The organism is Glycomyces artemisiae (assembly GCF_003002955.1).
GTDB lineage: Bacteria > Actinomycetota > Actinomycetes > Mycobacteriales > Micromonosporaceae > Glycomyces > Glycomyces artemisiae.
This window is the reverse complement of sequence record NZ_PVTJ01000003.1, coordinates 168698-280604: the sequence shown is the minus strand read 5'-3', so window position 1 is coordinate 280604 and position 111907 is coordinate 168698. Positions and strand designations below refer to the sequence as shown.

Genomic DNA, 111907 nt, shown 5'->3' with positions numbered 1-111907 from the left:
GCACACCACGAACAGCAGGCACGTCGCGTAGAACCCGAGCATGATGACCGCGAGGCCCTTCAAAGCGGCCCAGCCGGTCTCGCCGACCACCGCCGCGATCGCGCCGAACGCGCCCACCGGCGCCGCCCACATGATCATCGCGAGGATCCGGAACACGAGCTTCTGGAGGTGCCCGATGGCGCGCAGCAGCGGCTCGCCCGCGGGCCCCATCTTCTGGAGCGCGAACCCGGCGAGCAGCGCCACCAGCAGCGCCTGGAGCACCGAGCCCGACGTGAACGCCGACGCCATGCTCTCGGGGATGATCCCCAGCAGGAAGTCCACGGTGCCGTGGCCGCCGGCCTCCGCCGCCTGCTCCTGCGCCGTGGCCGCCGCGGTCGGGTCGAGGTGCATCCCCTCGCCCGGGTGCAGCAGGTTGCCCACGACCAGGCCGATCGCCAGCGCGAACGTCGACATCAGCAGGAAGTAGCCGAGCGCGATGAGCCCGACCCGGCCGACCTTCGCGGCCTTGGCGACCGAGCCGATCCCGAGCACGATCGTGCAGAAGATGATCGGCACGATCATCATCTTGATGAGGGCCACGAACCCGGTGCCCAGCGGCTTGAGCTGCTTGGCGAACTCGGGGAACGCGAAGCCGACGGCGACGCCGAGGACGACGGCGACGATGACGGCGAGGTACAGGAAGTGGGTGCGGTCGCGGCGCTTCGGGGGCGGCGGGGAAGACATCTTCGGCTCCTCAACAGGGAAGGGTTGACCACCGAAGTATCCGGACCCTTGTGAAGCAAGTCACGATTCTGTTCATTTCGGTCGCGTTAACCGCGTGTGCTCTCATTGTTCGTGACCAAAAGGTGGACCCTGGCCCGGCAGCTCCTCGCGCTGCAACTCGTCCTCGTGGGCGTCCTCGTCGGCGTCGGCACCGCACTCGCCTACGCCGACGCGCAGCGGGCCGTCGACGCCAACGCCCGCGACAAGGTCCTCGCCGTCGCCTCCACCGTCGCCGACTCGCCCGCCGTCACCGACGCCCTCGCCACCTCGCTCCCCAGCCGCGACCTCCAGCCGTTCACCGAGCGCGTGCGCGCCGACACCGAGGTCGACTTCATCACGATCATGGACCGCGACGGCGTCCGCTTCACCCACCCCGACCCCGCCCAGATCGGCCGCCACTTCATCGGCAACACCGAACCGGCCCTTGAAGGACGGCCCTTCACCGAGACCTACGCGGGCACCCTCGGCCCCTCCGTGCGCGCCGTCGTCCCCGTCTTCGGCGAGGACGGCGACGTCGTCGCGCTCGTCGCCGTCGGCATCACCGTCGAGGCCATCTCCGCCGAACTCAACGAACGGCTCCTCCCGCTCGCCGCCGTCGCCGCGGGCGTCCTCGCCGTCGGCGTCACCGGCTCCTACTTCGTCTCTGCTCGCCTCTCCCGCCAGACCCGCGGCGTCGCTCCCGGCGAACTGCGCGACATGTTCGAGTACTACCAGGCGATCCTCCACTCGGTGCGCGAAGGACTCGTCCTCGTCGGCCGCGACGGCCGCATCGCCTTGTGCAACAGCGCCGCCCGCGACCTCCTCGGCCTCCCCGACAGCCCCCGCGGCACCCCCGTCGCCGACCTCGGCCTGGCCGAAGACCTCGCCGCCACGTTCACCTCGCCCGAGCCGCGCAGCGACGAGCTCCACCTCACCGACACCCGGCTCCTGCTCGTCAACACCGTCCCCGTGCGCTCCGGCGACCGCCGCATGGGCAACGCCGTGACCCTCCGCGACCACACCGAGCTCCAGAACCTCACCGGCGAGCTCGACACCGTCCGCGGCTTCGCCGAGTCCCTGCGCTCCCAGGCCCACGAGTCCGCCAACCGCCTCCACGCCGTCATCTCCCTCATCGAGCTCGGCCGCACCGACCGGGCCGTGGCGCTGGCGACCGCGGAGCTGGAGGTCGCGCAGCAGCTCACCGACCGGGTCGTGGGCGCGGTCTCGGAGCCGGTGCTCGCGGCGCTGCTCCTCGGGAAGCTCAGCGAGGCCAGCGAACGCGGCGTCGACCTGGAGCTGACCGCGGACACCGCGATGCAGGAGACGGACGGCGAAGTGGACGCCCGAGACCTCATCACGATCCTCGGGAACCTCATCGACAACGCCATGGACGCGGCGGTCGAGGGCGCGGCCGAGCGGGCGCCGAGCGTCGCCGTGACGATCCGGACCGACGCGGGGGAGCTGTTCGTGCGCGTCGCCGACTCCGGGGCCGGGATCGCGGACGAGGCCGACATCTTCCGGCGCGGCTGGTCCACCAAGGGCGAGACCGGCAGGGGCCTGGGCCTGGCGCTGGTCGGACAGGCCGTGCGGCGCTTGGGCGGTGCGATCGAGGTCGCGAACGACGAGGGCGCCGTCTTCACCGTGCGCGTGCCGCTATCGTCGGTGCGATGATCCGCGTACTCGTCGTCGAGGACGACCCGGTGGCCGCCGACGCCCACCGGCAGTACGTCGAGCGCGTCGCCGGGTTCACGGTGGCCGGGGTGGTCCACTCGGGCGGCGACGCCCTCCGCTTCTGCTCCAAGCACGCGGTGGACCTGGTGCTGCTCGACTTCTACCTGCCCGACACGCACGGCCTCGCCGTCTGCAACGCCCTGCGCGCCGCGGCCTCGCCGGTCGACGTCATCGCCGTGACCTCCGCGCGGGACCTCTCGGAGGTCCGCGCCGCGGTCTCCTCCGGCGTCATGCAGTACCTGCTCAAGCCGTTCGCGTTCGCCACCTTGAAGGGCAAGCTGGAGGGCTATGCGGCGTGGCGGGCGCAGGTCGCCCGGCCCGGCGAGGTCGGTGGGCAGACCGACGTCGACCGGATGCTGGGGGAGCTGCGGACTTCCGGGCCGGGTCCGCTTCCCAAGGGGCTCAGCGGGACCACGCTCGACGCGATCAACGAGGCCCTCGGCACGGCCGCCGAGGGCCTGTCCGCGGCGGCCATCGCGACCGCGGTCGGCATCGCCCGCGTGACCGCCCGCCGGTACCTGGAGTACCTGGCGGACAACGGCCTCGCGCGCCGTCACCCGCACTACGGGAGCGTCGGCCGCCCCGAGGTCTGGTACACGCTCGTCAAGCCCGGCTGACCCCCGGCTGAGTCCCGAATCCCGGGACCCGTCAAGACCGGGGCCCGATCCCGCCGGTTTCCCGCCGGTCTTCCGCCTCGAAACGGGCCCGTTCCCGGGGCAGCATTGGCACGACCTCGGGCGCTCGCCCGTCAGCCGACGAAAGGCCCTACCGTGCCCCGCCGTACCCTCGCCCTCCTGCCCGCCGCCGCCCTGCTGCTCGGCCTCGCCGCCTGCTCCTTCGAGATAGGCGACGTGGAGCCCAGCGAGGAGCCGACGAGCGCCGAGTCGTCCGCGGCCGACCAGCAGCCGTCGCAGGAGGAGAGCTCCGCGCCGCCGACCGACGGCGCGCAGAGCCTCGCGATCGAGGCGTCGCGCCTCGCCGAGGCGTCCGAGGACGCGCTGGAGGCGCAGCTCGGCTACCGGCCCGAGATCGACTGCGGCGACGTCAACATCACGATCTACCTGGACCGCATGACCTACTGCGACCTCATCGACCCGGTCGACGGCGCCGAGTACGAAGTGACCATCACCGTCACGAACATCGAAGGCGAGCAGTTCGAGTTCGACATCGCCGTGGACGACGTCCCGCAGGGCTGACCCGCTCCTCCCCTCGCGGCCCCCGCCCCGGCGGGGGCCGCACCCCGCCCGCCGACGATCGATAGGGTTCCCCACCATGGCAGCACAGAAGATCAAGGCGTTCGCCGACGGCACGCGCTATGTGGAGGCGGGCGGCTGGGCGATGTTCTTCGCCTGGCTCGTCGACTTCACCGTGTACCTGGTCCTCATCGGGGCCGGCATGGGCGCCGTCTCGCCGCTGTTCGCAATGGACGAGAACCTCGCGACCGCGGTCGTCCTGACGCTCCCGGTCCTCGTGCCCTTGGTCTACGGCCTCTTCTATACGAACGGCCGCGCGATCGGCGCGCTCGTCACGGGCACGCGCCTGGTGCGCCTCAGCGACGGCGGCCGCATCGGCGCGAAGGGCCCGTGGGCGATGCTCGTCCGCACACTCCTGCTGCCGCTCTTGATCATCGGCGTCGTCGCGGGCGGCGGGTACGCCGACGGGACCCTGAAGCGCGGCAGCATCGACGTCGCCCGCACGCGCCGCCTCTACGCGGACGGCCACCACGTCGGCCCGCTCCCGGCCCGCCGCTGACCCGATACGATCGGCCGATGCCGATCCTTTACGCGCCTTACCATCTGGACGAGCACCTCCCGGATCTGCGCCCGGCGCTGCCCGAGGGCGCCGACGTGCGCGAGACCGCCGCCGACCTCCCCGACGCCGACATGTGGGCGCGCCTGGTCCGCCTGCACGACCGGTTCGCCGACGACGCGGCCGCCGCCGCAGCGGACGGCCCCGTCCTCGCGGTCACCGGCGACTGCACGCTCTCGATCGGCCTGGCCGCCGGCCTCCAGCGCGCCGGGACCGACCCGGCCGTCGTGTGGATCGACGCCCACGGCGACCTCCAGACCCTGGAGACGACGGCGTCCGGCTACGTCGGCGGCATGGCCCTGCGGTTCCTCCACGGCTACCGCCCCGACCTGCTCGCCGAGCCCCTGCGGCTGCGGCCGGTCGGCGAGGACCGGACCCTCCTCCTCGACGGCCGCGACCTCGACCCGCCCGAGGCCGACCACATCGCGGCGACCGCGATCCGCCACCGCCCGCTCGACGGCCTCACCGCCGCCGACCTTCCCGAGGGCCCGCTGCTTGTCAACCTCGACCTCGACACCCTCGACCCCGAGACCATGCCCGGCGCCCGCTACCCGGCTCCGGACGGACCCGACGAAGCCCTTGTCCTGCAAGCGCTCCGCACCATCACCGGCACCGGACGCGTCGCGGGCCTGAACATCGCCTGCACCTGGGAACCCGGCCCCGCCGCGCCCGCGGCCCTCCCCGCGCGCGTCATCGCCGCGGCCGTCGACGCACTGGGCTAGGCAACCCCGCGGCGGGTCCGCGCCCGTATCAACGGCGACGGCGGGCCCGCCTCGACGCCGCCCGGGACTGCCTCCAGGAATGGCTACCCGGGCCAGCGCCGCAGCTTCTCCGGGTTGCGGACCACCCAGATCCGCGCGATCCGGTCGGCTCCGGTTCCGACGGCCGCCGTGTCGAACGCGGCGACCGCCGCCGTGACGCCGTCGCGGCGGGCCACCAGGCCCGGCTGGCCGTTGACCTCGCGTTCGAGGAGCTGCATCCCCGGGGCCCACCGCGCCAGGTCGAGCACGTACCGCGCGATGGCCTCGGGGCCCACCACCGGGTGCAGGGCCGCGCCGACGAGCCCGCCGCCGTCGGCCGTCATCGAGGCGTTCGGGTCGAGGAGGTCCACGAGCGCGGCCATGTCGCGGGCCTCCCACGCGGTCTTGAAGTCCCGCACCAGGTCCGCGCGGGCGGGTGCGGCGGGCGCCCGCTCGGCGCGGAGGCGCCGCCGCGCCGAGGACGCGAGCTGGCGGCACGCCTCGGGGGAACGGCCGACGATCCGGGCGACCTCCGCGAACGGGTACCTGAACACGTCGTGGAGGACGAACGCGACCCGCTCGGCCGGGGTCATCGCGTCCAGGACCACCAGGAACGCCATGGACACCGACTCGTCGAGCGTGACCCGGTCGGCCGGGTCCACGGGCGCGGGCACCGCCGCCCACTCGCGGGCGTCGGGCACCGGCTCGGGGATCCACTCGCCCACGTACCGCTCGCGCCGCGAGCGCGCCGACCCCAGCTGGTCCAGGCAGATGCGGCTCGCCACCGTCGTCAGCCACGCGCCGACCGACGCGATCTCCTCCTGGCGCTCGCGCGGCAGCGCGTACCAGCGCGCGTACGTCTCCTGCACGGCGTCCTCGGCGTCGGCGACCGAGCCGAGCAGCCGGTACGCCAGGTTCAGCAGCTGCCGCCGCTCGCTCATGACCTCCGCGAGGCCGTCGGTTCCGTCCACGGGTCCACCTTCCCTCTCCTCCCTCCGACGATGCGGGCCCCCGGAATGTGAGCTGCGCCCGGCGCCTCACGTTCCCGGCCGGTGCGTCGTCGGGTGGGCAGACACCCGAAAGGACTCCGCATGCTACGGAAACTCATGACGCTCCCGGCCGGGAGGCGCGCGAAATGGGCGGTGATCGCCGTGTGGATCGCGCTCCTCGTGCCCGCCGGAATGCTCGCCGGGAGGCTCGGCGAGGTCGAGGACAACGACAACTCGGCCTGGCTGCCCGCGGACGCCGAGTCGACCGAGGTCGCCGAGCGCGCCGCGGACTTCCTGCCCGCCGACACCGTGCCCGCGATCGTCGTCTACGAACGCGACGGCGGCGTCACCGACGCCGACCTCGCGAAGGCCGCGGCCGACGCGGCCGCGTTCGCGCTCCTCGACGGCGTCGAAGGGGAACCCCAGGGGCCCTTCACTTCCGAGGACGGCGAGGCGATCCAGATCGTCGTCCCCGTCCACAAGGGCAAGGAGGGCTGGGACGGCCTCGGCGCGATCGTCGACGACATGACCGGCGCCGCCGCGGGCGGCCCCGAGGGCCTCGACTTCTACGTCACCGGCCCGGCCGGGAACGCCTCCGACTCGATCAAGGCGTTCAGCGGCTCCGGCGCCCTCACCGCGATCACGGCCCTCGTCGTGGTCGGCATCCTGCTGCTGACCTACCGCAGCCCGGTGCTCCCGATCCTGCCGCTGCTCACCGCGGGCGGCGCGCTCGTCGGCTCCGAGGCCGTGATCTACCTGCTCGCCAAGCACGCCGGTCTCGTCGTCAACAACCAGACCAGCTTCATCCTCACCGTGCTCGTGTTCGGCGCGGCCACCGACTACGCGCTGCTGCTCATCTCCCGCTACCGTGAGGAGCTGCGTCGCCACGAGGACCGGCACGAGGCGATGGCCGAGGCGCTGCACCGCTCCAGCCCCGCGCTGGTCGCCAGCGCTGCGACCGTGGCGATCGGCCTGATGCTGCTCATGTTCGCGGCGCTGAAGTCGACGCAGGGCATGGGCCCGGCCTGCGCGATCGGGATCATCGTGGGCCTGCTGGCGATGACGACGCTCATGCCCGCGCTGCTCGTGGCGTGCGGCCGGTGGGTGTTCTGGCCCGCCCGGCCCCGGTTCGGGACGGCCGAGTCCGCGAAGCCCGGCGTGTGGACCCGCATCGGCGCGGCGGTCGCGAAGCGCCCCCGCATCGTGTGGATCGGGACCGCGCTCATCTTGGGCGCCATGGCGATCGGCCTGGTCCAGCTGAAGGCCGACGGGCTCGCCGCCCGGGACCAGTTCACGGGCGAGCCGCAGTCGGTCACCGGCGAGGCGGTCCTCGCCGCGCACTTCCCGGCCGGCGCGGGGGACCCGGTGCTGGTCCTCGCAGACGCAGTGGATACCGCCGCGATCACCGCATCATTGTCTGAAGTGGACGGCATCGCGGCCGTGGCCGAACCGGTCGTCAACGGCTCGGAAGCCCTCATCCTCGCCGAACTGGAGGACGCCCCGACCGGCGACGGCGCCCTCGCGGCGGTCGAGCGCGCCCGCGAGGCGGTCGGCCCCGACGCGCTCGTCGGCGGGAGCACCGCGGTCCTGCTCGACACGCAGGCCGCGGCCGAACGCGACTCGCTGGTGATCATCCCGATCGTCCTCGCGACGGTGTTCCTCATCCTCGCGCTGCTGCTGCGGGCCCTGGTGGCGCCGCTGCTGCTCATCGCGACGGTGGTGCTGTCGTTCGGTGCGGCCCTCGGCGTCAGCGCCCTGGTGTTCGAGCACGTCTTCGGGTTCGCGGGCGCCGAGGCCTCGTTCCCGCTGCTGGTGTTCGTGTTCCTGGTGGCGCTCGGGGTGGACTACAACATCTTCCTGGTGGCGCGGGTGCGCGAGCTCGCGCCGACCCTGGGGACGAAGCGGGCCGCGCTGGAGGGCCTGTCGGCCACGGGCGGCGTCATCACCTCGGCGGGCCTGGTGCTGGCGGGGACGTTCGCGGCGATGGGGTCGCTGCCGCTGGTGTTCGCCGTGGAACTGGGGTTCGCGGTCGCGTTCGGGGTCCTGCTCGACACGCTCGTGGTCCGGTCGGTCCTCGTGACGGCGCTGACGCTCGACACGGGCCGGTGGATGTGGTGGCCGAGCCGCCTCTTCCGCGACCGCGGTCCCGTTGCGCCCGAACCGGACCGGGAACCGGTGGCCGCGGCCCGGTGACGCGGGGGCGCCCCTCCCGCGAGGGGCGCCTCAGCTCCTACCAGGTGGTGCGGCGGGCGCGGCGGGCCATGAGGAGTCCCGCGGTGCCGACGGCGACGACCGCCGCCGCGAGGATGCCGATCCTGACGGGGGAGCTGCCGGTCTCGGGGAGCGCGCCGTCGTCGCCGTCCTCGCCTCCGCTCGGGGCCCCGGGTTCGCTCGGGCCGCCGCTCGGCTCGACCGGCGGCGTGCCGGTGTTCGTGACGGTGCAGGCGATGTCGTCGCCGACGTTCACGGCGACGGTCTGCTCCGTGCCGCTCCCGGACGGCAGGCCGGGGTCGGCCGCGCCGTTGTTCGTGCACGACCAGTCCTGCGTGTACGAGGCGAGGTCGGTGGCGTTCTCGGCGGTCTCGCCGAACGTGTACTCGCGGCCGGCGCGGTTCGCGACCACGGTGACCGGGTCGATGGCCGTCGTGTCGGCGTCCCCGGTGGACGCCTCGCCGATGCTGTTGCCGTCGGCGTCGGTGATCGACAGCGCGAACGAGTCGCTCGCCGAGGTGCGGTCCTCGATCTCCTTGGTGAGCGCCACTTTTGCGGTGAGGAGCCCGAACGCCACGCCCTGGACGGCGTTCGCGGTCCGGTCGAGGAACCCGATCGACGCGGTCGTCGGCGAGTCGGCGTAGAGCAGGATCTCCTGCACGGCCAGGCCGCCCGCGGTGTTGCCGCGGCACGTCACCGAGGTCGTCCCGAGCCCGGAGAGCTCCCCGCCGCACGCGGGTTCGGCCCCCGGCATGTCGGCCACGCCGAGCTGGTCGATGGTCTCGTCGGAGGCGAACGTGAGGCCCTCGCCGCGGTTGGTGGTCTCGGCGTCGGCCATGACGATGCCGTACCCGCCGAGGGCCCGGCCGGAGGGCCCGGTGACCACGAGGTCTTCGATGGTGAGGGTCCCGAGGTCGCCGCTGGCGCCGGTCCCGGCGTCGACCTGCTGGTACAGCGCGGGCGCCCCGGAGGTCCCGGTGTAGGCGGTGTTGCCGATCGGAGCCTTGCTGTACGTGGGGAACGGGACGGCCTTGATGACGCGGTAGCCGTTCGCGCCCGCGGTGTACTTGAACGTGAACGACATCGTGTAATCGGCGTTGAGCTCGATCGTCATCGGCTGGCCCGCGGCGCTCATCGCGGTCGCCATGTCGAAGCCGCCCATGTCGATCCAGCAGATCGTGGAGGCGTTGTCGCCGCCGCTCCCGTAGGAGCACCCGGTCTCCTGCGCGGCGGCGGGAGCGGGCGGCGCCAGGAACGCCATGGCGGCGGAGGCGGCCGCCGCCGCGCCCGCGATCTTGAGGAACGTCGTCATCGTGCAGGAATCCTTGGGCTCGTGGGACGGGCAATCCACTGAGCATAAGGGGCAATTCAGGCGTTTCTCCGCACGTACGCGCCGCTCACGCGAGCAGGTCGCGGGCCGGCACCGCGGCTAGTCGCAGCCCCCGCCGCCGCCGGAGTCCCCGCCCCCGCCGCCCGAGTCGCCCGGGCCGCAGTCGGAGGAGGAGCCGCTGCCGCTGTCGGAGCTCCAGGTGGAGCCGGAGGTGTCCGAGTACGTGTACGAGCCGGAGCCGCCGCGGGACTTGCCGCGGCCGGCTACGGCCACGATCACCACCAGGGCGAACCCGACGAGGACCAGGGTCACGATGACTGCCATTGGGGGGCTCCTTCGCTTGGGCGGGGGCTCCACCATAAAACGGTCGAGCCACCGCCGGGGTCCTGCCAGAATCGCGGCATGACAACAGCATCCGAACTGCTCCTCATCGGCGGCCGCTCCGGGTCCGGCAAGAGCACCGTCGCCTGGGAGGTCTCCGCGCTGCTCCAGGAGCGCGCGGTCGCCCACGCCCACATCGAAGGCGACTTCCTCGACCAGATCCACCCCGCGCCCGCGGACGACCCCGACCGGTCCGCGATCACTGCGCGGAACCTCGCGGCCGTGTGGGGCAACTACGCCGCCCTCGGCTGCCGCCGCCTGGTCTACTGCAACACCGTGGCCGTCACCGAGTCCGCGATGCTCGCCGCGGCGATGGGCGGGCCCGTCACGCCCATCGGGGTCCTCCTCACCGCCGCGGACGCGACCGCCGCAAACCGGTTGCGCGGCCGCGAGATCGGCGGCGCCTACGACGCGCACGTGGAGCGCAGCGCCCGCGCCGCCGCCTACCTCGAAGCGAACGCCCCCGCATGGGTCCGCCGCGTGCCCACCGACGACCGCACCGTCACCGACATCGCCGCCGAGATCGTCGCGCACACCGGCTGGTAACCGCTCCTCCTCGGGCACGCCGAGGATCTGCCGCCAGTGCTCCGCGGCCTGCGCCATGTCCCGCCCCAGGTACCGGTAGAACTCCTCGGAGGCGCGCAGCCGCTCGGCCGCGGGCCCCTCGCCGTACAGTGCCGCGCCCTGGGCCGCCAGGTCCGCCCAGCGCGCGATCCCCTCGATGCTGCGCCGCCACGCGAAGTACGACGACTGCTCGTGGATGCGGTACCGCTGGCGCCGCCCGTCGCGTTCGCGCACGACCATGCCCCGGTCCACCAGCCACGACACCGACTTCGACACCGACGCGGGGCTGACGCCGAGCCGCTCGGCCAGCGCCGCCGCGCCGATCCCGTCGGCGTCGACGGTGTACAGGCACGCCATCACCCGCGCCGTCATCGGCGGCAATCCGGTCTCGGTCATCACCTGCGCGAACCGCTCCTGGAACTCGCGCCGGTCGAGCGGCCCGTCCGGCGGGACCGGGTGCGCCGGGTGCGGCTCGCGCCGCCGCGCCCGCCACTGCGACGCCTGCTGCGCGAGGTTCGCCCGGTACCGCCGCGGTCCGCCGTTCCGAGCGACTTCGCGGCTCACCGTCGACCCCGGCCGACCCAGCACCCGCGCGATCTGCGCGCAGCTCAACCCCTGCGCGAGCCCGGCGGCGATCCGCCGCCGGTCCTCGAACCCCAGCCGTCCCCCAGGCATTCCGGCGTCCTCTCCGATGCATCGAGCTGCACGGTCATTGCACCGCCTTCACGGCCCTGAGCTGGCGCTTTCCGAACCAATGGTAGTGCGATCGTGAAACCTGAGCATACGATCCGAACCGGGACAAGGAAACCCGCGGAAGGAGTCCACGATGATCCCGTCACTGCCCACCGAGCGCCCGGCCGACCGGCCGTTCGACCCGCCGCCCGCGCTCCACGCGCTGCCGCCGCTGGCCCGCATGCGCTACCCGGACGGCCACGAGGGCTGGCTCGCGACGAGCCACGCCGTCGTCCGCGACGTGCTCGCCGACCGCCGCTTCAGCTCCCGCACCGACCTGCGCCACCTCCCCATCCCGGGCCTGAACGGCTCCACCGACCCCGCCCCGCCCGGCGCGCTCATCTCCCTCGACCCGCCCGACCACACCCGGTACCGGCGCGTCCTCGCGGGGAAGTTCACGACCCGGCGGATGCGCCTGCTCTCCGAACGCGTGCGCGCCTTCACCGAAGACCGCCTCGACGCCATGGCCGAACAGGACGGTCCCGTCGACCTCATTGCGGCCCTGGCCTTCCCGGTGCCCGCTGAGATGATCGGCGAACTCCTCGGCATCCCGCAAGACGAGCGCGCCGAGTTCGAACGCGAGTCGGCCCCGCTGTTCCGCCTGGGCGCCACCAGAGAAGAACTCCAGGCCACCAGCGCCGTCCTGTTCACCTACCTGAGCGGCCTCGTGACCCGCAAGCGCGAGGACCCCACCGACGACCTGCTCTCCGACCTGGTCCACACCGACCTCACCGACCAGGAGCTCGTCATGATCGCGTTCCTGCTCCTCGGCGCGGGGCTCGACACGACCTCGAACATGATCGGCATGGGCGCGTTCGCGCTCCTGGCCAACCCCGACCAGCTCGCGCTCCTGCGCGCCGAACCGGGCTCGATCACCAGCGCGGTGGAGGAGCTGATGCGCTACCTCAGCGTCGTCCCCGTCCTCGTGCGCACCGCCCTGGAGGACATCGAGCTGCACGGCGAGACGATCAAGGCCGGCGAAGCCGTCACCGTCTCCATCCCCGCGGCGAACCACGACCCGGAGAAGTTCCCCGACCCCGACCGGCTCGACCTGCGCCGCAACGCGAACGGCCACGTCGGCTTCGGCCACGGCATCCACCAGTGCCTCGGCCAGCAGCTCGCCCGCGTCGAACTCGAAGTGGTCCTCTCCGCGCTGTTCTCGCGCTTCCCGGACCTGCGCCTGGCCGTCCCGCCCGAGCAGGTCCCGCTGCGCACCGACATGGTCGTCTACGGCGTCCACGAACTGCCCGTCGACTGGAAGGCATGACGATGGAACCCAGGGTCTGCCTCATCACCGGCGCCTCCTCCGGCATCGGCCTCGCCGCCGCGCTCGATCTGGCCGCGGCCGGGCACACCGTCTACGGCGCCGCCCGCCGCGTCCCGAACATGGAGCCGATCGTCGCCGCCGGGGGCCACGCGATCCGCACCGACGCGCGCAGCGGCGGCGACCTCGAACGCGCCGTCGACACCGTGCTCGACGCCGAGGGCCGCATCGACGTGCTCGTCAACAACGCCGGCTCGGTGCTCCACGGCTCCGTCGAAGAAGTCCCGCTCGGCCTCGCCCGCGACCAGTTCGAACTGAACGTCCTCGCCCCGGCCCGCCTCGTGCAGCTCGTCCTGCCGTCGATGCGCGAGCACGGCTTCGGGCGCATCGTGAACGTCTCCTCGATCGGCGGCGAGATCGCGCTCCCGCTCGGCGCCTGGTACTACGCGTCCAAGCACGCCTTGGAGGCCCTCTCCGACACGCTGCGGATGGAGGTGCAGCCCTTCGGGATCGACGTGGTCGTCGTCCAGCCCGGCATCATCCGCACCCCCTTCGAGGACTCGACCGCCGCGCAGCTGCGCCACTACTCCGGCGACGGCCTCTACGCCGACCGTGCCGAGGCCATGGCGAAGGCAGCCGAGACCGGCCTCGACGACGCCTCCGACCCGGCCGTGGTCGCCGCCGCGATCCGCGAAGCGGTCGAAGCGGACCGGCCCGAGACCCGCTACGCCGTCGGCCACCTCGCCGAGCGGCTCCTGGACCTCAACCGGTCCCTGCCCGACCGCGAATGGGACGCGATGGTCACCCGCAAGGCCTGACTCACACCGGCGGCGCGACGGCCGCGAGGAGCCGCAGCCGCTCGTGGCTCTCGGTGCCGGGCACGGCCGTGTACACCAGGAGCGAATGCGAGCTGTCGGGGTCGACGAGGCGCTGGCAGTGCAGCTCCATCTCGCCGACCTCCGGGTGGATGAAGTGCTTGACCTCGTCCGGGCGCACGCCCACCTCGTGGCCCGCCCACAGGCGCCGGAACTCCTCGCTGCGGTCGAGGAGCAGCCCGGCGAGCTGCGCGGCCCGCGATCCCGGGCCGCGCAGCGCGGCGATCTCGCGCAGCCCCGACGCGAACAGGCGGCCGAGGAACGCGTGCTCCCGCGGCGCGTACCGGTCCCGCGCCCCCGGCACGGTGAACCACCGGAAACCAAGGCTCCGTTCGGGTCCGGTGTACCGCGAGGCGTCCCCGGTGAGCGCGGCGCCGAGCGCGGTCTGCCGCAGCGTCTCGCCCAGCTCGGTGACGATCTCGGCGGGCGTGTCCCCGAGCCGGTCGAAGATGCGCAGCAGCCCGGGGCTCAGGTGCTCGGCGCCCGCCCCCGCGACCGGCGGCCGGTGCCCCGCGAGGCGGAACAGGTGGTCGCGCTCGACCCTGGAGAGGTGCAGGCCCTGCGCGATCGAGGCGAGCATCTGCTCCGACGGCTGCGGGCCCCGCTCGCGTTCGAGCCGCGAGTAGTAGTCCACCGACATGTGGCACAGCGCCGCGACCTCCTCGCGGCGCAGCCCCGCGGTCCGGCGCCGCGCACCCCGCGGCAGCCCCACGTCCTCCGGTTGCAGCGCCTCGCGGCGCGACCGGAGGAACCCGGCCAGTCCTGTGCGGTCGATCAATGCGCCTCCCTCGTCACGACCTGTATACCGCCCCCGGCGGCGCCGAACCACGGCCCGCCGATCCCCCCTTCCGCAGCCGCGCCCCTCGCAGCCTCGGATCGACGGGCCCTGGATCGGGCCCGCGATCCGTCGCATTGTGGTTGTCTGACCAGCGAGGAGTGATTCATGCCACGACACATCGACATCACCGTCCCCGACCTGACCGGCCGCCGGGCCGTCGTCACCGGCGCCAGCGACGGCATGGGCCTCGGCATCGCCGAACGCCTCGCCGCCGCCGGAGCCCAGGTCGTCATGCCCGTGCGCAACCGCGCCAAGGGCGAACGCGCCGCCGACCGCATCCGCCGCGCCGTCCCCGGCGCCGACGTCGAGCTCCAGGCGCTCGACCTGTCGTCCCTCGACTCCGTCGCCGCCCTCGCCGACACGCTCGTCGCCGACGGCCGCCCGGTCCACCTGCTCGTCAACAACGCGGGCGTCATGACCCCGCCCGAGCGCCAGGCCACCGCCGACGGCTTCGAGCTCCAGTTCGGCACCAACCACCTCGGGCACTTCGCGCTCACCGCCCGCCTGCTGCCGCTGCTGCGCGCGGGGCGCGCCCGCGTCACCTCCCAGATCAGCATCGCCGCCCGCAGCGGCCGCATCAACTGGGACGACCTCAACTGGGAGCGCGGCTACCACGGCCAGCGCGCCTACAGCCAGTCGAAGATCGCGTTCGGCCTGTTCGGCCTCGAACTCGACCGCCGCAGCCGCGCCGCGGGCTGGGGGATCACCAGCAACCTCTCGCATCCCGGCGTCGCCCCCACGAGCCTCCTCGCCGCCCGGCCCGAACTCGGCCGCGACACCGACACGCCCGCGGTGCGCCTCATCCGCTGGCTCTCGGCCCGCGGCATCCTCCTCGGCACGGTCGCCACCGCGCAGCTCCCGGCCCTGACCGCGGCCACCGGCGAACCCGGCGTCCTCTACGGCCCCAGCGGACCCGGGCACCTCGGCGGCCCGCCCGCGCCGCAGCGCCTCTACCCGACGCTGCGCAGCGAGGCCGAGGCCGCGCGCGTCTGGGAGACCTCCGAACGGCTCACCGGGGCCGCGTTCCCTACGCGGTCTTGAAGCCGCGCTGCGGCCCGGGGCCGTCGGCGGCGTGGCGGTCGCGGAGGTTGTAGACCGCGCACTTGTCGAGTGAGAGGCAGCCGCAGCCGACGCAGCCGTCGATGTCCTCCTTGAGCGCCTGGAGCCGCTTGATCTCCTCGTCCAGCCGCCGCCGCCATTCGGCGGAGAGCCGCAGCCAGTCCGCCCGGTCGGGGACGCGCCTGCCGGGCAGCCGGTCGAGCGCGTCCTTGACCTCCTCCAGCGAGAGGCCGATGGACTGGGCGGCGCGCACGAACGCGACGCGCCGCAGCTCGGCCCTCCGGTAGCGGCGCTGGTTGCCGCCGGTACGGACCGAGGCGACCAGGCCCAGCGACTCGTAGTACCGCACCGCCGAGGTCGCGACCCCGGCGCGCGCGGCGAAGTCGCCGATCGTCAGCACCGCGTGCGGATCGTGCTCCGTCATGTGTCCCCGCTCACTAACCGCTTTACTTCAAGTCGACTTGAAGTTACATGATGTCCGCTATGACCGCCACCTACGAGGACGCCCTGGCGCTCGCGCGCCGCTCCGTCACCGACATCCGCTACCCGGTCGTCAAGACCTACACGCTCGACCCGATCTGGGTCCTGTACGACCGGGTCCTGCGCATCGACCCGCGGCGGCCCGACGACCCGGCCCGCGACCGGTTCCTGCTGTCGAAGGGCCACGGCCCCAGCGCCTACTACGCGGTGCTCGCCGCGAAGGGGTTCTTCCCGGAGGAGTGGCTCGACTCGATCGCCGACGTCGACTCGCGCCTGGGCTCCCACCCGGACGCGACGCTCGTGCCCGGCGCGGAGATCTCCGCCGGGTCCCTCGGGCACGGCCTGCCGCTCGGCGTGGGACTCGCACTCGGCCTGCGCGCCAAGGGGTACGACTCGCAGGTGTACGTCCTGGTCGGCGACGCCGAACTCGACGAGGGCTCCAACCACGAGGCCATCGCGTACGCGGGCGCCACGGGCCTGCCGAACCTCCACGTGATCGCCGCCGACAACGGCTCGGCGTCCCACGGCTGGCCCGGCGGCATCGAATCGCGCTTCACCGTCAACGGCTGGACCGGGTCCACCGTCGACTCGGCCGACCACGACGCGCTCTACGCGTCCCTGACCGAGCCCCACCCCGACGGCCCGCGCGTCACCGTCGCCGTCAGCACCGCCACCCCCCACGCCTGATCCGTCTGGAGGACTGCCATGTTCCGTTCGCACCCACTGGACTCCGAAATCCAGGACCGCACCATGCGCGAGGCGTTCGGCGCGCACGCCGGCGCGCTCGTCGCCCGCGACCCCCGCGTCGCCGTCGTCCTCGCCGACATCTCCACCGACCTGTTCACGGAGGCCGCGGCGGCCCACCCCGACCGCGTCGTCAACGTTGGCATCCGCGAGCAGCTCCTCGTGGGCGCCGCCGGGGGCCTCGCCCTCGCCGGGCTGCGCCCGATCGCGCACACCTACGCGCCGTTCCTCGTCGAGCGCGCCTTCGAGCAGGTGAAGCTCGACTTCGAGCACCAGGGGACCAGCGGCGTCCTCGTCTCCGTGGGCGCCTCCTACGACTGGGCCGAAGGCAGCTACACGCACTTCAGCCCCCGCGACGTGGCCCTGTTCGACACGCTCCCCGGCTGGCGCGTCCTCGTCCCCGGCCACGCCGACGAGGTCCCGGCGCTCCTCGACCGCGCGGTCGACGGCCCCGAAGGCGCCTACCTGCGACTCTCACTGCGCCACAACGCCTCCGCGCACGCCGGGGCGGACGGCGATCTGCGCGTGCTCCGCGAAGGCTCCCGGGCCGCGGTGATCGCGGTCGGCCCGCTCCTCGACAACACGCTCGCGGCCACCGAGGGCCTCGACGTCACGGTCGCCTACACCAACACGCCGCGCCCGCTCGACACCGAGGGCCTGCGCGACCTGGCCTCCCGCACCGGGAACACCGTCGTCCTCGTGGAGCCCTACCTCGAAGGGACTTCCGCCGCGGTCGCCTCCGCGGCCCTCGCGGACCGGCCGCACCGGCTGCTCTCCGTGGGCGTCGGCCGCGCCGAGCTGCGACGCTACGGCACGGCCGACGACCACGAACACCTCCACGGCCTCGACGCCGAGGGCATCGCGGCCCGCCTGAAGGCGTTCCTCTGACTACTGCTGCGGCATGCCCGGCCAGCCGCCGCCCTGCTGCGGCTGCTGCTGGGTCTGCTGCGTCGGCTGCGGCTGGACCGGCTGCTGCGGCGGGGCCTGCTGGTAGGGCTGCTGCTGGGGGTACTGCGGGGCCGCCGGGCTCGGGGCCCAGCGCATCAGGAAGATGCTGACGGCGAGGAGGACGGCGGCGAGGATGAACAGCCAGATGCCGCCGCCCGCGTTCGCGGAGATGTCGGCGTCCTCCCATGCGTCGCTGCCGAAGACGCCGTTCAGCTCGATCACCGGGTGGAGCGCCGCGGCGGCCGTGAGCGCCGCGAGGCCGATGCCGCCGAGGCGCACCGCCCACTGGAGGCCGGGCTTGACGCCCGCCGCGGCCCAGCCGACGAGGACGACGAGGATGAGCGCGGGGGGCAGGCCGGGCAGGCTCACGCCCGCCGTCTCCAGGCCGAACCCGCCGACGTCGTCGGCGTCGCTGCCGCCGAGGGAGATCTGCGGGATCAGCGACCCGACCGCGAGGAGGAGCAGGCCCGCGCCCGCGAGCGCGAGGCCCACCGGGGTGGGCTTGTCGGGACCGGTCGGGAGCAGGCCGCCCTGCGGGGTCGGCTGCGGGCCGGTCGGGTAGTACTGCGGTTGTGCTGCGGGGTTGTCGTTCAAGGGGGTTCAACACTCCAGACTGTGAATTCCGCTGCCGCACGAGGTTGTCGGCCGTCGCATCCTAAAGGATCGGCGCCATCGGGAACCGCGCCCGCCCGCGCGGCGTCATACCGGTTATGAACGGACATATGAAACGGATCGCCCCGCTCGCGGCCGTCTTCGCGCTGGCCGCGTGCGGACAGGGCGGCACCACCGGCGGCGATGCGGGCGACGCCGACACCGCTTCGGACCCGCTCGTCTACCAGGGCGCCATCACCGTCCTCCAGCCCACCCAGCGCGACAGCGCCGGGCTCTGCGCCTTCGTCGCGGAGTCCTACCCGCCCCAGTGCGAGGGGCTGCCGGTCGCCGGCTGGGAGTGGGACGCCGTCGAACACGAAGAGGCCCAAGGGGTCCGGTGGGGCACGTTCGTGGTCACCGGCACCTTCGACGGCAAGCAGTTCACGCTTACCGAGGACCCGCTCCTCCTCAGCGAGGTCGACCCCGCCGACTACCAGCCCGCCGAACCGGAGATCGGCGAGCCCGCCGAGGACCTCACCGCCGCCGAGCTCACGGCCATCGCCGACGACATGGGCGAGCGGTTCCCGGCCACCGTCTTCGGCGGCGGCGCCGACGAGGCCCACGGCGTCGCCCTCGTCGACGCCCTCCTGGTCACCCCTGAAATGTGGGCCTACGCGGAGGACAACTTCCCGGAGGACGCAGTGGCCTTCACCGCGGTCCTCCAACCGGTCGAATAGCGCAGCCTAGGGCAGTCGGACATACGACATGACGCCCTTTCGCGTATTGCCCGATGCGGCGCCCCGAGCCCCCATGGTGGGTCGGAGGACGACCGAAGGAGGGTCCATGCAACGGCACACCAAGGCGGCGCTCGCCGCGGGGTTCGCGGTCATCGCGACGGGAGCGCCGGCCGGGCCGGCCGCCGCGGCCGAAGGCGCGGGGGACGAGCCGGACGGGCGCGGGGTGGACGACGGCTTCACCGTGAGCACGTTGAACGACAACGGGTACGCGACGTTCGTCGACTACGGCCCGGGCAAACCCGGACACGGCGACAACGACGACTACATCGAGATCGACGACACCTGGGCCGACGGCTACGACGTCAGGGTCGAGGCCTGGCTCGACGGCGACTCGCAGGGCGTGCGCGTCTACGACGACGGCGCCTGGGGCGACGTCATGGTCTGGGACCCGTTCCCGAACGTCAAGGCCGGCCAGGAGGTCGAACTCGAAGTCTGCCTCACCGATGGCAGCGGCATCCACTACCAGTGCGGCGAAGGCGGCGACGTCTCCGCCGACGGCTGATCCCGCAGCCCGGCGCCTCGCTCGACACCGGCGGGGCGCCGCGCTCTGAGTGAACGTTCATCCTTGTGTCAGTATTGCCTTCGATCGAGAAGGGATACTGAGGGGATGACGGAGCGTTCCACCGGCCGGAGGCGGCCGACCATCCGGGAGGTCGCGCGGCTCGCGGGGGTGTCGCACCAGACCGTGTCGCGGTACCTGCGCTCCCGGGAGGGGCTGAAGCCCGCGACGCTGGAGCGGATCGACGCGGCGGTGCGGGAGCTCGACTACCGGCCGAACCTGCTCGCGAGGTCCATGCGCACCAAGCACACCGGGCGGATCGCCGTACTCATGCCGAACCTGGTGCACAGCCACCCGGCGAAGCTCATCAGCGGCGCCGCGGTCGCCGCGCACGAGGCCGGGTTCACCGTCGAGGTCGTCGCCATCGAAGGGGGCGCCGAGGAGCGGTCGGCGCGGCTGCTCGAACTCGCGTACTCCGGGCAGGTCGAGGGCATCCTGGCACTGGCCCCGATCCTGCCGTCCGTGGAGGCCGAGCTGCCCGCCGACGCGGCCGTCGTCGTCTCCGCCGACTTCGACGACCGGATGCGCGGCCTCGGCGAGCTGTCCGACGCCGCGCCCGTCTACGAGATCGTGGAAGGCCTTGCGGCCCTGGGCCACAAGCGGCTCTATCACGTCGCGGGGGACCCCGAGTTCGCCTCGGCGCGCGCCCGCCGCGCCGCCTACCTCGACGCCGTCGAGCGCTTCGGCCTCGAATCGGTCGGCGTCTTCGACGGCGACTACAGCGCCGAGTCCGGCGTGGAGGCCATGCGGGCCCTGCCCGCGGGCCGCCTGCCCACCGCCGTGGTCGCCGCCAGCGACGGGATCGCCGCGGGCGTCATCCGCGGCGCCAGGAACCGCGGCCTCGAAGTGCCGCGCGACCTCAGCGTGACCGGCTGGGACGACCTGGAGGTCGCCCGCTACCTCCCGCCCTCGCTCACCACGGTGCACATCGACCTCGCCGGGCTCGGCCGCCGCGCGATGATCCGCCTCGTCAAGGCCCTCTCGGGGATCGAGCTCGACCCGCCCGAACTCCCGCTCAACCAGGTCATCTGGCGCGAGTCCACGGCCGTCGCCCGCCCGCACTGAAACCGCATACCAGGATGCAAGCCGCGTATTGACTTTGCAGTGATCGTTCACTAGATTCGGCGCAACCGCTGTAGTGAACGATCACTAAACGTCGATCCGAAGGAGTGTCGATGCCGGTCCAACGACCCCCGTCCCCCGGGGCCGCGACATGACGGCCGCCGCCGAACTGCGCCACCTCAAAGGCGCCGCACCGAAGTCCAAGCCGCAGAACAAGGCCGCGTTCTGGTTCCTGCTCCCGTGGTTCCTCGGCCTCTTCGCCGTCACCCTCGGGCCCATGGCCGCCTCGCTCTACCTCAGCTTCACGAAGTACAACCTCCTCCAGCCCCCCGAGTTCACCGGCCTCGCGAACTTCGAGCGGATGCTCACCGACGAGCGCCTCCACAGCTCCCTCGCCGTCACCTTCACGTACGTGCTCGTCTCGGTCCCGATCCAGCTCGCCCTGGCCCTCGGCCTCGCCGTCCTCCTCGACCGCGGCATCCGCGGCCTCGCGTTCTACCGCTCCGTGTTCTACCTGCCCTCGCTCCTCGGCGCGAGCGTCGCCATCGCCGTCCTGTGGCGCACCGTCTTCGGCACCGACGGGCTGTTCAACGAGGGCCTCGCCCTCTTCGGCGTCGAAGGCCGCGGGTGGATCTCCGATCCCGAGACCGCCCTGTCCACGCTCATCACCCTGAACGTGTGGACCTTCGGCTCCCCGATGGTCATCTTCCTCGCCGGGCTCCGCCAGATCCCCGTCATGTACTACGAGGCCGCCGCCGTCGACGGCGCGAGCCCCTTGCGGCGCTTCACTTCCGTGACCCTGCCGCTGCTCACCCCGATCGTCTTCTTCAACCTGGTGCTCCAGATCATCCACGCGTTCCAGTCGTTCACGCAGGCGTTCATCGTCTCCGGCGGCACCGGCGGACCCACCGACTCCACACTGTTCTTCTCGCTGTACCTCTACCAGCGCGGCTTCGGGAACTTCGACATGGGCTACGCCTCCGCGCTCGCCTGGCTGCTGCTGGTCATCATCGCCGCGTTCACCGCGATCAACTTCTGGGCCTCGAAATACTGGGTGCACTACGATGACTGACGCCCTCCGCAAGCTCGCCAAGCACCTCGTCCTCATCTTCTGCGCCGTGGTCATGCTCTACCCGGTGCTGTGGATGGTCGTCTCCTCGTTGCGCCCCAACGACGAGATCTTCCGCAGCCCCGGCCTCGTCCTCAGCGACCTGGAGACCGCGAACTACGAGGCCGGATGGAACGCCTTCGAGCACCCCTTCGGCTACTTCATGGTCAACTCCGGGATCGTGGTCCTCGGCGCCATCGTCGGGAACCTCATCGCCTGCTCGATGGCCGCGTACGCGTTCGCGCGCCTCGAATTCACCGGCCGCCGCTGGTGGTTCGCGATCATGCTCGTGACGATCATGCTCCCGATCCACGTCATCATCGTCCCGCAGTACGTGCTGTTCTCCGAGTTCGGCTGGGTGAACACGTTCCTGCCGCTCATCGTCCCGAAGTTCCTCGCCACCGACGCGTTCTTCGTGTTCCTCATGGTCCAGTTCATCCGCGGCATCCCGCGCGAACTCGACGAGGCCGCCCGCATCGACGGCGCCGGGCACCCCCGCATCTACCTGCGGATCGTGCTGCCGCTCATGGTGCCCGCGCTGGCGACGACCGCGATCTTCACGTTCATCTGGACGTGGAACGACTTCTTCTCCCAGCTCATCTACCTCATCGACCCCGACATGCACACCGTGCCGCTCGCCTTGCGCGCCTTCGTGGACCAGCAGGCGGGCACCAACTGGGGCGCGACGTTCGCGATGAGCGTCGTCTCGCTCCTGCCGGTGTTCCTGGTGTTCTTGTTCGGCCAGCGCTACCTGCTGCGCGGCATCGCGACCACCGGAGGCAAGTGATGCGACGAGAAAGGAACGCGCAGATGCGACCGCGACTGACCCGCCGCACCCTCGGCAAGGCCGGACTCCTCGGCGCCGCCCCGGCGCCGCTGCTCGCCGGGTGCGGGATCGGCGGCGGCGGGGAGATGGTCCTCAGCGACGAGCCCGTGGAGCTGCGGATCGCCTGGTGGGGCTCGGACCTGCGGGCGCAGCAGACGAACGAGGCGATCGAGGCATTCCAGAAGGAGCATCCGCGGATCACCGTGCGCGGCGAGTACAAGGAGTTCGGCGCGTACTGGGACGGCCTGGCGACGACCTTCGCCGCGAACGACGCCGCCGACGTCGTGCAGATGGACGAGCAGTACTTCAACTCCTACTCGGACCGCGGCGCGCTCTGGGACCTCAACGAGGCCGCGGAGTTCCTCGACCTGTCGAAGATCGACCCGGAGCTCCTGCCGACCGGGCAGGTCGACGGCGCGCAGTTCGCGCTGCCGATCGGCTCGGGCGTGCTCGCGTTCGCCGTGAACGCGGACCTGTTCGCGCAGTACGGGATGGAGCTCCCCGACGACACGGCGTGGACCTGGGACGACTACGCGGACATCGCGAACGAACTCGCACAGCGCGGCGGCGGCGACATCACCGGCACCGCGATCACCGGCGGCGTCGACGTCGGCTCGCTCCGCTACTGGTCCCGCCAGCACGGCAACGAGCTGTTCGCCGAGAACGGGGACGTCTCGCTCGACCCGGGCCTGCTGGTGGAGCAGTGGGAGTACTACGCGGGGCTCATCGCCTCCGGCGCGGCCGACACCGCGCAGCAGATGGTCGAGGACACCGGCGCGGGCGTCGAGGGCGGGCGCCTCGCCACCGGCAAGACCGCGTTCGGGCTCATCCACAACACCCAGATCACGGCCCTGCGCAGCGGTTCCGGGGCCGACATGCGGCTGCTCCAGCTGCCGCAGAACGGCACGCCCGCGAACTTCATCAAGCCGGCGATGTACTGGTCGGTCTCGGCCGGCTCCGAGCACCCCGCCGAGGCCTCCCTGCTCGTGGACTTCCTCGTCAACAGCCGCGAGGCCGCCGACATCCTCGGCACCGAGCGCGGCGTCCCCGCGAACACCGAGATCCTCGAATACCTGGGGCCGCAACTGGACGAGAGCGAGCGGATGGCCGTGGACTACCTGGAGGCCGTCGTCACCGGCGACCCGATCCGGGTGACCCCCAACGGCGGCAGCTCCGTCAACCCGCTCATCACCCGCTACGGCCAGGAGGTCTACTTCGGAGAGACGAAGCCGGAGGACGCCGCCGACGCGTTCATCGCCGAGCTCCAAGGCGAGATCGACGCGACCAGATGACCCGACCCGCGGCGGGAGACCGACTTCCCGCCGCGCCGGGCCCGCACGTCCGAGCCGGGGACGTGCGGGCCCGCCTACCGGGCGGTAGGGTGAGGGCGCCCACACGCTGAGAGGACCCCGTATGCGCGGCCCCGCCCTGCACCTGCCCCCGCGGCCCTGGGCCGCCCTCGCCGTCCTGACCGCCTTGGCGCTCATCGGGATCGCCAACTGGGCGATCGACGAGACGCCGCCCGCGCCCGCCGCTGCGGACGCCCCCGCCGACGAGTTCAGCGCCGACCGCGCCTGGTCCACCGTCGAGGCGATGGCCGTCGAGCCCCACCCCATGGGCACCGCCGAGCACGACCGCGTGCGCGACCTCCTCGCCGCCGACCTCGAAGCCCTCGGCTTCGACGTCGAGATCCAGACCGAACTCGCCCGGGACGCCGTCGACGGCGACGCGCTCGTGCGCTTCGGCGTCGTCGACAACATCGTCGCCACCCTCCCCGGCACCGACCCGACCGGCACGGTCCTCCTCACCTCCCACTACGACTCCGTGCCCTCCGGGCCCGGCGCGGCCGACGCCGCCTCCGGGGTCGCCGCGATCGTCGAGTCCGCCCGCGCCCTGAGTCTCGAAGGGCCCCACCGCAACGACGTGGTCGTCCTCATCACCGACGGCGAGGAGATGGGCCTGTTCGGCGCCGAGGCCTACGCCCGCACCCACCCCGCGGGCGGGACCCCCACGGTCGTGTTCAACCTCGAAGCGCGCGGCGTCTCCGGGCCCTCCCTCATGTTCGAGACCTCAGTGGACAACGCAGGGCTGATCGACGTGTTCGCGGCGAACGCCCCCAGCCCCCACGGCGACTCCTCCGCGATCGAGGCGTACCGCCAGCTCCCCAACGACACCGACTTCACCCGCTTCCACGAGGCGGGCTACATCGGACTCAACTCCGCGTTCATCGGCGGCGCCTCCTGGTACCACACCCCGCACGACGACACGGACCATCTCGACCCCGCCAGCCTCCAGCACCACGGCGAGAACCTCCTCGGCACCGCCCGCGCCCTCGCCGGAATGGACCTCGCCGACCTGGAGACCGGCCACGACGAGACCTTCTTCGGCTTCCTCGGCCTGTTCGTCCACTACAGCGACGCCTGGAACCTGCCGATCGCCCTCATCGGCCTCCTCGCAGCCGCCGCGGCGATCGTCCTCGCCCGCGTCCGGCGCGCACTCAGCCTGCCCCGCTTCGGGATCGCGTTCCTCACCTTCCTCCTGCCGGTCGCCGTCTCGGGCGCCGCCGCGGTCGCGCTCTGGCCCGCCCTCCAGGCCCTGCGCCCCGGCTACGCCGACCAGTACGGCCTCCTGTTCAACCGCACCTGCTACTACCTGGCGATCCTCGTCTTCGCCGTCGCCGCCCTCACCGCCTGGTACGCGGCCGTGCGCCGCCGCCTCGGCGAAGCCGCGACCACGCTGGCGCCGCTCGCCTGGCTCGGCGTCCTCGGCACCGCCACCGCGGTCCTCATCCCCGGCCTGTCGTTCGTGTTCGCGATCCCCGCGCTGGCCGCGGTCGGCATCCTCGCCGCGATGCTCCTCCAGCCGCACCCGCGCCGCGCCCGCTTCGTCGGCTACGGCCTCTTCGCGCTCCTCCTCATCCCCGCCGCAGTCCAGCTGAGCTGGACCTCGAACCTCCTCGAAGCGTTCGGCATGGAGCTGGCCGCCGTCCCCGCGGTCCTCATCGTCCTGTTCGCCGCGCCCGCACTGCCGCTGCTCGCCATGTGCCGCATCCGCATCCGCTTCGTCCCGGCCGCCGCCGCGGTCACCGCGCTGGCGCTCGTCGGAGTCGGCCTCGCCGTGGACCGCTTCGGCCCCGAGCATCCGCGCCAGGCCTACCTGTCCTATGTGCTCGACGCGGACACCGGTGCGGCGGCGTGGGTCTCGACTGACATCGACCGGTCCGAGTGGACCGCCGGGTACGTCACCGAGGACGGCCTCGACGGCTCGGGCCTGCCCGCGGCCTACACCGACACCGCCGCGGCCACAGGCTACGGCCCCGCCGAGCCGATCGACCTCGCGCCCCCGACCGTCGTCTACGAGTCGCGCACCGCCGACGGAGCCGTGCTGCGCGTGGCCTCGCCGCGCGGCGCGGACACCATGTGGCTCACCGTCTCCGGCAGTGCCGACCGCGCTGAAGTGACCCTCCCGGACGGCACCGCCGCGGAGGTCCCGATCGCCGCGCCCGCCGAACCCGGCGGCCCGGCCGTCGTCTGGTGCTACAACGTGCCCGCCGAGGGCTTCACGCTGACGCTCCACGGCGACCTCGGCGACGTCACCGTGTTCGACCAGACCCACGGCATCGAGGGGATCGACGGCTACACCGACCGGCCCGAGGGCCTCATGCGCTCGCGCGACCGCCTCTCCGACACCGTCACGATCGCCGCCGCGGCGGACTAGGGCGCGACGATCACCCGCACGCCCCGCTCCTCGAACGGGGCGAGCTGCTCGGCGGTCGCGGCGGCGTCGGTGACGAGCGTCCAGTCCGCGCCCAGGCGCGTCCACGCGTGGAACGGCGCCGCCCCGAGCTTCGTCGCGTCGGCGAGGACCACGACCTCCTCGCTGGAGCGGACCATGAGCTCCTTGAGGCGGGCCTGCTCGCGGTCGGCCTCGCAGATGCCGCGGACCGCGTCGACGCCGTCGGCGCCGAGGAACACCTTGTCGAACGTCATCCGCTCCAATGCGGCCTCGGCGATCGGCCCGACCATCGAGTCGCTCATTTCGCGCAGCCGCCCGCCGAGGCACTCCACGACGACGCCCGGGGCCGACCGGTCCTCGCTGTCGGCACCGCGGGTCTCGCCCGCGCGCTCGCCCGCGTCTGGCACCCGGCCCCGCACGACGTCACCGTCCCGCCCCAGCCGACCGACCTCGTCGTGGTCTCCTCCCTCAACCCGGCCACCCGCGCCCAGATCACGCACGCCGTGCGGCGCGGCATCGCCCACACCGTGCTCGACGTCCCGAACACCGCCGACGCCGCCCTGGAAGCCGCGATCCGCGCCCTGCCCCGGCCCGCGATCGTCTCCACCAGCGCTTTCCGCGACCCCGAAGGCGCCCAGCACCTCGCGCACCGCCTCGGTACGGCCGCCGCCCGCGCCGTGCGGGCGACCGAGCCGGGCACGATCGGCCTCGTCGGCGGCGACGGCGCCGCCGCAGTGCTCACCGCACTCGGCCCACCACGCGCCCTCGTCGCCGGGCGCATCGCCCCCGGCGTCCCCCTCCTGCGCCTGCCCGGCCTCGACGTCTGGACGAAAGCGGGCGGCTTCGGCCCGCCCGGCCTGCTCACCGACCTCATCCAGCCCGCACACTGACACACAGGAGACCAGCCACCATGGACATTCCCCGCCTCGCCGTCACCCAGGGCGACGTCGCCGGCATCGGCCCCGAGATCATCGCCCGCGCGCTCCTCGAACATCCTGACCTGCGAGAGCGCTGCGCCCCGGTCGTCGTCGGCGACGCCGATGCGATGCGCCGCGGCGCACGCCTCGCGGGCCTCGACCCCGACACGGTCGCCGTCATCGCCGACCCCGCGGACGCGACCAACGACCCAGGGCTGATCGAACTCGTCCAGACCGGCCCCTCCCTCGGCGACATCCCCCTCGGCGAACTCTCGGCCGCCGCCGGGGACGGCGCGCACCGGTTCGTCGTGCGCGCCTGCGACCTCGCCAAGGAAGGCAAAGTGGACGGCATCGTCACGCCGCCGCTCAACAAGGCCGCCATGCACCTCGGCGGCCACCCCTACCCCGGCCACACCGAGCTCCTCGCCCACGAGTTCGGCGTGCAGAACTTCTCGCTCGTCCTCGGCGCGGGGGACCTCTACCTGTTCCATCTCACCACGCACGTCTCGCTGCGCCAGGCGATCGAGGACATCACGCCGCAGCGCACCGACAACGTGATCGCCCTTGCCGCCGCCTTCGGCAAGGCCCTCGGCCGCGAGCACCCGCGCATCGGCCTCGCCGGGCTCAACCCGCACGCGGGGGAGAACCGCCTCTTCGGCGACGAGGACGCCGACGTCCTCGCGCCCGCCGTCGCCCGCGCCCAGGCGCGCGGCATCGACGCCCACGGCCCCATCGCCGCCGACGCCCTCATTCCCCAAGCGGTGCGCGGCAAGTGGAACCTCGTCATCGCCTGCTACCACGACCAGGGCCACGCCCCCTTCAAGGCGGTCTACGGCGACGACGGCGTCAACATCACCGTCGGCCTCCCCGTCGTGCGCGTCTCCGTCGACCACGGCACGGCGTTCGACATCGCGGGCAAGGGCATCGCCCGGGAAGGCTCCCTCGTCCTCGCCATCGAGCGCGCCGCCGAACTCGCCCCTGGCTGGCACCACGTGTGGGACCAGGCGCGGCAGGTGGACCTGCAAGCCTGACGAATCCAGATACAGTCGGCGGTATGGACACCACCCAGCGCCCGCCCTTGACCATCGCCCTCGCCCAGCCCGACCTGGTGCCCGGCGACGTCGAAGGCAACGCCGCGGCCCACGCCGCCGCGATCCGCGCGGCCGGCGCCCGCGTCGTCGTCTTCCCCGAGCTGTCCCTCTCGTCCTATGCCATGGCCGCCCCGACCGTGTCCCTTGAGGACCCCGCGCTCGGCGCGATCGCCGAGGCCTGCGCGGAGACCGGCTCGATCGCACTCGTCGGAGCGCCGCTCGCCGAGGACGGCGAGGAGCACATCACGATGGTCCGCTTCGACGCCGACGGCCCGGAAGTCATGTACCGCAAGATGTTCCCGGGCGGACCCGAGCTGGAGCGGTTCACGCCCGGGTCCGCGCCCGCCGTCGCGGAGGTCGACGGCTGGCGCCTGGGCCTGTCGATCTGCCGGGACTTCGCGATGGACGCGCACATCGAGGCCACGGCGGCGCTCGGCATCGACGCGTACGTCGGCGGCAACCTCCACGACGAGGAGGGCGCCGCCCGCCGCGACGCCCGCATCCCGAAGCTCGCCGCCGACTACGGCGTCTGGGTCGCCATGGCCTGCTTCGCCGGCCCCGGCAGCGACTACCCCGACGCCTCCGGCGGGTCGGCCGTGTGGGGCCCGGACGGCGACGTCGTCGCCCGGGCCGACGACCGGCCGGGCCGCATCGTCACCGCGACCCTCACCTAGGGCTCGTGTAGCGGTCGAGCGTCCGCAGCACCTCCGAGGCCGTCACCGCGTCGATCGCGGTCGGGTGCTCCCGCACCGCGACCGACGCGTCGTAGTCCACCGTGGATGACAGGTGCACGGCCTTGACCGCCTGGTCGGGCTGGTCGGCGTCGACGGTCCCCAGGTAGGCGTCGAAGCCCGACTCCAGGACCAGCACGACGTACCCGCCGCCGGGCAGCGGCAGGTGCACGCCAGGCTCGACCCACAGGTTGTTCGCTGGTCCGGTGAGCCAGCCCGCCTTCGTCAGCGCGAACACGCGCCCGACGCTGATCGACCTGCCCGTGAACCGCTCCAGGCGCCCTGTCCGCAGCTCCTCCTCCGTGAAGGCCATGACCGGGCGGCCGAGCTGCTCGAACGGTTGCAGCACTTCGTAGTCGGCGAACACCTCGGTCCAGGCCGCGAGCGCGTCACCGAGCGCCGCCGGGTGCGCGAGCCGGATCCGCGCAGTTTCGGGGATCTCGACCGTCTCCTCCTCGACGTCCGCGTAGGTGCCGTCCTCGGCGATCCGGAACGCCAGGGCCCCTTCAGCGGTCACCGCCTCCCACACCAGGCGCCGCGCGAGGTGGCGCAGGAGCGGGTGGTCGGCGAAGAACTCCAGGAACTGCGGCCCGGTCCAGGTCCGCTGCGCGGCCATGGCGCGTTCGAGCCGCCGCACCTGCTCCTCGGCGACCTTCTTCACGTCCCGCTTCAGCTGCGCGAACCGCTGGTACGCCTCGTCGGCGACCGCCGCGTCGTCCTGCTTGCCGGGCTTGGGGAGCCGCGCGAGGCGCTTCCCGTCACCGTCGATCGCGCAGGGGACCAGGCGCTCGTCGAAGCCCACGGTGAACTGCCGCGGCCCGTAGTCGAGGACGAGGCCGCCGCCGAGCCCGAAGTCCGGCACGAGCCGGTCGGCGAGCTGCTCGGGGCTGAGGCCGAGCCGGGCGGCGACGAGGTCGATCTGGCGCCCGGCCTCCTTCTTCAACGGGCGGAACGCGACCTTCCGGGAGATCGCGTAGAGGGCCCGCAGCGCCGTCTCGGTCCCGATGGCGCCCAGGCGTTCGAGCCCGGCGACGGCCCGCTTGTGCTGGCCCTGGCCGGGCCAGCGCCGGATGAGCGCTTCGAGCCGCGCCACGGTGTCGTCGTCGGCGAAATGCGCGAGCTGCGAGAACGCCCACGAGTCCTTCGCGGGCGCCCCGGCGGCCGTCCACAGCTCGAACACGGCCCACGAGAACGCGGTGAGCGAGGCGGCGTCGCAGGCCTCGGCGACGGCGCCGACTCCGGCGTACGGGACCTCGGGGGAGTCGAGGGCCAGGACCGTGAGCAGGTGCCGCACCGATTCGGCGGGCAGCGCCGCCGCTCGTCCCTTGAGGAGCACCTGCGGCAGGAGGGCCGGTGCGGCCCAGGCGGCCTGCTTGGGGATTGTGGCGTCGAGGGGGTCGAGCGGGTCGGCGGCGATGAGCGCGTCGATCGCATTCGCCGCGGCTTCGCCGTACGCCTTCGCCGCGGCGGCGACGGGTTCGGCGCCGTGCTCGGCGATGAGGTGGCGCAGGGCGGCGGTGGCGGCCTTGCGTGCGGGCTTGTCGCCGCCGAGCGCATCGGGGACGAGCAGGTGCGGGGCGGCCTCGGCGTGCCGTGCGAACCACCGCTTCGCGACGGGCGCCAGCGATTTCGACCTGGCGATCCACTCGGCGGCGAGGCGCGCGGCCTCCAGGGTGCGGACGGGCACGAGGACTTCGGCGAGGGCGGTGCGGCCCTTGACGAGCGGCACGATCCGGTCGGCGACGCGGTCGCCGAAGCGGGCGAGCATCCGCTGGAGGTCTTCCGGCTGGAAGTACCCGGCCTCGCCGTCCCAGCGGTCGAGGAGCGACTCGGCGGCTTCGATCCGGGCCCAGGCGAAGAACAGGATCGGGTAGTGGATCTCCCCGGACTTCTCGAAGTGGGCCAGGACCCGCTGCACCTGCTGCTCGTCGTAGCCGCCGTCGCCGTCTTCTTCGCGGAGCGCGGCCCACAGCCGTCGCTCGTCCTCGTCGGCCCACACGACCGCGGTCGCGGCTTCCGGCTCCAGTCCTGCGACGACGACCGGCTTGGGCCGCTTGGCCTTCCACGGCGGGGACGCCAGGAGCGGCGGCAGCGCGTCGATGTCGGCTTCGGGGGCCCGGTCGCCGGTCGCGATGAGCCCGTCGACCGCCTCCCGGGTCTCGGCGTCCGCGGTCTCCAGTGCGGTCCGCATCGCCTCCGACGAGCCGACGAGGCCGCCGAGGAGGCGGCGCCGCTCGTCGTCGGCGTCCTGGGCGCACAGCGCGACGGCCCGGAGGGTCCGCTGCGGGAACCGCTCGGCGGTCGCCATCGCGACTGTGAGCGCGCCGGGCCGGTGGAGCCGGTCGATGAGCTGCGCGGTCGCCTCGTCGGCGGGGAGCAGGCCGATCGCGGTCATGAGGGCCGCGCGAGCGGGTTTCGAGAGGCGCTCGAACCAGACGTCGATCTGGTTGGTGAGGAGGGGGAGCGCACCGGTGCCGACGCCCGCGATGAGCGGGGCGAGGCTGCGCTCGTCGGCGTTGGTGAGGCCGCGGCGCTGCGTGAGGTGGAGGTCGCGGGGGTCGGCGGCGATGTGCCAGACCATCCAGTCGTCGGCGCGGCGGCGCTCGAAGTACCCGGTGAACGCGGGGACGGCGGCCTCGACCCAGGCGGCCTCGGTGGGCATGAGCAGGGCCGCGCCGATGATGCGCTGCGGGTCGGTCCTGAACTGCGCGACCGTGTCGACGGCGACCCGGTACTGCTCGTCGCCCGCCGCTGCGAGGAGCGCCCGGATGCGGTGGGCCGCGGGCTCGGCGCCCCGCCAGCCCTTGGGCTCGACCCATTCCAGATACGTGTCCAAGTGCGCGTCGGAGATCGACCGGTCGTCCTTGGCGTAGGTCCGGTTGTAGACCGCCGCGGATTCGAGGACCGCCGCCGCCGCGAAGCCGAGGCCGTGCCGGGCGACCCAGGCGTCGAGGTGCTGGAGCCGGTCGGCGGCCGCGACGGTCTGCGTCCCGGTGGCGTCCATGAGGTGCATGAGCGCGGACGCGCCGACGGGGTCGAACCGGCCCTGGAGGTACGCGAGGATCGCGTCCCGGTACGCGCCGTTCCGCTCGATGCCCTGCTCGATGTGCGCCCAGTTGTCGGCGATGCGCCGCTCGACGTCCTGGAGCGCGGCGGCGTCGAGCTCCACGGGGGCCGCCTGGTCCCTGCCGCGCCTGGGCATCACGTGCCGCGCCCACTTCGGAGGCAGGACGAGCCGGTCTTCACTGGGGGGATTCGTCATGCCGTGCAGCCTAAGGGGACCGGCCGACAATCACCCCGGCCGGTCGACGCTCACTTTTCGGGTACGAACGCCTGCAGCGCACTGGGATCGGCCAGCGCACCCGGTGCGACGGCCTGGTCGACCGGCACGCCTTGCAGGATCCGCTTCACCGGCACCTCGATCTTCTTGCCGGTGACGGTGCGCGGGATCTTCGGGACCGCGATCACCTCGTCGGGCAGGTGCCGCGGCGACAGCTCGGTGCGGATCGCGGTCGCGATGGCGCGCTTGAGGTCCGCGTCGACCTCGACGCTCGCCTCCACGAACACGAGCAGCCGGTCCGCCTCGTCCAGGTGCACCACAAGGGAGTCGGTGACGCCGGGGACGGCCTCCACGACGGCGTAGAACTCGGCGGTCCCCATGCGCACGCCGCCGCGGTTCAGCGTGGCGTCGGAGCGCCCGGAGATGACCGCCGAGCCGCGCTCGGTGATCGTGATCCAGTCGCCGTGTCGCCACACGCCCGGGTACCGGTCGAAGTACGTCTCGCGGTACCGCTCGTCGCCGCGGTCCCCCCACAGCCCCACGGGCATCGACGGCATCGGCGAGGCGATCACCAGCTCGCCTTCGCGGCCGATCCCGGGCGTCCCGTCGGGCGCGAAGGACTGCACGTCCGCGCCGAGGCACCGGCACGACAGCTCGCCGCGCCACACCGGCACGTTCGGCGCGCCGCCGACGAACCCGGTGCACAGGTCCGTGCCGCCCGATAGCGACTGGAGCTGCGCGGTCGCGCTGACCGCCTCGACCACGTAGTCGAACCCGGCCGCCGGGAGCGGCGCCCCTGTCGAGCCGATCCCCTTGAGCCGCGACAGGTCCGCGACCTCCTTGGGGACGACGCCGCGGTCGCGGCAGGCCATGAGGAACGGCGCGCTCGTCCCGAAGTACGTCGCCCCGGACTGCTCCGCGAGCCGCCACAGGCCCTCCGGGTCCGGTGCCCCGTCGAACAGGACCACCCCGGCGCCCACGAGCGGCGCCGACGCCAGGTAGTTCCACATCATCCACCCGGTCGTGGAGTACCAGAAGAACCGGTCGCCGGGCCCGAGGTCGTGGTGCAGGCCGTGCATCTTCGCGTGTTCGAGCGCGATCCCGCCGTGGCCGTGGACGATCGCCTTCGGCAGGCCCGTGGTCCCCGACGAGTACAGGATGTACAACGGATGTGAGAACGGCACCTGCTCGAACGCCAGATCGCCGTCGCCGCCGAAGTCCTCCCACCGCTCGCCGGTGCCGAATCCTTCGTCCAGATAGGAGAACGTGACGAGCCGCTCCGGAGCCAGCGCCGCCACGACCTGCGCGATCTCCTGGTCCCTGCGGATCGTCTTGGCGCCGTAGCGGTATCCGTCGGTGACGAACAGGATCTTCGGCTCGACCTGCTTGAGCCGGTCCACGACCGCCCGCGCCCCGAACTCCGGCGCGCACGAGGAGAACACCGCGCCGATCGACGCGGAAGCGAGCATGAGCGCGTACGTCTCGGGCACGTTCGGCATCCACGCCGCCACCCGGTCCCCGCGCCCGACCCCCGCCGCGACCAGGCCCGCGCGCAGCCGCGCGACCGCCGACCGCAGCTCGGCGAGCGTCCATTCGACCGGCCCGCGCGTGTCCGAGTACGCCGTCACCGCGACATCGTCCGCACCCATCCCCGGCGCCGCGAGCACCGCCTGCGCGTAGTTCAGCCGCTCGTCGGGGAACCACACCGCGCCCGGCATCCCGGCCGAGGCGAGCACCCGGTCCTCCGCGACCGGCCCGCCGAGCCCGAAGTGCTCCCACACCCCGCCCCAGAACAGGCCCGGCCGCTCCACCGAGCACCGCCACAGGTCGCCGTACGCGGTCAGGTCGGTGCCCGCCCGCCCGGACAGCCACTTCCCGAACACCTCGATGTTCGCGGTCCCCTCAGTCCCGGGCCGCCACAGCACCTCGCCGGTCACACGTTCCTCCTCGAATCTGCGCCTGAGCCAGTCTGCCCGACGCACGCCTCGACGGCAGTGGGGCCGGACCACATACCGCCGCCCGTCCGCATGGGCGCCGGAACCATGGACCCGGCGGCCCCGGGCCCCTAGGATCGGCCCATGGGTATCCACCACGAATCCACCGTCATCCTCGCCGCCGCACGCACCCCGATCGGGCGCTTCGGCGGGAGCCTCGCCGACGTCCCCGCCACCGCGCTGGCCGGCGCCGCGATCCGCGCCGCCCTCGAACGCGCGGGCGTCGACCCCTCCCGCATCGGCCAAGTCATCCTCGGCCACGTCCTGCCCGCCGGGTGCGGCCAGAACCCCGCCCGCCAGGCCGCCGTCGCCGCGGGCATCCCCATGCACGTGCCGAGCCTGTCGGTCAACAAGGTCTGCCTCTCCGGCATGGCCGCCGTCGGCCTCGCCGACGCGCTCCTGCGCACGGGCGCATGCGAATTCGTCGTCGCGGGCGGCATGGAGTCCATGACCCGCGCCCCGCACCTGCTCCCCGGCTCGCGCCGCGGCTTCAAGTACGGCGACGTGACCATGCTCGACCACACCGCGTTCGACGGCCTCACCGACGCCTACGACGGCGTCTCCATGGGCGAGTCCACCGAGCGCCACGCCCAGCGCCTCGGCCTGGCCCGCGCCGACCAGGACGCGTTCGCGCTCGCCTCGCAGCAGAAGGCCGCCAAGGGCGCCGACGCCCGCGCCGCCGAGATCACCCCGGTCGACACCGGCAAAGCGATCGTGGACGCCGACGAGGGCCCGCGACCGCAGACCACCCTCGACGGCCTCGCCGCGCTCCGTCCCGCGTTCACCCCCGACGGGTCCCTGACCGCCGGGAACTCCTCCCCGATGAACGACGGCGCCGTCGCGCTCGTCCTCACCACCCGCGCCAACGCCGAGCGCCTCGGCCTCGACTGGGAGTCCGAGATCCTCGCCTACGCCACCGTCGCGGGCCCCGACAACTCGCTGCTCCTCCAACCCTCGCACGCGATCCAGGCCGCCGCCGCGCAGGCCGGGACCGCCGTGACCGACTTCGAAGCCGTCGAGATCAACGAGGCGTTCGCGGCCGTGGCCCTCGCCTCCATCAGCGAACTGGGGATCGACCCCGAGCGCGTCAACCGCGACGGCGGCGCCATCGCCCTCGGCCACCCGCTCGGCGCCTCAGGCGCCCGCCTCGTGCAGACCCTCTCGCGCCAGCTCCCCAGCGGCGCGGTCGGCGCGGCCGGGCTCTGCGGCGGCGGCGGTCAAGGGGACGCGGTCGTGCTGCGCCGCAGGTAGTCAGCGCGGACCGGACAGCCGGTGGACCCGCAGCGCGAGCTGCACCTCCAGCGACCTGGCGGGGGAGTTCCAGTCCCGCCCCAGGACCGCCGCGACCCGGTCGAGCCTTTGCGACACGGTGTTGACGTGGACGTTCAACGCCGCCTTGGTCTTCGCGAGGTGCCCGCCCGCGGCGAAGTACGCCTCCAGGGTCCCCACGAGGTCGGTGCCGCGCCTGCGGTCGTAGTCCAGGAGCGGACCGATGGTCCGCTCCACGAACGCGCCGGTGCCGGCCTCGCCCAGCAGCACCCCGATGAACCCGAGCTGCTCCATGCACGCGCCCTCGCCGCGCCGCCCCAGCGTCAGCATCGCCTCGGTGCACCGCACGGCCTCGGCGTACGCCTCCGGCAGCCGCTCCAAGTCCTCGACGCCTCCCGACGCGCCGACGGTGACGCGCTGGCCCGCGCTCCGCGCCAGACCGGCGGCGAGCTTCGCGGCCCGCTCCCCGGGGTCGTCGGTCGGCAGCAGCAGCACCGGGCGGCCGTCCCGGCCCCCGGCGAGCCCGCCTTCGGCGCGCGCGAACCGCTTCGCCTCCGAGGCGAGCCGCGGCTGCACGGCGCCGTCGAGGACGAACACCGCGTGCGGGCGGGCCAGGTCGATCCCGAGCTTCCCGGCGCGCAGCCGCAGGCTCGACCCGCCGGAGCGCCGCCTGCCCGCGTCCGTGAGCAGGTCGTCCAGCAGCTCCCCGCGCACCAGGTCCTCGGCGTCCGCGACGGACCGGCGCAGGAGCAGCAGCAGCGCCGTTACCAGCGAGGCCCGCTCGAACAGCTGCCGGTCGGCCTCCGCGAGGTCCGCGCGCCCGCCGAGCACGATGGAGCCCAGCGGTTCCGGGCCCGCCATGACCGCGCACACCCACAGGCCCTCCGCGAGCACGGCGCTGCGCGACGCCTGCGAGCCGTCCACGCCCTCGGCGACGAACCGCACCGCGCCGTCCCCGGCCCGCGCCAACTCCGTCCCCTCGGCGTCGTAGATCCCGATCGGGCCCGCGAACAGCTCCGCGGTCTGCGACGCGAGGTCGCCGACGTCCCCACCGGAGAGCACCAGGCCCGTGAGCCGGTCGTGCGCGTCGGCGGCCCGCCGCAGCGCCCCGTTCAGCCGCGCCGAGGTCTCCGCGGCCCGGCTCCGCTCGCGCAGGGCCTGCCGGGCCTCCTCCAGCTGCCGGACGCTCTCGATCGCCACGGCCGCGTGGTTCGCCAGCGACACGAGCATCGCCACGTCGTCGGGCGCGAACCCGCGCGGCTCCCGGTCCGCGGCGAACAGCACCCCGATGACCTGCTCGCCCACCCGCATCGGCACGCCGACGATCCCGTGGACGCCCTCCTCGGTGACGGCCGTGTCGATCCGGTCGGTGTGGTTGAACCGCGAGTCCACCCGGTAGTCGGTGCTCGCGTACGGCAGCGCGGTCTCCGCGACCAGGCCCCCGAGGCCCTCGCCCATGCCGAGGCGCAGCTGCTGGAACTTCGCCGACACCGACCCGTCGGTGACCCGCATGTACGTGTCGCCCGCCTCCGGGTCCCGCAGCGCGATGTACGACAGGTCCGCGGCCAGCAGGGTCCGGGCCCGGTGGACGATCGCCCGCAGCACCGAGTCGAGGTTCCGCAGCGCCGCGAGGTCCCCGGCCGTGTCGAACAGGGCCGCCAGCTCGGCCTCGCGGCGGCGGCGCTGCGCGAGCGTCCCGCGGACGCGCCGCACCGACTCCGTCGCCTCCTCCACGGCCGCGACCGCGGCGGCCGAGGCCCGGGACCGCTTCAGGTCCCGGGCCGGGGCCGCGAGCTCGTCGTCCGAGACGTCCGCGCCGATGAGCCCGATCAGCCGCAGCAGCGCGGCCGCCGCGGGGTCGACGCCTTCGGACACGGGAGCCTCTCTCAGATCGGGGGACGGGGGAAGCCTAGTCCCTGATGCCCCTGGTCAGATCGCGTCCCCGCGTCTCGCGGACGACGGCCGCCGTGATCGCGGTGACCACCGCCGCCGCGCACAGGTACGCCGACACCGGCGTCGACGAGCCGTACTCGCTCAGCAGCTTCACCGCGATGATCGGCGCCAGCGCCCCGGCCACGATCGACGCGAGCTGCGACCCGATCGCCGCGCCCGAGTAGCGGACCTTCGTGTCGAACAGCTCCGACACGAACGCCGCCTGCGGGCCGTACATCGCGCCGTGGAACAGCAGGCCCACCGTCACCGACAGCGTCACGACCCCGAACTCGCCGGAGTCGACCAGCCCGAAGAACACGAACGCCCACACGGCCATCCCGGCCGCGCCGACGAGCGTCACCGCGCGCCGCCCGATCCGGTCCGACAGGGCGCCCCACAGCGGGATCGTCACGAAGTGGATCGCCGACCCGATGAGCACCGCGTTCAGCGCGAGGCTGCGCGACAGCTCCAGCTGCACCGTGACGTACACGAGCACGAACGCGGTGAGGATGTAGTACGAGACGTTCTCGCCGAAGCGCAGCCCGATCGCGCCGAGCACCTCGCGCCAGCCCGTGCGGAACACCTCCACGATCGGCGGCTTCTCCTTGACGCCGCTCGCGGCCCGCTCGGCCTGGGCTTGGAGGAACACCGGGGACTCCGACACGGAGATGCGGATCCACAGGCCGATGACGACCAGGACCCCCGAGAGCAGGAACGGGACCCGCCAGCCCCAGTCGAGGAACGCCTCCTCGGACTGGACGACCGCCAGGAACGCCAGCACGCCGGTGGCGAGCAGGTTCCCGCCGGGTGCCCCGGCCTGCGGCCACGACGCCCAGAACCCGCGGTGCCGCGCGCCGCCGTGCTCGGAGACGATGAGGACCGCCCCGCCCCACTCGCCGCCCAGCGCGAAGCCCTGGACCAGCCGCAGCAGCGTCAGGAGGATCGGCGCGGCGACGCCGATCTGCGCGTAGACGGGCAGCAGGCCCATCGCGAACGTCGCGCCGCCCATGAGCAGCAGGCTGAGCACGAGGAGCTTCTTGCGGCCCAAGCGGTCGCCGTAGTGGCCGAAGACGAGGCCGCCGAGCGGCCGGGCGAGGAACCCGATGGCGTAGCTGGCGAACGCGATGAGCGTGCCCGTCAGCGGGTCGTGGGTGGGGAAGAACGCGGTGTTGAACACCAGCGCGGCGGCCGAGCCGTACAGGAAGAAGTCGTACCACTCGACGGTGGTGCCGACCAGGCTGGCGGTGACGATGCGGCCGATGCCGCTGCGGCGCTTGACAGGTGTTGCGGTGAGGGCTGGGTCGGTCATGGGCGGTGCCTGTTCTCTAGAGGGGACATGTCGGGGCTAGGTGGCGGTCCAGCCGCCGTCGAGCGTGAGGGAGGACCCGGTGACGAAGCCCGAGCCGGGGCCGCACAGCCACAGCACCGCGGCCGCGACCTCTCCGGGCTCCAGCAGGCGCTTCACGGGGGTCCGGTCGAGGAGCACGGTCGCGAGCGGGTCCTCGGCGCCCGCGGCCGCGAGGTCGTCGAGCTGGCGCTCCACCAGCGGGGTGCGCACGTAGCCGGGGTTGACGCAGTTGCTGGTGACCCCGTGGGGCGCGCCCTCGATCGCGGCGACCTTGCTCAGGCCCTCCAGGGCGTGCTTGGCCGCTACGTACCCGGCCTTGTTCGCGCTGGCGCGCAGGCCGTGGACGCTGGAGACGTTGACGATCCGGCCCCAGCCCCGCTTCTGCATGTGCGGCAGGCTCTGCTGCATGAGCTGGAGCGGCGCGGTCACCATGACGCGCTGCATGAGGTCGAACCGGTCGAGCGGGAACGCCGCGAGCGGGGCGACGTGCTGGAACCCGGCGTTGTTGACCAGGACGTCCACGGCGCGCGGCAGCGCGGCGACCGCCCCGGGGTCGGCCAGGTCGGCGACGTGCGCGGTCCCGCCGACCGCCGCGGCGACGGCGTGCACGGCCTCGGCGTCGCGGTCCACGGCGTGCACCGCGGCCCCGGCCGCGGCGAGCGCGGCCGCGCAGGCCCGCCCGATCCCCGACCCGGCCCCGGTCACCAGCGCCGTCCGTCCACTCAAGACCGGACTCGCGCCCGCGGCCGGGCCTTCCCCAACGGGTGTTACGGTATTCATGCCGGTAAATGCTATGGACGCAGCGGCCCCGGGACCATGTCGATTGCCCCCACAATTCCGCCCCGACCCGTGTGGTCCGCCGACACCGCGGCCGGCACGGCAAGGCCGCTATGCGGAGCCGGCGCGCCCCGCGTCGATGACGCTGCCGATCGCGTCGCGCGATGCCGTGAGCGCTGCGATCGACGCTTCGATGCGGACCTGTTCCCGTTCGAGGTCCTCGATGGTGTCGGTGCAGGTCGGGGTCAGACGGCCCGCGTGCTCGGTGAGGCACGGCAGGACCGTGCGGATCGCGGCGGTGCCGAGTCCGGCGTCGAGGAGCTGCCGAATGCGTCGTGCGACCTCGACGTCCTGGTCGGTGTAGTCGCGGTAGCCCGAGGCGTTGCGGCCGGGCACCAGGAGGTCCTGCTCCTCGTAGTAGCGCAGCAGCCGGGCCGGGATGCCGGTGCGTTCGGTGACCTCCGAAATGCGCATGTGATGGACGCCTCTCATCGTGCGAGTTGCCTTCTCATCGATGTGAACGTCGAGCCTAGCAGGGTGATACTCGAACAGTCCTCCGCAACTTCCGCCCGGCTGCGGCCGGGCCTCGTGCTGGCCGGGTTCGTGCTGCTGGTGTTCTGCACCGGCACGGCCGAATACCTCGTCGCAGGCGTCCTCCCGCAACTCGCCGACGACGTCTCGGTCAGCGTCGCCGCCGCCGGGCAGGCGGTGACCGCCTATGCGCTCGGCGTCGCGGTCGGCGGGCCGATCGTCACCGTCGCCACCGCCCGGCTGCCCCGCAAAGGGCTCGCCCTGGGGCTCGGCGCCGTGTTCATCGCGGGCACCGTCGTGACGGTGCTCGCCCCGACCTACGCCTGGGTGATCGCGGGCCGGGTCGTCTCGGCGAGCAGCCAGGCGACCCTGTTCGCGATCGGCCTGACCACGGCGACGGGGCTCATGGGGGCGGCGCGGCAGGGACGGGCGATCGCGATCATCGGTTCCGGCCTCACCGTCGCCACCGTTCTCGGCGTGCCGCTCGGCGCCCTGCTGGGCGGGACCACGAACTGGCGGATCCCGTTCGTCGTCGTCGCGGTCACGGCCGTCGCCGGGGTCGGCCTGCTGGCCTGGTCGATGCCCCGCACCCCGGCCCCGGCCACCGGCGTGGGGGACGAGATCCGCACGCTGCTGCGCAAGCCGGTGCTGCTGGCGGTCGCCACGACGGTGATCGGGTTCGCCGGGGTCAGCGTCGTCTTCACCTACCTCGTGTCCCTATTGTCCGAAGTGACCGGGATGGACGCGGGGGTCCTCCCCGCCCTGCTGCTGGCCTACGGCGTCGGCGGGTTCGCCGGGAACCTCGTCGCCGGCCGCCTGACCGACATCTCGCTCGGCGGCACCCTCGTCGGGGTGTTCACCGCCCTCATCGCCACCTTGGCCGCGTTTCCCCTGCTGGCCGGGTATGCGATCCCGATGGTCGCGATCGTGCTGCTCCTCGGGCTGCTCTCGACCGCGACGATCGCCCCTTTGCAGTCGCTCGTGCTCCGCCACGCCGGGGCGGCGCCGACGCTGTCCCTGGCGGTCAATGTGGGCGCGTTCAACCTGGCCAATGCGATCGGCTCGGCCGTCGGCGGACTCGGGGTCGCTGCCGGGCTGCTGCGCTGGGGCGGGTTCGGCGGCGCCGCCTTCGCCGTGCTCGGCCTCATCATGACCGGCCTCGCGCTCCGCGCCGCCCCGGAACCGGACCGCTCCGTTTCCGAGGCGAAGGCGGCCATGCCATGACGAGCCCGGCCTTCGCCGCAAGCGGACGCGCGGGGCGCGCTCGCTAGCAGCACCTCTCAGGGCGACCCGACCGCGGCCCGCTCCCGCGCGGGCTCGGTCGTCGCCAGCCCCGTCGCCACCGCCGCGGCGGCGAACACCGCCCCGGTCAGGGCGACGGCCCCGGCCCCGGCGTGCGCGAGCGTCAGGCCCCCGAGCGAGGACCCGAGGGCGATCCCCACGTTGAACGCCACCGAGTTCGCCGCCGAGGCGGTGTCGGTGCTCCCCGGCGCGAACTCCATGACCCGGTTCTGGAGCGCCGGGCTGAACATCCCCATCGACACGCCCGTCAGCACGATCGCGCCCCCGGTCACCAGCGGGCTCGCCCCGAACACCCACATCGCCGTGAAGATCCCCGTCAGCAGCACCAGCGGCAGCACCACCGCGAGCCGCTGGGACCGGTCCGAGAGCACCCCGCCCGCCGCGATGCCCCCGAAGTCCGCGATGCCCCGCACCAGCAGCAGCGGCCCGAGCATCGCCGGCGCCATGCCCGCGACCGCGGTGATGACCTCCGAGGTGTACGTGTAGACCGCGAAGAACCCCGCCACCGACAGCACCGTCGTCGCCAGGACCAGCGCGAACCGCTTGGCGTCCGGAACCGTGCCGCGCCCGGCGTGCTCGTTGCGGGTCGGCTTCGCGGGGAGCGCCGCGAACAGGACCGCGAGGGCGACCAGGCCCGTGGCCGCGAGCGCGAGGAACGCGGCCTGCCATCCGGCGCGCTGGCCGAGCCAGGTCGCGGCGGGCACGCCGAGCATCGGGCCGATTGAGCCGCCGGTGTAGACGACGGCGAGGACGCGGCCGCGGACGTGCGCGGGGAACATCCCGGCGGCGACGGGTCCGACGACGCCCCAGAACACGGCCTGAGCGAGGGCCGTCGCGACCCGGGCCGCGAACAGCATCCCGTACTCGGTGGCGGCGGCGGAAGCGGCGGTGGCGACGACCATGACGGCCATGAGCGTCAGCAGCAGCGGTCGCCGCGGGACGCGCGCCACGAGCTTCACCAGCGGGAGCGTGACGACCGCGACGGTGACGCTGTACCCGGTGACGAGCAGGCCGACCTGGGAGAGCGACACGTCCAGGTCGGCGGCGACCTCGCCGAGGAGCCCGACGGGCGCCGTCTCGACGGTGACGTAGCAGAACGCCGCGACGGCGAGCGCGATGAGCGCCGCCGTCGACCTCCGGTCGCCGAAGGCCGAAGTGGACGAAGACGGTCCGGGCACGGGGGCACCTCGTTCGCGGGGGGGCTGCGCGGGGCGGCAGCGCTGCGGGCAGGGGGAACCGGCCCTGCCGTGAGGCGCCGGCGAGGCCGTCGGAAGCCTACTCCTCGCGGCCGCCGGACATCGAGCCGTTTCCCGGGGCCCGGAACGGCCTCAGTGCGTGCGGTACTCCAGCTGCGTGAACGTCGCCGACCACCACGACCCGGGGTCGGCGAACGCGTCGGGGTCGACGCGGGAGAGCTTGCTGCGGAGGACCGCAGCGCGGCGGGCGCGGCCCGCGCGGCCGGTGTCCTCGTCCACGAACTGCGCGAACCGGAACAGGAACTCGCTCAGGGCCTTGAAACTGGCGTTGACGAGTTCGAGCGTGCCGTCCTTGACGCCGAGCATGACGATCCGGCCGGTCGCGGTGTCGAAGCAGAACAGGGTCGCCTCCGGGTCGGCGGGCGCCGCGCCCACGACCACCACCTGCATCGTGCCGCCCGAGCCGCGCCGCAGGTCCATGTCGTCGAACAGCCCGAACCGGCCCGTCAGGAACGAGGTGAACACCGCGGACATGTTCACCGGGATCAGGTCGGTGTCCGGATAGGACGCGGCGGGCGCGGCGAACTCGCGCATCCACCGGCTCCGCGGGAACCGGACCACGTTGTCCGCGCCCCAGACCCGCACGTACTCCCGCTGGTCGCGCATGCCGCTACTCCCCGGCGAGGCCGGTCTCGCGCAGGTACGCGAACCACGGGTCCTCGTCCCACCACGCGGTGCGCTGCCGCTCCTTCGGGCCGTGCAGCCCGGCGTACCCCGGGCCCATCGCCACGGTGTCGGCGAACTCCGCCGCCGACCCGCACTCGACGAGCACCCCGGAGTCCCAGCCGCGCTCGAAGTAGTTGAACCAGTAGACGATCACGGCCCCCGAGTCCAGGTCGAGGAGTACCGCGTCCTCGCCGACGTCCCCGATCCGCAGGCGCCTGCGGCCGTCGATCGGCTCCCCGTACGCGTCGATCGCGTCCATCGGGCCGAACGCGGCCTCCGGCAGGAGCAGGATCTCCCCGAACCGGGCCGGGCCCGCCGCCAGGTACAGGTCCGCGAGGCCTCCCGGGTACGCGCCCGCGAGCGCGACGGGTTCGCCGAGCCGCAGCGGCGGCGCGTTGTACCGGCCCGCGTCGTCCTCCCAGCGGCGCGCCAGCTCCGCGTCGGCGCCGCGTTCGCGCAGCCCGTCGATCTTCGCCCGCATCGACTCCAGATGACCCATCGGACCCTCCTCACGGCTTGGGACTGTACTTGTCGTGGACGATGTTGATCTGGACCGGCTCGCCGTTCGGCACCTGCGCGAGCTGCTGCCGGAGCTGCCCGCCCATGCCGTGGTTGGTCGCCGAGTCGATGGCCCACATGTTGTCCGGGCTGTCCTTGCCGCCGAGCTGGAGGTCCTGCGCGTGGTCGACCTGCTGCCCGTCGAGCTCGGCGAGCCGCCGGTCCAGGTCGGCCTGGTCGGTGGCCTGCTCGAACGCCTCCCGCTCCTTGGCGGCGCGCCACGCGTCGGTCTTGTCCGAGCGCAGGTCGGCCGTGTCGGGGGTCTTGACGAGCTTCCCCTCGTCGCCGAGGTTCTTCAGGTGGTTGGCCTTCGCCTCGAAGTCCGAGCGGTCCCAGCCCTCGTGCATGCGCAGGGTGACCGTCCACTTCCCGGTCTTCGGGTCCTTCACGGGCTTGGGGAGGTCCTGGGCGAACCCGCGCGTGTAGGTCGGCGCCCGCTTCACGCGGTCCGGGTCGAGCGTGATGTCCTTCCCCTTGGCGTCCTTGCGGGTCCGGCCCGCCGGGAGCCGGTCGGGGCCCTTCGGCGCGCCCGGCGCCTTCGGCCGCGCCGTGGTCCCGGTGGCGACCTTCTTCAGGCTCGCCTGCCGCGCCCGCACCGTGGCGCCCGTCGCGTGGCGGCTGCGCCGGGCCGGATCGGTGTCGGCCCCCGATCCCTTGCGGCGCTTGCCCTCGGCGTCCGCGCCGCCGCCTTTGGGGCGCTTCCCGTTGGCGCCGTGCGGTGTGTTCACGTGCGGCGCGCGGGTCTTCTTATGCAGTCCCAGCGCGAGGACGAAGGCGAGGAGGATCAGTCGGCGCATGTCGGACCTACCCGTCGATGAGTGCGCGGAGGTTCATCAAGCTGGTGACGAGGAGGCTCAGCCACCCGTAGACCCGCGCGACCCACTTGACGATCGCGGCGGTCGCCTGGGCCATGACCACGGGCGTCGCCAGGCCGAGCGTGAACACCTCCTCGGCGATCCACAGGCACAGCCGCCCGATGCAGTCGGCGATGAACCCGCGCACCAGCTCCCGCACCGTCGTCACGAGCGCCCCCGCGCCCCGCGTCGCCGCCCCCATCGCCTCGGCGGTCCCGCTCGCGCCGAAGAGGACGTCGACGTTCTCGGCGACCATCGCCCGGTACGCCTCGGCGGCCGTGTCGTGCCACCCGGTGATGTCGGACTCCGCGGCCGACTTCAGGGCGTCCCCGATGGAGGCGAGCTCCGCGGCCATGTTGTCCCAGGTGATCGCATGCGTCTCGATGGTCTCCGGGTCCCCGGTGACCGCGTCGAGCGCCTCCTTCAGCGGCTGGATCTGCTCGATGGCCCACTCCACGCCCATCGACAGGAGGCTCCCGAACGGGTCGATCGCGAACGACGCCAGGTTGAGCGCCCCGCCGGTGAGCGTCAGCCCCGCCGCGACCCACTCGCCGCTGAGGATCTGGACCGTGAGGTCGTGCACGTCCTCGGCGACCGAGAGCCCGGTGAGGATGCTCCGCTGCTGCGTCGGATCGATGTCCGCCTTCGTGGCGATGAGCGGGTTCGCGTCGTTCACGGCTCCACCGGCCCCGCCGCGGAGCTGTTGATCGCCTTGAACACGCTGGCGTTCTGCTTGTCGGCGTCCTCGTACTCGTCGGCGCTGTCGGACACCGCGCCCGCGAGGCTCGCGACGTTGAACGCGATCTCCCGGACCAGCTCCTCCTGCGCCGCATGGCGCTCGTGGAGGATCGACGGGAAGAACGCGCACAGCGCGCCGTACGCGTCCTCGCCGCCGGAGATGTGCGCGCTCGCGTCCTGCACGGCCTGGAACCGCTCGTGGATGCCGCGCAAGTGGACCGCGTGGGTGTGCAGCTCGTCGATCTGCACCTGGAGCCGCCCCATGGTCACCGCTCCCCGGGCTCGTCGAGCCGTTCGAGGCGCCGCTCGTACCCGGCCATGAGGGCCCTCCCGGTGGCCGACCCGGACCCGACGCTGTCGGCGACGACCTCCTTGGCGGCCTCGGTGAGCTTCTCCTGGGCCTTCCGGTAGACCTCCATGACGGCGTCCTCGGTGAAGTGCGCGGACTGCTTCTGGACCCGGTGGGAGAGTTCGATCTTCGTCATCGTCCCGTCGGCGTCGACGGTGATCGTGACGGTCCCGTTGTCGTCGGAGGCGGTGGCGGTGAGCGCCTGCAGCCGCTCGCTCGCGGCGAGCGCGTTCGCCGCGGCGGCGTCGGCCCGCGCCTTCCAGTCCTCGATGCGCCGCATCGCGTCCTCGGGGTCCAGGCTGAGGAGGGGGTTGTCCATGGCGTCTCCTTGACCAGGGGCTTCACTCGACGGGGGAGTGAACGGGCGGGCCCCTCACTGGACGATATGCCAGCGGGGCCAGCCCCGGTTCCTCCGTTTCCACCGGCTCCGGAGGGCACAAGGGACAGATCAGGTACAGGTGGACTCCCGTACCGAGCGTGATCGTGAATTGGTCCGTTCAGACGATAAGGGACTCACCCTTTCGGACGAACCGGTTCGGGTGCGGCTCAGACCAGGTCGGCGTCGTGCGCCAGCAGCGCGATCTGCGTCCGGTTGTCCAGGCCGAGCTTGGCGAGGATGCTGGAGACGTGCGATTTCACCGTCGTGACGCTCATGTCGAGGTTCCCGGCGATCTCCGCGTTCGACTCGCCGAACCCGATCGCGACGGCCACGTCGTGCTCGCGGGGCGTCAGGGCCGCGAGCCGCTCGCGGGCCCGCTCGTACGCGCCCGCCTGCGTCACCGAGCGCTCCATGAGCCGCCGGGTGATCCGCGGCGACAGGATCGGCTCCCCGGCCGCGACGTTCGCTATGGCCTCGGCGATCCGGGCCGGCGGCGTGTCCTTGAGGAGGTACCCGCTCGCGCCCGCGCGCAGCGCGTGGAGGAGGTTCTCGTCGGTGTCGAACGTGGTCAGCACGACCACCTCCGGCGGGTTCGGCAGCGCGCGCAGCCGCCGGGTCGCGGCGATCCCGTCGACGTGCGGCATCTGGAGGTCCATGAGGACCACGTCGGGGGAGCGGGCCTCGACCGCGGCGACCGCCTCGCGCCCGTCGCCCGCCTCGCCGACCACCCGCAGGTCGCCGACGCCGTCGAGCATCATGGACAGCCCGGCCCGGACCAGGGCGTCGTCGTCGACGAGGAGCACGCGGATCACGTCGGCCATGGTAGCCGGGCCCGCAGCTCGAACCTCCCGCCGACTGCGGAGTGGTCGAGCGTCCCGCCCGCCAGCCGCACGCGCTCGGTGAGCCCGACCAGGCCGAGCCCGCTCCCTGGCACGGCCGGACCGGTCCCCGCCGGAGGCAGCGGATTCCCGACCGCGACCACCAGCTCCCCGCCCGGGGCGCCCTCCAGCGACACGTCCGCAGGGAGCCCGGCGGCGTGCTTGCGCGCGTTCGTCAGTCCCTCCTGGACGACTCGGAACGCCGTGCGCCCCACCGTCGGCGGCGGCACCGCGCCGCCGAGCCCGTCGCCGACCTCCACGACCTGCCCGGCCGCCCGCGCGTCCGCGAGCAGCCCCTCCAGGGCCTCCAAGGCCGGCTGCACCCCCGTCGCACCCTCGTCCTCGCGCAGCAGCCCGATGACCTCCCGCAGCTCTTCGAGGGCCTGGTGGACGCCGTCGCGGACCACCCCTGCGGCGAGCGCGATCTTCTCCGGGGGCGCGTCGGGCCGGAACTCCAGCGCCCCCGCGTGCGTCGCCACCAGTGACAACCGGTTCGCGAGCACGTCGTGCATCTCCCGCGCCAGGCCCCGCCGCTCCGCGGCCCGCGCCTCCGCGACCCGCCGCCCCTGCTCGGCCTCGGCGCGCCGGGCGCGCTCGCGCAGCGAGATCACCAGGTCCCGGTGCGAGCGCGCGAGCGTCCCCCATCCCAGCAGCGCCCCGTACGCCACGGTCACCAGCAGCGCCCACCAGTCGAACCCCAAGGCCGCGTTGGGATGCCAGATCCACTGGAGGAGGTGCGCCGCGATCCCCGCGAGCGACACCGCGACCGCGGTGCGGAACCGCGTGCGCCACGCGACCTGGAGCGCCCCGACGGTCGCCGCGGTCGTCGCCATCGGCGACACCACCGCGAGCACCGTCGCCGCCAGCGCGCCGGTCACCGGCCGCCACAGCTGCACCATCGCCGCCGCCCACGCGAGCACCGCGACCGCGTACTCCAGCGGCCCGACGGAGGGCCGTGACAGCAGCGACAGCGCGGTCAGCAGGCCGACGCCCGCGCCCATGGAGGCGATGTCGACGGGGCGCGGTGCACGGCGATGGATCACCGGCACATGCTAGCCACCGCCTCCGCCGGGCCGTCACCTCCGAAAGTAGGAGGCGCCCCGTCCCTCCGCAGGGACCCCCGCGGCCCCCGGACCGAGGCGCCGGCCCCGCCCCCCGGACGAGACTCGTCGGCATGAACCGCAACGCCCGCCGACTCCTCGTCGTCATCGCCGCCGCCGCGGCCGCCCTCCTCGTCTGGGCCGTCGCCGCCCCGCTCGCCGGAGTGGACCTCACCGTCCCGCAAGGGGACACGGACCTCACCGTGGGCCCGGTCCTCGTCATCGCCGCCGCACTCGCGGCGGGCCTCGCCGGGTGGGGCCTCCTCGCCCTCCTCGAACGCGCCACCGCCCGCGGCACCCGCATCTGGACGATCGTCGCGGTCGTCTTCCTGGCCGTCTCGCTCCTCGGCCCGCTCGGCGCCGCTGGCGCCGCAGCCGTCGCGAGCCTCCTGTGCATGCACCTCGCCGTCGGCGCGGTCGTCATCACCGGGCTGGCGCGCCGATGAGCGTCCCCTGGGGCTACCTGATCGGTCTCGCGGTCCTCGCCCTCCCCGCGGTCCCCGTCCCCCGCCTGCCCGAGCGCCTCGGCACGGTCTGGTACTTCATCTGCCTGGCCGTCAACGAACTCCCGCTCCTCGTGATCGCGTTCTTCATCGCCGACACCGCCCTCGCGGCCTCCCAAGGGGACCTCGCGAACCCGGTCGCGACCACAGCCGCCGTCCTCGCCGGGGCCTGCGTCGCCCTCACCGCCTGGCGCGGCCTCCGCACCCCGCACGCACTCCGCAAGGCCCTCGGCGCGGCGTACACCCCGCGCCGCACCAGCCTCGCTCGCCTGCTCAGCCCGTTCGCCATCCGGCCCCGCTCGGTCGAGCGCATCGCGGACCTCGCCTACGGCCCCGCCGGGAAGCGCCACCTCCTCGACCTCTACCGGCACCGCTCGCACCCGGCCGTCGCCCCGGTCCTCGTGCACTTCCACGGCGGCCACTACGAGACGGGCCGCAAGAACACCCAGTCCCGCCCGCTCCTCCACCGCCTTGCCGCAAACGGCTGGACCTGCATCAGCGCCAACTACCGGCACCGCCCCGACGCGGGCTACGAGGACCACGTCACCGACGTCAAGCGCGTCATCGCCTGGATCCGCGAGCACGGCCCCGAGTGGGGCGCCGACCCCGACCGCATCGTCCTCTCCGGGTCCTCCGCGGGCGCCCACATGTCCGCGCTGGCCGCCCTCACCCCCAACGACCCGGCGTTCCAGCCGGGCTTCGAGGGCGTCGACACGACCGTGGCCGCCGTGGTGGGCCTGAACGGCTACTGGGGCCGGTACTTCGGGAACGAGCCCGGCTCGGCCCCGCTCGACCGCGCGCAGGTCGGCGCCCCGCCGTTCCTCATCGTCCACGGCGACCACGACACGCTCGTGCACGTCGCGGACGTGCGCCGCTTCGCCGCCGACCTGCGCGCGGTCACCGGCCGGGTCGCCTACGCCGAGCTCCCCGGGGCGCACCACGGCTTCGACCTGCTCCACTCGCCGCGCTTCGAGGCGGTCGTGGACGCGGTCGAGCAGTTCGCGACCGCGGCCGTCGCTCCGGTCAGGCGCGCGTGAACGTCAGGTGCGTGGTGTTCGACGGGCTGGAGGTCGCCTCGACCTTGTAGTCGCGCTCGACGGCTTCGAGCCCGTCCCACAGGCGCACGCCCCGGCCGAGCACGATCGGGACGACCGCGACGTGCATGTAGTCGATGAGCCCCGCGGTGAGGAAGTCCCGGATCACGGTGGCGCCGCCGCCGATCCGCACGTCCAGGCCGCCCGCGGCCTCTTTCGCGGCGGCGAGCGCCTCGGCGGGGGAGGCGTCGAGGAAGTGGAACACCGTGCCGCCCTCCATCTCGATCGGGGGCCGCACGTGGTGGGTGAGGACGAAGACCGGGGAGTGGAACGGCGGGTTCGGGCCCCACGCGCCCCGCCAGTCGGGATCCTCGTGCCAGCCGGGGAAGCCGAACTTCCCGGCGCCCATGATCTCGGCGCCGATCCCCGGGTCGTGCTGGCGCACGAAGGCGTCGTCGACGCCGCCGCTGCCGCCCTCCTCCCACCACCTGGTGGCGAACATCCACTCGTGCAGGCGCTCCCCGGCGTGTCCGAAGTAGGCGTCGCGGCTCGTGCCCTCCCCGGTGCCGAAGCCGTCGAGCGAGACGGAGAAGTTGTGGACTCGGGCGAGTGACATGGCTGCTGCTCCTCTGGTCGCGGGCCCGCCGGTGCGGCTCGGCCCCGGAACCGATCCTGGCCGCACGGTGCCATGATGTCCAATGCCAAAACCGCCCGCGACCCATAAAGGAAATTGATGCATGCTGAACCCGATCCACCTGCGGGTGCTGGAGTCGGTCGCGCGGCACGGCTCGGTGACCGGCGCCGCGAAGGAGCTGCACTACACGCAGCCGTCGGTGAGCCACCACCTGCGGCGGCTTGAGGCCGCCACGGGCGCGGTGCTCGTGCAGCGCGCCGGGCGCGGCATCCGCCTCACCCCCGACGGCGAGCTGCTCGCGGGCCGGGCCGCGGAGATCCTGGGCCGCATGGACGCCGCCGCCGTCGAGCTCGCCGACCGCGTCGGCCTGCGGGCGGGGCGCGTGCGCCTCGCCGGGTTCGCGACGGCCCTGAGCACCCTCGTGCCGCCCGCCGCCGCCCGGCTGGCCGCCGCCCATCCGGGCGTCGAACTGCACCTCGCCGACGCCGACCCCGTGGAGGGCCTGGCGCTCCTGCGCTCGGGCCGCGCCGACATCGCCCTGGTCTTCCGCGACGAGGACACGCCCCCGGAGGCCGAGGGCTTCCGGTTCGTGCACCTCCTCGACGACCGCCTCTACTTCCTCGCCGACCGGCCGGGCCAACGGCTCGAAGACCACCGCGACTCGGCGTGGATCGGCGGCTGCGAGCGCTGCCGGGCCGCGACCGTCGCGGCGTGCGAGCGCGCGGGCTTCACGCCGCGCATCGTCTACTCCAGCGACGACATGGTCGTCACGCACTCGCTCGTGGCCGCCGGCATGGGCGTGGCGATCCACAACGGACTCGCGCTGAAGGCGCACCGCGAGCCCGGCGTCCACGCCGTGCCGATCGACTACGGGCCGCGGCGCGTCTACGCCGCCGTGTACGGCGAGCCGCCGGACCCTCCGGCCACGGCCGCGATGCTCGCGATCCTCGCGGCGCGGCCGGAGGGGTGACCGTCAGGCCCCGGGGCGGATCTGGAGTTTGCGGCCCGCGCCGCGGCGGAAGCGGTCGACCGCGTCGGCGTAGCCGTCGAGGCCGAACGAGTGGGAGATCATCACCTCGGGGTCGATCACCTTGCGGGCCAAGAGCTCCACTGCCCGGCCGAAGCTGTGCAGCACGGCCATCGACCCGACGATGGTGATCTCGTCCTTGTAGACCCGGAACGGCGAGAACGAGGCCGTCGCCTGCTCGGGGGCGACGCCGAACACCTGGAACGTGCCGCCCTTGCGGACCCGGGTGAGGCCGTCCTCGATGGCGGGGACCGCGCCGGTGCAGTCGACGACGACCTCCCAGCCCTCGGGCCGGTCGAGGTCGTCGGCCGACGTCGCGGTCCGGTCCGCGGCGAGGCGCTCCGCGACCCCGAGGCGGTCGGCGTTGATGTCGACCACCTCCACGCTCGCGGCGCCCGCGAACCGCGCGAGCTGGGCCATCATGAGGCCCATGGTGCCCGCGCCGTACACGAGGTAGTGCTCCCCGACGCGGCCGGGCAGCAGGTCGAAGCCGTGGACGGCGCACGACAGCGGCTCGATGAGCGGCGCGTGCTCCAGCTCCACGCCCTCGGGGATCGGGTAGCAGTTCCCTTCGGGCACGGCGCAGTACTCAGCGGTCGCTCCCGGGGTCCGGATGACTCCCATGGCGTTGTACCGCTCGCAGAGGTTCCCGCGCCCGATCCGGCAGTAGTGGCACTCCCCGCAGAAGAGGTTGGGGTCCACGGCGACCCGGTCGCCGACCGCGAGCTTCTCGACCGCGGACCCCGCGGCGACCACGGTCCCCGCGAACTCGTGGCCCGGGATGATCGGGTACTCCGAGCCCTCCAGGTCCCCGTCCAGCACATGGAGGTCGGTGCCGCAGATGCCGACGCCCGACACCTCCAGCACCACGTCCCGCGGCCCCGGCGCCGGGTCCTCCACAGTGGTCGTATTGATCGTTCCGGGCTTCTCGATGACGACGGCGCGCATCACTTCACGGCTCCCATGGTGAGGCCGCGGACCAGCCATTTCTGCGCGATCCAGCCGGCGAGGATCACCGGCAGCGCGGCCATGGTCGCGGCGGCGGACAGGCGGGCGAGGAACAGGCCCTCGCTGGTGATGAACCCGGTCAGGAACACCGGCACGGTGGCCGCCCGGGTCGAGGTGAGGCTCACGGCGAAGAAGAACTCGTTCCACGCGAAGATGAAGCAGATCAGCGCGGTCGCGGCCAGGCCCGGCGCGATCATCGGGAGGATGATCCGCCGCACCTCCGTGAGGAACCCGGCGCCGTCGATCTTCGCGGCCTCCAGGACCGCCGTCGGCAGCTCCAGCAGGAACGAGCGGATCATCCACACCGCGATCGGCAGATTCATCGCCGTGTACACCAGCGCGAGCATCGTGACGTTGTCGAGCACGCCCGCATTGCTCGCGATGATGTACAGCGGCAGGATGATCGCCGCAGGGGGCATCATCCGCGTCGAGATGAAGAAGAACAGCGAGTCGCGCCAGCCGGGGACCGGCCGCAGCGACAGCGCGTACGCCGCGGGCGTCGCCAGCGCGAGCACCAGCAGCGTCGACCCGATCGACGCCATGAGCGAATTGAGCAGGTACGGGGTGAAGTCGCGCCCGAGGATCGCCTCGAACTGGTCCATCGTGGGCGCGAACAGGAACGTCGGCGGGTCGGTGCTCGCCTGGGCCTCCTGCTTGAAGCCCGAGACGAACATCCACAGCACCGGGAAGAAGAACACCAGGGCGGCGGCCCAAGCGAGCACGCCGACCAGCGCGCTCCCCTTGCGGCGGGATCGCTTCGCGGACATCTCAGCGCTCCTCTCGGAACAGGCTGGAGATGACCCGCAGCGCGAACGTGGCGATGAGGATCGTGCAGCACACGACCACGACGCCCGCCGCGGCCGCCTCGCCGACCTCGAAGGCGCGGAAGGTCACCTGGTAGATGAAGTACGGCAGGTTCGTGGTGGCCTGGCCCGGCCCGCCCTGCGTGATGAGGTAGATCGGGTCGAACGTGTTCACGATGAAGATCGACCCCAGCAGCAGCCCCAGCTCGATGAACCGGCGCAGGTGCGGGAAGGTGATGCGGCGGAACGTCTGGAGCGCGTTCGCGCCGTCCACTTTCGCCGCCTCCAGGATCTCCGGGTCCTGGCTCTGGAGCCCGGCGAGCACGATGAGCATCATGAACGGCGTCCACTGCCACGTCAGCATGAGGATCAGCGAGAACATCGGGTGCTCCGACACCCAGTCGACGCGTTCGACCCCGAACGGCGACAGCACCCAGTTGAGGATGCCGAACAGGGGGTTGAACATCGCGTGCTTCCAGATCAGCGCGGCCGCGGCGGGCATCACCAGGAACGGCGTGATGAGCAGCGTCCGGACCACGTTGCGGCCCAGGAACTTCTGGTCCAGGAGCACCGCGAGCGCGATGCCCAGGGCCATCGCCAGCAGCACCACGCTCGCGGTCAGGACCACCGTGTTGAGCACGGCGCCCCTGAAGTGCGCGTCGCCGATGACGGCTGCGTAGTTGTCGAGCCCGGCGAACGCGGTCTCGCCGGGGCGCAGCAGGTTCCGCGACTGGAGGCTGTAGTAGACGGTCACCAGCATCGGCAGCTGCGTGAGCACCAGGACCAGCAGCAGCGCGGGCAGGAGCGGTCCCCGGCGGCTCCAGCGCTCGCCGAGCGGCATCTTCTGCGGGCCCGGCCCGCGGCGCCTGCGCGCCGGGGCCGGGGTCACGACGGCGGTCATCTCATCAACCGCCCTGGTACCCACCGGTCTGCGCGGTCTCCTCCGCGTACTGCTGGGCCTTCTCCAAGGCTTCTTCGACCGTCTGGTTCCCGGCGATCGCCGCCGAGATCTCCTGGCCGACCCTGGTCCCGAGGTCCTGGAACTCCGGGATGGTGATGTACTGGACGCCCGCCCAGTTCTGCTCGTACAGGCCGGGCTTCGTCACGTTCACGTTCGCGATCTGGTCCAATGTGGGCTGCGCGTAGGCCGCGGCGGCCTCCTGGTACTCCGGGATCTCGTACGTCGACGCGCGGCTCCCCGGCGGGACGCGGGTCCAGCCCAGCTCCTCGCCGACCAGCGAGATGTACTCCTTCGAGGTCGCCCAGGACATGAAGTCCCAGGCCGCGTCCTTGTGCTGCGAGGTCTCCGGCAGCGCGAGGTTCCACGCCCACAGCCACCCCGAGTGCTCGGTCTCCATCACGGGCGCGGGCGCGTACCCCATGAGCCCTGCCGCGTCCGACGACTCCGGGTCCTCCAGGACCGAGGCGCCGACCGTGGCGTCGAACCACATGGCCGCGTTGCCCTGGCTCGTGGCCGTCAGGCACTCCGAGAACCCGGCGTTCGCCGCCCCGTCCTCGCCGTAGTCCCGCACGAGGTCCACATAGAACTGGACGGCCGCAGCGGTCTCGGGGCTCGTGAGCTGCGCGTTCCAGTCCTCGTCGTACCAGCGGCCCCCGAACGTGTGGATGATCGTGTTCAGCGGCGCGAGGTTCTCGCCCCAGCCCGCCAGGCCCCGCAGGCAGATCCCGGCCACGTCGTTCTCCGGGTCGTCGAGCTGCGCGGCCAGGCCCGCGACCTCCGTCCACGTCGGATTCGCGGGCATGGTGAGGCCCGCGGCCTCGAAGAGGTCCTTGCGGTACATCAGGAACGACGACTCGCCGTAGAACGGCACCGCGTACAGGCCGTCCTCATAGGTCACTGCTTCGCGGATCGGGGCGAGCAGGTCGTCCACGTCGTACTCGGGGTCGGACGCGTACTCGTCCAGCGGGGCGAGCCAGCCGTTCTCCGCCCAGATCGGCGTCTCGTACGTGCCGATCGTGACGATGTCGTACTGGCCCGACTCCGTCGCGATGTCCTGCGTGACCTTGTCGCGCAGCTCGTTCTCGGGGAGGATCACGAACTGCACGTCGATGCCGGTCTCCTCCTCGAAGACCGACGAGAGCTGCTCGATGTCCTGCATCTGGGGGTTGGCGACCGTGGCGATGGTGATGGTCTTCGCGTCGTCGCCGCCGCCTCCCGCGCCGGAGCAGGCGCTGGCGGCCAGGACCGTCGCGAGTCCGGCGGCGACGGCGTATCGGGTGCGTACTGAGGGTTGCATCGGGGGACCTCCTCGTCCTCGATGTGGGTGGTGCACTTGTGGTCAGGCCGAGGCGGGGATCTCCCCGGATTCCCTCGGCACGAGGCGGACCGGGACGGTGGTCCGGCGGAACGGGGCGCCCGGCTCGTCGAGGCGTTCGAAGAGCAGGCGGGCGGCGGTGGCGCCGAGGGCCGCGGTGTCCTGCGCGATCACGGTGAGCGAGGGCCGCAGCAGGTCGGCGAGTTCGACGTCGTCGAAGGCGATGCAGGCGACGCGGTCGCGGATGCCGAGCTCCTGCAGGGCGTGGACGGCGCCGATGGCGGCGAGGTTGTTGCCGCACACGAGTGCGGTGGGGGCCGGGTCGAGCCCGAAGACCTCGACGGCGGCGTCGCGGGCCTGGCGCGGATCGCGCAGGCCGGTGCGGATGTAGCGCTTGTCGGCCGCGCCGTGCAGGGCCTCCATCGCGGATTTGAAGCCCGCGAGACGCTGCGCGGCGGTGTAGACCGACTGACGGTCGCCGAGGAACGCGATCCGCTCGTGGCCGCGCGCGGCGAGGTGCCGCACGGCCGCGGCGGTGCCCTCGGCGTTCTCGGAGACCACCGCGTCGGCCTTGAACCGCTTCCCGGGCCGGTCCACGAACACGACCGGGACGCCGTGCGCCCGTTCGTATTCCAGATAGGACTGGTCGGCGCCGGAGGGGACGATGATGAGGCCGTCGACCAGGCGCGACCCGAACTCCTGCACGAGCGTGCGCTCCCGGGCGGGGTCGCCGTCGCTGGAGCCGACCAGGACCAGGTGCGAGCGCGCGGCGGCGTAGTCCTGGATGGCGCGGGTGACGCTGGAGGCGAAGGGGTTCGCGAGGTCCTCGACGACGAGCCCGATCGAGGCGGTGCGGCGGTCGCGGCGGCGGATGCTGGAGGCGATCGTGTTGCGCCGGTAGCCGAGCGACTCGACGGCCTTGAGGACGCGGTCCCTGGTCTCGGGGCGCACGCCCGGCTCGGCGTTGAGGACGCGCGAGACGGTCTTGATGCCGACCTCGGCGAGCAGCGCGACGTCCTTGATCGTCGGGGCCCTCCGGTCGGGCGGCTCGTCCGTTCGCGCCATGTCGATCCTTCGCGGTCGTCTGCGAGAATCGGTGACAACGTTGGCGACAACGTTGTCACCGGAGACTCGAAAGTAGCATGACTCACATTTGGAGTCAATCTCCCGTGCGGACCGCGAGAACCCAAGGAGGAAACCAGTGTTGACCGTCGTCGGCGAAGCCCTCATGGACCTGGTGCGACCCCCGGGCCCGGCGGTCCCGCCCGCCGAGCACCCGGGCGGCTCGCCCGCCAACGTCGCGCTCGGCACCGCGCGCCTGGGCCTGCCCACGACGCTCCTCACCCAGCTCGGCCCCGATCCGCGCGGCGAGGCGATCCGCCGCCACCTGGCGTCCGCGGGCGTCGCCGTCCGGACCTTGAGCGACGCGCCGACGAGCACCGCGACCGCGGTCCTCGACGAGCGCGGCGCTGCCCGCTACGAGTTCGACATCGACTGGGCCCCCACGCGGCCGCTCGACCTGCCGCCGGGCTCGACCTGCCTCCACACCGGCTCCCTCGCGACCGCGCTCGAACCGGGCGCCGCCGCGGTGGAAGCGCTCCTGGCCGCCACGGATGCCGTGATCAGCTACGACCCGAACGTGCGCCCGACCCTCATGGGCCCACCCGACGAGGCCCGGCAGCGGATCGAGCGCCTCGTGGCCCTCGCCGACGTGGTCAAGGCCAGCGACGAGGACCTGGCCTGGCTCTACCCCGGCGCGTCCCCCGCTGACGTCGTGAAGTCCTGGCGCGGCCTCGGCCCCGCCATGGTCGTGGCGACCCTCGGCGCCGGCGGCGCCTACGCGGTCACCGCCTCCGCCGAGCACCACTGCCCGGCCCGCCCGATCACCGTGGCCGACACCGTCGGCGCGGGGGACGCGTTCACCTCGGGCATGCTCTGGCGCCTCGAAACCCTCGGCCTCCTCGCCGACCGCGAGGCACTGCGCCGCATGGGATCAGCCCACCTCGCAACCGTCCTCGACACCGCCGTCACGGCCTCCGCGATCACCTGCACCCGCAGCGGCGCCGAACCCCCGACCCGCGAAGAGCTCGAATCGTTCACCGCCTGACCCGCGCGGGCCTCACCCGGTGAAGTCCGCGTACGCGCTGGAGACGTCCACCGCCTCGATCGTCGTCATCTCGGCGGCGCTCGGGGTGCCCCTGTCGCCGTAGCCGCGGAGGAGCCGCAGATCGCGCTGCGCGGCGGCCTTGCGCGACAGCTCTCGTGCGAACCGCCCGTTCCCCAGCTCGTCGACCCGTCCGGAACTCGCCGCCCGCGTGAACGAGACCAGCAGGGCCCGTTCCGCCTCCGCGGTGAGCGAGTCCCCGCCGGCGGCGAGCACCGAGGCCGCGATCGCTGCGAGCTCCTCCGCCGAGTATGTCGGGAAGTCGACCACCGTCGAGAACCGCGACCGCAGGCCCGGGTTCGCGTCGAGCAGCTCCTGGATCTCATCGGTGTACCCGGCGAGGACGATGACGAGCTCGTCGCGCCGGTTCTCGGCCGCGGTCAGGATCTCCTGGAGCGCCTCGTCCCCGAACGCGTCCTGATCGCCCGCATACCCCTTGCCCGCGAGCGAGTACGCCTCGTCGATGAACAGCACGCCTCCGACGGCCTTCTCGATCCGCTTGCGGGTCTTGATCGCGGTCTGCCCCAGGAAGCCCGCCACGAGGTCCGCGCGCTGCGTCTCGACGACCCTCCCGTGCTCCAGCAGCCCGAGTCCCGCCAGGATCTCGCCCATGATGCGCGCGACGGTGGTCTTGCCCGTCCCGGGCGGGCCGGTGAACACGAAATGGTGGGGCCGGGCGCCGCCCGGCAGCCCGCGCTCGCGGCGCAGCGACGCCATGCGGAACTGGGCCTTGAGCGCTTCGATCTGGGACTTGACCGGCTCCAGGCCGATCATCGCGTCAAGTTGCGCCGCAGCGTCTTCCAGCAGCGCCGCCCGGCGCCCGGCGTCGTCCGCCGGACGGTCCGCCTCCTCGTCGAAGTCGAGTTCGACCCGCTTGGCCGCCCCCACCGCCCGCGCCCGCTCGGCGAACCGCTCGTTGTCCGGCGCGAGCCGGAACGCCCGCTGGTACGCCTGGGCGGCGTCCGCGGTCTGCCCCAGGGACTCCAGCGCCGCACCCCGCACGAACATCACGTGCGCGACGTACTCCGGATCCTCCAATGCGCCGGGCACCGTGTCGAGCACGTCGAGCGCTTCATGCGGGACGCCGAGGTTCACCAGCGACACGGCGACGTAGAACCGGGCCTCGTCGCGCAGCCGCGGGGCCTCGATCCCCTCGGCGGCCTTGAGCGTCGCGGTCCAGTCGTCCCGCTCGAAGCAGCAGCGGGTCTTCAGCAGCCGCGCACGGTCCTCAAGGGCGCGCTCCTGCTCCTCGGCCCGGTCGAGCTGCTCCGCCGCGAGCTCCAGCTCCCCGTCGTCGATCAGCGCCGCCACGTACGCGAGCCACGCATGGTACGCCCGCGCGATCCGGTGCTCCACGAACCGCCCCAACCGGAACGAGGACTCCAGCGGCCGTCCGGCCGCCTCCTGGAGCAGACCCATCCGCTGCCGGTGCTCCAGCATGCCGAGCAGCGCCTCGGTCCGCCGCTCGCCCGAGGCGTGCAGGCCGAGCCACGCGTCCGCGTTCGAGGGCGCGTAGTCGAGGACGTACTCGAAGCAGTCGGAGGCCCTGACCTTGTCGCCCGCATCGAGGAAGTCGACGCCCCGCAGCCAGGTGTCGAGCACGGAAACCGTTGCGCCGGAGGGGGACATGCATGCTCCAAGCCGAGGGGACACCGGGACCCGGCCCAGTCTATCGACGCCTGCGGTCCCGTGCACCCGCGTCGACCGGCAGCCTTCCGGCAGTTCTCCGGCACCGATCCCGTCGGCGGGCTCCGGTGCTAGCGGTCCCCTTCGTCGGCGGACTCCGTGCGGGGGACCAGCCGCTGGCCCATGACCAGGAACCGGGACGGACCCTCATCGGCGCCGACGAACTCGACGTATCCGGCGCCCGCGTTGTGGAACAGCCCGCGGCCGACCTCGCTGAGCCGCAGTTTCATCGGCTCGACCGGGAGGCCGACGCGCTCGAACATGAGGGCGGCGTCGCCGAGCGACTCGCCGACCGCGTCGAGCCCGCCGTCCGCCGCGGCGACCGTGATCCGCTGCGTGCTGTTCGCGTACACGCCCGCGCATCGGTCGAGCGCGGTCCCCGCTTCGGCCGGCTCCAGGTCCGGTCCGGACAGCGCCACCCCGGACGCCTGCTCCACGAGCGGGTGCACGAGCCCCCGCATGAGCGACTTCCCTCGGCCGCCGTTGGAGACCAGTGCGACGGCCATGCGCTGGCCGGGCACGACGAACAGCACCGCGTCGCATCCGAGCGCACCGCCGCCGTGGCCGACGACCGCACCGCCGCCGTAGACCTCCCAGCCCAGGCCGACCTGCTTGGGCACGACCGGACTCGCCGTGATCGCGACGCGTCCGGTGCGCATCGCACGCGCCGATGCTGCGGACAGGACGTTCCCGCCATTCTCGGCGTGCATGCGGCCGAATGACAGGAGGCCCCGCGCCGACATCGCGAGCCGGTTCCCCGCGGCCGGGTTCGACGCGGGCATGCTCGCCCACGCCTTGAGGGGCCACGGGCCCCGGTCGTCCTGCCGCACATGGCCGATGGCGGTGTTGAACCCGAGCGCGTCGTTCGGCCCGAACGCGAGGTCCTCGACGCCGAGCGGCGCCGCGAGGTGCTCGCGCAGCGCTTCGGCGAACGTCGTGCCGCGCAGGACCTCAATGAGCCTGCCGAGCACGGCCATCCCCGCGCTGCAATACGAGTACCCGGCGCCGGGCGCGCGCTCCTGCGGCAGCCGCGGCACCTCGTCCTCGACCAGCCGTCGCAGCGCGTCGTCGTCCTCAGTGGTCGCCGCCCACAGGTCGCCCTCGAACCCGCCGGTGTGCGTGAGCAGGTGCGTGATGGTGATCGCTTCGCTCGCAACGGGATCGGCGGTGCGGAACTGCGGGAGATGCGCCCGGACCGGGTCGTCGAGCGCGATGCGGCCCTCGTCGACGAGCTGCATGATGAGCGTCGCGGTCCAGACCTTCGTGACCGACTGGATCTGGAAGACCGCGTCCGGCGTCACCGCGATCCCGGTGCGGCGGTTGACGACCCCGGTCACGGCCTCGGCGGTCTCGTCGCCGATCGCGACGGCCACCGCGGCGCCGGGCACGTCGTGCTCGCGGGCGAGGCGGTCCAGGTCGTCCTGGAGTTGTGCGCGGACTTCAGCGATCGAGAGCAACGGCTCCTCCTGCGTGCCTGGTGACGGCGCGGCCCGCGCCGATGAGGATCAGGACCGCGACGGCGGCGAACACCGTGTTCCCGACCAGGTCCAGTGTCGCCGATCCGGGCGTCTCGGGCTGGACCGGGAACGCGGTCCACGCGTAGGTCAGGGTCGCCCCGGCGGCGAGGGCGAAGACGTGCACCGGTCTCCAGTCGTCCATCCTGGACCACCGCAGCACCAGGACCGTCCCGGCGACGGCGACGACGCACCACACCGCCACGTTCACCCACTCGTACCAGTCGGCCGTCACCAGGTTCGCCGGCCCCCAGAACGCGCTGGTGCCGATGAGCGAGGCGGCCCCGACGGCCCACGGCGACGGTGCGGGTCCCGGCAGCGGCGGGCGCGGGTCGCGGCCGACCCGGAACGCCAGCACGATGAGCGCCGCGATGACGACCCCGATCGAGGCGAACTGGAGCGGCGAGGCCATGAAGTCCTCCTCCGCGAGCGTCCCCCAGAACACCAGGTTGACGCCGCCCAGGTAGACCAGCGCAGTCACCACCAATCCGGGGACGCCCAGCCACGGCTCCGTGCGCCGGTCGGGTACGAACGCCTCCACGACCGCGATCGGCACGCAGATGCTCCAGACCGTGTGGAGCGCCAGGATCGTCACCGTCAGCCCCACGTTCATGCCGATCGCCGGGAGGAACGACTCCCCGTGCAGCAGATCGTGTCCCGCGTACGCGTCGTTCCACAGGAGCTGGTCGACCGGGCCCTCCTCGATGAGCGCGTACGCCGCCGCGAGGAGCACCATCGCGGGCCACCCCCGCCCGGCCCGCCGCGCGGTCTCGCGGATGAGCAGCGCCCCGCCGCCGTACAGCGGCGCGAGCAGCAGCGCGAGGCCGAACTCCGAGATCGCCAGGTTCCCGAGCAGCAGCTCCCCGACGAACGGCGCCAGCACGAACAGCCCCAGCGCGGGCGCGATGCGCCGCCGCAGGCGAGGTTTCGACACGGTTCCTCCCATAGCCGCCGCATCGTATCCCGGCCCGGCTCCGGCGACCCGCTTCAATCCCCGGGCCTGCGCCGCAGCAGCGGGGGATTGAGCAGGGCCGCGTCTCCGCGGCGGTACAGCCGCGCCGGGCGGCCCGCGCCGCCCTCGGTGGAACCGCCTGTGGGGGAGACGAACCCGGGGGTGGAGGTGGCCTTGCGGTGGAAGTTCCGCGGGTCGATGGCCTCGCCCCAGACCGCCTCGTAGACCTGCCGCAGCGCCGCGATCGTGAACTCCGGCGGGCAGAACGCCGCCGCGAGCGGCGTGTACTCCAGTTTGGAGCGGGCCCGCTCGATGCCGTCCGCGAGGATCCGGTCGTGGTCGAACGCGAGCCCCAGTTCCCCGACCGGCCGCCACTCCGCCTCCGCCGCATCGGTGCCCGCCGTCGGCACGGGCAGGTCCGGCAGCAGCGCCAGGTACGCCACCGTCACCACCCGCCCCCGCGGATCGCGGTCGGGCGCACCGTAGCTCGCAAGCTGCTCCAGGTGCCCGCCCGCGTCCGCGAGGCCCGTCTCCTCCGCCAGCTCCCGCCGCGCCGCCGACCCCAGGTCCTCGTCTTCGAGCACGAACCCGCCCGGCAGCGCCCACTTCCCCTGATACGGCTCGATCCCGCGCCGCACCAGCAGCACGTGCAGGCCGCCCTCCCTCACCGTGAGCACCACCAGATCGACCGTGACCGCGAACACCGGATAACTCATTCTCACCACCTTGACGATAACCTAGCACGAGGATTATCGTCATGATGACGAGAAAAGGAGGCCCACCCCATGGCCGATGTCACCAACCGCCTGTTCCTGCGCCACCTGCGCGGCACCCCCACCGTCTGGGTCCGCTTCCAGAAGCGCGGCCGCGCGGTCAAGGAGGGGACCGGCCAGTCGTTCTGGTACCGGCCCCTCACCGCCGTCCTCTCCGAAGTCCCCGTGGACGACCGCGAACTGCCCCTGATGTTCCACGCCCGCACCGCCGACTTCGCCGACGTCACCGTCCAGGCCACCGTCACCTACCGCATCGCCGACCCCGCGCTGGCCGCCGCCCGCCTCGACTTCTCCGTCGACCCCTACGGCGGCCAGGCGCGCGCCCGCCCCCTCGACCAGGTCGCAACCCTCCTCACCGAGCTCGCCCAGCAGCCCGCCCTCGACCTGCTCGCCCGGGTCCCGCTGGCCGACGCGCTCACCGTCGCCATCACCGAGGTCCGCGAGGCCGTCGCCGCCGCGCTCTCCGACGACGCGCGCCTGGGGGACGTCGGCGTCGCGGTCGTCAGCGCCCGCGTCGTGGCGATCCGGCCCGAGCCGGAGATGGAGCGCTCGCTCCAGACCCCCACCCGCGAAGCGGTGCAGCAGGACGCGGACAAGGCCACGTACGCCCGCCGCGCGCAGGCCGTCGAGCAGGAGCGGGCCATCGCCGAGAACGAGCTCCAGAACAAGATCGAGCTGGCCCGCCGCGAGCAGCAGCTCGTGGAGCAGAAGGGCGCCAACGACCGGCGCCGCGCCGAACTCACCGCCGCCGCTGAGCTCGCCTCGGCCCAAGGCGAAGCGGAGAAGGCCCGCACCCTCGCCGCGGCCCAGGCCGACCGGGTCCGCGAGGTCGGCGCCGCCGAAGCCGACGCCGAGGCCGCCCGCATGGCGATCTACCGCGACCTGCCCACCGGCGTCCTCCACGCCCTCGCGATGCGCGACCTCGCCGGGCAGCTCCCTGCGATCGGCCAGCTCACCGTCACCCCTGACCTGCTCACCGGCGCCATCGCCCGGCTCGCGGACGGCCGGCAGTGAGCGCCACGCTCGCACCGCGCGTGGTCGTCGTCAGCCGCCGCAGCGAACTCGACGAGCTCCTGGCCCGCCACGGCACCCGCGCCGCCGCCGACCACTTCCTGCGCCAGCGCGGCCGCGACCTCCAGGAGGCCACCGCCCGCCACGAGGCCCTGCACGCCGCGCTCACCACAGTGGACGCGGCGGTCCCGGCCGACTGGCGGCGCGGCCGCGTCGACCGCGACGACCTGCCGCGGTTCCTGTTCGCGCCCGAGGACATCGTGGTCGCGGTCGGCCAGGACGGCCTCGTCGCGAACGTCGCGAAGTACCTGTCCGGCCAGCCCGTGATCGGCGTCGACCCCGAGCCGGGACGCAACCGCGGCGTCCTCGTCCAGTTCCGGTCCGCGTCGGTCGCCAAGGCGCTCCAGGCGGTCGCCGCCGGGACGGCGGCGTCCCGCAGGCTCACGATGGTCGCCGCCCGGCTCGACGACGGCCAGCAGCTCGCGGGCCTCAACGAGGTCTATGCCGGGCACGCCGCCCACCAGTCCGCGCGCTACCGCCTCGTGGACGCGGCCGGGCGCGGCGAGCGCCAGTCCTCCTCGGGCGTGCTCGTCGGGACCGGCACCGGCGCCACCGGCTGGACCGCTTCCGTTGCGGCCGACCGGGACCTGCGCGAAGTCCTGCCCGGCCCGGAGGCGCCGTCCCTGTCCTGGTTCGTGCGGGAGGCGTGGCCCTCGCCCGCCACCGGCACCGCGCTCACCGCGGGCGTCCTGGGCACGGGGGAGGAGCTGCGGCTCGTGTGCGAGAGCGAGCGGCTCGTGGTCTTCGCCGACGGCGTCGAGTCCGACCACCTCACCGTGGCCTGGGGCCAGCAGATCACCATCGGCCTCGCCGACCGCCGCCTGCACCTGGTCGTGCCCGGATAGCGACGGGACCGTCGCATCAGGTTACGGCCCAGTGGATTCGGACGCTACCGTATGCCGATGAACCGATTCGAAGGCAAAGTCGCCGTCATCACCGGTGGAGCGAAGGGGATCGGGGCGGCCTGCGCGGCGCGCCTCGCGGCCGAAGGCGCGGCGGTCTACGTCACCGACGTGGACGAGGAGGCGGGGGAGCGGATCGCCCGCGAGACGAGCGGGGTCCGCTTCCACCGCGCCGACGCCTCCAGCGGCGCCGACTGGACCGCGTTGCACGACAAGGTGATCAGCGCCCACGGCCGCCTCGACGTGCTCGTCTCGAACGCCTTCGCGAGCGTCAACGGCGCGCCCCACGAGCTGTCCGAGCCGGACTGGGACCGCACGCACGACGTCACCCTCAAGGCCGCCTACCTCGGCGTCAAAGCCTGCATCGGGCCGCTGCGCGAGGCCCGCGGCGCGGTCGTGGCAGTCTCCTCGGTCCACGCGCACCGGTCGCTCAAGGGCTACACCGCCTACGCCGCGGCCAAAGGCGGGCTCAACGCCCTCGTCAGGCAGCTCGCCGTCGAGTACGCCCCGCACGTCAGGTGCAACTCGGTCTCGCCCGGCCCGATCCGCACCACCCACTGGGCCGACACCTCCGAGGAGGACATCGTCCGGGCCGGCGACGCGACGCTCGTCGGCCGGGTCGGCCGCGCCGACGAGGTCGCCACCGCCGTCGCCTACCTCGCCTCCGACGAGGCCGGCTACATCACCGGCGTCGACCTGCCCGTCGACGGCGGCTGGCTCACCCTCAAGCACGCGCTCTGACCCGGCGGACGGGACCGCCGTCCAAGGCGGTCCCGTTCCGGTCCGCGCGTTGACATCGATCATTTAGTTAGTTAACCTGACTATTTATGACGGCCCTTCATGTCCGTCGCTGATCGAGAGGACCTTGATGAAGATCGCCGTGGTCGGTGGCGGATCCACCTACACCCCCGAGCTCGCCGAAGGCTTCGGCGCCAACGCCGTCGCGCTCGGCATCGACGAAGTGGCGCTGGTGGACCCGGCCGCGAAGAAGCTGGAGGTCATCGGCCCGCTGGTGCGGCGCATCATGCGCCGGCACGGGTCCGACGCGAAGGTCGAGTGGACGACCGACCTCGACCGCGGCGTCGAGGGCGCCGCGATCGTGCTGCTCCAGCTGCGCGTCGGCGGTCAGCGGGCCCGGATCGAGGACGAGGCGTTCCCGCTCGAATGCGGCTGCGTCGGCCAGGAGACCACCGGCGCGGGCGGCCTCGCGAAGGCCCTGCGCACCATCCCCGTCGCACTCGGGATCGCCGACCGCGTCCGCGAACTCGCCGCCCCCGGCGCGTGGATCGTCGACTTCACCAACCCCGTCGGCATGGTCACCCGCGCGCTCCTCGACGCGGGCCACCGCGCGATCGGCCTGTGCAACGTCGCGATCGGCTTCCAGCGCCGCTTCGCCGGGCTCCTCGGCCGCGCCCCCGAGGACGTCGTCCTCGACCACGTCGGCCTCAACCACCTCACCTGGGAGACCGGCGTCCGCGTCGACGGCCGCGACGTCCTCCCCGGCCTCCTCGACGAGCACCGAGACGAGATCGCCGACGAAGTGGACCTCCCGGCCGCGGTCTTCGCCGACGGTCGCGTGCCCTCCTACTACCTGCACTACTTCTACGCCCACGACACGGAAGTGGAGCGGCTCCGCACCGCCCCCTCGCGCGGGCGGGAGGTCGCCCGCATCGAGGCCGAACTCTGGAAGATCTACGAGGACGACACCCTCGACCGCAAGCCCGACCTGCTCTCGCAGCGCGGCGGCGCCTACTACTCCGAGGCCGCCGTGGCGCTCATGCGCTCGCTGCTCACCCGGGACGGCGGCGTCCACGCGGTGAACGTCCGCAACCGCGGATTCCTGCCGTACCTGCCCGACGAGGCCGTCATCGAGGTCTCGGCCCGCGTCGGCGCCGACATCACGCCCGTCGACGCGGCCCCGCTCGGGCCGCGCCAGCGCGGCCTCGTCGCGGCCGTCGCCGCCTATGAGGAACTGGGCGTCCAGGCCGCGGTCCGCGGCGGCGAGCGCCGCGTCTACGAAGCGCTGCTCGCGCACCCCCTCGTCGGCCAGCACGACCTCGCGGAGGGCCTGACGGCCCGCCTCATCGCCACCGGGCGGGACCACCTCCCTTGGGCCTGAACGCGGACCGCGCCTTCATCGCGGTGGACGGCGGGAACTCCAAGACCGACGCGGTCGCCGCGACCGCAGACGGCCGCGTCCACGCCTACGTGCGCACCGGCACCTCCTCGCCGCACCGGCTCGGCTACCGGGAGGCGGTCGACCTGCTGGGCAAGCTCATCGACACCGTCCGCGCCGAAGCCCGGTGGGGGAGTGAAGTACCACTCGCGCGGGTCGACGCCCTCCTTGCGGGAGTGGACCTCCCGGTAGAGGTCGAGCGGCTGAACGCCGACGCCCGCTCGCGCGGCTGGGCCGACGAGGTGGTGCTCGACAACGACGTGTTCGCGCTCCTGCGGGCCGGGACGAGCGACCGGAACGCCGTCGCCGTCATCTGCGGCGCGGGCATGAACAGCGTGGGGCGCAACGCGTCCGACGAGTGGTCGCGGTTCCCGGCGCTCGGGCCGACCACGGGCGACTGGGGCGGCGGCGAGGACCTCGGCGACGCCGTGCTCTTCCACGCCGCCCGCGCCGAGGACGGCCGCGGCCCCGCCACGGCCCTGTGCGCGGCCGTGCGCGCGCACTTCGGGACCGGCACCGCCGAGGACGCCGCGATCGGCCTGCACTTCGGCCGCTTCCCCCGGGACATGGTCCACGGGCTCGTACCGCGCCTGTTCGCGGCCGCCGACGCCGGGGACGCCGTCGCAGAGTCCGTCGTGGAGCGCCAGGCGGCCGAGATCATCGCGATGGTCCGCGTCGGGGCCCGCAGGCTCGGACTCGGCAAGGGGCCGTTCACGATCGTGGGCGGCGGCGGGGTCCTCGCGGCCGCGCCCGCAGCCCTGCACCGGCACTTGGCGCCGATCCTGGAGGCGGAGTTCCCGCTCGCGTCCTACACCGGCCTCGACCGCCCGCCGGTGCTCGGCGCCGCGTGGACCGCGCTCGACGCGCTCACCGGCGCGACCGACACCGCGGCCCACCGCAGCCTCGCCGCCGGCATCGCCGCGATGGAGCCCGTCCGCGTCGCCTACTGAGCCTCCGGGAGGGCCGCGTCGAGCACGCGGCCCTTCAGGTCGGCGTACGCCAGGTCCAGGACCCCGATCGCGACGGCGTCGCCGTACACCGCCGACGGCAGGATCCGCTCGGCCAGCGAGGCGTTCGCGCGCCGCACCGACTCCACGAAGGTCTCGCCGCCCGCCCGCGCGATCTCGCCGCCGAGGACCAGGCTCGGCGGGTCGAACAGGCACGTGAGCAGGTGCAGCGCCCCGGCGACCCGCTTGGCGTAGGCGTCCATGAACGCCTGGGCGCCCGCCTTGACGGCCGCGGTCATGACCGAGGCGGCGTCGGCGCCCGCGACGCCGTGCTCGCGGCCCAGGGCGAGGACGGCGGGGGCGCCGATCCAGTCCTGGTAGGTCGGGTCGTCGGGGCCGGTCCGGTCGGGGAAGACGGGCACGTACCCGAGTTCGCCCGCGGCGCCTCGGGCGCCGACGACGAGGCCGTGCGCCAGGTCGATCCCGGTGCCGATGCCCTCGCGGCCCAGCCACAGCAGGACCAGGCCGCCGGAGACGGCCGGGTTGCGGCGCTCGGCGACGGTGGCGGCGTTGACGTCGTTGTGGATCGTCACCGGGCAGTCCATGAACGACTCCAGGGACGCGCCGAGCCGCACGTCGGGGGCGCCGGGGAGGTCGGCGTACCCGATGGTGTCGGTGACGGCGTCGTAGGCGCCGGGGACGGCGAGGTGGACGACGGCGACGCGGTCCAGGGCGATCCCCGCGTCGTCGGCAGTGCGGCGCAGCATGCGCTGGACCGCGGTGTCGACGGGGACCTCGTTGAAGTCGAAGGTGCGGGTCGACGAGGCCCGTTCGCGCCCTTTGAGGTCGCGGATCGCGACGGTGACGCCGTCGGGCTCGTGGAGGGTCGCGGCCGCGGCGAACGCGTGGTCGGCGTTCACGGAGTACACCTCGGCCCGGGGTCCGACCTGCCTGGCGGTGGTGCGTCCCTGGGTGACCGCGAGCCCGGACTCGGCCAGCCGCAGCATCACCTGCGAGGCCGTGGGCTTGGCCAGGCCGGTGAGCTTGCGCAGCTCCACGCGGGTGAGCGTGTCGTTCTCGAGCAGGTGGTAGAGCGCGGCGCGCTCGTTGATGGTGCGCAGCAGGTGGGAGGAGCCGGAGGGGACGGGCGGGTCCGTGTTCGTTCGCATGGGCGTCCTTCGTCGCTGATGGCCGGCCGCGGGAAGTTCTGTTCGCGTCGATGTTGACCCCGGGGCCCGCTGAGTATACTATCGGCGCTTATAAGTTAGTAACCTTATCTAACTATTAAGCTCGATGCACCCCCGAGACTCCTCACCGTCACCCCGAGCAAGGGACACCGCCATGACGCACCGCCCCGGCCGCCCGAGCCGCCGCACCGTCCTCCAGACCTCCGCCGCCCTCGGCGCGGCCGCCGCCCTCGCCGCCTGCACCGGGACCGGCGGCGGCGACGCCCGCGCGACCACCCTCTACACCGCCGGGCTCCAGGACGGCGCCCCCGCCAACTTCAACCCCCTCGGCTGGACCGCCTCCTGGCCCGTCGGCAACTACGCCGTCCACCTCTACGAGACGCTCTTCAACTTCAACCTCCTCACCGGCGAGTCCGAACCGCTCCTCGCCTCCGGCATCGCCTGGGACGGCGACACCGGCGCCGTGACCCTCCACGAGGGCACGACCTGGCACGACGGCAAGCCGCTCACCAGCGCCGACGTGATCGCCACCTTCGGCCTCGCCGACCGCAACGAGGGCATCGCCTACGGCGACATCTGGTCCTACGTGGACGCCATCGAGGCGCCCGACGACCGCACCGTCGTGTTCACCCTCAACGCCGAACGCCCCCAGCGCCTCCGGCTCATGGACCTGCTCTGCTTCACGTACATCCTCCCCGCGCACGTGTGGGCCGAGGTCCCCGACGCCGAGCTCACCGAGCACCCCAACACCGAGCCCGTCGGCTCCGGCCCCTACACCCTCGACTCCTACTCCCACCAGGACGTCACCCTCGCCCTCCACCCCGACTACTGGGGCGCCGAGATCCACGGCAAACCCGTCCCGCAGCAGGTCGTCCACGCGATCTACGAAGGCAACGACGCCGCCAACCTGTCCTTCCAGAACGGCGACATCGACCTCTCCGCGTACTTCCTGCCCCGCGTCAACGAGCTCTGGGAGGAGCGCGGCCTGCCCGTCAAGACCTGGCAGAGCGACGCCCCCTACCACCTGCCCGGCTCCATCCCGATGCTCATCATCAACACCACGACCGGCCCCCTCGCCGACGCCCGCGTCCGCCGCGCGCTCGCCCACGCCATCGACTACGCCAAGATCGCCGAGTCCGCCATGGCAGGGATGAGCGACCCCGCACAGGCCAGCGTCATCCTCCCCGAAGGCGCCGAGAGCGTCCACTTCAACGCCGAGGCCGCCGCCGCGGGCTGGTCCTACGACCCCGACGAGGCCGCCCGCATCCTCGAACAGGAGGTCGGCGCGGCCAAAGGAGACGACGGAATCTACGTCCTCCCCGACGGGACCCGCCTCGGCCCGTTCAAGGCCGCCACCCCGCAGGGCTGGACCGACTGGAACGCCGCCCTCGACATCGTCGCCACCACCGCCACCGCCGCCGGGATCGACGTCGCCACCGAGTTCAGCGACTTCACCGAGGTCAACGACAACCTCGGCAACGGCGCCTTCGACATGGTCCTGTGGTACGTCTCCGACGTCGCCCCCTCCAGCCCCTGGTCGCGCATCCGCGACCTCATCGACGACCGCGACGTCCCGCCCGTCGGCGAGATGGCCTTCTGGAACTTCGGGCGCTTCCACCACGACGCCGTCCCCGCGCTCCTCGACGAGGCCGCCACCGCCGCCGACGCCGCGGCCGCCACCGCCGCCTACACCCAGCTCGACGACATCATCCGCGCCGAGGCCCCCGCCATCCCGCTCATGTACCGCCCCTTGGAGTTCTACCAGTTCAGCGAGAAGAACTGGACCGGCTTCCCCACGAAGGACGACCCGTACTGCGCGCCCATGCAGGGCATGACCGGCATTCAGATCCTCTCCAAGATCAAGCCCGCCGAGTCCTAGGACATGACCCTCCTCCGCCACATCCTCGCCAAGCTGGGCTGGTACGCCGCGGCCTTCGCCGCGGCGCTGGCGCTCAACTTCTTCCTGCCGCGCCTGCTCCCCGGCAACCCCGTCGACACGCTCATCGGCCAGGCCCTGCGCGGCCACGCCTCCTCCGAGACCAAGCAGCGCGTCTACGAGACCTACATCGCCGAGTTCGGGCTCGACCAGAACCTGTGGACGCAGTTCCTCACGTACATCGGGAAGACCGTGCAAGGGGACTTCGGGACCTCGTTCAGCCGCTACCCGGCCGACGTGGCCTCGATGGTCGCCGACGCCCTGCCGTGGACCATCGCACTCCAGCTCCCCGCGGTCCTCCTCGGCTGGCTCATCGGAAACCTCGTCGGCGCCGTCGCCGCCTACCGGCGCGGCGGCTTCGACCGGAGCGTCTACCTCTCCAGCCTGTTCCTCACCGCCGCGCCGTACTACTGCCTCGCGGTCCTGCTGCTCTACGGCCTCGCCGTGGCGCTCCCGCTGTTCCCCGCCGGCGGCGGCTGGTCCTTCGGCCTCAAGCCCGAGTGGACCGGCCTGTTCGCGGTCGACGCGGTCTCGCACTGGTTCCTGCCGTTCCTGTCCCTGCTGCTGGTGTTCATCGGCGGGCAGGCCATCGGCATGCGGTCCATGGCCGTGTACGAAGTGGACGCCGACTACGTGCGGTTCGCCGAGAGCTTCGGCCTCGCCGACCGCAAGATCATCGGCTACATCTTCCGCAACGGGATGCTCCCGCAGGTCACCGGCCTCGCGCTCGCCATCGGCACGCTCGTCGGCGGCGCGCTCCTCACCGAGATCGTGTTCTCCTACCCGGGGATCGGGACGCTCCTGTACGAAGCGATCCTCAACAAGGACTACCCGGTCATCCAGGCCGTGACGCTCCTCGTCCTCGTCGTCGTGCTCGTCGCGAACTTCCTCGTCGACGTCCTCTACGGCCTCATCGACCCGCGCATCCGCGCCGCTGAAAGGGGCGAACGGTGAAGGCGCTCAAGGCACTCCCGCCGCGGTTCCACACCGCCGCCGCGGTCTTCCTGCTCATCGCCGCCGCCGGCCTCATCGGGCCCCTCGCGGCCCCGGCCGGGCCGGGCGACCTCCTCGGCCCCTCCTTCCGGCCGCCCGGCGCCGACTTCCTCCTCGGCACCGACCACCTCGGCCGGTCCGTGGGGATCCAGCTCGTCCACGGCATCCGCACGTCCCTCTACATCGGGCTCCTCGCGGGGATCGCCGGGACCGTCCTCGGCGTCCTCATCGGCACCCTCGCGGGATACCGCGGCGGCCTCGCCGACGAGATCCTCATGGGGCTCACCAACATCATGATCACCGTCCCCGCGATCATCGTGCTCCTGCTGCTCTCGATCAGCCTCGACACCCGCTCGGTCACCGTCATGGGCGCCTGCATCGGCGCGGTCTCCTGGCCCTGGACCGCCCGCGCCGTCCGCTCCCAGATCGCCAGCCTCCGGCAGCGCGAACACGTCGACATCGCGCGCCTCTCCGGCTCGCGCACCTGGCGGATCATCGCCGTCGAGCTCCTGCCGTACATGATGTCCTACATCGTCATGGCCTTCGTCATCCAGCTCTACGGCGCGATCCTCGCCGAAGCGGCCCTGAGCCTCCTCGGCCTCGGCCCCTCCGGCACCGCCTCCCTCGGCGTCATGCTCCACTGGGCCATCGCCTGGGAGTCCATCCGCGGCGGCCAGTGGTGGGTCTTCCTCACCCCCACCGTGTTCATCACCGCGATCACCTTCTCCCTCCTGCTCGTCCAGTCCAGCCTCGACACGGTCTTCAACCCGCGGCTGCGCGCCGGAAAGGCGGCCCGATGACCCTCGCGAGCCTCACCAACCTCACCGCCCACTACGACGCCGGCGAAGGGAGGTTCCACGCCCTCGACGACGTCGGCCTCGACGTCGAGTCGGGCCGGATCCTCGGCGTCGTCGGCGAATCCGGGTGCGGCAAGTCCACGATGGCCTCCGTGCTCTCCCTCAACCCCGCACCGTCCCTGCGCGTCACCTCCGGGACCCTCGCCGTCGGCGGGAAGGACGTCGACCTCACCGACCCCGCCTCCCACCGGCCCCTGCGCGGCGGCACCGTCGCCCTTCTGCCGCAGGGCGCCCTCAACGCCCTCAACCCGACCCGCCGCGTCGGCGCCCTCGCACACGACATCCTCGCCGCGGGGGACCGGCGTATCAAGCGCTCGGAATCGCTGCGGCGCACCGCCGCCCGCCTCGAAGCCCTCGAACTCCCGCCGCGCGTCCTGCGCGCCTACCCGCACCAGCTCTCCGGCGGGATGCGCCAGCGGGTCGTGACCGCGCTGGCGACGCTGCGGAACCCGCGGCTGCTCGTCGCCGACGAGCCGTCGTCGGCGCTCGACGTGTCCTCGCAGCGGCTCCTGGTGGACCTGTTGCGGCGCCTGGTATCCGACGGCCTCGTGGAGGGCATCGTGTTCATCACCCACGACGTGGCGCTCCTGTCGGAGCTGGCCGACCGGATCGCCGTCATGTACGCGGGCCGCGTCGTGGAGGAGGCCCCCGCGCGGGACCTCGTCGCGTCGCCGCGCCACCCGTACTCGCAGGCGCTGCTCGCGTCGGTCCTGGTGCCCGAGCCGGGGACGCGGGGCCGGCGCCTCGCGGGGATCCCCGGTTCGCCGCCGGACCTGCGGGCCCCGATCGCGGGCTGCCTGTTCGCGCCCCGCTGCGAGCACGCCATGGACAAGTGCACCGCCGAGCGTCCGCCGCGGCTCGTGACCGGGCCGCGCGACGACTCCTGCTGGCGCAGTGCCGAATCGGAGGAGGCGGTCGATGCCGCATGACGAGCTGCTGCGCACCGAGGGCCTGGCGAAGGTCTTCGGGCGCGGCAAGGACGAGGTCCGGGCCGTCGACGGCGTGGACCTGCGCCTCGCCGCGGGCGAGGTCACGGCCCTGGTGGGCCAGAGCGGCTCGGGGAAGAGCACGCTCGGGCGGCTGCTGCTGCGCCTGATGGACCCGAGCGCGGGCCGGGTCGTCTTCGACGGCCGGGACGTGACGGCGGTGCGCGGCGCGGGGCGCCGCGACTACTGGCGCGAGGTCCAGGCGGTGTTCCAGGACCCGTTCGCGGCGTTCCACCAGTACCGGCGGGTGGAGGCGACGCTCGCGACCGCGTTGCAGCTCTTGCCCTCCGGGACCGACGGCCGGTCGCTCATGGAGGCGTCGCTCGCCTCGGTGGGCCTGGACGCGGCCGAGACGCTCGCGAAGCGCCCGCACGAGCTGTCGGGCGGCCAGCGCCAGCGGGTCATGCTGGCGCGGGCGCTCATGCTGCGCCCGCGGCTGCTCATCGCCGACGAGGCCACGTCCATGCTGGACGCGTCGGTCCGCGTCACGGTCCTCAACCTCCTCGCGGACCTGCGCGACGAGCGGGGGATGACGGTGCTGTTCGTGACGCACGACCTGGGGCAGGCGTACTACCTGGCGGACCGGATCGCGGTGATGCACCGCGGCCGTATCGTGGAGGCGGGCCCGGCCGAGCGGATCGTGGCGGAGCCCGAGCACCCGTACACGCGGTCGCTGCTGGCGGACGTTCCGAAGCTGCACCGGGGCGCTTAGCGCGCGGGGCCGCGAAACCGACAATATTGGTCGAAGTCAATCTATTGACTCGAAATCGCGGTCCCCGTAAGCTCATCAATAGATAGTAATACTGCCTAACTATTGAGGAGGAGTCCATGGCGCTCCCACCCCGCCGCAAGCGGCTGCTCGGCCTGCTCGCGGCCCTCGCCGCCGTCGCGGTCATCACCCCGCTCGGCATCGGCGCGGCCTCCGGTGACGACCACGACGACCCGGCCACGGACCCCGGCACCGAGGCCGTCGCCGGCCCTGCCGCCGAGCACGGGCAGCTGTCCGTGTGCGGCACGACCCTGTGCGACGCGGCCGGGAACCCGGTCCAGCTGCGCGGCATGAGCACCCACGGCCTCCAGTGGTACTCGCAGTGCCTCAACGACGCGTCCCTGGACGCCCTCGCCTACGACTGGGAGGCCGACATCGTGCGCCTCTCCATGTACATCCAGGAGGACGGGTACGAGACCGACCCCGCGGGCTTCACCGCCCGCATGCACGAGCTGATCGACGAGGTCACCGCCCGCGGGCAGTACGTCATCGTCGACTGGCACATGCTCGACCCCGGCGACCCGAACTACAACCTGGAGCGCGCCGAGACGTTCTTCGCCGAGATCGCGCGCGAGCACGGCGACCAGGACAACCTCTTCTACGAGGTCGCCAACGAGCCCAACGGGGTCGCGTGGTCGGCGATCAAGTCCTACCACGAGTCGATCATCCCGGTGATCCGCCAGTACGACGACGACGCCGTGATCATCCTCGGCACCCCCGACTGGTCCTCGCTAGGCCTGTCCGGCGACGGCGGCCCGCAGGACGTCATCGACGACCAGGTGGACGCCGAGAACGTCATGTACACGTTCCACTTCTACGCGGCCTCGCACGACGACTACTACCTCGACGGGCTCGCCGGCGCGGCCGACGAGATCCCGGTGTTCGTCACCGAGTTCGGCACTCAGGAGTACACCGGCGACGGCCCGAACGACTTCGCGATGACCCAGCGGTACCTGGACCTCATGGCGGACAAGGGGATCAGCTGGGTCAACTGGAACTACTCCGACGACGAGCGCTCCGGCGCCGCGTTCGAGCCCGGCACCTGCCCCGGCGGGCCCTTCACCGGGGACTCCGGGAACCTCAAGGAGGCGGGCGCCTGGATCCGGGACCGGATCAGGGAGGGCTGACCGCAGGCCCGGTCCGCCGGGGGAGTCGAGGCCGACCGCTACCTCCGCCACTACGACCACCTGCTGCGGATCGACCCGATCACCACGGCCACCGCACGGGCCGACGCGACGTTCCGCGTCACGTCCTGAAAACCCGTTGACAGGACCCGGCCGCGGTTCCTACCGTGGTCGGGTCCGCACCAGGGCGGACGTCGACCGGGCTTCAGGCCCTAGAGGGACGTGTCCATGACCCGCATCGAGCCGAGCGCGCCTCGCTGCTCCGCTTAGCCACCGAGGCCGCTCGGCCTGCTCTTGCTGTCTTCTCAGTTCTTCCCAGCAAGGAGCTCCGGGTGTCCAACACCGCCAATACCCTCAAGATCCACACCTTCACCTGCGCTTGGTGCGGCCTGACCGCCACCAAGACCGCGAGCGACGGCTCGCTGCGCAACCACTGCCCGTCCTGCCTGCACTCGCAGCACGTCTCCGACCACGTCGAAGGCGGCCCGAGCGAGTGCGATGGTCGGATGAGCCCGATCGCCATCGCGGTGCTCCGCACCGGCGACTGGATGCTCATCCACCGGTGCGTGCGCTGCGACGAGCTCACCTCGAACCCGGTGTGCGCCGACGACAACCAGCTCATCCTCATGCGCATGGCGGTCCGCCCGCTCGCGCAGCCGCCGTTCCCGCTCGAAGCGCTCGGCAGTCTGTAGGGGAGTGAGCGACCATGCCTCGACGAACCCGACCGCGCGGGCACGACGACCGCCGGAGCCAGCGCCGCAAGGACGTCCTGCACGAGGCCAGCGGCCACCGTGCGAACGACTTCCGCTGCGCGGGCTGCCGACTCGACGTCTCACTGCACGCGCCGGGGACCGCGCACCGCAACCACTGCCCGCAGTGCCTCGCCAGCCTCCACGTGGACCGCCGCATCCCCGGCGACCGCGCCTCGGAGTGCCGGGGCCGCATGGAGGCGGTCGCGGTCTTCACGCGCCCTGACGGCGAGTGGATGATCGTGCACCAGTGCCTCTCGTGCGGGGAGCTGAGCTCGAACCGCATCGCGGGCGACGACAACGCATTGGCCTTGGTGCGCTTGGCACTGCGGCCGCTGCACGACACCGACAGGGCCAGCCGGACCCTGATCAACCTCTAGCAGTCGGGGCGCCGGCTCCGGTCGGCGCCCCGCTACTCGTAGCCGAGTTCCCGCATGGCCGCGGCGTTGTCGGGCTGCGCCCAGAACAGGTCGTGCAGGTCCTGCGGAAGCTCGCTCTCGTGCGTTCCCGTTGCGCCGGAACGGAAGAACGCCGGGTCGTGCGCCTGGAGCTCCGCGAACGACGGGATCTCAGCGCCTGCGGCCGGCACCAGCTCGGGGGCGGCCGCGCCGACCGCCTTGCGCACCACCGCAACGGGGTCGGCGATCAGCTCCTCGAAGCGAACCCAGACCGGCGCCGGGGCCGTCGAGCGCCGCCAGGACAGCACGTTCTGCCCCCAGCCGCCCGTGCCGCCGCTCGTGCGCGTGATGATCGCCCGGGCCTCAGTCTCGAAGTCCCCGCCGTCCTTCGTGTTCAGCCGCGCCCACGAGACCGTGCTGTCGCGGCCGTCGCGCACCAGGCAGATCGCGCGGTCCTCCGCAGCGATCACCTCATCGGTGCGCCGGCGGTGCGTCTTGACGATGTGGACCTCCGGCGAGGCGCGCATCTCCTCGAACGAGGCGGGGCGCTCCCGCGCGTCCATCAGCTCGGGGCCGATCTGCGCGGCCACGCCGTCCACGTCGTAGACGACATAGGTCGGCACCCGGTAGATCCGTTGCAGCGCAATGCGGAAGAACGTGTTGCCCGAACGCGGGTACGAGGAGAGCCAGACGATCACCGCCAGACCCTATCCGCCCTCCCCGGGCCGGATGAGGCCGTGGTCGAACGCGAAGACCGCCGCGTGGATGCGGTCGCGCAGCCCCAGTTTCGCGAGGACCCGCTTGACGTGGGTCTTGACGGTGGCCTCGCCGACGAACAGCGCGGCCGCGATCTCGGCGTTCGAGCGGCCGCGGCCGAGCAGGAGCAGCACCTCCGTTTCGCGCTCGGTGAGCCGGTCCAGGCGCCGCCGCACCTCCGGGGCCGGTTCGACCGGCGCGTTGCGCGCGAACTCGGCGAGCAGGCGCCGCGTCACGGACGGCCCGAGCAGCGCTTCGCCCGCCGCGAGCGTGCGCACGCCCGCGATGAGCGTCTCGGGCGGGCTGCGCTTGAGCAGGAACCCGCTCGCCCCCGCGCGCACGGCCGCGAACACGTACTCGTCGAGCTCGAACGTCGTGAGCACCAGCACCTTCGGCGGATCGTCAAGGGCCGCATGGATCTCCCGGGTCGCGGCGATGCCGTCCAGGACGGGCATGCGCACGTCCATGAGCACCACGTCCGGCGTCGAGTGCAGCGCCTGCCGCACGGCCTCGCGGCCGTCGGCGGCCTCGCCGACCACCGCCACGTCCTCCTGGGTCTGGAGCATCATCCGCAGGCCGACGCGCATCAGCTCGTCGTCGTCGGCGATCACCACGCGGATCATGCGGCCTCCTCCGTGAGCGGCAGCCGGGCGCGGTTGCGCCAGCCGCCCGAATCCAGCGGCCCCGACTCCCACTCGCCGCCCAGCGCCGCGACCCGCTCCCGCATCCCCGCCAGGCCGCGGCCCTGCCGAGACGACTGCGGGACGGGGCCGGACCCATTGTCGCGCACCGACACCTGCACCCAGTCCGCGCCGCGCTCGACCTCCACGACCGCGTGCGCGGGCCGGGCGTGGCGGATCACGTTCGTCAGCGACTCCTGGACCACCCGCCGCACCGCCGCCGCGGCCTCGGACCCCAGACCCGCCAGCGCCTCGCCGGGGACGCGCAGCTCCGCGGTCACCTCCGCAGGGAGCGACGCCAGCAGCGCGCGCAGCGACTCCTCCAAACCCTGATCCGCCGCGTCCTCCTCATCGGCCAGCAGCCCCAGGACCCCGTCGAGGTCGCGCATCGCCTCCCGCCCGACCCGCTCGATGCTGCCCAGCACCGCGGTGATCTCCTCCCGGTCCCCGGCCAGCGCGAAACGGGCCGCGCCCGCGTGCGCGACCATCACCGTCACCGCGTGCCCGACCGCGTCGTGCAGCTCCCGCGCCATCCGCGTGCGCTCGGCCGCCCGCGCCTGCCGCACCCGCTCCGCGGCGGCCTCCCGCTCGCGCTCGATCTCGCTGCGCCGCATGGTCTCCTGCGCCTCCCACCGGACCCGCCCGGCCCGGCCGACCACGACGGCGACCGCGTGCGCCAGCAGCGCGGGCACGAACGCGTCCGCCACCGGGACCAGCACCACGAGGACCGCGACCACCGGAACACACGAGGATTCGATCGCGAACCGCAGCGGACGACTCCGCAGCACCAGCGTCAGCGCCATGGCCGTCGCCAGCGACGCGTTCATCACCGGCAGGCCCGCCAGCGCCACCGCCGCGGTGGCCGCCGACGCCGCCCACAGCGCGGTCGCCGGGGCGAAGCGCCGGCCCGCGATGGCCGCGAACCACACGACCGCGGCCGCGCGTTCGAGGAGCGGCCCGTCCGCCACGGACGCCACATGGTCCGACGGGCCGATCGAGATGACCGCCGAGAGGTAGGCCACCGCCAGGTCGATGAGGATCCACAGGGGACCGCGGTCGACCCGCCGGTCGGGGCTCCAGCGTCGCAGGTTCACGCCGTCCACGGTACCGGCGCGCGGCCCCGCCGCCGTCCGCCCGCCGGGCGACCCCGCGTCCCCCTCGGAGGGGACGACATCGCTCCACCGCAGGTGACGCGCACCAGGACCGCCCGCCCATAGCGTCGAAGCCATGAACCACGCAACGTCCCACCGCCCCTGGCGGATCGCCGCCGCCGTCGTCCTCATCGGGCTCGGCCTCGTGCTCGCCCCGTCCCTCGCCGTCCTCGTCTTCCTCGCGGGCGCCACCCTCACCGCCTCAATGCCGCTGCTCACCGCCGCCGCGCTGATCGTGCTCACCGCCGTCGCCTGGACCCTCACCTGGACCGCCGGGCGCCTCGCCTTCCCGGCCCGGCGCCGCCTCGCCGCCGCCGTCCTCGCGCTGGCCCTCACCGCCGCCGCAGGGGCCGCCGCGGCCACGACCCTGTTCCGGCCCTTGGACATCGACCCTCCCGCCGGGACGCCTGCGGGGGAGTACTGGGACCTGCCGACCGGCTCTCGCATCGCCTACGACCACGTGCCCGCCGCGGGCGAGGCCCGCAACCAGACCGTGGTGCGCCTCCACGGCGGCCCGGGCACGCCCGGCGACGGCCCCGACGACCTCGACCGCGCCCTCGCCGCAGCCGGATTCGACGTGTACGTCTACGACCAGGCCGGCTCCGGCCGCTCCGAACGCCTCGACCCCGCCGACTACACCGTCGCCCGCCAGGTCGCCGACCTCGAAGCGATCCGCGGCGAGATCGGCGCCGACCGGCTCGTCCTCATCGGCGGCTCCTGGGGCGGCACCCTCGCCGCCGCCTACGCCGCCGCGCACCCCGACCACGTGGACCGCCTCGTCTTCACCTCGCCCGGCGCGCTGTGGGCCCCTGAATGGGAGGGCCAGGACGAGGGCGACCTGTGGGACCGGCTCACCCCCGAGCAGAACCGCGAGATGACCGAGTTCGAATCCTCCGGCGGCGTGCGCCTCCTGACCTGGTCGCTCCTCATGGAGGACAACCCCGACGCCGCCCGCGCGCTCATCCCCGACGCCGAGATCGACGCGGTCTTCGCGCGCCTGCTGTCGATCGTCGGCTCCGCCACCAGCTGCGAGCCCGGCGGCGCGATCGACATCCCCGACGCCGTCCCCGGCTTCTACGCCAACCAGCTCATCGCCGCCGACCAGCTCCGCACCCCCGACCCGCGCCCCGCCCTCGCCGAACTCGACGCCCCCGCGCTGGTCCTGCGGGGCGAATGCGACTACAAGCGCTGGGAGATCACCCGCGAGTACCGCGACGCCATCCCCGGCGCCGAACTCGTCTACTTCGAAGGCGCGGGCCACTCGATCGAGACCGATCGCCCCGACCTCTACATCGACACCGTCACCGCGTTCCTCACCGGAGCCGAACTCCCGCTCCCGGCCTACACCGGCGACGCCGACCCCGCCGCATGAGGACAGGCGGACCCGGCCGGGAAGCCCGGCCGGGTCCGCCGCTCCCTACTGGACGCCCCAGTCCTCCAGGACGTCGTCGATGGCGCCGTTGAAGTCGGCCACCTCGGCGTACACGCCCGGCTGTCCCGCCACGGCGCACTCGTAGCCCCAGCTGACGATGCCGGCGAGGACGAGTTCGCCGTCCCGGTCGGCCATGAGGGGGCCGCCGGAGTCGCCGTCGCACGAGTCGACGCCGCCGTGCTCCAGGTCGCCCGCGCAGAGCATCGTCTGCGCGTCGACCTCGCCGGGGTAGGCGGCCTGGCAGTCGGCGTCGGTCACGAACGGGACCTCGACCCACTGGGCCGCGGTCGGGTACGTGTCGTCGCCGAGGTTGCCCCAGCCCGCGGTCTCCAGCACGTCGTAGACCTCGGGGTCGGCGGCGAGGTCGATCGGCTCGACGTCGAGCTCCTCTTCGAGCAGCAGTAGCGCCCAGTCGTTCGCGAACTCGACCGGGTCGTTCCAGTCGTGCGCGAGGTGGATCTCCGCCACGTCGGCCTCGTTGAGGCCGGGCGATTCGAGGTCCACGGAACCGGCGAGGACGGTGATGTCCACGGCGTTCTTCTCCTCGACGCAGTGCGCCGCGGTCAGGACCACGTTCGGCGCGATGACCGAGCCGCCGCAGAAGTGCTCTGCGGCGGGCTCGCCCGGCAGCTCGTCGCCGATGCTGACGAGCCACGGGTACTGGCCCTCGGCCGCGGGCCCGCCGCCCACGACCTGCGCCTCGAAGTCCCCTTCGGGCGACTCGACGGCGTTGGCGGCGATGCCGCCCCAGACCAGCGCGACGGCGCCGAGGCCCGCGGCGGCGCCGACGCCCGCCCGGACCAGGTGCTTCCTCTTGAACTCCACGGTGAACCTTTCAGGGTGGATGCGAGGGTCGGGCCGAATAGCCCGCCTCGCAGGAAAATATCCGGATCGTCCCGGGACCCCTCCCGGCCGGATCTACGCGTCGGCGAGAATCGCCCGATGAGCGAACAGGTCCACACCCGCGCCGGCCTCGCCGCCGACCTGCGCCGCATCGGCCTCGCCGACGGCGACGCCGTGATGGCCCACGCGGCGTTCAAGCAGGTCGGCAGCGTCCTCGGCGGCCCCGACACCCTCGTCGACGCGATCCTCGACGCCGTGGGCCCTAATGGAACCCTGCTGTCCTACCAGGACTGGGAGCCCGGCGTCGAGGTGTGGGACGACGACGGGCGCGTGCTCGACGAGTACCGCGACCACATGCCGCCCTACGACCCGGCGACCGCCCGCCCCGCCCGGTACATCGGGCTCCTCGCCGCCACGGTCGGCTCCCGCCGCGGCGTGCGCCGCAGCCGCAACCCCGGCGCGGCCGTCGCCGCGCTCGGCGCCCGCGCCGAGGAGTTCACCGCCGACCACCCGTACGACTACGGCTACGGCGAGGGCTCCCCGTTCGCGCGCCTCGTCGCCGCGGGCGGGAAGGTCCTCATGCTCGGCGCGCCCCTCGACACCATGACGCTGCTGCACCACGCCGAGCACCTCGCCGACCTGCCCGGCAAGCGCCGCATCAGGATCGAGTACCCGCTCGCCACCGCCCACGGCACCGAGTGGCGCACCGTCGAGGAGTACGACACGGGCGACCCGGTCGTGACCGGGCCGCCCGAGGACTACTTCAAGGACATCGTGGAGGACTTCCTCGCCACCGGTCAAGGGACCCGCGGCACCGTCGGCGCCGCCGCGAGCGTCCTGGTGGACGCCGCCGCGATCGTGCCGTTCGCCGTCGCCTGGATGGAGGAGCGGTACGGGGCCTAGAACTCCAGCGGGCCCAGCGACGGCTCCGCGACGAACCGCAGGACCGCCTCCGGGGCGCCGTCGAGTTCGAGGAGCACCGCCTCGTTGCGGCCCTGCCGCAGCACCGGGCCGGGCACGTAGAGGGTCCGCTGCGGGCCGCGGGACCAGTAGCGGCCCAGGCAGAACCCGTTGATCCAGGCGATGCCCTTCCCGAGGGCCGAGGTGTCGAGGAACCGGTCCGCGGCCTCGTCCACGTCGAACTCGGCGTGCGCGAACCGCAGGCCCGGGACGGCCGGGGCCGCCTCGCCCGCGCCCGCCGCCAGAACGAGCAGGTCCGCCTCGCCGATCGCGCGGGTCGTCCAGTCCGACAAGGGCTTCCCGCCGAGGCTCACGCCGCCGACGAGGCCCTTGTCCTCGCCGAGGCGCGGCCCGTAGTTGACGCGGCCCTGGTTCTCCACGAGCAGCCGCAGCGACTCGCGGACCGCCGGGATCGCCAGCGCCCGCTGGTGCAGCTCGCGGGACAGCACCCCCACGGTGACGCCGTCGACCACGACGTGGACGCGGTCGCGCACCTCGCCGACGACGAGGACGCCCGCGTCGGCGGCGAACCGCTTCTCGTGCAGGAGGAACGCCGCGTCATGACGGGCCTGCGCGAACGACGGGACCTCAGTGGACTCAATGGAGTCGAGCGCTTCGGCCGCGGCCAGGACCGGGGCGCCGACGAGGAGCGGGGCCTCGCCGGTCGGCGCGGGCGCGGCCTCGGCCGGAACCTCCTCGGGCAGTTCGGTGTAGCGGCCGATGACCTCGCGGAACGCCCAGTACTTCGCGGTGGGGCGGCCCGCCTCGTCCAGGGGCGCGTGGTAGTCGTAGGAGGTGGTGATGGGCATGTACGTGCCCTTGTCGTTGGCGCCGCTGGTGAGCCCGAAGTTGGTGCCGCCGTGGAACATGTACAGGTTCACCGAGGCGCCGCGGCCCAGGAGCACGTCGAGGTCGGCGGCGGCGTCGGCGGCCTTCGTGGTGTGGTGGTGGGTCCCCCAGGAGTCGAACCAGCCGTCCCAGTACTCCGAGGACATGAGCGGCCCGGTGGGCTGGTGCGCGCGCAGGGTGTCGAGGCGCTCGTCGGAGCGGGACCCGAAGGACGCGGTCATGTGCAGGCCCGGCAGGGACCCGCGCTTGAGCATCCACGGCTCCGGCTGGTCCACCGTGGTCAGCGGGACGGTGATCCCGTTGTCGCGGAACATGCCCGTGAGGGTCTCCAGGTAGGCGGTGTCCTCGCCGTAGGCGCCGTACTCGTTCTCGACCTGCATGAGGATCACGGGCCCGCCCGCGTCGATCTGGAGCGGGGCCACGATCGCGCACACGCGCCGCAGGTACTCCTCGATCGCGGCGAGGAACTTCGGCTCGCCGCGGCGCACGCCGACTTCGGGGTCGGCGAACAGCCAGGCCGGGAGGCCGCCGTTGTCGAACTCGGCGCAGATGTAGGGGCCGGGCCGCACGATCGCGTGCATGCCCTCGGCGGCGACCGCTTCGAGGAAGCGGCGCAGGTCGAGGCGCCCCTCCTCGGTCCAGGAGCCGGGCTCGACGGCGTGGAGGCTCCACGGCACGTACGTCTCGACGGTGTTCAGGCCCATGAGGCGGGCCTTGCGGATGCGGTCGGTCCAGTGGTCGGGGTGGACCCGGAAGTAGTGGACCGCGCCCGAGAGCACGCGGCGGGGCTCGCCGTCGAGCAGGAAGTCGTGCTCGCCGATCGCGAAGCGGCTCATGGGCGGGTCCCTCTCTCGGAGTATTTACAGCCATCGGAAAAAGTACTCGCATCTCCCGGGCCCGCCGTCGGCCGGTCCCGCGCGCGGTGAGGTAGCCCCCTTCCATGGGCCCGCCGGGCCGGGCGCCGTTCGCATAGGATTGGCGCACTACGCGTGGGAAGGGCGGGCATGTCGACGTTTCGAGGGGCGCGGCAGCCGACCATCAAAGAGGTCGCGAGCCGCGCCGGAGTGAGTCCGATGACCGTCTCGCGCACGCTCGCCGGGGGCCGGAACGTGCGGCCCGACGTGCAGGAGCGCGTCATGGAGGCCGTCAAGGAGCTCGGCTACTACCGCAACGAGAACGCCCGGAGCCTGCGCCCGGGGCAGCCGAGCGGGCTCGTCGGCGTCGCCATCACCAACCTCGCGAACCCCTACTACGGCAACTTCGCGCTGGGCGTCGAGGAGGTCGCCGCCGAGCACGGGCGGCGCATCCTCCTGGGGAACACCGGCGAGGACGACGCGCGCGAGCGCCAGCTCGTCTCCGACTTCATCGGCCGCCAAGTCGACGGCCTCATCCTGGTCCCGACCAGCGGCGACGCCGAGCACCTGCGGCCCGAGCGGCTCGGGGACGTGCCGCTGGTGCTCGCCTCCCGGCGCGTGCCCGGCCTCGACGTCGACACGGTCCTCCTCGACGACGTCGGCGGCGCCTACCGCGGCACGCTCTCGCTCCTCGACGCCGGGCACACCCGCATCGGGTTCCTCGGGAACCGCAGCTCGGTGTTCACCGGCGAGCGCCGCTGCCGCGGCTACGAGCGGGCGATGCTGGAGCGCGGCGTGCCGATCGACCCGCGGATCGTCTTCCGCGACCAGCAGGACGTGGCCGCGGCGACCCGCGCCGCGAAGGCCATGTTCGACGCCGCCGACCCGCCCACGGCGGTCTTCAGCGCCAACAACCGGAACACCATCGGCGCGATCCGCGAGATCGGCCGCCGCATCCGCGACGGCGAGCCGCTGCACCCGGCGGTCGTCAGCTTCGACGACTTCGAGCTCTCCGAGCTCATGCCCGTGCCCGTCACGGTGATCGACCACGACGCGCGCCTGCTCGGCCGCGAGGCCGCCACGCTGCTGTTCTCCCGCCTCGACGGCACCGCCGAGGACGGCCCGAGGACCGTGGAACTGCCCGTCTCGATCGAATTCCCCTGATCTCCCCGCGCGTCACACCCGCCACATCCGACCGGGTTGCACATCGCCGCGCTATGTTGGTAACGTTACCAACCGCGGGGCCGTCGTAAAGGCCCCTGACACGAGCTGACGAGGAGGCGGGCGATGGAGCTCTGCATCGACTTCGGCGGTTCCGAGATCAAACTCGGCGCCGTCGACAACGGTGCCCCCGTCCGCACCGCCGTCGTCCCGGTCGGCGACGGGGACCTCGAAGCGGCCGCTGCCGCCGCGAGGGACCTCGTCGAAGGACTCTCCCCGGGAGCGGTCGGCATCGCGGTCCCCGGAGTGGTGGACCGCGCCGCCGGCCGCATGGTCAAAGCCCACGACAAGCACCCGCGGCTCGACGGCCTCGACCTGGTCGCCTGGGCCCGCGACGCGTTCGGGCTCCCCGCGGTGGTCGAGAACGACGCCCGCGCCGCGCTCGTCGGCGAGACCGCCACCGGCTCCGCCGCTGGAGTGCGCGACGCGGTCCTCATGACCCTCGGCACCGGCATCGGCACCGCCGCGATCATGGACGGCGTGCTCCTGCGCGGCGCCCACGACCACGCGGGCATCCTCGGCGGCCACCTCACCGTCGACCTCGACGCCGGGCTCTGCAACTGCGGCAACGTCGGGTGCGCCGAGTCCATCGCCGGGGCCTGGGCCATCCGCCGCGACCTCGCCGCCCGCGGCGACGCCGTGACCGACGTCCGCGAGATGTTCGCCGCCGCCGCAGCGGGCGACGCCGCGGCCGCCGCCGTCCGCGACCGCGCGATCCGGGCCTGGGGCGCCACCGCCGTCTCCCTGTGCCACGCCTACGACCCCGACGTGGTGATCCTGTCCGGCGGGATCATGCGCGCCGGCGAGGCCGTCGCCGCCCCCGTCGCGGCGTACGTCCGCGAGCACCTCTGGACCAGCTCGCACCGCCCGGCCTTCACCGTCCCCGACCGACCCGACCTCTCGGTGCTGCGCGGACTCGCCGTCCTCGCCGCCGGAACCCATTCCTGAAGGAGCGCACGTGCCTACCGCCAGCCCGTCCGAGACCGTCGGACGCTACGACAAGCAGCCGACCGTGCCGCTGCCGGCCGACGCCCGCGTCCTCACCGGCGCGGACGGCTGGGCCGCCGCCGCCGAGGTCGCGACCGCGCGCGCCGCCGGGCGCGCCCCGCTGCTCGCCGTCGACGCGTACCCGGGCGCGGACCTCCCGCTCATCAAGGACGCCATCGCCGCGGCCCTCCCGGACTGGACCGTCGTCGACGTCGAGGACGCCGCCGCCCTCCCCATCGAGGTCATCAACGACCGGATCGCCGACAACCTCACCGACGACCGCGTCTTCGGCGTCCTCTCCCACGCCAACGTGACCGCGTTCTACGACACCGAGCGGCTCGACAAGCTCGCCGTCGAAGCCGACGGCGACGACCGGCCCCTGGTACTCGTCGGCTGGGGCGCCGACCTCGTCGCCCGCCGCACCGGAGCCCCCTACGCGCTCGTCCTCGCCGACATGGCCCGCTGGGAGATCCAGCTGCGCCAGCGCGACGGCGCCACCAACTGGCGCGCCCAGAACCCCGCCGAGGACCGCCTCCGCAAGTACAAGCGCGGCTTCTTCGTCGAATGGCGCGCCGCCGACCGCCACAAGCGCACCATGTTCGACCGCGTCGACTTCGTCCTGGACGCCAACGCCATCGGCGCCGCCCACGCCGACCCCCGCCCCGCCGGGATGGTCACCGGCGACGCGTTCCGCGCCGCCGTCGCGGGCGCCGCGCAGCGGCCCTTCCGCGTCGTCCCCTTCTTCGACCCCGGCGTGTGGGGCGGACAGTGGATGAAGGAGAAGCTCGACCTCGACCCGTCCCAGCCGAACTACGCCTGGTGCTTCGACTGCGTCCCCGAGGAGAACTCGCTCCTCCTCGAAGACGCCGACGGCGCCGTCGTCGAGATCCCGTCCCTCGACCTCGTGTTCACCCAGCCGAAGGCCCTCCTGGGGGAGCGGACCTACGCGCGCTTCGGCGCCGAGTTCCCCATCCGCTTCGACTTCCTCGACACCATGGGCGGCGGCAACCTCTCCCTCCAGGTCCACCCCCTCACCGACTACATCCAGCAGACCTTCGGGATGCACTACACGCAGGACGAGTCGTACTACCTGCTCGACGCGGGCGACGACGCCGTCGTCTACCTCGGCGTCAAGGACGGCGTCGACCGCGACGCGATGCTGGAGGACCTGCGCGCCGCCGAAACGGGCGAGCGCCCGTTCGAGGCCGAGAAGTACGTCAACGCCTTCCCCGCGAAGAAGCACGACCACTTCCTCATCCCCGCGGGCACCATCCACTCCTCCGGCGCGAACTCGATGGTCCTCGAAATCTCCGCGACCCCGTTCATCTTCACCTTCAAGCTCTGGGACTGGGGCCGCGTCGGCCTCGACGGCATCCCCCGCCCCGTCCACCTCGACCACGGCGAGCGCAACCTCGTCTGGGAACGCGACACCGCCTGGACCGAGTCGAACCTCGTCGACCAGGGCGAGCTCATCGCCCGCATCGGCGACACCGTCGAGGAGCGCACCGGCCTCCACGAGCTGGAGTTCATCGAGGTCCGCCGCCACTGGTTCTCCGACGAGGTCCTGCACGACACCGAGGGCACCGTCAACGTCCTCAACCTCGTCGAAGGCGACGAAGTCGAAGTCGCCTCGCCCACCGGGGCGTTCGCGCCCTACACCGTCCACTACGCCGAGACCTTCATCGTCCCGGCCGCCGTGGGCCCCTATCTCATCCGGCGGTCGGCGCGTTCGCGCAGCGACCGGTTCGGAACCGTGAAAGCCTCGGTCCGCGGCACCCGCACCGGCGAGGCGTAGCCCGTCCACCCCTTGAGAACAAAGGAGTTCACCATGAGATCCAAGCGGATCCCCCTCACGATCGCGGCGGCCGCCGCGGCGAGCCTCGTGCTCGCCTCCTGCGGCGGCGGCGCGGACGACGACGGCGCCACCACCGGCACCCTCGACTTCTACACCAACAAGGCCGCGTGGGAGCCCGACTTCGACGAGCTCAACGCCACCAGCGAATCCGGCGCCGACATCACCCTGAACACCACCGGGTACTCCGACGCCGACCAGTACGACGCGTTCATCAAGCAGTCGTTCCGCACCGACAAGAGCCCCGGCCTGTTCACCTGGCAGACCGGCCCCTCGCTCACCGAGCTCGTCGACGAGGGCCTCATCGCCCAGACCACCGACATCTGGACCAAGGCCGTCGACGAGGGTTGGGTCTCCGAGGACCTGCGCGACTCGTACACCTTCGACGGCGAGCAGTACTGCGTGCCCATGAACATCGCCTACTGGGTCATGTACTACAACAAGAACATCTTCGAAGAGCAGGGCCTCGAAGAGCCCACCACCTGGGCCGAACTCGACGCCATCGCCTCGCAGCTCTCGGACGCCGGGATCACCCCGTACTACCAGACCAGCACGCTGTTCACGTTCCAGTGGTTCCAGCAGCTCGTCGCGGGCACCGACCCCGAGCTCTACAACGGACTCGCCACCGGCGAGGTCAAGTACACCGACCCCGAGATCGTCGACATCATGAACACCTGGCTCGACCAGGAGGAGGCCGGCTGGTTCTCCGACGCCGGCTCCACCGTCGACCCGGCCGTCGGCCTCAAGCAGGGCGACTTCGCGATGATCAACTTCGGGTCCTTCTTCAACGGCTCCCTCGACGGCGCCGGCATGGTCTCCGGCGAGGACTACGACATGTTCGTGATCCCCGCGGTCAACGGCGACCTGGAGAAGACCCCCGTCGCCGTCGAGTCCGGCCCGCTCTGCGTCGCCGAGAACTCCTCGCAGAAGACCCTCGGCCTCACCTACTCCGAGTGGTGGATGTCGCCCGACGCGCAGACCGCCTGGAGCGAGGCCCGCGGCGACGTCGCGTTCAACCCGCAGGCCACCGTCGCCGACCCGATGCTCGAAGACCTCGGCACCACCGTCTCCGGCGACGGCTACGAACTCTACGACCGCTACTACGAGGCCACGCCCACGCCGATCCTCACCGTCGCGCTCGAACAGTTCGGCGCCTTCATCGCCAACCCGTCCGACCCGCTCCCGTACCTGGAGGCCATCCAGGCCGAGGCCGACGACTACTGGGCAGACCAGGGATAGCACCTCGATGACGACCGACAAGACCCTCAGCCCGCAGGCCCTGCGCCAGCGCGACCAGTACCGCTGGTCGGCCCTCGGGTTCATCGCCCCGGGCGTGCTCGTGGTGGCGGTGCTCCTGTACCTGCCGCTGCTGTGGACGACCTTCCTCAGCCTCACCGAGTACAACGGCCTGGGCGACCCCGAATGGATCGGCATCGCCAACTACGTCGAGATGTTCGACGACCCGGGATTCATCGGCTCCGTGCTCAACACGCTGCTGTGGGTCGGCGGGACGCTCCTCGTCCCGGTGGGCATCGGGCTGGGGGTCGCCCTGCTCACCTGGAACCTCAAGGGCGGCACCTGGCTGCGCCTGCCGTTCCTCATCCCGTACGCCCTTTCCGGGATCGGCGTCGGCGTCATCTGGTCGTTCATCCTCTCCGGCGGCGGCGCCCTCGACCAGGCGCTGGCCGCCTTCGGGGTCGACGACACGCCGCGCTGGCTCGTCGACGCCCCGCTCAACACGGTCGTGATGATCCTCGCGACCGCGTGGCAGGGCGTCGGCGTGAACGCCCTGCTGTTCACGATCGGCCTCCAGTCGATCCCGCGCGAGCCGCTCGAAGCGGCGCGCATGGACGGCGCGAACGGGATGCGGCTGTTCCGGTCCATCCTGTGGCCGATGCTGCGGCCGCTGACCGCGGTCGTCGTGGGCCTGTCGATCGTGGCGTCGCTGAAGACCTTCGACATCGTGCAGGGCATGACGAAGGGCGGTCCGGGCCGCGACTCCGAGACGCTCGCGCTGACGATGTACAAGGAGACCTTCGTGAACAGCGACTACGGCCTGGGCTCGGCGATCGCCGTGTTCCTCACCGTCGTCACCCTCATCGCGTCCATCCTCTACCTGCGCCAGCAGCTGTCCAGCAAGCACGGGGTCTGAGCAATGTCACGAGTCATCCGCACCGCCGTCCTCGCCGTCCTCGGCCTGTTCTGGCTGCTCCCGGTCTACCTGCTGCTGGTGAACGCCGCGAAGTCCCCGGAGGCGTTCACGACCAAGGAGTCGTGGCTGCCCACGGACTTCTCCCTGTTCGGGAACATCGCCGAGGCCATGCGGCTCTCCGGCCTCGCCGAGAGCGCCGCGAGCACCCTGCTGTACGCGGTGGTCTCGCCCGCGATCGCCGTCCTCGTCGGCGCCGCCGCCGGGTTCGCGATCGTGGCGCTGCGCCTCAAGCACGGGTTCGCGTGGTTCGTCGCGATCTTCGGCGGCACCGTGTTCCCCCTCCAGATGATCCTGCTGCCGCTGTTCGACGCGTACTCGCGGACCGGCCTGTTCGACACCCAGGCGGGCATGATCGCGGTGTACACGGCGATCTCGATCCCGTTCTCGGCGTTCGTGATGCGCAACTTCTTCAGCGGCATCGCACACAACGTGTTCGAGGCGGCCGTCATCGACGGGGCCTCGACCTGGCGGATCTTCGCCCGCGTCTACCTGCCGATGGCGTCGAGCGCCCTCGTGGCGATCTTCATCCTCCAGGCCACGTTCATCTGGAACGACTTCCTGCTGGGCCTCGTGCTCAGCCAGTCGGACACGGTGCGGCCCATCGTGACCAGCCTCGCGGGCATGCAGAGCACGTACGGCGGGGCGCAGATGTCCACGGTGCTCGCGGGCGGCCTGCTCGTCTCGCTGCCCACGGTGGTCCTGTTCCTCTTCACGCAGAAGTTCTTCGCCCGCGGCCTCGCCCTCGGGCAGTACTAGGAGCCTCCATGCGCCACATACCCACAGTGGACGACCTCGCCGCCGACCCGGTGACGCACCACTACGACGACATGATCGCGCCCAGCGGCCTGACGAACCTCCTCGGCACCGTCCGCGTCGACCACGACCTCACCGCGGTCTCGGCCGTCACGTTCCCGCCGGTCTCCCAGGGCCTCACCAGGACCGCCGCCTCCTTCGTGGACGGCCGCCTGGTGGAGTCCTACGGCGCCCCGATCACCCACGAGTGGCGCCCCGACCGGGTCCGCCGCTCCGTGTCCCTCCCGGGCCTGGACCTGACCACCGTCACGGTCTGCGCCCCGGGGGAGACCGGGATCGCGATCGACGTGCGCGCCGCCAACACCGGCGACGCACCGCGCACGGTCGCGGTCACGCTCTCGCTCGCCGCGGGCGCGGCCCGCTCTGCGGAAGCCTGGCTGGACGCCGTCGCCCCCGAGGAGCGCAACCGCGCCGCCGCCGGGCCCTCCCGCCTGGTCTTCCGCAACGGCGCGGGCACCGCCTGGAGCGTCCAGGGCGTCGACGCCGACGCCGAGGTCCGCCTCTCCGGGATCGCCCCCGCCGCAGGCGAACACGAGGTCGGCATCGGCGGCATCGAACGCGGCGGCGAGATCACCGTCCGCCTCGACCTCGCCCCGGGCGAGACCGGCCGCTTCGGGTACGTCCACACCGTCGGCGCCACCGAGACCGAGGCGGCCGAGGCGTTCGCGCGCATCGCCGCCGACGTCCCCGGCGCCGTCGCTGACGCCGAGACCTACTGGGACCACCAGCTCGCCGCCGCCTTCACCCCCGGCAACGACGAGTTCTCCGGCCACCTCCCGGTCCTGGAGACCACCTCCGAGCCGCTGCGGCGCCTCTACTGGTGGGGCGTGCTCGGCACGATCTGGTTCCGCCGCGACTTCAAGGACAACGTCCTCGGCCGCAGCTACGACACCCTCATGCCGAACTACTGGGCCACGACCACGTTCATCTGGGACTACTCCCTCTCCTCGATCACTCACGCGCTCCTCGACCCCGCGGTCATGCGCCGCCAGGTCGAGCACTGGATCGCCTCCGACATCCACACCCATTTCGGGACCTCCTCGCTCACCGGCGGGCCCGTCGGGCGCTGGTACTCCGTCAACGACTACGCGATGACCCGCTTGGTCCACGACTACCTCCGCTTCACCGGCGACACCGCGCTCCTGGACGCCGCACCGGGCGGGCGCACGGTCGCCGAGCACTTCCAGGACTGGGCCCACGCCTGGCAGGGCCTGCGCGGCTCTTCGCCGCTCGCCGACTACGGCGAGATCGACAACCTCCTCGAATGCGTCAGCTCCTACACCCACGAGGTCGCGAGCCTGAACGCCGCCAACGTCTGGAACCTCCGCACCCTCGCCGAGATCCTCACGGCCCGAGGCGATGCGGACGGCGCCGCGGCCCTCCGCGAGGAGGCCGCCGCGCTCGTGAAGGAGGTCGCCGACCTCTACGTCCCCGGCAGCGGCCACTTCGCCGCCCGCCAGCCGGACGGCACCCGCGTGCCGGTCCGCCACGTCTACGACTTCTCCGTCGTCGGCACCACGATCGCCGCAGACCTCGACGACCAGGTCCGCCGCGAGATGGTCGACTTCTTCCAGCGCGAGCTGCGCACCGGGGTCTGGCTCCGGTCACTGTCCCCTTGGGACTCCGACGCGAGCTTCAGTCCCCGCCCGGACCACCAGTGGAACGGCGCCTACCCGGCGTGGCCCGCCGACGCCGCCCGTTCGCTCGTGGCCCTGGGCGAACCGCAGGCCGCCATCGACTGGATCCCCGGGCTCGCGCGCTCCGCGAACCAGGGCCCGCCCGGGCAGGCGCACTTCACCGAAGAGGCGATGCCCGCGGTCAACGGCGGCGCCCGCAAGGCCCCGCCGCAGCTCCCGTACATCATCGACTGGGCCTGCTCCTCGGCCGGATCGTATGTGGCCCTGGTGATCGAGTCGTTCTTCGGCGTCGACCCGGTCGTCGGCTCGACCGGCCTCGACACCTCGCGGGCGTGCATCGCCGACCTCGACCCGGACGCGGTCCTGCGCGGCCTGCGCGTCGGGGACCGGCTCGTGGACGTCCGCGCCGACGGCAGGGTCATCGACGCATGACCTTGCAGCGCATCGCGATCACCCCGGCGATGGTGCGCGGCGCCGTGGAGCTGGAGGAGACCGGCCGCGGCCTCCTCCCGCACCGGCTCCCGCGCTGGGCCCGCCGCCAGATCCCCGACCGGTTCATGGTCCAGACCAGCGCGGAGAGCGCGGGCGTGCGCCTCGCCCTCCGCACCGCCGCCGACGTGATCGAACTCGACGTGCAGGCCCGCCGCATCGCCGACGACGCCGAAGCGCCCATGCCGCCGAGCGTCTACGAGCTCACCGAGCGCGGCGCGGTCGTCGCCACCGCCGCCGTCCCGGTCGGCTCCCGCTTCGTCTTCACCTTCGACCGCCCCTACGGCGAGGTCGCCCCCGGCCCCGACGCCACGGCCCGATTCACAGGACTCGGCACGGGAACCGAACGCGACCTCGAACTCTGGCTCCCGTACTACGACGCCGTGGAGCTCCTCGAACTCCGAGCCGACGCCCCCGTTGCGGCGCAACCGGATTCGGGCGCGCTCCGCTGGGCCCACCACGGCTCCAGCATCAGCCACGGCTACCGCGCCGACACCACCACGGGCACCTGGCCCGCGGTCGCCGCGCTCCGCGCGGGCGTCCACCTCACCAACCTCGCGTTCAGCGGCAACGCGATGCTCGACCCGTTCACCGCCCGGACCCTCCGCGACACCCCGGCCGACCTCATCACCCTGAAGATCGGCATCAACCTCGTCAACGGCGACGTGATGCGCATGCGCGCGTTCCGGCCCGCCGTGGACGGCTTCCTCGACACGATCCGCGAAGGCCACCCCGCGACCCCGATCGTCCTGGTCTCCCCGATCTGGTGCGCGCCGGTGGAGACCGCGGCCGGGCCCACGATCCAGGACCCCGACCGCGCCGAGGAGTGGTCGATCGCCGGAGGCACCGAAGCGGACGTGCTCACCGGCCACCTGTCCCTCCAGGCGATCCGTACCGAACTCGCGGCCATCGTGGACCGGCGTCAGGACGACGACCACCGCCTCCACTACCTCGACGGCCTGTCGCTCTACGGCGAACAGGACGCCGCCGCCACGCCGCTCCCCGACAACCTCCACCCCGGACCCGACGTGCAGCGGCTCATCGGCGAGCGCTTCGCCGACCGCGTGCTCATCGAGTTCACCCCCGAACTGCAAAGGAGCAGTACATGACCAACCGACCGATCACCGTGGCCGCCGCGGTCCTCACCGGACTCGCCGTCGCCGCGGTCCCGACCGCCGCACAGGCCGCGACCGCCTGCGCGGCCACCGCTTCCGCCAGCGTCAACGAGGAGCTCACGGAGCTGTTCGGCACCTACGGCGACACCGCCGGGCGCTGGACCGGCGCCGACTCCGCCTACAGCGTCCCGCTGCCCGACGGCTCGACCGCCTGGCTGTACTCCGACACGTTCATGGGCGAGGTGAACGACGACCTGTCCCGGCCGCTCGACTCGCCGTTCCTGCACAACTCGATCATCGTCGAGGACGGCGGGGACCTCACCACGGTCACCGGCGGCACCGAGGCCGCCCCCGAGTCCCTCGTGAAGGTCCCCGGCGGCGACGAGACGCAGAACTGGTACTGGTTCGGCGACGGCACGGTCGAAGGCGACACGCTCCAGGTGATGCTCCTCGAATTCGTGAAGACCGGCACCGGCGTCTTCGACTTCGCGTTCGCGGGCAACGCCGTCGCCAGCTTCGACACCGCCGACATGAGCCTCACCGCGATCACCGACCTCCCCGAGTCCGACGTCAACTGGGGCTCGGCGATCTACGAGGAGGGCGACTACACCTACGTGTTCGGCGTCGAGGACAACCAGGCGCAGAAGTACGCCCACCTCGCCCGCGTCCCCTCCGGCGACCTGACGACCGCGCCGTGGGAGTACTACGCGGACGGGACCTGGTCCACCGACCCGACCGGTTCCTCCCGCATCCTCGAAGGCGTCTCCAACGAGTTCAGCGTGAGCATGTTCCAGGGCAAGTTCACGCTCGTCACCGGCGACGCGACGCAGCCGCTCAGCGCCGACATCGTCATGTACCGCGCCGACGACCTCGCGGGCCCGTACACCGGCAAGACCGTCCTGTACTCGACCCCCGAGACCGGCGGGAACGTCTTCACCTACAACGCGAAGGCGCACCCGCAGCTCGGCGACCGCGACACCCTGCTGGTCACCTACAACGTGAACAGCTTCGAGGGCGACGACCTCTACGCGGACGCCCACCTGTACCGCCCCCGCTACATCGACGTCGACCTGGTGATCCCGGGCCGGCGGCGATAAGCAGACGGGCCGCCCGGCACACCCCGGGCGGCCCGTCCCCTTCCCGAGCCTGATTCGCGCATTCCGCCGCACCGGCCCCCTGTCCAGAGTAGACAGGAGCGAAAAGGGACGGCCTGCCGCGCGCGAGGCCGCTGGGGTGAGGAGACGGCCATGGCCGACGACGACGGCAGGCTCGCCTGGGCGACCGCGGGCGCGGTGGCGGCCGGCGCGCTGATGATCACCGTGGGCCTGTTCCAGGTCTTCGAGGGCATCGCCGCGGTCGCGCACGACGAGCTCTTCCTCGGCCTCAAGGACTACACGTTCGCGATCGACACGACCGGCTGGGGCTGGATCCACATCGTGCTCGGCGCGCTCGTCGGCCTCGCCGGGATCTTCGTGCTCGCGGGCCGCTCGTGGGCGTACGGCGTGGGCATCGGCCTCGCCGCGGTCTCGGCGCTGAACCAGTTCTTCTTCCTGCCGTACTACCCGCTGTGGGCGCTGCTCATCATCGCGTTCAACGTCTTCGTGATCTGGGCCCTCGCAGTGGTCCTCGCCGAGGTCAACTCCGGGCCCTGATCCTTCGCGGACACCTGGTGCTCCGGCTCCGCACGCTTGACGAGACGTTACGTCTCGAAAAGACGGATGATTTCCTAGACGCTGCGTCTCGGCAACGGTAGTCTGGAATCCATGACCAACGCGACCCGGACCGCGAGCGGCCGCAGGCGCAACGAAGAGGCGCGGCTCGCGATCCTCACCGCCGCTTACGAACTCACGGCCGAAGCGGGGTATCCCGACCTCACGGTCGAGGGGATCGCCGCCCGCGCCGGAGCGGGCAAGCAGACCGTGTACCGGTGGTGGCCGACCAAGGCCGACATCCTGCTGGAAGCCTTGGCGCTCAAAGCGGACCTCAAGGTGTCGACCGCCGACCAGGGCTCGTTCCGGGCCGAGCTGGACACGTTCCTGCGCGACTCCGCGACCCTGCTGGCGTTCCCCGGCGTCGTCCCCGTGCTCCGGTCGCTCATGGCCGAGGCACAGCGCGACGCCGACTTCCGCCGCCGCTTCCAAGACGGCTTCCTGACCAGGCGCCGGGCCGCGCTGGAGACCATCGTCGACCGGGCCGCGGCCCGCGGCGACAAGCCCCCGCACCTGACGCCCGACCTCGCCGCCGACGTGGTGTTCGGGCTCGTCTGGTACCGGGTCCTCGCCACCGAACGCCTCCTCGAAGACGAGGACGTCACCGCGATCCGACGACTGCTGACCGACCGCTCAGGCAAGGAGTAGGACATGACCGCTCGCACCATCGTGCTCACCGGCGCCACCGACGGACTGGGCCGCGCGCTCGCCGCCGAACTCGCCCGCGAGCCCGGGAACACCCTCATCCTCCACGGACGCAACCGGTCCCGGCTCGACGACCTCGCCGCCGAGCTCGCCGACGCCCCCGCGACCATCCGCACCGTCCGGGCCGACCTCGCCGACCTCGCGCAGGTCCACCGCCTCGCCGACGACGTCGAGGGCCTGACCGACCGCGTCTCGGTCCTGGTCAACAACGCCGGAGTCGGCGGCGGCGAACCCGACGGCAACGACCGGCGCCTCAGCGCCGACGGCTACGAACTGCGCTTCGCCGTCAACCACCTCGCCGCCTTCGCGCTGACGCAGCGCCTCCTGCCGCTGCTCGACCGCGGCGCCCCGGCGCGGATCGTCAACGTCGCCTCCATCGGCCAGGCCCCCATCGACTTCGACGACCCGTTCATCGAGCACGACTACTCCGGCATGCGCGCCTACGGCCAGTCGAAACTCGCGATGATCACCACCGGCTTCGCCCTCGCCGAACGCCTCGACCCGCAGCGCGTCACCGTCAACAGCCTGCACCCGGGCACCTACATGCCGACCAAGATGGTCCTCCAGTCGGTCGGCCACAGCATCGACTCCCTGGAGACCGGCCTCCACGCGACCCTGCGCCTCATCGACAGCCCCGACCTCGACGGCGTCACCGGGCAGTTCTTCGACCGCACCAAACCCGCGCGGGCGCACGCCGACGCCTACGACCCGAGCATCAAGCAGCGCCTGTGGGACCTGAGCACCGAGCTCACGGAGAAGCCCCGAGGCTAGGCGTTCTCCTTGCGCCGCACCAGCTCCTCGATCCAGATCGGCGCATATGGGGACGTGCAGTTCGGGGGCGTCGGGTAGTCCTTGAGGACTTCGAGCCGTTCACCGATCGCGATGGCCCGCGCCCGGTGCTCGGCGTGGTCGATGCCGATCTGGGCGAGGCAGTGGTTCATGGCCCACTGCAACCGGTCCGGCGCGTCCTTCATCTCCGCTTCGATCACGTCGAGCAGGCCCGGCAGGTCGAGGCCGTCGGGCCGCTTCGCAACGCGCTCGGTGGTGAGCGCCCAGCCCGCGCTGGCGACGACGGGGTCCGGGTCGTCCAGCCAGGCGAGGCGCAGCTCCTCGGCGTGCGGGCTCTTCTTGACGACGTAGTTGACGAGCCAGTCGTGGACCTTCGGGCCGTTCGCCTCGCGCAGCATCGCGTCGAGCTCGTCGCGGCCGAACGCCTTCGGGCGGCAGACGAGCAGCGCGAGGAGCCGGGCCGCGGTGTCGCCGGTGGCCCACAGGTCCACGGCCAGGTCCTGCTGGGTCTTGAGCCGCTTGGCGACGGCGCGGAGCTTCGTCAGGTTCACGCCGTGGTCGTCGCCGTGCCTGGCGTTGACGGCCCGCGCCTTCGGCTCGTCGAGCGCGGCCAGTTCGGCCATGACCTCGGATGTCGTCGCGTCCATGGCCCGATCCTATGGCGTGAGGACGGCCATGGCCGCGTTGTGGCCGGGGATCCCGCTCACCCCGCCGCCGCGCACCGCGCCCGCCCCGCACAGCAGGACGTTCGCGTGCGCGGTCTCGACGCCCCACCGCCCCTGCTCGGCGCCGGTCCGGTAGGGCCAGGACAGGTCGCGGTGGAAGATGTTGCCGCCCGGGAGCCGCAGGTCCGCTTCGAGGTCGACGGGGGTCTTCGCCTCGATGCACGGCTCGCCGTTCGCGTCTTCGGCGAGGCAGTCGGCGAGCGGCTCGGCCAGGTACGCGTCGAGCTGCGCGACGGTGGCCTCCAGGAGTGCGGCCTTCGCCTCCTGGTTCGCACTGTCGTTGTCGGCGCTGCCGCGGAACAGGCGCGCGGGCGCGTGCAGGCCGAACAGCGTCAGCGTCTGGTACCCCTGCTCCACCAGGTCCGCGCCGAGGATCGACGGGTCCGAGAGCGAATGGCAGTAGATCTCCGAAGGCGGCCGTGTCGGGAGCGACCCGGCCGCGGCCTGCACGTACGCCGCTTCGAGCTCGTCGAACGACTCGGCGACGTGGAACGTGCCCGCGAACGCCTCGCGCGGATCGGTGTCGGCGTCCCGCAGCCGCGGCAGCCGCTTGAGCAGCATGTTCACCTTCAACTGCGCGCCTTCGGCGGGCTCGGGCTCCGGGTCGCCGAGGAGCGCGGCCAACGCCTCGGGGGAGGCGTTGACGAGGACGTGCCGCGCCTCCACGGCTCCGGTGCCTTCGGCGGTCGCGAACGCCACTTCGGCGCGGGTCCCGTCGGTCGCGATCCCGGTCGCCTCGTGGCCGGTGCGGATCTCCGCGCCCGCCGCCCGCGCCGCCGCGGCGAGCTCGTCGGTGAACGCGCCCATGCCGCCGACGGGCACGTCCCAGTCGCCCGTGCCGCCGCCGATGACGTGGTACAGGAACGTGCGGTTCTGCCGCAGGTCCTGCGCCCATGCGGAGGTGAAGGTGCCGATGAGGCCGTCGGTGAGGACCACGCCGCGCACGAGGTCGTCGCGGAACGCGTCCTGGATCGTCTCGCCGAGGGGCGCCTCGAAGAACATGCGCCAGATCCGGTCGTCGCCGACGCGCCGGCGCAGTTCGGCTTCGGACACGAGGGGTTCGGTGAGCGTCGGGAATACCCGTTCGGCCACCTTGGCCGCGTCGGCGTAGAACGCCTGCCACGCCTCGTATTCGGCGTCGGAGCCGGTGAGGTGCTTGAACGAGTCGCGGTTGCGGGCGGCATCCCTGGTGACGAGCAGGCCGGTGTCGCGGCCGCCGCGCACCGCGGGCGTGTAGGAGGAGACGTGGCGCTTGCGCACCTGGAACCGCAGGCCGAGGTCGTCGACGATCTTGCGCGGCAGGAGGCTCACGAGGTAGGAGTAGCGCGAGAGGCGCGCGTCGACGCCGGGGAACGCGGGGGCGGAGATCGCGGCGCCTCCGGTGCGGCCCAGGCGTTCCAGGACGAGGACGCGCTTTCCGGCGCGGGCGAGGTAGGCCGCGGAGACGAGGCCGTTGTGGCCGCCGCCGACGATGACGGCGTCGTAGGACCGGTGCAGAGGCATGTCCCTTCCTAGCACGGTTTCCGTTGCCGCGGTTCCGGGAACTTTGTATCCGCATCATGTCCCCCTATAGTGGGACGTACCGACGCGAAAAGGGGGTAAGTCAATGGGCTTGCTGGACAAGTTCAACGAGCTGAAGGACATGGTGACCGGCGCGGTCGAGGAGGCCAAGGGGCAGGCCGGGGAGATGGCGGGCGACGCGACCGGCGAAGCGGGCGCGGCGTTCGAGGAGTACGTCCCGGACGCGGCGCAGCAGGCCGGCGAGGCCGCCCAGGGGGCGGGCGACGCCGCGCAGGACGCCCAGGACCGGGCGCAGGGCGCCGTCGAGGACTTCCGCAACGAGCACGGACTCTAAAGCGCTTGTAGCGGAGTGACACAGGGAGCGGTGCCCCGGCCCCGGCCGGGGCACCGCTTCATCCTTTGAGGCCGGTGTGGGCGAGGCCCTCGACGAACTGGCGCTGGGCCACCACGAAGACGATGAGCACCGGCAGCGCCGAGAGCGTCGCAGCCGAGAGCTGCACGTCCCACATGGGGCCGCCGTAGGCGTCGGTGAACTGCGTGAGCGCCTGTGGGAGCGTGAACTTCTCGGGCGTCGACAGGAACACGACGGGCTCCAGGTACAGGTTCCAGCTGTGCAGGAACGAGAAGATCGCGACCGCGCCGAGCGCCGGGCGCGACAGCGGCAGCGCGATCCGCCAGTACAGGCCGAGGCGCCCGAGGCCGTCCATGCGCCCGGCCTCCTCGATCTCGCCGGGCAGCGCGATGAAGAACTGCCGCATGATGAGTGTCGCGAGGACGCTCGGCGCGCCGAAGATCGGCACGAGGATCAGCGGCCAGTGCGTGTCGACCATGCCGAGCCCGTTGAACAGCTGGAACAGCGGGACGATGGTGACCTCGCTGGGGATGAGCAGGCCCACGAGGACCACCAGGAACAGCAGGTTGTGGCCGGGGAAGCGGATGCGCGCGAACGCGTATCCGGCGAGCGAGGACACCGCGAGCGTCCCGATCGTGACCACCGCCGCGATGTACATGCTGTTCCAGTACTGGGCGGCGAACGGCGCGAACTCGAAGACGCGGGCGTACGCCGACAGGCTCGGGTCCGCGGGCAGCAGCGTCGGCGGGAACGCGAAGATCTCGTTGGCGGACTTGAGGCTCGACGTGACCATCCACCAGGTGGGGAACACGAACGGGACGGCGAGCACGCACAGCAGCGCGTAGAGGACGAGCTTCGCGCGCCGCGAGGGTCCGGTCCTCAGTCGTTCAGTCCTCATGGACGACCCACTTCCTGCGCATCTGCCACTGGATCACGGTGAGCACCAGGACGATCGCGAACAGCAGGACCGAGAGGGTCGCGCCGTAGCCGAAGTCGTGGAACTGGAAGGCGTTCTGGTACAGGTAGTAGACGAGCACCGTGGTGGAGGTGCCCGGTCCGCCGCTGGTGAGCACGTCGATTTGGGCGAACACCTGGAGCGAGCCGACGACGGTGATGATCGAGGTGAGCAGGATCGTCGGGCTGATCATCGGCATCGTGATGCGCCGGAACCGGGTCCACGCGCCCGCGCCGTCGATCGTGGACGCCTCGTACAGCTCCTTCGGCACGCCCTGGAGCGCGGCGAGGAACAGGACCATGTTGAGCCCCACGTTCTTCAGCACCTGCACGACCACGACCGAGACCATCGCGGTGGTCTCGCCGCGCAGCCAGTTCGGGCCCTCGGCGCCGAACACGGACAGCAGGCCGTTGACGCCGCCGTCGTCCTGGAGCAGGAACCGCCACACGATCGTCCACGCCACCAAGGTGACCGCGACGGGCGAGAAGAAGATCGTGCGGAACACGATCGTGCCCGCCAGCCTCTGGTTGAGCAGGATCGCGAGCACCAGCGCGAGGCTCAGGTTGAGCGCGACCAGGCCGACCGAGAACGCGGCGGTCGCGCCGAGGACGCCCGGCAGCGCCGGGTCCTGCGCGAGCCGCTCGTAGTTCTCGCCGCCGGTCCACGTGAAGCCCCCGGCGAGGACGTTCCAGTCGTGGAAGCTGTACCAGAACATCAGGCCCAGCGGCAGCAGCACGAACAGGAGCGTCCCGGCCAGCTGCGGGGCGGTGAACAGGAATCCGGCGAGGTGGTCGCGGCGCCGTGCCGTCCACCATCCGGGCCGGCCCGGCCGGGACTGCTCCCGGCCGGGCGGCGCGTCGGTCTTCACCGCGGTCATTGCGTCAGCAGCGGGTCGATGGCGGTGCACAGCTCCGCGAGGACGCCCGCGACGTCCGCGTCGGCGGTCCACAGCGGGTCGAGCGCGGCGCGCACGGCCTGGTCGAGCTGGGCCTGGCCGGTGTGGCTGGGCTTGACGACGCCGCTGTCGATCCGGTCGATGACCACGGCCTGGAGCTGCTCGGGGGTGAGCAGCGGGTTGGCCTGGCCGAGGACCTCGGCGGTCAGCTGCGACTCGCGCGGCGGCGGGAAGTACTGGGCGAGCTTCACGGAGTTCTCCGGGTTCGTCATGTACGCGAGGAAGTCGGCGGCCTCCTCGGGGTGCGGCGCGACGGTGAGGACGCCGAGGCCGCCCTGCCCGATCACGGAGTACTCGCCCGCGGGCCCGGCCGGGAGCGGCACGAGGTCCCACCCGAACTCCGCCTCCGCGAGGAGCCCGGCGCGGGAGATCTGCGTGACGGTCATGGCCGCCTCGCCCGCGAAGAAGTCCGCGGTGGTGCCCGGTCCGGGCATGGCCTCCTGCTCGAACACGGCGTCGTGCATGAACGTGAGCGCCTCGGTCATCTCCGGGTCGTCGAAGCCGCAGTCGGCGCCGTCGGCGCTCCAGGCCTGGGCGCCCCAGCCGGTCCACAGCGTCGAGAGGTTGTCCCAGCCGGAGTAGTCGAAGTCGCGGATGACGAGCCCGTCCGTGCCGGTGGCGGCGTGGACGGCCGCGCCCGCTTCGATCACGCGCTCCCAGGTCCACTCGCCGTTCGCGATGAGCTCTGCGGCGGTGGGCTGCCCGGCCTCGGCGAGGAGGTCGTTGTTGACGAACACGCCGAACGGCGAAGTCGAGAACGGGTACGCGTACAGCTCGTCGCCCTCGCGCCACAGCTCCGTGGCCGCGGGGATCAAGTCGTCGTACTCGTACCCCTCAGTGCCCGAGAGGGTCTCGCTCAGCGGCACGAGAGCCCCGCTGGAGACAAAGTCGGGCGCGGAGTTCTCCAGGATCCACGCCAGGTCCGGGGCGTTGTCCCCGGCGATCTGCGTGGTCAGCGTGCTCGTGTACCCCTCGAAGGGGAGCGGGTCGAACTCGATCGCCTCCACATCGGGGTGGTCGGCGATGTAGGCGTCGGCGATCTCGTTCAGCATCGCGAGGTGGTCCTCGCTCGCGGACCACGTGGTCATGCGCAGCGTGACCGGTCCGTCGTCGCCTCCGCCTCCGCAGGCGGCGAGGACGAGCGGCGCCGCCGCCGCGGCGGCGAGCAGTTGGCGTCCGTGCTTCATAAGGGGTTCTTCCTTTCCGTTGACGGCATTGTCATCAGGGGTTTCGCAGTAGTGAGGTCAGTAGGGCGCGACGTCGGGCCAGCGCAGCTCGAAGCCCTGCGCGGTGAGCCGGTCCTGGAACTCGGCGAGCAGCGCCGGGTCGTCCCCGACCGCGCGCGGCGGCAGGCCGCGCTCGAAGCTGAAGGCCGCGAGGGCACCGGCGGCCTCGCCGATGTTCCATTCGACCGGGTGCAGCCGGTAGCAGCCGTTGGTGATGTGGGTCGTGCCGAGGTTCTTCCCGGCGGGGAGGAGGTTGTCGACCCGCACCGGCAGGAGTGCGCCGAGCGGGATCTCGAACGGGCAGGAGGCGACGTCGATGTAGTTGTCGCCTCCGGTGGAGGGGTGGAGGTCGATGCGGTACATGCCGATCCCGACACTGTCGTGATAGGACACCGCGCCCTTCTCGCCGCGCACCGCCGCCGACAGGTCCTGCTCGACCACGGTGTACTCGGCCTTGATGCGCCGCGACTCGCGGTGGTAGGGCGCCTGGGCGAGGCCGTCGGCCGAGCCGGTCACGTCCCCGCGCAGCCGCAGCCCCGGCCAGCCCGCGCCGCCGTCGGCGCGCGGCGCCTCGGTCTGGAGCCAGTACAGGACGGACCTGGAGAGGCCCCTCGCGCGCTCCAGATGCACTGCGGCGTCGGGATTGTCGATGATCGGGGCCAGGAAGTAGTCGATCATCGGCCAGTTCACGAGCGTGATGTCGCTGGCGTACGCGCCGGGCGTGAAGTTCCGGCGCGCGGCGATCCTGCGGAACGTCCACAGGTTCATGTCGCCGCCGCCGAGCCGCTGGTCGCCGACGACGGACAGCGGGTCGTCGTCCGGGTTCGGCTCGAACGTCCGCTCCGCGGGTTCGAGGGTCCGCGGGTTCGGGGCCCGGAACCCCAGCAGGTTCCCGCCCCAGAAGTCGGTGCGGAAGCCGCGCCAGAAGTCGTAGTTCTCCGGCTTGTCGATCGTGTGGTCCCCGTCGACGTGGTCCACGGCGAAGCACACCGACACGGCCTGCATGTTGTCCGGCTGCGCCTCGTCGGGCGCGCTCGGCTCACCGGTGTCCTTCCCGGACTCGAACCCGGTGACGTACTCGGTGCCGGTGAGCGGCAGCAGCTCCCCGGTCTCGGTGGCGTCCAGCACGTACGGCGCGGCCACGGTGAGCCGCTCGCCGGTGTCCCGGTGCGCGAGCTCGACGGCCTCGACCCTGTCACCGTCCACGGCCGCCGCCACGGGCCGGTACGGCTGGAGGAGCCGCAGCGCCCCCGAACCGATGTAGGGCGCGAGCATCGACTCCAGGACCGCCACGGCCACGCGGGGCTCGTGGCACAGGCGGCTGACGTGCCCGCCGCCCGGGTTCAGGTCCCGCTTCGCGCGGGCCGCCTCCGTGAGCGGGTAGTGGCGCCGGTAGTACTCCCTGATCCCGTCCCGCAGTCGGCGGTACGAGGCGGTGACGCCGAACTGCTCCACCCAGGACGACTCGTCTGGGGGCACGGCCTGGCTCGTGAGCTGCCCGCCGATCCAGTCGTACTCCTCGGTGAGGACGACGCGCCGCCCGGCGCGCAGCGCGGCCAGCGCGGCGGCGACGCCGCCGAGACCGCCGCCCACGACGAGGATGTCGGCCTGGAGTTCGTTCGCCTGCTTCAAGAGTGGTTCCTTCCGGTGGGGGCCGGCGCGAGGGTCGCGCCGTCGTGCAGTTCGCACGGGAGCAGCCGCTGCACGTCCTCCTCGGTGCCGCCGAGCAGCCCGAGGAACACGTCGAGGGCCTGGCGGCCCATCTCGCGGCGGGGGATGGTGAAGCCGGTGACGTCGAGGTCGATCGACACCGGCCGGGTCGGGTCGCCGAGCGCCACCACGGACAGGTCGCCCGGGACGTCCAGCCCGCGGCCCGCGGCCCACGCGGTGACGGCCGGAACGTCGGCGGGCTCTTCGAGGAACACCGCGGTCACGCCTTCGGCCACGGCCGCATCGAGCTTCTCGCCCGCGGCCGCGGGGACGCGGCCGTACGCGACCCCGGCCTTCGCCGCCGCCGCGCGGAACCCGCGCAGCCGGTCCGCATAGGACTCCGGGCCCTCGCCGCGGCCCACGTACGCGATCTTCTGGTGCCCCAGCTCGGCCGCGCGCGCCACGAGCGCCGCCGTCGCGGCCGGGTAGTCGGCGCCCACGTACGGCACCGGCCCGCCCGCGTCGTCCCGGCGACCCACCGACACGAACGGGATCCCTTCGGCCACAAGCCGTTCCAGGTCGCCGCGGTCGACCTCCTGCCCGAGGAGCACGCACCCGTCGGCGAGCCTGATCCGGCTCCCTTCGGCGAACATGCGGCGCCGGCCCCCGTCCACGGGCGCGCTGGTGAGCAGCAGCAGGTCGCAGCCGAGCCGCTCGGCCTGCTCCTCCAGGCCCAGCAGGAACGGGTGGAAGAAGTCCCTTGCGCCCGAAGGGAATACCGGCTCGTACGTGAACACGCCGATGATCCGGTTGTAGTGGTCGGCGAGGCGCCGGGCGATCGGGTCGGCCACGTAGCCGGTCTCGCGGATCGCGTCGAGCACGCGCTGGCGGGTGTCGGCGGCGATCCTGACGCCGCCGTCGAGCCGGTTGTTGAGCACCAGTGAGACGGTGGCCTGGCTGACGCCGGAGAGGCGGGCGATGTCGCGCTGCGTCACGCGGCGGCGGGGTCCGGTCACGGCGGGGCCTTTCTCGGCGGGCATATAATGCGTATAACCACAGGTGCGTGTGATCATGTTGCACGCCGATTTTCGGACCGTCAAGATGATAATACGTATTATCATCTTGACTGCCGATCACCGCAGAACGGACACTCGTCCTCCAGAGGCCCGCCGCGGTGCCCCTGCACCGCCCGAGCGCGGCGCGACCGCGCGGGCCGGACAGGAGTGCGTCATGGGTTCCGAACCGCGACCCGCCTTCGGGCGCCGCGGCCTGCTGCTGGGGGCCGCCGCCCTCGGCACGACCGCGGCGATCGGCGCCGCCGCCCCCGCCGCGGCCGCCGTCCCCGGCTTCCCCGCTTTCACTCGTCTCGGTGCGGCGCTGGACAAGTCCGCGCTGAGCTACGCGCCCGCCCGGAAGGAGATCATCTTCCCGTCGATCAGGCACGTCGCCGGGAAGGTCGCCAACCCCCTGGGCAACTGGTACATGTACTACGCGCCGCACGACGACCCGGGCGGCATCTGCCTCGCCTACGCCGACTCCCTCGCCGGGCCCTGGAAGGAGTACTCGGCCAACCCGATCATCGACCGGAACTGGAACGGGCACTTCTCGGTCCCGCACGTCTCCAGCCCGCACGCGCACTGGAACGCCGCCGACGGGAAGATGTACCTGTACTTCCACGGCGACAACCGCACCACCCGCGTCGCCACCTCCACCGACGGCCGCTCGTTCACCTACGTCGGCACGGTCCTGCACACCTCGATGCTCCCGTCGAACGTCACCGAGGCGTCCTACGCGCGGGTCTTCCCGCACCCGACCCAGTCGGGCGTGTTCATCATGCTGTTCATGGGGAACCAGTCCGGGACCCGCAAGATCTTCATCGGCTGGTCGCACTCGCTGACCTCGGGCTGGCAGTTCAAGCAGCAGCCGCTCATCTCTCCCGGAGCGGGGGAGGAGGGGCAGATCTCGGGCGCCCACTACTGGGGCCGCAACGGCGGCGGCCACGTCGTCTACCACGGCGGCGACGGCCGCATCCGCGTCGCCTACGTGGGCACGGGCTTCGACCGCGAGGAGCACCTCGGCGTCCTGTACACCGAGCCGCAGGCCACCCGCGCGGCCGCGCCGAGCTTCGCCGGAGAGGGCGGGCGCCTCTACATGTTCTACGAGGCCGGGGCCCGCGGGAACACGAACATCGCCATCGCCCGCACCTGACCGGTCCCCTGACCGCCGCCCCGCCGGGCGTCCCCGCACCGGACGCCCGGCGGGTAGGTTTGCCGGAGCAACGGCGACACGAAGGGGGACCCATGGGACAGGACCTGGGCGCGATCGGCTTCACCACCAACGACGGCGCGGCGGCGACGCTCGCCGACCACCTCGGCGAGGTGGTCCTGGTCGTCAACACCGCCTCGAAATGCGGCCTCACCCCGCAGTACGAGGGCCTCCAGGCCGCGTACGAGGAGTACCGCGACCGCGGCTTCACCGTGGTCGGCTTCCCCGCGAACGACTTCATGGGCCAGGAGCCCGGCACCGACGAGGAGATCGCCGAGTTCTGCTCGGTCAACTACGCGGTGACGTTCCCGCTCATGGCGAAGATCAGCGTCGCGGGCGAGACCCGCCACCCGCTCTACACCGAGCTCATCGCCCGCCGCCCCATAATCGAGGGCAACACCGACGCCGACCCCGAGATCCAGTGGAACTTCGAGAAGTTCCTTCTCGGCCGCGACGGCGAGGTCGCCGCCCGCTTCGCCCCCACGGTCACCCCCGACGACCCGGCCCTCCGCAAGGCCATCGAGACCGAACTCCAGCGCTAGCCGCCCATCGGTCGGCTTCGGCCACTCGTCCGAGCAAGGGGCGGCCGTCTTCGGACCGACCCTCGGCCAGGTCGCACGGCCCGCCGTTCGGTCGGCGCCGCTTCGGCTCAGGGGCGGGCCACCAGGCCCGCCTCGTAGGCGAGGATCGCGGCCTGGACGCGGTTGCGGAGACCGAGGCGGGTGAAGATCGCGGTCATGTGGCCCTTGACCGTGCCCTCCGACATGAAGAGCCGCTTGCCGATCTCGTGGTTGGACAACCCCTCGCCGAGCAGTCCGAGCACCTCCTGCTCCCGCGGGGTCAGGCCCGCGATCCGCTCCTTCGCCGGGGTCGGCCGGGCGAAGCCCGCCGCGCCCATCTTCGCGATGACCCGGTGGGCGATCCTGGGGGAGAGGTACGCCGCGCCGTCGGCGACCGCCTTGATCCCGAAGATCAGCTCCCGCGGGTCGGCCGCCTTGAGCATGAACCCGCTCGCGCCATCCCCGAGCGCGCGCATCACGTAGTCGTCCTCATCGAACGTGGTCAGCATGACCACCGCGGTTCCCGGTGCGACACTGCGGATCTCCGTGGCCGCCGAGAGCCCGTCGAGCCGCGGCATGCGGATGTCGAGAACCGCCACGTCGGGCCGGTGCGCCCGGACCATCTCGACGGCCTCGGCGCCGTCCCCGGCCTCCGCGACCACCTCGATCCCCGGGTCGCTCGCCAGGATCGCGGCGACTCCGGCCCGGATCATGGCCTCGTCGTCGGCCAGCAGCACTCTGATCATCGATTCCCCTCCAACGGGATCCGGGCCTCGACGGCGAACCCGCCGCCGCGCCGCCCCGCACTGAACGACCCGCCCAGCAGCCGCACCCGCCCGGACAGTGCCGCCAGCCCCGAGCCGCCCGGCTCCAGCCGCGGCGCCGCCGCGCCGCCCGAGTCCGACACCTGCACGAGCACCTCCGCGCCCTCCCGCTCGACCAGCACCGCGACCGCCGCGCCACGAGCGTGCTTGGCGGCGTTGGTCAACGCCTCCTGCACGATCCGGTACACGGCCCGGTCCACGAGCGGCCCGAACGCCTCGGCGCCGCCTTCGAGCCGCACGTCGAGTCCGGCTTCTGCCGACCGCGCCACGAGGTCCCGCACCGGCTCGTCGACCGGCGCGACCGGCGCGGCCTCGTCGCGCAGCATGCCCAGGGACTGCCGGAGCCGGTCGGTGGCCTCGACCGCGTTGGCGCGCAGCGCGGCCGCGGCCTCCCGACCGGCCTCAGACAGGTCCGGCGACAGTTCCAGGGCCCCGGCCCGCAGGGCGATGAGCGCGAGGTCGTGGCCGACCGAGTCGTGCAGGTCGGCGGCGATCCGGGCCCGCTCCAGGGCCTGGGCCCGCTCGGCCACGAGGTCGCGCTCGTGTTCGAGCCGCGTGGCCCGCTCCCGCTCGGCTTCGAGCAGTTCGACCTGCTGGCGGCGGTACCGGCCGCCGAACCACGGCAGCATCACGAACGCCCCCAGGACCAGGAACGCCGTGACGCCGTTGCCCCGGTCGACGATCATGACCGGCACCGTGAGCGCCGCGGCCGCGAGCAGCAGTGGCGCGCCGTACCGGAAGTCGAGGCGCCGCCCGTGCAGGTACGCGAGCAGGGCCAGCACGATGAAGATCGCCTGCCGCCACGCCGGGAGCTGCACGGTGTCGATCCCGTTCACCATCGCCGCGGCCGCGATGAGCGCCAGCCCTGCCCCGTACATCACGCCGCCGAGACTACCGACTTGAGCCGCACCGCCCGCGCGACTGCGACGGCGATCCCCGCCACGGCCGCGGCCAGGAGCGTCAGCGTGAGCGGCAGCGCGAAGTAGAACATCTGGTTCCACGGGATCGTGCGCCCGCCCGAGATGAACGAGACGCCCGCCGGGAAGCCCGCGAACACGACCGCGGGGACGAGCACCGGCACCATCCGCAGCGCGGTCCGCCACGCCTTGCGCCCGGCCCGCTTCCCGGCCCAGCGGCGCGAGCGCACCATCCCGAGGACCCCGAGTCCGATCGCGGCCAGCGTCGCCAGCAGCAGCACCAGGTCGTAGACCTGCCCGCTGCTGGAAGGCTCGGCAGGGGTTCCGCCTTCGGTGATCGCGGCCAGGCCCTCCATGGCGCTCCAGGTGACGTCGCTGAGACCCGCGCCGGTGCTCATCACCGCGATCCCGTACCCCGTCTCGGGATCGATCCACTCGACCGCGTTGTAGGTCATGAGGTTCCCCGAGTGGGCCAGCGTCCCGTCGGACTCGACGCTCCAGCCCATCCCGTAGTCCTGGACGTCCGAGGCGGTGTGCATCGCGTCGAGCCCTGCGGCGCTGACGAGCTGCGTGCCCTCGCCGTTCTGGCTGATGAGCCACTTCCCCATGTCGGCGGCGCTGGTGATGATGCCGCCGCTGCCGGAGTCGTCGAGGAACCCGGGGGCCTCCTCGCGGGGGATCCAGACGCCGTACAAGGAGTTGTAGCCCAGGCCGGGCATGACGTCCTCGTCGCGGGTCGCGCTGTCCTCCATGCCGAGCGGCGTGAAGACCCGTTCGCGCATGAAGTCGGCGAACGACTGCCCGGAGGCGACCTCGACGAGGCGCGCCGCGACGTTGAGGTTCGCGTTGCAGTAGGCCCAGTCGGTGCCCGGGTCGGCGGCGAGCGAGTCGTCGGCGAGGCGGGACACGTAGTCCTCCAAGGAGGTCGCGTCCTCAAGTTCGACGACGTCGATGCTCGTGTCGCTGAACCCGGAGGTCTGGTCGAGGAGCTGGCGGACCGTCACCTCCCCGGCCCGCGGGTCGGCCATCTCGAATCCGGGGAGCTGGTCGGCGACGGGGGCGTCGAGGTCGATCGCGCCTTCCTCGACGAGGATCATGACGGCCATGGCGGTGAAGGACTTCGACACCGAGGCGACGCGCATCGGCGTGTGCTCGGTGACCGGGTCGCCGTTCGAGTCCTCCCCGTACCCGGCGGCGAAGACGGTCTCCCCGCCGCGGGTGACGACCGCGGAGAGGCCCGGCACGTCGGTGGCCTCGACGAGGTCGGTCAGGTAGGCGTCGTACGCCTCGGGGTCGGGGGCGGTCTCGGCGTGCGCCGGGGAGGCCGGCGCGGCGGCCACTGCGGCGGCCGCGAGCGCGGCGCCGATCAGCTTGAGGACCTTGGGTTTCACGTGGGTGGCTCCGTTCTGGACGAGTACCCGGTGAACGTTATTGCGGCCCTGACCTGCTGCCATCGGAAGAAAGTCCGGATCAGCCCCTGACGAAAGTCAGGGGTCGGCCGGTCACTCGCAGGTCGCCATGACAGCGTTTGCGAGGGATGTCCGCAATCGTCCCACCATGCAAGAACTCCTACCCCCCGGATGGGGCCGCTGGTATGGTCGAGCCATGCGAACCGCCGCACGACTCACCCGGCGGCGCGCCATCGACCAGATGGGCGCCGCGAGCGCCCTCTGTCGACCTCTGATGCGCTAGCCGGACGCGCGCTCAGCGCCGCCCGGCCGATCCCCGCCTCCCACGCGGACCCACCATTTCCGATCACGCGATGCCCGCACCCGTCCCCACCGGACGGCCCCCGGGCCAGCCATCGACGAGGGAACACCGAGCCCATGCAGCACCGACCCGACCACGCGTTCAAGATGCGACACCCATACCGCCGCAGGATCATCGCGGCCGCCGCCCTGGCATTGGCGGTCGCCGGACTCACCGCCGGCGTCGCCGACCACGCCACCGCCGCGACCCAGGACACCGCGGGCGACCACCTCGAACGACCGAGATAGCCGCCGGCTCACGAACCCGAGGCCTCCGTCTGGTGGGACGGGGGCCTTTCCTTGTGCGCCGCGGCCGCGCCGCTCGGGTAGATTGGCAACGCAGGTTTACCGGTACACATCCAACGAGGGGCCCGATGCACGCCTTCCCGCTCACCCGAGTCACGCTGCTGGACGGCCCGTTCAAGCACGCCCTCGGCACCGACCTCGCCTACGTCCTCGCCATGGACCCCGACCGCCTCCTCGCCCCGTTCCTGCGCGAAGCGGGGCTCGAACCCGCCGCCCCCAGCTACGGCAACTGGGAGGACTCCGGCCTCGACGGCCACATCGGCGGCCACTACCTCTCCGCGCTCGCCCTCCTCGCCGTCGCCACCGGCGAGGCCGA

General features: G+C 72.6%; 109 protein-coding genes and 2 pseudogenes (2 of these 111 cut by a window edge). 61 read left to right on the top strand and 50 right to left on the bottom strand.

Annotation, left to right across the window (positions count from 1 at the left end):
- Positions 1-723: the 5' portion of a cation:dicarboxylate symporter family transporter gene (locus tag B0I28_RS10115; RefSeq protein ID WP_106363697.1), read on the bottom strand. The gene continues 636 nt to the left of window position 1, outside the view; the window shows 723 of its 1359 coding nt (coding positions 1-723); its start codon is at positions 721-723; its stop codon lies beyond the left edge, outside the window.
- Between the two features lie 111 nt (positions 724-834).
- On the opposite strand from B0I28_RS10115, the gene B0I28_RS10110 reads away from it, so the two are divergent.
- The 5 genes from B0I28_RS10110 to B0I28_RS10090 all read left to right on the top strand — a co-directional run bounded on the left by B0I28_RS10110 (position 835) and on the right by B0I28_RS10090 (position 5003).
- Positions 835-2412 (top strand): ATP-binding protein, encoded by a 1578-nt coding sequence (locus tag B0I28_RS10110; RefSeq protein WP_106363949.1) that lies wholly within the window; start codon positions 835-837, stop codon positions 2410-2412.
- Entirely contained in the window at positions 2409-3089 is a 681-nt protein-coding gene (locus tag B0I28_RS10105) for a response regulator (RefSeq protein WP_106363696.1), read from the top strand. The genes B0I28_RS10110 and B0I28_RS10105 overlap by 4 nt, the downstream gene beginning before the upstream one ends.
- Before the next feature lie 153 nt (positions 3090-3242).
- A complete protein-coding gene (locus B0I28_RS10100) occupies positions 3243-3668 on the top strand; it encodes a hypothetical protein (RefSeq protein WP_106363695.1) in 426 nt (141 codons plus the stop codon).
- A 76-nt stretch (positions 3669-3744) separates the two neighbouring features.
- The gene (locus B0I28_RS27205) at positions 3745-4224 is read left to right on the top strand and encodes an RDD family protein (RefSeq protein WP_106363694.1); all 480 of its coding nucleotides are present in this window, start codon (positions 3745-3747) and stop codon (positions 4222-4224) included.
- A 17-nt stretch (positions 4225-4241) separates the two neighbouring features.
- The gene (locus B0I28_RS10090) at positions 4242-5003 is read left to right on the top strand and encodes an arginase family protein (RefSeq protein WP_106363693.1); all 762 of its coding nucleotides are present in this window, start codon (positions 4242-4244) and stop codon (positions 5001-5003) included.
- Positions 5004-5086: 83 nt separating this feature from the next.
- Here the strand turns inward: B0I28_RS10090 and sigJ are convergent, their stop codons facing one another.
- Positions 5087-5962, bottom strand: a complete 876-nt coding sequence (gene sigJ, locus B0I28_RS10085) for an RNA polymerase sigma factor SigJ (protein WP_106363948.1) — start codon at positions 5960-5962, stop codon at positions 5087-5089.
- Between the two features lie 150 nt (positions 5963-6112).
- Here sigJ and B0I28_RS10080 point away from each other — a divergent pair, with 150 nt between their 5' ends.
- Positions 6113-8203, top strand: a complete 2091-nt coding sequence (locus tag B0I28_RS10080; protein WP_106363692.1) for an MMPL family transporter — start codon at positions 6113-6115, stop codon at positions 8201-8203.
- Positions 8204-8240: 37 nt separating this feature from the next.
- On the opposite strand, the gene B0I28_RS10075 is transcribed toward B0I28_RS10080, so the two are convergent.
- Both B0I28_RS10075 and B0I28_RS27200 read right to left on the bottom strand, forming a co-directional pair.
- Complete coding sequence (locus tag B0I28_RS10075) at positions 8241-9533, bottom strand: CshA/CshB family fibrillar adhesin-related protein (protein ID WP_106363691.1); 1293 nt, start codon at positions 9531-9533, stop codon at positions 8241-8243.
- Between the two features lie 117 nt (positions 9534-9650).
- Complete coding sequence (locus B0I28_RS27200) at positions 9651-9875, bottom strand: hypothetical protein (protein WP_181245757.1); 225 nt, start codon at positions 9873-9875, stop codon at positions 9651-9653.
- Positions 9876-9953: 78 nt separating this feature from the next.
- Between B0I28_RS27200 and B0I28_RS10065 the strand changes: the two genes are divergently transcribed.
- Positions 9954-10478, top strand: coding sequence for an ATP-binding protein (locus tag B0I28_RS10065; protein WP_106363689.1), 525 nt, complete (start codon positions 9954-9956; stop codon positions 10476-10478).
- A gap of 24 nt (positions 10479-10502) precedes the next feature.
- Here the strand turns inward: B0I28_RS10065 and B0I28_RS28610 are convergent.
- A pseudogene (locus B0I28_RS28610) lies at positions 10503-11171 on the bottom strand (GbsR/MarR family transcriptional regulator); the annotation flags it as partial.
- A gap of 151 nt (positions 11172-11322) precedes the next feature.
- On the opposite strand from B0I28_RS28610, the gene B0I28_RS10055 reads away from it, so the two are divergent.
- Complete coding sequence (locus B0I28_RS10055; RefSeq protein ID WP_106363688.1) at positions 11323-12495, top strand: cytochrome P450; 1173 nt, start codon at positions 11323-11325, stop codon at positions 12493-12495.
- A gap of 2 nt (positions 12496-12497) precedes the next feature.
- Positions 12498-13310 carry an oxidoreductase gene (locus B0I28_RS10050; RefSeq protein ID WP_106363687.1) on the top strand — a complete coding sequence of 271 codons (813 nt, stop codon included), beginning with the start codon at positions 12498-12500 and terminating at the stop codon, positions 13308-13310.
- A 1-nt stretch (position 13311) separates the two neighbouring features.
- On the opposite strand, the gene B0I28_RS10045 is transcribed toward B0I28_RS10050, so the two are convergent.
- Positions 13312-14145, bottom strand: coding sequence for a helix-turn-helix transcriptional regulator (locus B0I28_RS10045; protein WP_106363686.1), 834 nt, complete (start codon positions 14143-14145; stop codon positions 13312-13314).
- Positions 14146-14310: 165 nt separating this feature from the next.
- On the opposite strand from B0I28_RS10045, the gene B0I28_RS10040 reads away from it, so the two are divergent.
- On the top strand, positions 14311-15246 hold the full coding sequence (locus tag B0I28_RS10040; protein WP_106363685.1) for an SDR family oxidoreductase: 936 nt from the start codon (positions 14311-14313) through the stop codon (positions 15244-15246).
- Here the strand turns inward: B0I28_RS10040 and soxR are convergent.
- Positions 15233-15688, bottom strand: coding sequence for a redox-sensitive transcriptional activator SoxR (gene soxR / locus B0I28_RS10035; protein WP_106363684.1), 456 nt, complete (start codon positions 15686-15688; stop codon positions 15233-15235). The two genes, B0I28_RS10040 and soxR, sit on opposite strands and share 14 nt — an antisense overlap.
- A 50-nt stretch (positions 15689-15738) precedes the next feature.
- Between soxR and B0I28_RS10030 the strand changes: the two genes are divergently transcribed.
- Together B0I28_RS10030 and B0I28_RS10025 are read left to right on the top strand one after the other, a co-directional pair.
- Positions 15739-16431, top strand: a complete 693-nt coding sequence (locus tag B0I28_RS10030; protein WP_425433436.1) for a transketolase — start codon at positions 15739-15741, stop codon at positions 16429-16431.
- A 63-nt stretch (positions 16432-16494) separates the two neighbouring features.
- Positions 16495-17376 carry a transketolase C-terminal domain-containing protein gene (locus tag B0I28_RS10025; protein ID WP_106363947.1) on the top strand — a complete coding sequence of 294 codons (882 nt, stop codon included), beginning with the start codon at positions 16495-16497 and terminating at the stop codon, positions 17374-17376.
- On the opposite strand, the gene B0I28_RS10020 is transcribed toward B0I28_RS10025, so the two are convergent.
- On the bottom strand, positions 17377-18030 hold the full coding sequence (locus tag B0I28_RS10020) for a hypothetical protein (protein WP_106363682.1): 654 nt from the start codon (positions 18028-18030) through the stop codon (positions 17377-17379).
- Positions 18031-18158: 128 nt separating this feature from the next.
- Here B0I28_RS10020 and B0I28_RS10015 point away from each other — a divergent pair, with 128 nt between their 5' ends.
- The 7 genes from B0I28_RS10015 to B0I28_RS09985 all read left to right on the top strand — a co-directional run bounded on the left by B0I28_RS10015 (position 18159) and on the right by B0I28_RS09985 (position 26096).
- The gene (locus tag B0I28_RS10015) at positions 18159-18764 is read left to right on the top strand and encodes a hypothetical protein (RefSeq protein ID WP_106363681.1); all 606 of its coding nucleotides are present in this window, start codon (positions 18159-18161) and stop codon (positions 18762-18764) included.
- Positions 18765-18870: 106 nt separating this feature from the next.
- Positions 18871-19326 carry a hypothetical protein gene (locus B0I28_RS10010; RefSeq protein WP_106363680.1) on the top strand — a complete coding sequence of 152 codons (456 nt, stop codon included), beginning with the start codon at positions 18871-18873 and terminating at the stop codon, positions 19324-19326.
- A 105-nt stretch (positions 19327-19431) separates the two neighbouring features.
- Complete coding sequence (locus tag B0I28_RS10005; protein ID WP_106363679.1) at positions 19432-20448, top strand: LacI family DNA-binding transcriptional regulator; 1017 nt, start codon at positions 19432-19434, stop codon at positions 20446-20448.
- Positions 20449-20596: 148 nt separating this feature from the next.
- Positions 20597-21517: a carbohydrate ABC transporter permease gene (locus B0I28_RS10000; RefSeq protein WP_106363678.1), complete on the top strand. Its 921-nt coding sequence runs from the start codon at positions 20597-20599 to the stop codon at positions 21515-21517.
- On the top strand, positions 21510-22340 hold the full coding sequence (locus tag B0I28_RS09995) for a carbohydrate ABC transporter permease (RefSeq protein WP_106363677.1): 831 nt from the start codon (positions 21510-21512) through the stop codon (positions 22338-22340). Before B0I28_RS10000 ends, B0I28_RS09995 begins: the two co-directional genes overlap by 8 nt.
- Before the next feature lie 23 nt (positions 22341-22363).
- Positions 22364-23671, top strand: a complete 1308-nt coding sequence (locus B0I28_RS09990; protein WP_181245731.1) for an ABC transporter substrate-binding protein — start codon at positions 22364-22366, stop codon at positions 23669-23671.
- 121 nt (positions 23672-23792) lie between these two features.
- Positions 23793-26096, top strand: coding sequence for a M28 family peptidase (locus tag B0I28_RS09985; RefSeq protein WP_106363675.1), 2304 nt, complete (start codon positions 23793-23795; stop codon positions 26094-26096).
- Here the strand turns inward: B0I28_RS09985 and B0I28_RS09980 are convergent.
- Positions 26093-26533 (bottom strand): DeoR/GlpR family DNA-binding transcription regulator, encoded by a 441-nt coding sequence (locus B0I28_RS09980; RefSeq protein ID WP_219926679.1) that lies wholly within the window; start codon positions 26531-26533, stop codon positions 26093-26095. The two genes, B0I28_RS09985 and B0I28_RS09980, sit on opposite strands and share 4 nt — an antisense overlap.
- Positions 26534-26569: 36 nt before the next feature.
- Here B0I28_RS09980 and B0I28_RS09975 point away from each other — a divergent pair, with 36 nt between their 5' ends.
- The 3 genes from B0I28_RS09975 to B0I28_RS09965 are packed head-to-tail and all read left to right on the top strand — an operon-like array spanning position 26570 to position 28796.
- The gene (locus B0I28_RS09975; protein ID WP_106363674.1) at positions 26570-27004 is read left to right on the top strand and encodes a nucleotide-binding domain containing protein; all 435 of its coding nucleotides are present in this window, start codon (positions 26570-26572) and stop codon (positions 27002-27004) included.
- A gap of 20 nt (positions 27005-27024) precedes the next feature.
- Positions 27025-28062, top strand: coding sequence for a 4-hydroxythreonine-4-phosphate dehydrogenase PdxA (gene pdxA / locus B0I28_RS09970; protein WP_106363673.1), 1038 nt, complete (start codon positions 27025-27027; stop codon positions 28060-28062).
- Positions 28063-28085: 23 nt separating this feature from the next.
- Complete coding sequence (locus B0I28_RS09965) at positions 28086-28796, top strand: carbon-nitrogen hydrolase family protein (protein ID WP_106363672.1); 711 nt, start codon at positions 28086-28088, stop codon at positions 28794-28796.
- On the opposite strand, the gene B0I28_RS09960 is transcribed toward B0I28_RS09965, so the two are convergent.
- On the bottom strand, positions 28789-32115 hold the full coding sequence (locus tag B0I28_RS09960) for a DUF4132 domain-containing protein (protein WP_146148036.1): 3327 nt from the start codon (positions 32113-32115) through the stop codon (positions 28789-28791). The two genes, B0I28_RS09965 and B0I28_RS09960, sit on opposite strands and share 8 nt — an antisense overlap.
- A gap of 50 nt (positions 32116-32165) precedes the next feature.
- The gene (locus B0I28_RS09955) at positions 32166-34070 is read right to left on the bottom strand and encodes an acetoacetate--CoA ligase (protein WP_106363670.1); all 1905 of its coding nucleotides are present in this window, start codon (positions 34068-34070) and stop codon (positions 32166-32168) included.
- A 141-nt stretch (positions 34071-34211) separates the two neighbouring features.
- Here B0I28_RS09955 and B0I28_RS09950 point away from each other — a divergent pair, with 141 nt between their 5' ends.
- Positions 34212-35378, top strand: a complete 1167-nt coding sequence (locus B0I28_RS09950) for an acetyl-CoA C-acyltransferase (protein WP_106363669.1) — start codon at positions 34212-34214, stop codon at positions 35376-35378.
- On the opposite strand, the gene B0I28_RS09945 is transcribed toward B0I28_RS09950, so the two are convergent.
- The 4 genes from B0I28_RS09945 to B0I28_RS09930 all read right to left on the bottom strand — a co-directional run bounded on the left by B0I28_RS09945 (position 35379) and on the right by B0I28_RS09930 (position 39927).
- Entirely contained in the window at positions 35379-37271 is a 1893-nt protein-coding gene (locus B0I28_RS09945) for a helix-turn-helix domain-containing protein (protein WP_219926677.1), read from the bottom strand. It abuts the gene before it with no gap.
- Between the two features lie 34 nt (positions 37272-37305).
- Positions 37306-38637, bottom strand: coding sequence for an MFS transporter (locus B0I28_RS09940; protein WP_106363667.1), 1332 nt, complete (start codon positions 38635-38637; stop codon positions 37306-37308).
- Between the two features lie 36 nt (positions 38638-38673).
- Positions 38674-39456: an SDR family oxidoreductase gene (locus tag B0I28_RS09935; protein ID WP_106363666.1), complete on the bottom strand. Its 783-nt coding sequence runs from the start codon at positions 39454-39456 to the stop codon at positions 38674-38676.
- A 108-nt stretch (positions 39457-39564) separates the two neighbouring features.
- Positions 39565-39927 carry a MerR family transcriptional regulator gene (locus tag B0I28_RS09930; RefSeq protein WP_106363665.1) on the bottom strand — a complete coding sequence of 121 codons (363 nt, stop codon included), beginning with the start codon at positions 39925-39927 and terminating at the stop codon, positions 39565-39567.
- Positions 39928-39990: 63 nt separating this feature from the next.
- On the opposite strand from B0I28_RS09930, the gene B0I28_RS09925 reads away from it, so the two are divergent.
- Positions 39991-41208, top strand: a complete 1218-nt coding sequence (locus B0I28_RS09925; RefSeq protein WP_219926676.1) for an MFS transporter — start codon at positions 39991-39993, stop codon at positions 41206-41208.
- 56 nt (positions 41209-41264) lie between these two features.
- On the opposite strand, the gene B0I28_RS09920 is transcribed toward B0I28_RS09925, so the two are convergent.
- From B0I28_RS09920 to B0I28_RS09880, 9 genes are all read right to left on the bottom strand, one after another.
- Positions 41265-42464, bottom strand: a complete 1200-nt coding sequence (locus tag B0I28_RS09920; RefSeq protein ID WP_106363663.1) for an MFS transporter — start codon at positions 42462-42464, stop codon at positions 41265-41267.
- Between the two features lie 150 nt (positions 42465-42614).
- Complete coding sequence (locus B0I28_RS09915; RefSeq protein ID WP_106363662.1) at positions 42615-43148, bottom strand: SUKH-4 family immunity protein; 534 nt, start codon at positions 43146-43148, stop codon at positions 42615-42617.
- A gap of 4 nt (positions 43149-43152) precedes the next feature.
- Positions 43153-43707 (bottom strand): hypothetical protein, encoded by a 555-nt coding sequence (locus B0I28_RS09910; protein ID WP_106363661.1) that lies wholly within the window; start codon positions 43705-43707, stop codon positions 43153-43155.
- A gap of 10 nt (positions 43708-43717) precedes the next feature.
- The gene (locus B0I28_RS09905) at positions 43718-44563 is read right to left on the bottom strand and encodes a hypothetical protein (protein ID WP_106363660.1); all 846 of its coding nucleotides are present in this window, start codon (positions 44561-44563) and stop codon (positions 43718-43720) included.
- A gap of 7 nt (positions 44564-44570) precedes the next feature.
- The gene (locus B0I28_RS09900) at positions 44571-45296 is read right to left on the bottom strand and encodes a WXG100 family type VII secretion target (RefSeq protein WP_106363659.1); all 726 of its coding nucleotides are present in this window, start codon (positions 45294-45296) and stop codon (positions 44571-44573) included.
- On the bottom strand, positions 45293-45622 hold the full coding sequence (locus B0I28_RS09895; protein WP_106363658.1) for a type VII secretion target: 330 nt from the start codon (positions 45620-45622) through the stop codon (positions 45293-45295). The genes B0I28_RS09900 and B0I28_RS09895 overlap by 4 nt, the downstream gene beginning before the upstream one ends.
- Positions 45623-45624: 2 nt before the next feature.
- Entirely contained in the window at positions 45625-46026 is a 402-nt protein-coding gene (locus tag B0I28_RS09890) for a YbaB/EbfC family nucleoid-associated protein (RefSeq protein ID WP_106363657.1), read from the bottom strand.
- Positions 46027-46253: 227 nt separating this feature from the next.
- Positions 46254-46907: a response regulator gene (locus tag B0I28_RS09885; RefSeq protein ID WP_106363656.1), complete on the bottom strand. Its 654-nt coding sequence runs from the start codon at positions 46905-46907 to the stop codon at positions 46254-46256.
- A complete protein-coding gene (locus tag B0I28_RS09880) occupies positions 46895-48007 on the bottom strand; it encodes a sensor histidine kinase (RefSeq protein WP_219926675.1) in 1113 nt (370 codons plus the stop codon). The genes B0I28_RS09885 and B0I28_RS09880 overlap by 13 nt, the downstream gene beginning before the upstream one ends.
- Before the next feature lie 131 nt (positions 48008-48138).
- Between B0I28_RS09880 and B0I28_RS09875 the strand changes: the two genes are divergently transcribed.
- The gene (locus tag B0I28_RS09875; RefSeq protein WP_106363655.1) at positions 48139-48510 is read left to right on the top strand and encodes a DUF6069 family protein; all 372 of its coding nucleotides are present in this window, start codon (positions 48139-48141) and stop codon (positions 48508-48510) included.
- Positions 48507-49604: an alpha/beta hydrolase gene (locus B0I28_RS09870; RefSeq protein WP_106363654.1), complete on the top strand. Its 1098-nt coding sequence runs from the start codon at positions 48507-48509 to the stop codon at positions 49602-49604. The genes B0I28_RS09875 and B0I28_RS09870 overlap by 4 nt, the downstream gene beginning before the upstream one ends.
- On the opposite strand, the gene B0I28_RS09865 is transcribed toward B0I28_RS09870, so the two are convergent.
- On the bottom strand, positions 49591-50217 hold the full coding sequence (locus tag B0I28_RS09865) for a dihydrofolate reductase family protein (RefSeq protein WP_106363653.1): 627 nt from the start codon (positions 50215-50217) through the stop codon (positions 49591-49593). The two genes, B0I28_RS09870 and B0I28_RS09865, sit on opposite strands and share 14 nt — an antisense overlap.
- 121 nt (positions 50218-50338) lie before the next feature.
- Between B0I28_RS09865 and B0I28_RS09860 the strand changes: the two genes are divergently transcribed.
- Positions 50339-51205: a LysR family transcriptional regulator gene (locus B0I28_RS09860; protein ID WP_106363652.1), complete on the top strand. Its 867-nt coding sequence runs from the start codon at positions 50339-50341 to the stop codon at positions 51203-51205.
- Between the two features lie 3 nt (positions 51206-51208).
- Here B0I28_RS09860 and B0I28_RS09855 read toward each other — a convergent pair whose 3' ends face one another.
- From B0I28_RS09855 to B0I28_RS09835, 5 genes are read right to left on the bottom strand one after another with little or no spacing between them, the layout of a single operon-like run.
- Positions 51209-52210, bottom strand: a complete 1002-nt coding sequence (locus tag B0I28_RS09855) for a zinc-dependent alcohol dehydrogenase family protein (protein ID WP_106363651.1) — start codon at positions 52208-52210, stop codon at positions 51209-51211.
- Entirely contained in the window at positions 52210-53037 is an 828-nt protein-coding gene (locus tag B0I28_RS09850) for a carbohydrate ABC transporter permease (RefSeq protein ID WP_106363650.1), read from the bottom strand. The genes B0I28_RS09855 and B0I28_RS09850 overlap by 1 nt, the downstream gene beginning before the upstream one ends.
- A 1-nt stretch (position 53038) precedes the next feature.
- Entirely contained in the window at positions 53039-53974 is a 936-nt protein-coding gene (locus B0I28_RS09845; RefSeq protein WP_106363649.1) for a carbohydrate ABC transporter permease, read from the bottom strand.
- A gap of 4 nt (positions 53975-53978) precedes the next feature.
- Entirely contained in the window at positions 53979-55331 is a 1353-nt protein-coding gene (locus tag B0I28_RS09840) for an ABC transporter substrate-binding protein (RefSeq protein WP_106363648.1), read from the bottom strand.
- 42 nt (positions 55332-55373) lie between these two features.
- On the bottom strand, positions 55374-56414 hold the full coding sequence (locus B0I28_RS09835; RefSeq protein ID WP_106363647.1) for a LacI family DNA-binding transcriptional regulator: 1041 nt from the start codon (positions 56412-56414) through the stop codon (positions 55374-55376).
- A 136-nt stretch (positions 56415-56550) separates the two neighbouring features.
- Here B0I28_RS09835 and B0I28_RS09830 point away from each other — a divergent pair, with 136 nt between their 5' ends.
- Positions 56551-57456 (top strand): carbohydrate kinase family protein, encoded by a 906-nt coding sequence (locus tag B0I28_RS09830; protein ID WP_181245730.1) that lies wholly within the window; start codon positions 56551-56553, stop codon positions 57454-57456.
- Positions 57457-57468: 12 nt separating this feature from the next.
- Here B0I28_RS09830 and B0I28_RS28240 read toward each other — a convergent pair whose 3' ends face one another.
- The 4 genes from B0I28_RS28240 to B0I28_RS09810 all read right to left on the bottom strand — a co-directional run bounded on the left by B0I28_RS28240 (position 57469) and on the right by B0I28_RS09810 (position 62381).
- Complete coding sequence (locus B0I28_RS28240; protein WP_146148035.1) at positions 57469-59142, bottom strand: AAA family ATPase; 1674 nt, start codon at positions 59140-59142, stop codon at positions 57469-57471.
- A gap of 128 nt (positions 59143-59270) precedes the next feature.
- Positions 59271-60656, bottom strand: coding sequence for a serine hydrolase domain-containing protein (locus B0I28_RS09820; RefSeq protein WP_106363645.1), 1386 nt, complete (start codon positions 60654-60656; stop codon positions 59271-59273).
- Complete coding sequence (locus tag B0I28_RS09815) at positions 60640-61647, bottom strand: DUF998 domain-containing protein (protein WP_146148034.1); 1008 nt, start codon at positions 61645-61647, stop codon at positions 60640-60642. Before B0I28_RS09815 ends, B0I28_RS09820 begins: the two co-directional genes overlap by 17 nt.
- Positions 61648-61700: 53 nt before the next feature.
- Complete coding sequence (locus B0I28_RS09810; protein WP_106363643.1) at positions 61701-62381, bottom strand: NUDIX hydrolase; 681 nt, start codon at positions 62379-62381, stop codon at positions 61701-61703.
- A gap of 69 nt (positions 62382-62450) precedes the next feature.
- Between B0I28_RS09810 and B0I28_RS09805 the strand changes: the two genes are divergently transcribed.
- The 5 genes from B0I28_RS09805 to B0I28_RS09785 all read left to right on the top strand — a co-directional run bounded on the left by B0I28_RS09805 (position 62451) and on the right by B0I28_RS09785 (position 67537).
- Positions 62451-63452, top strand: a complete 1002-nt coding sequence (locus tag B0I28_RS09805) for an SPFH domain-containing protein (RefSeq protein WP_106363642.1) — start codon at positions 62451-62453, stop codon at positions 63450-63452.
- A complete protein-coding gene (locus B0I28_RS09800; RefSeq protein ID WP_106363641.1) occupies positions 63449-64354 on the top strand; it encodes a diacylglycerol kinase catalytic domain-containing protein in 906 nt (301 codons plus the stop codon). Before B0I28_RS09805 ends, B0I28_RS09800 begins: the two co-directional genes overlap by 4 nt.
- A gap of 57 nt (positions 64355-64411) precedes the next feature.
- Positions 64412-65152: an SDR family NAD(P)-dependent oxidoreductase gene (locus B0I28_RS09795; RefSeq protein WP_245888931.1), complete on the top strand. Its 741-nt coding sequence runs from the start codon at positions 64412-64414 to the stop codon at positions 65150-65152.
- 127 nt (positions 65153-65279) lie between these two features.
- Entirely contained in the window at positions 65280-66530 is a 1251-nt protein-coding gene (locus tag B0I28_RS09790; protein ID WP_106363639.1) for a family 4 glycosyl hydrolase, read from the top strand.
- The gene (locus tag B0I28_RS09785; RefSeq protein WP_219926673.1) at positions 66521-67537 is read left to right on the top strand and encodes an N-acetylglucosamine kinase; all 1017 of its coding nucleotides are present in this window, start codon (positions 66521-66523) and stop codon (positions 67535-67537) included. Before B0I28_RS09790 ends, B0I28_RS09785 begins: the two co-directional genes overlap by 10 nt.
- Here the strand turns inward: B0I28_RS09785 and B0I28_RS09780 are convergent.
- On the bottom strand, positions 67531-68703 hold the full coding sequence (locus B0I28_RS09780; protein ID WP_106363638.1) for an ROK family transcriptional regulator: 1173 nt from the start codon (positions 68701-68703) through the stop codon (positions 67531-67533). The genes B0I28_RS09785 and B0I28_RS09780 overlap by 7 nt on opposite strands.
- A gap of 172 nt (positions 68704-68875) precedes the next feature.
- Here B0I28_RS09780 and B0I28_RS09775 point away from each other — a divergent pair, with 172 nt between their 5' ends.
- From B0I28_RS09775 to B0I28_RS09740, 9 genes and pseudogenes are all read left to right on the top strand, one after another.
- Positions 68876-70600: an ABC transporter substrate-binding protein gene (locus B0I28_RS09775; protein WP_181245755.1), complete on the top strand. Its 1725-nt coding sequence runs from the start codon at positions 68876-68878 to the stop codon at positions 70598-70600.
- Between the two features lie 3 nt (positions 70601-70603).
- Complete coding sequence (locus tag B0I28_RS09770) at positions 70604-71611, top strand: ABC transporter permease (protein WP_106363636.1); 1008 nt, start codon at positions 70604-70606, stop codon at positions 71609-71611.
- Entirely contained in the window at positions 71608-72450 is an 843-nt protein-coding gene (locus B0I28_RS09765) for an ABC transporter permease (protein ID WP_106363635.1), read from the top strand. The genes B0I28_RS09770 and B0I28_RS09765 overlap by 4 nt, the downstream gene beginning before the upstream one ends.
- Complete coding sequence (locus B0I28_RS09760; RefSeq protein ID WP_106363634.1) at positions 72447-73436, top strand: ABC transporter ATP-binding protein; 990 nt, start codon at positions 72447-72449, stop codon at positions 73434-73436. Before B0I28_RS09765 ends, B0I28_RS09760 begins: the two co-directional genes overlap by 4 nt.
- A complete protein-coding gene (locus B0I28_RS09755) occupies positions 73426-74205 on the top strand; it encodes an ABC transporter ATP-binding protein (protein WP_106363633.1) in 780 nt (259 codons plus the stop codon). The genes B0I28_RS09760 and B0I28_RS09755 overlap by 11 nt, the downstream gene beginning before the upstream one ends.
- A gap of 116 nt (positions 74206-74321) precedes the next feature.
- Positions 74322-75389 (top strand): glycoside hydrolase family 5 protein, encoded by a 1068-nt coding sequence (locus tag B0I28_RS09750; RefSeq protein ID WP_106363632.1) that lies wholly within the window; start codon positions 74322-74324, stop codon positions 75387-75389.
- A gap of 42 nt (positions 75390-75431) precedes the next feature.
- Positions 75432-75518, top strand: a pseudogene (locus B0I28_RS28440) (hypothetical protein); the annotation flags it as partial.
- 200 nt (positions 75519-75718) lie between these two features.
- Complete coding sequence (locus B0I28_RS09745) at positions 75719-76078, top strand: RNHCP domain-containing protein (RefSeq protein ID WP_106363631.1); 360 nt, start codon at positions 75719-75721, stop codon at positions 76076-76078.
- A gap of 14 nt (positions 76079-76092) precedes the next feature.
- Positions 76093-76515 (top strand): RNHCP domain-containing protein, encoded by a 423-nt coding sequence (locus B0I28_RS09740; protein ID WP_106363630.1) that lies wholly within the window; start codon positions 76093-76095, stop codon positions 76513-76515.
- Between the two features lie 32 nt (positions 76516-76547).
- On the opposite strand, the gene B0I28_RS09735 is transcribed toward B0I28_RS09740, so the two are convergent.
- The 3 genes from B0I28_RS09735 to B0I28_RS09725 are packed head-to-tail and all read right to left on the bottom strand — an operon-like array spanning position 76548 to position 79063.
- Positions 76548-77231, bottom strand: a complete 684-nt coding sequence (locus B0I28_RS09735; protein WP_106363629.1) for a sulfotransferase domain-containing protein — start codon at positions 77229-77231, stop codon at positions 76548-76550.
- A gap of 9 nt (positions 77232-77240) precedes the next feature.
- Positions 77241-77912 (bottom strand): response regulator, encoded by a 672-nt coding sequence (locus B0I28_RS09730; protein WP_106363628.1) that lies wholly within the window; start codon positions 77910-77912, stop codon positions 77241-77243.
- The gene (locus tag B0I28_RS09725; protein WP_181245729.1) at positions 77909-79063 is read right to left on the bottom strand and encodes a sensor histidine kinase; all 1155 of its coding nucleotides are present in this window, start codon (positions 79061-79063) and stop codon (positions 77909-77911) included. Before B0I28_RS09725 ends, B0I28_RS09730 begins: the two co-directional genes overlap by 4 nt.
- 133 nt (positions 79064-79196) lie before the next feature.
- Here B0I28_RS09725 and B0I28_RS09720 point away from each other — a divergent pair, with 133 nt between their 5' ends.
- Positions 79197-80492, top strand: coding sequence for an alpha/beta fold hydrolase (locus B0I28_RS09720; RefSeq protein WP_106363627.1), 1296 nt, complete (start codon positions 79197-79199; stop codon positions 80490-80492).
- A gap of 45 nt (positions 80493-80537) precedes the next feature.
- On the opposite strand, the gene B0I28_RS09715 is transcribed toward B0I28_RS09720, so the two are convergent.
- Complete coding sequence (locus B0I28_RS09715; protein ID WP_181245728.1) at positions 80538-81377, bottom strand: serine protease; 840 nt, start codon at positions 81375-81377, stop codon at positions 80538-80540.
- A 117-nt stretch (positions 81378-81494) separates the two neighbouring features.
- Between B0I28_RS09715 and aac(3) the strand changes: the two genes are divergently transcribed.
- Positions 81495-82298, top strand: coding sequence for an aminoglycoside 3-N-acetyltransferase (gene aac(3), locus B0I28_RS09710; RefSeq protein WP_106363625.1), 804 nt, complete (start codon positions 81495-81497; stop codon positions 82296-82298).
- Here the strand turns inward: aac(3) and B0I28_RS09705 are convergent.
- The gene (locus B0I28_RS09705) at positions 82295-84040 is read right to left on the bottom strand and encodes a glycoside hydrolase family 35 protein (RefSeq protein WP_106363624.1); all 1746 of its coding nucleotides are present in this window, start codon (positions 84038-84040) and stop codon (positions 82295-82297) included. The two genes, aac(3) and B0I28_RS09705, sit on opposite strands and share 4 nt — an antisense overlap.
- Before the next feature lie 168 nt (positions 84041-84208).
- Here B0I28_RS09705 and B0I28_RS09700 point away from each other — a divergent pair, with 168 nt between their 5' ends.
- From B0I28_RS09700 to B0I28_RS09645, 12 genes are all read left to right on the top strand, one after another.
- A complete protein-coding gene (locus B0I28_RS09700; RefSeq protein WP_106363623.1) occupies positions 84209-85222 on the top strand; it encodes a LacI family DNA-binding transcriptional regulator in 1014 nt (337 codons plus the stop codon).
- A gap of 123 nt (positions 85223-85345) precedes the next feature.
- On the top strand, positions 85346-86227 hold the full coding sequence (locus B0I28_RS09695) for an ROK family protein (protein WP_106363622.1): 882 nt from the start codon (positions 85346-85348) through the stop codon (positions 86225-86227).
- Positions 86228-86237: 10 nt separating this feature from the next.
- Positions 86238-88061 (top strand): class I mannose-6-phosphate isomerase, encoded by a 1824-nt coding sequence (locus tag B0I28_RS09690; RefSeq protein WP_106363621.1) that lies wholly within the window; start codon positions 86238-86240, stop codon positions 88059-88061.
- A gap of 33 nt (positions 88062-88094) precedes the next feature.
- Positions 88095-89357: an ABC transporter substrate-binding protein gene (locus B0I28_RS09685; RefSeq protein ID WP_106363620.1), complete on the top strand. Its 1263-nt coding sequence runs from the start codon at positions 88095-88097 to the stop codon at positions 89355-89357.
- Positions 89358-89364: 7 nt separating this feature from the next.
- Positions 89365-90270, top strand: coding sequence for a carbohydrate ABC transporter permease (locus B0I28_RS09680; RefSeq protein ID WP_106363619.1), 906 nt, complete (start codon positions 89365-89367; stop codon positions 90268-90270).
- A gap of 3 nt (positions 90271-90273) precedes the next feature.
- The gene (locus B0I28_RS09675) at positions 90274-91086 is read left to right on the top strand and encodes a carbohydrate ABC transporter permease (RefSeq protein WP_106363618.1); all 813 of its coding nucleotides are present in this window, start codon (positions 90274-90276) and stop codon (positions 91084-91086) included.
- An 8-nt stretch (positions 91087-91094) separates the two neighbouring features.
- Complete coding sequence (locus B0I28_RS09670; RefSeq protein WP_106363617.1) at positions 91095-93212, top strand: glucosidase family protein; 2118 nt, start codon at positions 91095-91097, stop codon at positions 93210-93212.
- Entirely contained in the window at positions 93209-94378 is a 1170-nt protein-coding gene (locus tag B0I28_RS09665; RefSeq protein ID WP_106363616.1) for a GDSL-type esterase/lipase family protein, read from the top strand. The genes B0I28_RS09670 and B0I28_RS09665 overlap by 4 nt, the downstream gene beginning before the upstream one ends.
- On the top strand, positions 94375-95481 hold the full coding sequence (locus B0I28_RS09660) for a DUF4185 domain-containing protein (RefSeq protein WP_106363615.1): 1107 nt from the start codon (positions 94375-94377) through the stop codon (positions 95479-95481). Before B0I28_RS09665 ends, B0I28_RS09660 begins: the two co-directional genes overlap by 4 nt.
- A gap of 150 nt (positions 95482-95631) precedes the next feature.
- Positions 95632-96036: a DUF7144 family membrane protein gene (locus B0I28_RS09655; RefSeq protein WP_106363614.1), complete on the top strand. Its 405-nt coding sequence runs from the start codon at positions 95632-95634 to the stop codon at positions 96034-96036.
- Between the two features lie 111 nt (positions 96037-96147).
- A complete protein-coding gene (locus B0I28_RS09650) occupies positions 96148-96741 on the top strand; it encodes a TetR/AcrR family transcriptional regulator (protein WP_106363613.1) in 594 nt (197 codons plus the stop codon).
- A 3-nt stretch (positions 96742-96744) separates the two neighbouring features.
- A complete protein-coding gene (locus B0I28_RS09645; protein ID WP_106363612.1) occupies positions 96745-97569 on the top strand; it encodes an SDR family NAD(P)-dependent oxidoreductase in 825 nt (274 codons plus the stop codon).
- Here the strand turns inward: B0I28_RS09645 and B0I28_RS09640 are convergent.
- Both B0I28_RS09640 and B0I28_RS09635 read right to left on the bottom strand, forming a co-directional pair.
- Positions 97566-98234, bottom strand: coding sequence for a DNA alkylation repair protein (locus B0I28_RS09640; RefSeq protein WP_106363611.1), 669 nt, complete (start codon positions 98232-98234; stop codon positions 97566-97568). The two genes, B0I28_RS09645 and B0I28_RS09640, sit on opposite strands and share 4 nt — an antisense overlap.
- 9 nt (positions 98235-98243) lie before the next feature.
- Entirely contained in the window at positions 98244-99815 is a 1572-nt protein-coding gene (locus tag B0I28_RS09635; protein ID WP_106363610.1) for a phytoene desaturase family protein, read from the bottom strand.
- A 103-nt stretch (positions 99816-99918) separates the two neighbouring features.
- Here B0I28_RS09635 and B0I28_RS09630 point away from each other — a divergent pair, with 103 nt between their 5' ends.
- Entirely contained in the window at positions 99919-100167 is a 249-nt protein-coding gene (locus tag B0I28_RS09630; RefSeq protein ID WP_106363609.1) for a hypothetical protein, read from the top strand.
- Positions 100168-100225: 58 nt separating this feature from the next.
- Here the strand turns inward: B0I28_RS09630 and B0I28_RS09625 are convergent, their stop codons facing one another.
- From B0I28_RS09625 to B0I28_RS09605, 5 genes are read right to left on the bottom strand one after another with little or no spacing between them, the layout of a single operon-like run.
- Complete coding sequence (locus tag B0I28_RS09625; RefSeq protein ID WP_106363608.1) at positions 100226-101083, bottom strand: carbohydrate ABC transporter permease; 858 nt, start codon at positions 101081-101083, stop codon at positions 100226-100228.
- The gene (locus B0I28_RS09620; protein ID WP_106363607.1) at positions 101073-102017 is read right to left on the bottom strand and encodes a carbohydrate ABC transporter permease; all 945 of its coding nucleotides are present in this window, start codon (positions 102015-102017) and stop codon (positions 101073-101075) included. Before B0I28_RS09620 ends, B0I28_RS09625 begins: the two co-directional genes overlap by 11 nt.
- On the bottom strand, positions 102014-103282 hold the full coding sequence (locus B0I28_RS09615) for an ABC transporter substrate-binding protein (RefSeq protein WP_106363606.1): 1269 nt from the start codon (positions 103280-103282) through the stop codon (positions 102014-102016). Before B0I28_RS09615 ends, B0I28_RS09620 begins: the two co-directional genes overlap by 4 nt.
- 57 nt (positions 103283-103339) lie before the next feature.
- The gene (locus tag B0I28_RS09610; RefSeq protein ID WP_106363605.1) at positions 103340-104953 is read right to left on the bottom strand and encodes an FAD-dependent oxidoreductase; all 1614 of its coding nucleotides are present in this window, start codon (positions 104951-104953) and stop codon (positions 103340-103342) included.
- Complete coding sequence (locus B0I28_RS09605; RefSeq protein WP_106363604.1) at positions 104950-106011, bottom strand: LacI family DNA-binding transcriptional regulator; 1062 nt, start codon at positions 106009-106011, stop codon at positions 104950-104952. Before B0I28_RS09605 ends, B0I28_RS09610 begins: the two co-directional genes overlap by 4 nt.
- 190 nt (positions 106012-106201) lie before the next feature.
- Here B0I28_RS09605 and B0I28_RS09600 point away from each other — a divergent pair, with 190 nt between their 5' ends.
- Positions 106202-107179 (top strand): glycoside hydrolase family protein, encoded by a 978-nt coding sequence (locus tag B0I28_RS09600; RefSeq protein WP_106363603.1) that lies wholly within the window; start codon positions 106202-106204, stop codon positions 107177-107179.
- A 92-nt stretch (positions 107180-107271) separates the two neighbouring features.
- On the top strand, positions 107272-107778 hold the full coding sequence (locus tag B0I28_RS09595; protein ID WP_106363602.1) for a glutathione peroxidase: 507 nt from the start codon (positions 107272-107274) through the stop codon (positions 107776-107778).
- Between the two features lie 107 nt (positions 107779-107885).
- On the opposite strand, the gene B0I28_RS09590 is transcribed toward B0I28_RS09595, so the two are convergent.
- Genes B0I28_RS09590 through B0I28_RS09580 form a run of 3 tightly spaced genes read right to left on the bottom strand, consistent with a single transcriptional unit; the run spans position 107886 to position 110928 of the window.
- Positions 107886-108542 carry a response regulator gene (locus B0I28_RS09590; RefSeq protein WP_106363601.1) on the bottom strand — a complete coding sequence of 219 codons (657 nt, stop codon included), beginning with the start codon at positions 108540-108542 and terminating at the stop codon, positions 107886-107888.
- Positions 108539-109498: a sensor histidine kinase gene (locus B0I28_RS09585; protein WP_106363600.1), complete on the bottom strand. Its 960-nt coding sequence runs from the start codon at positions 109496-109498 to the stop codon at positions 108539-108541. Before B0I28_RS09585 ends, B0I28_RS09590 begins: the two co-directional genes overlap by 4 nt.
- On the bottom strand, positions 109498-110928 hold the full coding sequence (locus B0I28_RS09580) for a serine hydrolase domain-containing protein (RefSeq protein WP_219926672.1): 1431 nt from the start codon (positions 110926-110928) through the stop codon (positions 109498-109500). The genes B0I28_RS09585 and B0I28_RS09580 overlap by 1 nt, the downstream gene beginning before the upstream one ends.
- Positions 110929-111363: 435 nt before the next feature.
- Between B0I28_RS09580 and B0I28_RS27195 the strand changes: the two genes are divergently transcribed.
- Positions 111364-111534, top strand: coding sequence for a hypothetical protein (locus tag B0I28_RS27195; protein WP_181245727.1), 171 nt, complete (start codon positions 111364-111366; stop codon positions 111532-111534).
- A gap of 125 nt (positions 111535-111659) precedes the next feature.
- Positions 111660-111907: the start of a glycoside hydrolase family 127 protein gene (locus B0I28_RS09575; protein WP_106363598.1), read on the top strand. 2023 nt of this gene lie beyond the right edge of the window; 248 of the gene's 2271 nt are visible here — the first part of the coding sequence; the start codon lies at positions 111660-111662; its stop codon lies beyond the right edge, outside the window.

Excerpts from the sequence above, each read along its gene's own strand:
- B0I28_RS10105 (WP_106363696.1), top strand. The coding sequence starts at position 2,409 with ATGATCCGCGTACTCGTCGTCGAGGACGACCCGGTGGCCGCCGACGCC.
- B0I28_RS27205 (WP_106363694.1), top strand. The coding sequence starts at position 3,745 with ATGGCAGCACAGAAGATCAAGGCGTTCGCCGACGGCACGCGCTATGTG.
- B0I28_RS10090 (WP_106363693.1), top strand. The coding sequence starts at position 4,242 with ATGCCGATCCTTTACGCGCCTTACCATCTGGACGAGCACCTCCCGGAT.
- sigJ (WP_106363948.1), bottom strand. The coding sequence starts at position 5,962 with ATGAGCGAGCGGCGGCAGCTGCTGAACCTGGCGTACCGGCTGCTCGGC.
- B0I28_RS10080 (WP_106363692.1), top strand. The coding sequence starts at position 6,113 with ATGCTACGGAAACTCATGACGCTCCCGGCCGGGAGGCGCGCGAAATGG.
- B0I28_RS10075 (WP_106363691.1), bottom strand. The coding sequence starts at position 9,533 with ATGACGACGTTCCTCAAGATCGCGGGCGCGGCGGCGGCCGCCTCCGCC.
- B0I28_RS27200 (WP_181245757.1), bottom strand. The coding sequence starts at position 9,875 with ATGGCAGTCATCGTGACCCTGGTCCTCGTCGGGTTCGCCCTGGTGGTG.
- B0I28_RS10065 (WP_106363689.1), top strand. The coding sequence starts at position 9,954 with ATGACAACAGCATCCGAACTGCTCCTCATCGGCGGCCGCTCCGGGTCC.
- B0I28_RS10055 (WP_106363688.1), top strand. The coding sequence starts at position 11,323 with ATGATCCCGTCACTGCCCACCGAGCGCCCGGCCGACCGGCCGTTCGAC.
- B0I28_RS10050 (WP_106363687.1), top strand. The coding sequence starts at position 12,498 with ATGGAACCCAGGGTCTGCCTCATCACCGGCGCCTCCTCCGGCATCGGC.
- B0I28_RS10040 (WP_106363685.1), top strand. The coding sequence starts at position 14,311 with ATGCCACGACACATCGACATCACCGTCCCCGACCTGACCGGCCGCCGG.
- soxR (WP_106363684.1), bottom strand. The coding sequence starts at position 15,688 with ATGACGGAGCACGATCCGCACGCGGTGCTGACGATCGGCGACTTCGCC.
- B0I28_RS10030 (WP_425433436.1), top strand. The coding sequence starts at position 15,739 with ATGTCCGCTATGACCGCCACCTACGAGGACGCCCTGGCGCTCGCGCGC.
- B0I28_RS10025 (WP_106363947.1), top strand. The coding sequence starts at position 16,495 with ATGCGCGAGGCGTTCGGCGCGCACGCCGGCGCGCTCGTCGCCCGCGAC.
- B0I28_RS10015 (WP_106363681.1), top strand. The coding sequence starts at position 18,159 with ATGAAACGGATCGCCCCGCTCGCGGCCGTCTTCGCGCTGGCCGCGTGC.
- B0I28_RS10010 (WP_106363680.1), top strand. The coding sequence starts at position 18,871 with ATGCAACGGCACACCAAGGCGGCGCTCGCCGCGGGGTTCGCGGTCATC.
- B0I28_RS10005 (WP_106363679.1), top strand. The coding sequence starts at position 19,432 with ATGACGGAGCGTTCCACCGGCCGGAGGCGGCCGACCATCCGGGAGGTC.
- B0I28_RS10000 (WP_106363678.1), top strand. The coding sequence starts at position 20,597 with ATGACGGCCGCCGCCGAACTGCGCCACCTCAAAGGCGCCGCACCGAAG.
- B0I28_RS09995 (WP_106363677.1), top strand. The coding sequence starts at position 21,510 with ATGACTGACGCCCTCCGCAAGCTCGCCAAGCACCTCGTCCTCATCTTC.
- B0I28_RS09990 (WP_181245731.1), top strand. The coding sequence starts at position 22,364 with ATGCGACCGCGACTGACCCGCCGCACCCTCGGCAAGGCCGGACTCCTC.
- B0I28_RS09985 (WP_106363675.1), top strand. The coding sequence starts at position 23,793 with ATGCGCGGCCCCGCCCTGCACCTGCCCCCGCGGCCCTGGGCCGCCCTC.
- pdxA (WP_106363673.1), top strand. The coding sequence starts at position 27,025 with ATGGACATTCCCCGCCTCGCCGTCACCCAGGGCGACGTCGCCGGCATC.
- B0I28_RS09965 (WP_106363672.1), top strand. The coding sequence starts at position 28,086 with ATGGACACCACCCAGCGCCCGCCCTTGACCATCGCCCTCGCCCAGCCC.
- B0I28_RS09960 (WP_146148036.1), bottom strand. The coding sequence starts at position 32,115 with ATGACGAATCCCCCCAGTGAAGACCGGCTCGTCCTGCCTCCGAAGTGG.
- B0I28_RS09950 (WP_106363669.1), top strand. The coding sequence starts at position 34,212 with ATGGGTATCCACCACGAATCCACCGTCATCCTCGCCGCCGCACGCACC.
- B0I28_RS09940 (WP_106363667.1), bottom strand. The coding sequence starts at position 38,637 with ATGACCGACCCAGCCCTCACCGCAACACCTGTCAAGCGCCGCAGCGGC.
- B0I28_RS09935 (WP_106363666.1), bottom strand. The coding sequence starts at position 39,456 with ATGAATACCGTAACACCCGTTGGGGAAGGCCCGGCCGCGGGCGCGAGT.
- B0I28_RS09930 (WP_106363665.1), bottom strand. The coding sequence starts at position 39,927 with ATGCGCATTTCGGAGGTCACCGAACGCACCGGCATCCCGGCCCGGCTG.
- B0I28_RS09915 (WP_106363662.1), bottom strand. The coding sequence starts at position 43,148 with ATGCGCGACCAGCGGGAGTACGTGCGGGTCTGGGGCGCGGACAACGTG.
- B0I28_RS09910 (WP_106363661.1), bottom strand. The coding sequence starts at position 43,707 with ATGGGTCATCTGGAGTCGATGCGGGCGAAGATCGACGGGCTGCGCGAA.
- B0I28_RS09905 (WP_106363660.1), bottom strand. The coding sequence starts at position 44,563 with ATGCGCCGACTGATCCTCCTCGCCTTCGTCCTCGCGCTGGGACTGCAT.
- B0I28_RS09895 (WP_106363658.1), bottom strand. The coding sequence starts at position 45,622 with ATGGGGCGGCTCCAGGTGCAGATCGACGAGCTGCACACCCACGCGGTC.
- B0I28_RS09890 (WP_106363657.1), bottom strand. The coding sequence starts at position 46,026 with ATGGACAACCCCCTCCTCAGCCTGGACCCCGAGGACGCGATGCGGCGC.
- B0I28_RS09885 (WP_106363656.1), bottom strand. The coding sequence starts at position 46,907 with ATGGCCGACGTGATCCGCGTGCTCCTCGTCGACGACGACGCCCTGGTC.
- B0I28_RS09875 (WP_106363655.1), top strand. The coding sequence starts at position 48,139 with ATGAACCGCAACGCCCGCCGACTCCTCGTCGTCATCGCCGCCGCCGCG.
- B0I28_RS09870 (WP_106363654.1), top strand. The coding sequence starts at position 48,507 with ATGAGCGTCCCCTGGGGCTACCTGATCGGTCTCGCGGTCCTCGCCCTC.
- B0I28_RS09865 (WP_106363653.1), bottom strand. The coding sequence starts at position 50,217 with ATGTCACTCGCCCGAGTCCACAACTTCTCCGTCTCGCTCGACGGCTTC.
- B0I28_RS09860 (WP_106363652.1), top strand. The coding sequence starts at position 50,339 with ATGCTGAACCCGATCCACCTGCGGGTGCTGGAGTCGGTCGCGCGGCAC.
- B0I28_RS09855 (WP_106363651.1), bottom strand. The coding sequence starts at position 52,210 with ATGCGCGCCGTCGTCATCGAGAAGCCCGGAACGATCAATACGACCACT.
- B0I28_RS09850 (WP_106363650.1), bottom strand. The coding sequence starts at position 53,037 with ATGTCCGCGAAGCGATCCCGCCGCAAGGGGAGCGCGCTGGTCGGCGTG.
- B0I28_RS09845 (WP_106363649.1), bottom strand. The coding sequence starts at position 53,974 with ATGACCGCCGTCGTGACCCCGGCCCCGGCGCGCAGGCGCCGCGGGCCG.
- B0I28_RS09840 (WP_106363648.1), bottom strand. The coding sequence starts at position 55,331 with ATGCAACCCTCAGTACGCACCCGATACGCCGTCGCCGCCGGACTCGCG.
- B0I28_RS09835 (WP_106363647.1), bottom strand. The coding sequence starts at position 56,414 with ATGGCGCGAACGGACGAGCCGCCCGACCGGAGGGCCCCGACGATCAAG.
- B0I28_RS28240 (WP_146148035.1), bottom strand. The coding sequence starts at position 59,142 with ATGTCCCCCTCCGGCGCAACGGTTTCCGTGCTCGACACCTGGCTGCGG.
- B0I28_RS09810 (WP_106363643.1), bottom strand. The coding sequence starts at position 62,381 with ATGAGTTATCCGGTGTTCGCGGTCACGGTCGATCTGGTGGTGCTCACG.
- B0I28_RS09805 (WP_106363642.1), top strand. The coding sequence starts at position 62,451 with ATGGCCGATGTCACCAACCGCCTGTTCCTGCGCCACCTGCGCGGCACC.
- B0I28_RS09795 (WP_245888931.1), top strand. The coding sequence starts at position 64,412 with ATGAACCGATTCGAAGGCAAAGTCGCCGTCATCACCGGTGGAGCGAAG.
- B0I28_RS09790 (WP_106363639.1), top strand. The coding sequence starts at position 65,280 with ATGAAGATCGCCGTGGTCGGTGGCGGATCCACCTACACCCCCGAGCTC.
- B0I28_RS09780 (WP_106363638.1), bottom strand. The coding sequence starts at position 68,703 with ATGCGAACGAACACGGACCCGCCCGTCCCCTCCGGCTCCTCCCACCTG.
- B0I28_RS09775 (WP_181245755.1), top strand. The coding sequence starts at position 68,876 with ATGACGCACCGCCCCGGCCGCCCGAGCCGCCGCACCGTCCTCCAGACC.
- B0I28_RS09770 (WP_106363636.1), top strand. The coding sequence starts at position 70,604 with ATGACCCTCCTCCGCCACATCCTCGCCAAGCTGGGCTGGTACGCCGCG.
- B0I28_RS09760 (WP_106363634.1), top strand. The coding sequence starts at position 72,447 with ATGACCCTCGCGAGCCTCACCAACCTCACCGCCCACTACGACGCCGGC.
- B0I28_RS09755 (WP_106363633.1), top strand. The coding sequence starts at position 73,426 with ATGCCGCATGACGAGCTGCTGCGCACCGAGGGCCTGGCGAAGGTCTTC.
- B0I28_RS09750 (WP_106363632.1), top strand. The coding sequence starts at position 74,322 with ATGGCGCTCCCACCCCGCCGCAAGCGGCTGCTCGGCCTGCTCGCGGCC.
- B0I28_RS09740 (WP_106363630.1), top strand. The coding sequence starts at position 76,093 with ATGCCTCGACGAACCCGACCGCGCGGGCACGACGACCGCCGGAGCCAG.
- B0I28_RS09730 (WP_106363628.1), bottom strand. The coding sequence starts at position 77,912 with ATGATCCGCGTGGTGATCGCCGACGACGACGAGCTGATGCGCGTCGGC.
- B0I28_RS09720 (WP_106363627.1), top strand. The coding sequence starts at position 79,197 with ATGAACCACGCAACGTCCCACCGCCCCTGGCGGATCGCCGCCGCCGTC.
- B0I28_RS09705 (WP_106363624.1), bottom strand. The coding sequence starts at position 84,040 with ATGAGCCGCTTCGCGATCGGCGAGCACGACTTCCTGCTCGACGGCGAG.
- B0I28_RS09700 (WP_106363623.1), top strand. The coding sequence starts at position 84,209 with ATGTCGACGTTTCGAGGGGCGCGGCAGCCGACCATCAAAGAGGTCGCG.
- B0I28_RS09695 (WP_106363622.1), top strand. The coding sequence starts at position 85,346 with ATGGAGCTCTGCATCGACTTCGGCGGTTCCGAGATCAAACTCGGCGCC.
- B0I28_RS09685 (WP_106363620.1), top strand. The coding sequence starts at position 88,095 with ATGAGATCCAAGCGGATCCCCCTCACGATCGCGGCGGCCGCCGCGGCG.
- B0I28_RS09680 (WP_106363619.1), top strand. The coding sequence starts at position 89,365 with ATGACGACCGACAAGACCCTCAGCCCGCAGGCCCTGCGCCAGCGCGAC.
- B0I28_RS09675 (WP_106363618.1), top strand. The coding sequence starts at position 90,274 with ATGTCACGAGTCATCCGCACCGCCGTCCTCGCCGTCCTCGGCCTGTTC.
- B0I28_RS09670 (WP_106363617.1), top strand. The coding sequence starts at position 91,095 with ATGCGCCACATACCCACAGTGGACGACCTCGCCGCCGACCCGGTGACG.
- B0I28_RS09665 (WP_106363616.1), top strand. The coding sequence starts at position 93,209 with ATGACCTTGCAGCGCATCGCGATCACCCCGGCGATGGTGCGCGGCGCC.
- B0I28_RS09660 (WP_106363615.1), top strand. The coding sequence starts at position 94,375 with ATGACCAACCGACCGATCACCGTGGCCGCCGCGGTCCTCACCGGACTC.
- B0I28_RS09655 (WP_106363614.1), top strand. The coding sequence starts at position 95,632 with ATGGCCGACGACGACGGCAGGCTCGCCTGGGCGACCGCGGGCGCGGTG.
- B0I28_RS09650 (WP_106363613.1), top strand. The coding sequence starts at position 96,148 with ATGACCAACGCGACCCGGACCGCGAGCGGCCGCAGGCGCAACGAAGAG.
- B0I28_RS09645 (WP_106363612.1), top strand. The coding sequence starts at position 96,745 with ATGACCGCTCGCACCATCGTGCTCACCGGCGCCACCGACGGACTGGGC.
- B0I28_RS09640 (WP_106363611.1), bottom strand. The coding sequence starts at position 98,234 with ATGGACGCGACGACATCCGAGGTCATGGCCGAACTGGCCGCGCTCGAC.
- B0I28_RS09635 (WP_106363610.1), bottom strand. The coding sequence starts at position 99,815 with ATGCCTCTGCACCGGTCCTACGACGCCGTCATCGTCGGCGGCGGCCAC.
- B0I28_RS09630 (WP_106363609.1), top strand. The coding sequence starts at position 99,919 with ATGGGCTTGCTGGACAAGTTCAACGAGCTGAAGGACATGGTGACCGGC.
- B0I28_RS09625 (WP_106363608.1), bottom strand. The coding sequence starts at position 101,083 with ATGAGGACTGAACGACTGAGGACCGGACCCTCGCGGCGCGCGAAGCTC.
- B0I28_RS09620 (WP_106363607.1), bottom strand. The coding sequence starts at position 102,017 with ATGACCGCGGTGAAGACCGACGCGCCGCCCGGCCGGGAGCAGTCCCGG.
- B0I28_RS09615 (WP_106363606.1), bottom strand. The coding sequence starts at position 103,282 with ATGAAGCACGGACGCCAACTGCTCGCCGCCGCGGCGGCGGCGCCGCTC.
- B0I28_RS09605 (WP_106363604.1), bottom strand. The coding sequence starts at position 106,011 with ATGCCCGCCGAGAAAGGCCCCGCCGTGACCGGACCCCGCCGCCGCGTG.
- B0I28_RS09600 (WP_106363603.1), top strand. The coding sequence starts at position 106,202 with ATGGGTTCCGAACCGCGACCCGCCTTCGGGCGCCGCGGCCTGCTGCTG.
- B0I28_RS09595 (WP_106363602.1), top strand. The coding sequence starts at position 107,272 with ATGGGACAGGACCTGGGCGCGATCGGCTTCACCACCAACGACGGCGCG.
- B0I28_RS09590 (WP_106363601.1), bottom strand. The coding sequence starts at position 108,542 with ATGATCAGAGTGCTGCTGGCCGACGACGAGGCCATGATCCGGGCCGGA.
- B0I28_RS09585 (WP_106363600.1), bottom strand. The coding sequence starts at position 109,498 with ATGTACGGGGCAGGGCTGGCGCTCATCGCGGCCGCGGCGATGGTGAAC.
- B0I28_RS27195 (WP_181245727.1), top strand. The coding sequence starts at position 111,364 with ATGCAGCACCGACCCGACCACGCGTTCAAGATGCGACACCCATACCGC.